The sequence below is a fragment of the Celerinatantimonas marina genome, from assembly GCF_046054165.1.
In the GTDB taxonomy this organism is placed as follows: Bacteria; Pseudomonadota; Gammaproteobacteria; order Enterobacterales; family Celerinatantimonadaceae; genus Celerinatantimonas.
Genome location: NZ_JBFNXK010000009.1, coordinates 57,672 through 157,067 on the forward strand (window position 1 = coordinate 57,672; position 99,396 = coordinate 157,067).

The following is a 99,396-nucleotide window of genomic DNA, read 5'->3' on the forward strand; positions in this document are numbered from 1 at the left end:
TCTGAGTCACTCGATTCGAGCCCTAGAGGAACGGATCGGAGTCCGTCTACTAAATCGAACCACTCGTCGGGTTTCTCTCACGTTGGCCGGGGAGCAGCTATTAAAAACTTTAGATCCCCATCTGGCTGAAATTGAAAATACGATCCAACAAATCGGTGCGAATCAGAACAGCCCTCGAGGATTAATTCGGCTCAGTACCACCGATCATGCCGCCAATACCGTACTATTGCCCAGACTGGCTCCGTTTATGCGCAAATATCCGGATATTCACATTGAAATCAATGTGCAGAACCGTTTTATCGATATTGTTTCAGAACGTTTTGATGCCGGGATCCGCTTTGGTGATGATATTGCTCAAGATATGGTTGCGGTCAAACTCACCGGTGACATGCGCATGGCACTGGTCGGATCACCTGAATATTTTAAACATCAACCGGAACCTAAAACCCCTTATGATCTCTCGGAACATTCCTGTATCAACCTGCGATTGATGTCGACTGGCAGTTTGTATAATTGGGAATTTAAAAAAGATAACCATGAATTCAGTGTTCCGGTCAACGGCGCTTTTACAGCCAACACCTCACAGCTGATTATTAATGCGGCCCTCAATGGTGTGGGGCTCGCTTATGTTCCGGAAGATTTAATCATGGACGATATTCAAACTGGGAAATTAGTCCACGTTCTCGAAGATTGGAGCCCCTATTTCCCAGGCTATTATCTCTATTATCCCAGCCGTCGCCAGCACAATACGGCCTTTTTGCTACTGCTGGAAGCCTTGCGTCATCATGAATAGTTTCCTTCCCCTTTCATCTTGCTGAGCAGAAAGGGGAACGATAAATTCAGGCATTCATTTGCGGGACACCCACCGAATCTCGCACAATCAATTCACCTTCAATCGCCTGCGTAGTTGCAGCCGGTGGCTCCCCTAGCAGATGTAATATAGCCTGTTCGACCATCGCCCGAATCGGCACATTCACTGTCGTCAATGACGGATAGCTATATCGGCTCATGGTACTGTTATCAAAACCAGCAATGGAGACATCTTCCGGGATCCGCAGCTTGGCTTCACGCAGTGCCCTCATCGCTCCGGTCGCCATATCATCATTACCCGCTAAAATGACTGTAAAAGGTACGTTTCGGGAGAGTAGCGTCTTGCCAGCCAAATAACCACTTTCGGTTGACCAGTCTCCGGGCACAATCAACTGTTCATCCGGTTCAATACCATATTCCTTTAATTTATCCAGATAAGCACTAAATCGAGCTTGGCCACTGGGCGAATGCGCTCGCCCCTGGATAAAGGCAATGCGCCGATGCCCTTGACTCAAGATATAGTCCATCATCGCCTGAGCACTTTGATAATGATCCATCACCACATAGTCGGAGTCGTTCCCGGGAAGTTGCCGATTAATCACCACAATCGGGGTTTGATTCTTGGCAATGATTTCTGCGAGCTCATCACCAGAGAGATATTCGGGATAAATTAAAATCCCGGCACAACGCATATCCAGCAAAAAATCGATGGCTCGACGCTCATCATCAGCACTATGCTTGCCATCGGCTAACATTAACTGATGCTGATACGTTTCACTGAAAGACGCCGCCGCATACACAAATGATGAAAAATAAGGGCCATTATATAAACCGTTGGTCATAATGAGTCCCAGCAGATTCGTTTTCTGAGTGGCCATCTGCCGAGCCAATAAATTAGGTCGATAACCGGTTTCTTCAATCGCTCGATAAACCAGCTCTTTCACTGCATCACTGACGATATTTTTACCGTTGAGCACTCGTGATACCGTTGCCTTTGAAACGCCCGCTTTTTTTGCCACATCAAGCATTGTGATCATGGTTGTCATCTGACCTTATCATTCCTATCAATCACAGAGCCGGATTAAAATCCGGCTCTGATATTATTTATTCAAGCTGTTCGCCATTTGAGGCGATTACATTTTTATACCAGTAAAAGGATTTCTTCCGGGAACGACGCAGAGTCCCGCTGCCATCATCATGTTTATCAACATAGATGAATCCATAGCGCTTACGCATCTCTCCGGTTGTAAATGACACCAAATCGATACATCCCCACGGGGTATACCCGATTAAATCGACGCCATCAACCGTCACCGCCTGTTTCATCTGCTCAATATGAGCCTTCAGATAGTCAATCCGGTAATCATCTTCACAATACCCGTTTTCATCGACTTTATCCAAAGCACCCAAGCCATTTTCAACAATAAACAGAGGAACTTCGTAACGTTCCCATAATGTTGCCAGAGAATAACGCAATCCTACCGGATCAATTTGCCATCCCCAATCCGATGCCGGCACATGTGGATTTTTCACTGAAAATTCACTGCTACCATCCATCAGATTTGCATTCGAGTGATGAGCGTCAGCCTTCACGGTATTTGACATATAATAACTCAAGCCCATGTAATCAGCTTTCCCGGCGGCCAAGATCAGCTCGTCATCGGCCTCCATTTTTATATGATACCCCTTAAGCGCCCACTCTTTTTTGGCATAACTCGGATAATGCCCTTTGACCATCACATCTGAAAAGTAGTAACGATCACGCATGGCCATCTGTGCCAACATAATATCATCTGGATTGGACGAATAAGGATATACCGGCACCATTGCGCACATACAACCTATTTTAAGTTCCGGATCCAGTGCATGCGCCTGTTGCACCACCTGCGCACTCGCCACAAACTGATGATGAACCGCCTGATACATGGCTTCTTCCGGATGCGGCTGTTGAGAAAATTTCACACCAGAACACAACCAACCAAAAATATCGGTGGCAACATTTTTCTGATTATTAATTTCGTTAAAGGTCATCCAGTATTTAACTTTATGTCGATAGCGGGCTATCACTGTCATTGAAAATTTCACAAAAAAATCAATGAGTTTTCGATCCATCCAGCCATTGTAGGCTGTAGCCAGATGCAGTGGCATTTCAAAATGGCTCAGTGTAATCACCGGCTCAATGCCATACTTTAGAAGTTCATCGAACAGATCGTCATAGTATTTCAAGCCCGCTTCGTTGGGCTGATCTTCATCGCCATTCGGGAAAATACGAGTCCAGGCAATACTGGTGCGAAAACATTTAAATCCCATTTCCGCCATCAGTCGAATATCTTCTTTATAGCGGCTATAAAAATCAATGGCCTCATGGTTCGGGTAAAAAGCATCCGGTTGGATCCCGTCCGTGATGGTTCGTTGCTGACCATGAGCCCCTGCCGTTACCACATCGACGACACTGATACCTTTTCCCTCTTTATCCCAGCCACCTTCCAGCTGGTGGGCGGCAACAGCGCCCCCCCATAGAAAATTCTCAGGAAATGAACTGCTCATTTAATTTCCTCTTTGTTAATGTGAAAGTTGTAAAACAGGTTGACCCAATGTGATGTTCTGCGCATCCGTCATCGGATTGAGCGTAAATTCATCACTATTGACCACTAAAAATGGGGTCGTTAAGTCATATCCTGACTGCTGAATTTTATCTTTTTCAAAATAAATCAATGGATCACCTGTTTTCACGCGATCGCCTTCGTGAACAACAGTGTTAAAATATTGACCTTTCAAATTTACCGTATCTAATCCGACATGGATCAAAAGTTCGGCCCCATTATCACTGGTTAATCCAACGGCATGCTGTGAATCAATAACCGAAGAAACAACCGCATCGCAAGGGGATTTCACGACCCCATCGTTTGGTGTAAAAGCAACACCATCCCCCAGCATTTTCTGAGAAAACATCTCATCATGGACCTGATCTAACGCCATTAATGAACCATTGACCGGACTGACTAAAGTTAATACCGCCGTTGCATGAGAACCTTGTGACTCAGGTGTCGCCGCAGATTCAACGCTATCTTCTTCGGGTTGCGGATCATCAAATCCCACCCAATACACCAGAATGATGGTCACCACAATCGCCACGATCGAGCCTGCTATTTCACCGATAAATGAACTGGGATTTTCAGCACTAATCGCATTCACCGTTGTTAAAATACTCGGAAGCCCGGCATACACATAATAATAGCTGCCAAATAAACTCACGACGACCGCACCGACCGCCCCACCGATACAACCGCAGACAAATGGTTTTTTCAGTCGTAAGGTCACCCCATAGATGGCCGGTTCAGTAATTCCGAAGACCCCGGTTAGCCCGGCAGAAAAACAAGTGGTTTTAAAGAGCTTGTTCCGACTGCGAAATCCACAGGCAAAGGCCGCCGCCATTTGTCCGATAACCGCAACAGTCTGAAAAGCCTGAAACGAATCATGACCGTAAACCTGGAAATTGGCAAACACCACTGGCGTGATCCCCCAGTGAACGCCAAAAATCACGATAATTTGCCAAACGCCGCCAATAACCGCAGCCGCCAATGGCGGAAATAAGGCATACAGCCAGTTGTATCCTTGCGCAATCCAGGTAGCAATTTCTGTAGTTACCGGACCAATCACGACCAGTGTCAACGGCACCATAATGGCCACACAGATCAACGGGGTAAATAAAGCTTTAACGACATCCGGTAAAATTCGTTCAACCCAGCGTTCAACCCAAGATAACCCCCAAACTAAAAATATCGGTGGTAATACCGATGAGGTATAAACCACTTTAGATAACGGTAATCCAGCAAAGGTGATCGATTGTCCCTGTGCAATCTCAGCCGCCATCTTGGCCCACTCTGGATTAATCAGTGCACAACAGCAAAAAACCGAAATAAATGGATTACATTTAAAATGTTTGGCTGCGGTAATCCCGATAAATACCGGGAGGAAACTAAAGGGGGTCCATGAAATAAAATTAAGAACATTAAAGGCCCCGGTATGTATAAATTCCGGGAAAGCCAGTTTCGACAGAATTAAAATCCCCTGTAGGATCCCAGCGGCCGCCAAAATATAAATGACCGGCGCAAAAATGCCTGCCATCGCCGCAATCAATGAATCCAGAATCCCTTTTTTTGCGACATTGGCACTGGCCATCAAACTCACATTGACCAATCCAGATATGGCCTCATAAACATCACCGACATGAGTTCCAATAACAACCTGAAATTGTCCACCTGCCAAAATAACTGTAATCACGCCCGGCAATTTTTTAATCCGTTCAACAGCCGTGTCCGGGCACGTTTTAAGCTCTAACCGAAGCCGGGTCGCACAACGGTTAATACTGACTAAATTAGCTTCTCCTCCTACCTCCTGGAGAATATCCTGTGCTAACTTCGAATAATCTCTTATTTTCGCCATGATGCCCTCTTTATTCGAATAAGTTTATGAAACCGATTTCAAACATGAATTTGAACCCATCGCTTTGCAACCGGTTTCAAATAGAGGTGTGCGACTGATCGCTATTTGATGAAGTTATTTGTAAGAAATGAGCGGCAAGATCACAGAATGTGATAAGCCTTAAAAACCATCCTGATAGGATCAAGCAAAGGTCATATCCGATGCCATTTATCCGGAGCACCCAGCGTCTTTGGGATGCGAAAAGCCATAGCTCTCGATACAAAATTACCGGCTGCGGGCCACCCCTGAAAATCGTGATCACGCAGCATCGATGCAGCGTCGTCATCTTTCTGGAGCTACCATTGGGACTCATGAGTTCTCGCTATAATTCATAACTTTTTATTACAACTCATTCCGTTGCATTACTTTAAATAAAACATTTATTCTACAAATAATAACCTGTTGCAAACATCGTCATACAAAATACAACCGTTACAGTTAATATAGGTGGGTTTAAGCTATCGCAAGCTACCTCATCGCCTTAATGATCCATATAACGCTAACGCGCGAAGATGACGGAAGCGAGAGCCAGCTCAAGTATTTAACAAGTTATTTATAAGATAATCACATATATTTAAAGACTTCTTGTATGTGCTCTATGTTCAGTGGTTGAGCATCTGATTCTGAACTATGTTTTCATCCCAATTACGGCCTGAAAGCATGATCTCAACTGTCTGAATAGGCCTTAGGAGTAAAGCTGAAAGTTAGCGGTGGTGAATCCGATAGAATTGCAGTGTTTGGCCACATTTATCTGCACATGGCCGACATGTTATAGCTGCTTCTCCCCTTTCACTTTCTGTCTGACTGCTGTTTATAACGATGGATGAAAGATTATCTCAGGTAATCACCGCATCCTAACAATAACGAGATAGATAAAGGAGAATGCCATGGCTTACGCCACTACCAATCCTTATACAGGGGAACTCATTAAAACGTTTCCGGATGCAACTGATGAAGAAGTCAGTCAGGCATTGGAAACCGGGCATGCCGCTTTTCTCGAATGGAAAACGACTAGTTTTGAAACCCGTCGGACAATTCTTCAAAAAGCCGCCGACTTGCTTCGTCAGGATTCCACCAAATACGCAAAATTACTCACTCTCGAAATGGGTAAACTCTTAGCTGAAGCCGAAGGTGAAGTTGAACTCTCCGCTAAAATTCTCGAATACTACGTCCAGAATGCCGAAAAACTTTTAGCACCGGAACCCCTTCCTGTTGAAGATCCAGCCGAAGGCCAAGCCGAACTCGTCCATGAACCGTTAGGGATCATTCTGGCCATTGAACCTTGGAACTTCCCATTTTATCAAATCGCCCGTATTCTGGCGCCCCAACTATCGGCCGGAAACGTATTGCTCCTTAAACACGCTTCGAACGTTCCCCAATGTGCCCATGCATTTGAACAACTAATGCTAGATGCCGGGTTACCGAAAGGTTGCTTTAAAAATCTGTACGCGACTCGTTCTCAAATCGAAATGATCCTGAATGACCGCCGGGTACACGGTGTGGCCCTGACCGGTTCAGAAGGCGCTGGGGCGATTGTCGCATCGCAAGCCGCCAAAGCGCTGAAAAAATCCACTATGGAACTGGGTGGCGCCGATGCATTTGTGATCCTAAAAGATGCCGATCTTCCCAAAACGACCCAGTGGGCTGTTTTTGGTCGTCACTGGAACGGCGGACAGGTCTGCGTTTCCTCAAAACGAATGATTGTCGTAGACGATGTTTATGATGAATTTTTAAAAGGTTATCAAGAAGGTGTAGCGGCTTTGAAAATCGGCGATCCGATGGATCCAGCCACTACTCTGGCGCCACTTTCATCCAAAGGGGCTGCTGATGAAGTGCGTCATCAGATTCAAGAAGCGGTCGCCCATGGTGCAACCGCAACTGAAGTTGGCCCGAAAGTTCCTGAAGATACCGCGTTCGTTCAGCCAACTATTCTGACTGGCTTAACACCAGATAATCCAGCCTACTACTGGGAATTCTTCGGTCCAGTATCCTTAATCTTTAAAGCCAAAGATGAAGCAGAAGCCATTGCCATAGCGAATGATTCTCCATTTGGTCTGGGGGGGTCCGTTTTCACTCAGGATCTGAAACATGGTAAAGAAGTCGCACAGCAAATTTCAACCGGGATGGTTTTCGTCAACCACCCAACCATGGTGAAAGCCGATTTGCCATTTGGTGGTATTCGCCGCTCCGGTTATGGCCGGGAGTTACTGGGCTTAGGCCTGAAAGAGTTTGTAAACCACAAACTGATCGACGTCGTTGATATCGATGCTCCATTCTAATGCTCCTAAATGATTCACCGATCAAAAGAGCCGCTGTTGCGGCTCTTTTCTTTGATAGATACCCGCATTGCAAGCAGGATAGATGCGGCCTTTAGCTCAGGCCATTGTGGTCCCCTCTTTTTCAGCATGGGCGACATAAACAGAATCTTCCAATGCGGCAATCGTATGCACCTTATCCTGAGGAATTTTTAATTTTTGTCCGGCCTGTAGTTGCTTGCGATTAATCGCTAATGTTCCCTGTAAGACTTCTATTTTTTCCCATCCCGGATGCGAGTGTGCCGGTAAAGCACACGCTTTAGCCATTTTGACAACATAGACCGCTTGAGCAATATCCTGCCGATGGATCACACTGAAAAAAATGCCTTCAAACTGGCTGGGTTGCCAGTGATCAATTTTAGAAAGATCAATCTGCATCAAACCTCCCTCCCCTCATAACGCCTCTCAAGACTGCGGATCAAGATCACCCAGTCTTTTATCATTCTCTTGTAAAGACAATACGCTATCGAGGAAGGCGGCGTCCATTCCAATCAATAGCTCCATCGCAACATTTTGCCGCGATGGAGCCTCATGAATAGATGAATACTGAACATTATCAAGACGAAGAACAGCTATTTAGTTCTTCCGACACCGAGAGAAGATGTCCTGCGCTGGTCGATATACCGATGTTTGCACATCCATAATCCCCAGTAACGAATCAAAGATGTTGTCTTGGCTCTGTCCACCTTCATCTGCAACTGATTTAAGACAACTACGATTTAATTGCTTCGCTTGGATCAAGCCATCAGAAAACCACATCATTAAAGGAACATGAGTTTGATACTTCGGCGCAAACCGGTAAGGTGCGCCATGCAGGAATAACCCATCTTCGCCTAATGACTCGCCATGATCGGATATATAAATCACGCCAACATTATAGTGATCTTGCAGCGATTTAAGCTTTTCAATCACCTGATTAAACACATAATCGGTATAGCGCAGCGTATTATCATAAGTATTCACGATCTCTTGAACCGAACAGTTTTCAATATCGGCTCGCTGACAATCCGGCTGGAAATGCGCCATTGACTTCGGATAACGCTGGAAATAAGTGGGACCATGACTGCCGATTAAATGTAGAAAAATAGCCCGGTTTCCCTTCATGGCATTAATTTCCTGATCCAAATCCGTCAACAGTGCCATATCATAACAGGTACGTCCATTACACAGAGGGTTACTCTTATCCACCGTTAATTCAACTTTCTGGATCCCTTGGGCCACATGTTTATCCCCCCCGTCATTTTCTTTCCAGAGGAGATCGATGCCAGCACGCTTCATAATATCGATCGCATTATCCTGATGATCGGCCAAATCTCGATCAAACTTCGTACGATTCATATGTGAGAACATACACGGAACCGAAATAGCCGTCGCCGTTCCGCAACTCGCTACATTTTTAAAGTTATAGGTCGACTGGCCCTGCGAATAAGGCGTGGTATTCCGTGCATAACCATTAAACGAAAAATTCTGAGCCCGCGCAGTTTCCCCCACCATAAAAATCAATACGGTTGGTTTTTGCTGTGCCAGTTGCAATGCTGCGGTAGATTGATGCGCGTCTTCTCCCAAAAATTGATAAGGAATCGGCGCCGAAAAATATTCTTTTCTCAGATAACGATAGCTATTGTGAATAAACGCTGTGGGTACAATCCGATCCGCAATAAAGCGATTATTACGCACAACCGAGGCGTAATCCTGATAAAAGAAGAAAGCAATCACCAGAATACCTACGACAGAAGCCGCAACATAAATGATTTTTTTCAGACAGAAAATAATGATCGATTCCCGCTTGATCGGCCACACCGCCAATAGATAAGCCGGAAGGATCCCCAGCAGCAAGAACCAGATAAACGAATAGGCGCTAAAATAAGACGAAGCTTCGCTGCTGTTAGTTTCAAACAGGTTACGGATCATCGACTTATCAAAGATGATGCCATAGTTAAACTCAGCGTAACTCAGCAAACTAGAAACAATCAGGATCAGAATAAAAAACGGTTTAATTAAATAAGGCCAGCTCAACACATTAAATAATATATTGAGTGCCAATATAAAGAATATCGGAACGGAAATAGCAAACCCAATACTAAAATTATCCAGGCTGGATAATATTTTATGGAGATCACTATAGACCGGGACATTCAAAATTAAAGAGAAAAATGTGGCTAACACCAATGTCATATTGGCATTAGATAACCGAAATCGTGCTAATAATTTCATCGTACGACCAGAATCAAAACCCAGGTAAGAATAGCCAGACAGATCGCAACCAACACCGCTGCTGACCCTAAATCTTTCGCTAAACCGCTTAACTCATGCCAATCCGGACCGATGCGATCCACCACAGCCTCAATCGCTGAATTTAGGAGCTCACAAATGATGACGCCCACCAAACTAGATATCATTAAAATCTGTTCCACCACAGTAACGGGCAGAAAAAAAGAAATAATAATCAATGGGATAGCGACCATCACCTCCTGACGAAAAGCAGCCTCATTTTTCCAGGCAAAACGAAATCCCTGAATTGAATAACGGGTTGCATAAATAATTCGGCTCACGCCAGTTCGCGTATGTGCTTGGTGCATAGCTACCTCCTTAACTTAAGCTATGGATCCTTGGCTCAATAAAACGATGGCAAGTTGTTGATTATTCTCTTCATCATAACAACCGCCATAGTTAGCCCCATATCGTAATAAACAACTCTTAAGATAAACTTAAGAAACAGCCCTAAATAAAAGATAGTTTAAAAAAATATGACAGGACATAAATTTGATAAAAAATTTTTAAGAATATGCTTTTTAAACAACATGTTATTTATACATGTTTAAATGGAATATGAGAGATTCCGTAGTCGATTGATGCCAAAATGAAAGTAAATTATTAGATTTATTTTTAATTTGGAACTTAAGTCGATTTTTTACTCAGAGTCACTAGGAACATGTTTTGCTGAACGATATCAAATGGCAACAGTTCAACCTGTCCGTGATGTAATTTAGCAATATCCCGGGTAATGGACATCCCCAACCCGGCCCCGTCTCCCCGGCTGGGTTGTGCTCGATAAAAATTGTTAAAGATCTGCAGTCGTACCGACTCCGGGATGGCTGGGCCAGTATCACTCACCCGAACCTCATAAGCAGCACCGATATCCCGGATATCAACCCGGATTTCACTGCCCATTCCCGAATAACGAATGGCATTATCAATGAGATTTGAAAACAAAACCTCCAGTAACGTCAAATCCCCTTCCATCCGTGACGATTCACTTTGTAAAACCAGTTCCTGCTGATTTTTTAATGCCACCGGAACCAAATACGCCATCACCTGTTGGACAACCTGCTGTAAATCCAGCGACCGATAATCCACCGAGCGAATGCCTTCAACCTTAGCCAACATCAATAATTGTTGAATTAACCGATCTGAACGCTCGATTCCTTGCAAAATATTTTGTAAATCATGTTGCAGTTCTTCCGGGGTACGACTGGACAAAGCATTTTCGGCATTGACCCGAAGAATCGTCAATGGCGTTTTCAGTTCATGTGCCGCCATCCGAGTGAAACGGCGCTCTCGCTGCCAAGCTTCGTTTAAACGATTCAGCAGTTGATTTAAAGTATCGACTAACGGTGCCAGTTCAAGTGTCGATTCACGGACCGTGACCTCATTGAGCTGATTGATATTCAATCCCCCAATCCGCTGCTGCAATTCACTGATCGGACGAAAATAACGATTAATTAAAACGATAAAAAATAGCGCTAATAGCGGGATCAACAAAAACATCGGTAATGTTGTGGAAATCGCCAGCTTATGCATCATGTCCTGACGGATCTCCTGCTTTTCAGCCACAATAATGGTGTCATTCTGGGCCAATGTCACCAAGGGAGCATGATAAAGGAAATAACGCCACCGCTCTCCATTTAGCTTAAAGTAGCCAAATCCAGACTGATGAATATGATCCAAAACCGGTTTAATCTGATAGTGAGAGTTCCACATCAGTTGCCCGTTCCGGTAAAACTGAACCAGCAAGTTGAGTTCATAGGGGTGACCCAGCCCAGTCAGACGATCATCACTCACTCGGGACTGCTGTGTCAGCTCATCCATCCAGTGATTCAAACGGCCCTGTAATTTTTGGCGCTGTTCTTCGGTCATATCCGGTAATGTCAGCAATAATTGCTTCGCCGAACGCCCCAAACGCGCATCATAAACTTCCATAATTTCATGGCGCGCTTCGAAGTAGCTAAAGACCAATGAAATCATCAGCAATGAAGTTGTCACCGCAACGACTGAAATAATCAGCCGCCGTTTGATAGAATAGATTTTACTGGGGTGATTTTTCAATAAGATAGCCGACTCCCCGAATATTCTTAATCGGAAAACCATTCAGTTTTTTACGTAGATTATGGATATGCACTTCGATGGCGTTTTCTCCGGCTCCTTCATCCCAACCGTACAACACCTGTTGTAACTGCTCTTTACTTTGAACCCGCCCAGCCTGCATCACCAGACTAGAGAGTAATTTAAATTCATGATGAGTCAGCCGAACAACTTCCCCCTGATAAGTGACCGATTGTTCGGTCATCGAAAGCGTCAAATCACCAATTGAAACCAGCGGATCACTATATCCCGACTGGCGTCGGATCAATACCCGCAACCGCGCCATCAACTCTTCCAGAGCAAAGGGCTTCACCAGATAATCATCCGCACCAGCATCCAGCCCTTTCACTCGATCATCGATGTCATCCCGAGCAGTTAAGATCAGGACCGGAAGCTGAAACTTCGCTTTTCGTAATTGAGCCAACACCTCCAGCCCATCGATATCCGGTAACGTTAAATCCAAAATAATACAACTAAATGATTCCATCTTAAGCGCCGAGAGAACCCCGGCGCCATTTTGGAGCCAATCTACGGTATAGCCACAGCGGCTTAATGAAGTTTCCATCGACTGGCCTAAAAGCTGGTCATCCTCAACCAAAAGTAGTCGCATAACTTATGACAATCCCTGTAATTTTTTCTGGATTTCGGCCCGGCGTCCTTGATCAGCAAGTGGTCGATTGGCACGAGGAGCAGCCTGTAAGGCTTTTAAGAAATAGCGCTTAGCCTGTTTTTTATCCCCTTGATCCAGTAAAAAATCAGCATAGAAAAAATTACTATCCAATCCATCCGGATTCATTTTTAAGGCTTGTTTGAGTAATTGTTTGGCTTTTTTATCGCTGCCAAAGCCAATCGGCCAACCCGGAACCTGATAATACAACGCACCTAAGCTGGTATAAGCCGAACCGGATAAAGTTGAAGGGGCTGTATCGATCACCTGCTCTAGCAGTTTTTTAGCTTCTTTGACCAGTGATAAAGCCCCAATACCGCCTTTACTCCCCGCCAGCGAACTCAAATTAATCGCCAGCCAGACTTGAATTTCCGGATGTTCCGGCATGTTCTGGAGATCTTGCCGATTCCGGGCCACCAAATCCGTTAAACAACTCTGCTGAGCTTTATCTTTATGCACCTGATACTGACAAACCGCCCACTGGTGCTGCAAATATGTAAGTTCCGCCTCAGGTGAAAGCGACTGTGCCTGCACCCCATAACTCAGAGTGAATAAACCTAAGAAAATCACCCAATATTTTTTCATCGGAATAACTCCTTGTGATGAGCGGATTTATTAAGATGTAACGGCTCTTTATGGCCCACTTCATCCATATACAACGACAACGTAGGAAACTGGCGGCGGATCTGTCTGGAAACCACATCCGGCAACAACTGGTTAATTTTGGCGAACAGTTTCTCCGGCCAACCGATCCAACGACTTGAAGTTTCCGACACAAACATCTGCGCGATAATTTCAGCCACCGTTTCCGGTGCATCCTCACGATTTCCGAGAGAGGCATTCATCTGCACAATCAACGGCTGATTCAGTGGGGTCCGGGTCGCCCGGGGAGCCACATACAACACCCGAACGCCTAAACCGGATAATTCCCGATCCAGCGCCTCACTAAATCGATGTAACCCCGACTTCGCGGCACAATAACAGCTATATCCGGGATAACCGATAGACCCAAAAGTAGAACCGACATTTAAAATAATTCCAGGGCGATTCATGTTAGGGAGCACCATATGGCACACTTCAATCGGCGTAATTAAATTCAGTTGTAACTCCTGTTCGATGTCGGAGAGTCCACGACGTTCAAACCAGTTAAATTCATAATGACCAGCATTATTGATGAGGCCATCGATACTCACGCCCTGCGTTTTAAGTTCAGTCAACTGGGTATCAAATTGACGCCGCCCCTCAGTCGTTGCCAAATCAGCTTCGATTAAATAATGAGGTCCACCGGGAAGATCGCGCTGCAATGCATATAATTTTGCCAGTGAGCGCCCGACTAAAACCAGATTGACCTCTTGTAAGGCAAATTGATGTGCAATGGCAGAACCGATCCCACCACTGGCACCGGTCAAAATAATCGTCTTATGCGCTAACTGCATGGGAAATTCCTACTGGTTCGTTCAAAGATGATGACGCTACCGGTAACTGACGAAGCATTTCACCATACAGGTGAAAAACCCGGTTGGCTGAATCAATGATGACCTGTTGGTCCAAAGGCGATTCAACACGATTCATCAATCGTTCAAAAAGCTGAATATGTTCCTGATCAAGCGTACTGTGCGAGGTCAGATAGCTCATTGCGGCTTCTGGTAAATCAAGCCGATGGCGGATCAACTCAGCCATATTGCCTCCGATGCTGACGCTGGTTCCTTCCAGAACCCAGACCATTCCAAATAACGCCAGAGGATTATGTCGGTCAATTTGGTGATAGAGATAAGCCACCATCAATTCAATCGGCCAACCCACCCGGCCTTCTCCCTGGTTATCCCGGACCATCTGCGCATTAGCGCCCAGAGCCGCGATATCATCTAAAATCCATTCATGATGGCCGCTTTCTTCTTCAATATATTCACCGATAGCCTGTCGCAACCATTCATATTCTTCAGACAATCGTCCACCACAGGCCATTAACAGTGGCACCGTATGTTTAACATGGTGATAAGCCTGAGTCAGAAACTGACGATAACTTTCCTTATTAATGAGACCTTGCTGACAGGCCGCCAAAATCGGAGCCTGTAGCATTTGCTCGCGTGCTTTTTGGGTTTCCTGTTTAAGGATAGTAAAAAATAAGCTCATCGCAGTGTTTCCTCATAAAAAGGCGTTGTAGATCCAATCATTAAATGATCGGCTAATAATTGATGTAGGTGTTGGCAAGGTTGCTGACCCACTGCAGGGATCCGATGACGAACCGGACGTCCATTTGCCGTAAACCAGCCTTCCTGAACAGGCCACTGGTTCAGTACTCCAATTTCTTTAATCTGTGCGTAATCGGGTAAATTCGTGTTGAGCTCGGCAATCGCATCCTGAACCCGACCCGGATCCGCATGACAAACCCAAGCGCTTAAATGCGGCTGACCTTCCCCAACGACAATCATTCGGCTCAGCTCAGGATAAATTTGAGCTTCAGATTCAATCCATTCCGGTGAAATATTGCGGCCAAAGCTGGTAATCAAAATATTTTTACGCCGTCCCAGAATGGTGATGAATCCCTGCGCATCAATCTGTGCCAGATCACCGGTGGCTAACCATGGTTCAGTAAACGGTTGCCCTAAATATCCCAGTGCTTTAGGTCCACAAACTTCCAGCTCTCGCTGTTCATTCACCCGGACTTGTAAATGAGATAACACCTGACCACTGGTTCCGGCTTTGTGATGTAACGGCGTATTCAATGTCACGACCGAACCGCATTCCGACAGTCCATAACCTTCATAAACCGGAATGCCTAAATAACGCGCCTGATCGATTAACTTAGCCGAAACCCGGGCACCACCGACCGCCACAAAGTCCAGTGAATAAGCCAACTGCGGCTGCTTTGCGACCAGATGTAACAACAACTGTAAAATCGCAGGCGTCAAGACCAGAGAATGCGGTTGATGTTGTTGCAATGCCTGCGCAAACCGCGCTGGATCCAACTGGCTGGAACCAATCAGTCCCACCGATTCACCGCTGAGTACCACCGTGGTTTTTCCAAGCCACAACGGCACATAAATCCCGGTAATATTTTCGAGCAACGTCGATAACGGCAACATCACCAGATGCTTGGTCACGGTAGTCTGATGCTCAATGACCGATGCCAATTGCATGCACACTTCATCTAAATGGGTTGCACTTAAGCAAACCCCTTTAGGCATCCCACTGGAACCGGAGGTAAAGGTCAATTTAGCCGTTCCCGGCAGCCATTGTTCCTGACTCTCTGCAGAAGGATGATAATCTTCGGTCACCTCACTATCCCAATCACCGATAAGCAGATCACAACCACTTTGAGCCAAAATATGCCGAATCTGATTGTTTGAGAAAAACATAGGAATAGGCACAATCGGGATCCCAGCGACCATGGCAGCCAGATCCGTCACCACCCAATCCAGATTGTTTTCACTGCGCAGTGCAATACAATGGGGAGCCTGTTCCTGCAGATAAGCCACCTGATCTAAAACGCGCTGATACAACTGCGAGTAAGAAACTGAAATCAACTGTCCCTGTTGCTCACAAATCACCGCCGGATAATCGCCACGATTCATCGCATGTGCAGCTAGTCGAGTGATTAAAAGGCACATTATTGAACCTCCCGTAACGAAGCGATGGGAGACTCGGGATACAGATATTGAACGCCTTGAGCCAGCAATCCTCCCATCACCTGAGGTCGATGCTGGTAGTAATCGCCCCACTGCTGAGGATTCGCAACGGCATCCGCATGAGCAGCAGCTAAAATCTGTGGTTTTAATCGCATCCGTTGCATCAGGGCTAATAGCGGTCCGGTCGCGGTAAAAATGCAACTCCGGTATCCCATCGTCAGTAATTGACGTGCCATCAGATAAAAATGAGCCCGGGAAAAACCGGATGAAAAAGAGGCAAGCTGACCGAATTCAATCAACTGTTCACGAGCAACTGTTTCGCCTAAAGCCGAGGCAATCAAGGTCTCCGCCGGAGCATCCAGATACTGTTCAAGAAACAAAGGTTCATCGGCCGCACAGCGGATCCCACACACCGAAACCAACTGCTGCTGTTGAAAAAGGGCTAGATAGACCGGCATAAAAGTTTCAAGTTGTGCGTCAAAAGCACATTGATAACGCTGGGTAACATAAGCTTCGATCATCGATCGATAGGGATGCTCTTGAGAAATTGTGAGCAACTGAAGTGGTGCCTGAAACTGACTCGTCATAAGCGCTCTCCTACAAACGTTGGAGATAGCTTAAAAAGTCAAACTTAAGAAAGACTTAAGATAACTATTTTTTTAGTATGTTTTTTATAATTTATTGTTTTTTATATATTTTTAAAAATAAAAAATACTGAATTTATGGCCGTTTCTCAGCGTTGAGAGCACCATTGAGGGCCAATTCTGAAAGATAAATTTTTAAATGATTAACCTCACTTAACTCATTGTATTGCACACTAAAAAGCGTAGAATACCTCCCCATTGCGGAGAGGTGCCAGAGTGGCCGAATGGGACGGTCTCGAAAACCGTTGTGGAAGCAATTTCACCGAGGGTTCGAATCCCTCCCTCTCCGCCAATTTAATCTTCACTTTCACTGACCTGCATGTTTTATCCCAATCTCATTAAGATAAACAGGCTGTGGACGCCAGCCATCACCGACGCCCTCATTTATTTCAATTACAACTTAGCGTGATAAATCACCCGATTCACTACATTTTCTAAATATTCCTGCTGACCCGATACCGGCTCCGGTGCGATTGCATGTGACAACGAATAATCAGCTAATGCAGCCAATGAAAAGTCCCCCTGCATAATTCGCTGACCCAGCGGCCGCTCCCACCCGGCATAACGCGCTTGCACATGCTGTGCTAGTTTTCCGGATTCAATTAATTCTGCCGCTTTCAAAAGTGCCAGCGCCATGGTGTCCATACCACCGATATGCCCATAGAATAGATCATCCGGATCAATAGAAGGCCGTCTGACTTTTGCATCAAAATTCAATCCTCCGGTGGTAAACCCACCGTGTCGGAGCAATTCGTACATCATCAACGTATTTTCTTCGACGCTATTTGGGAACTGGTCGGTATCCCATCCGGATTGAGGATCGCCTCGGTTCGCATCAATCGACCCCATGATCCCGAGGGCATTGGCCATCGCCACTTCATGCTGGAAAGTATGCCCGGCCAAAGTGGCATGGTTCGCTTCAATATTGACTTTCACTTCATCTTCCAAATGGAATTGTTTTAAAAATCCATACACCGTGGCCACGTCAAAATCATACTGATGTTTGGTGGGCTCCTGCGGTTTAGGTTCGATCAAAATGGTACCTTTAAAGCCAATTTTATGTTTATGTTCGACCACCATCTGCATCAATCGACCTAACTGTTCCCGTTCATGACGCAAATCAGTATTCAACAATGTTTCATAGCCTTCACGCCCGCCCCATAACACATAATTTTGTCCGCCCAATTTCATGGTGGCATTCATCGCATTGGCGATCTGAGTCGCTGCAAACGCGAAGACTTCTGGATCGGGATTAGTCGCTGCACCATTGGTATAACGCGGGTTCGTAAAGGCATTGGCGGTTCCCCACAACAGTTTTACTCCAGTCTGCTGCTGTTTTTCGCCCAGCACATCCACCATACGCGCCATATTTTCGGTAAACTCTTTAATCCCGGCACCTTCCGGTGCCACATCCACATCATGAAAACAATAGTAAGGCGTGTTCAGTTTTTTAAAGAATTCAAAGGCAACATCCGCTTTCATAAGCGCCATAGCCATTGGATCGCCCGGTTGCTGCCAGGGGCGTTTAAAAGATCCGCTCCCAAACATATCCGCACCAACCCAGGCAAAGGTATGCCAGTAACACACCGAGAATCGCAACTGTTCCTGCATTGATTTTCCCAGCACCTGACGCTGAGGATCATAGTAGCGAAATGCGAATGGATTCTGACTTTCCGGGCCTTCATATTTAATTTGATCGACGTTTTTAAAAAATTCACTCATTTTATTTACCTCGTCATGATTGATTCTTAACGCCCCGCCAATACTGTGGCGGGAACAGAGTTAAAGAGCATGGGAATGATGGGATGCATGGGACGATTCCGACTCCCGTGTTGATTTTTTGTGCCAGAGACTTTCGAGCTGTTCCAGTGAGCGGCCTTTGGTTTCAGGCACCCATTTGTAGATGAAAAACACGGTAAATAGGCCCATGACACCGTATAGCCAGAATGGAAATCCGCCATTAAACGCCTGATAGATCCAACTACTTTTGGCGTTCATCATCGGGAAGGTTTGTGAGACAGCAAAATTCGCCAGCCACTGGGCAAATACAGCGATAGACAGCGCTTTGGAGCGGACATTATTCGGGAAGATCTCGGCCAGTAGCACCCAAGTCACCGGCCCCAGCGATAGTGCAAACGCGGCAATATAAGACAGCACGAAAATCAGCAGATAACCCCCGATAGCATTCAGGTAAGCCGCGGTGCCAATCACAATGATACTGACCGCCATCACCGCAGCCCCGACCATCATCAGAGGGCGGCGGCCGAATTTATCCACGGTTAAAATAGCGATCACAGTGAATGAGAGATTAACGGCCCCCACCAGCACCGTCTGTAGTAGTGCCACATCAATCGATGAGTGACTGAATCCTTTTAAAATCACCGGAGCATAATATAAAAAGACGTTAATCCCGGTGATCTGCTGAAACACGCTGAGCAGAATACCGATCACCAGTAATCCGATCAGTCCCTGTGCCACAATGCTGCCTTGAGACTGTTGCATGGAATTTTGGATCTCTGTCCACTGTTGTTTAGCCTGTTCCGGTGAATTCAGACGATTCAGCAGGGCCTGTGCCTGTTGGTCTCGATGCTGAAGCGCCAACCAACGAGGAGTTTCGGGCACGATAAACAGCAACCCTAAGAACAACCCGGCCGGGATAATTTCAGAGCCGAACATATAGCGCCAGCCCACCTGATTCAGCCAGCTGTCAGGGCCCAACAAAGCAATGCCATAGTTGACAAAATAGACCACCAGCATGCCGAAGATAATCGCAAACTGGTTACAGGCCACCAGTCCACCTCGTTTTCCCGGTGGCGCAATTTCAGCGATATACATCGGTGAAACCATCGAGGCGATGCCGACACCTAAACCACCGATGATCCGGTAGATCACAAAGCTCCAGTCACTGCCAGCTACTGCCGAACCGATGGCCGAAACCAAAAATAAAATCGCCGCGATGATCAGTGCGCCTCGCCGACCGTAACGACTACTGAGCATTCCGGCCAGCAACGCCCCGAAAACACAGCCAATCAATGCCGACGAGGCTGCAAATCCCAGCTGTGCCGGCGTCAGCTGAAAGTAAAACTGTAATGCTTCTGTTGCACCCGAGATCACGGCCGTATCATAGCCAAACAACAAACCACCAAGTGCAACCACTAATGTCAGACCAAGTACATGTGTAGGGGTTTTCATGTTTATTCTCCATGAATTAATGGTTACCTGTTCATCTTAAAAGTCCGCCTGAAGGGGCGAAATTATGTTTATCGACAACCGCTTTACGGGATTTGGTTAATGTGAGCTATTACAAATTTTTCACGTTTCAATAACCATCGATAAAGATTATGGAATTAACAATGTTAAATATCTTATTGTTTAGTAAGGAAATATTTTAAGAAAGCAAGATAACCAAGGAGGATTTTTACGTCATTGCTACAAAAAAGAGACAGGACAGCTCAGCAGTGAATGGTTCGGATACTCTGGCAAGTTCAACTTGCCAGAGTAATAGGCCAGATGACTAGCACTTATGAGTAAAGTGATTGGATCGCCGGATAGAGTGCCTTAAATTTCTCACGCCGAGCTTGCAAGCGCTGATGATGCTCCAGATGCACAACATGACGCGCCAACAGTGGGGGTTGAGGGCAGCCATCGGCAATCTGTAGATCAGGGTTCACGCCCAACATGGCCAGTCGCGCCGCGCCCAGCCCCGGGCCGACTTCACCACCAGCCCGATAGGTCATTTCCATACCTAACACATCGGCCAGTAATGCGCGCCAATAAGCACTTTGGGCTCCGCCCCCGATAAGAGTCACTTCATTGGGCACAAACCCGGTTTGATGAACAGCATCCACCCCATCGGCAAACGCAAAAGCGACCCCTTCTAACACAGCTTGCACTAATTCTTCGGGGCCGGTTTGATGCGTCAACCCAAAAAACACACCTTGAGCATTCGGGTTGTTATGAGGCGTCCGCTCACCGGATAAATAAGGCAAAAAGATCACTGAATTCTGCTGTAATCGCTCAGACTTAGCCTCCACAAGTTGTAGTAATGTCGCTACGCTCTCTGTGCCGGTTAACCGACACGCCCAATCCAGACATGAAGCCGCACTTAAAATCACAGACATCATGTGCCAGGTTTTGGGGATCGCATGACAAAAGCAATGTAAGGCCGCTCCCGGATTGCTACGTACACCGTCACTCACGGCAAAATAAACACCAGACGTTCCCAGTGATAGCATGGCTTGCCCCGGTGAATGGATCCCAACTCCCAACGCACCGGCTGCATTATCTCCCCCTCCCGCAACCACGGGCACCCGGTTCATCCCCCACTGCTGAGCAATATCATCGCGCAGGTAGCCGGTAATTTCCGGCCCTTCATATAAAGTGGGCATTTGCTCCCGCGTCAGCCCCGTTGCACCGAGTAAGGTGTCATCCCAATCCCGGCGGGCTAAATTAAGCCATAAGGTTCCGGCAGAATCGGACATATCACTGGCATAATCACCGGTCATTCGATATCGCAAGTAATCTTTAGGTAGCAACACCTGATCAATCTGCCTGAAAACATCCGCTTCATGCTGTTGCAGCCATTTCAGTTTCGGGGCCGTAAATCCCGGCATCATCATATTACCGGTCCGTTCCCGACTATCCGGAACGCTCTGCTCTAGTAACCGACACTGCTCGGCGCTGCGGCCATCATTCCATAAAATCGCCGGACGAAGCACCTGTCCCTGCCGATCCAGCAGCGTTGCACCATGCATCTGCCCGGATAAACCAATCGCCTGAACGCGTTTTAGATCGACCTGCTCCGATAATGCTGCAATCGCCTGCCCGGTCGCCTGCCACCACTGCTGTGGTGACTGTTCACTCCAGAGTGGATGGGGCCGATCAACTTGCAACGGCGCACTGGCGCTAGCGATAAGAACACCGGCCTCATCAATTGTGATCACCTTGACCGCCGATGTGCCTAAGTCAATTCCCATATACATCTTGAAACTCCCGCATCAATCGAATTGTATTTATCGTGAGGGGAAAACATCGATAACTCAATTACGTTTTTTCATAATGAATTTTCGTGATTTCGTCAACGGGCGATAGCTCACAAACTGAACGAATATCTTTCTTTAAGCTGAGTCACAGCCATAAAATAGGGGGAATTCGCTTGAATCATAGCCGCCATATCCGACTATTATTTAATGCTAACAAAGTCTATGACCGACAAGTCATTGAAGGCATAGGACAATACCTGAATGCGGCCCAATGTGACTGGGATATTTTTTTAGAGGAAGATTTTCGAGTTCACTGGCCACAATTGACCCACTGGCAGGGGGATGGGGTGATTGCAGATTTCGACAACCCTAAAATTGAAGAGCTGCTGCAATCCTTATCACTGCCGATTGTCGGGGTGGGTGGCTCTTATCATAACCCTGTGGATTATCCTCAATATCCATATATTGCCACCGACAATGCTCAGCTCATTCAGTGTGCATTCCATCATCTGAAAAGCAAAGGGTTGGAAAATTTTGCTTTTTATGGACTCCCGCCCAACCCTTTTGCTCGCTGGGCTGCTGAACGAGAAACAGCCTTTCGACAGTTAATCCAGCAGCAGGGATTTCAGGCACACGTTTTTCAGGGCAACCACACCGATTCCAAAACCTGGCAATCTGATATGCGCAACTTATCGGCCTGGCTACATCACCTGCCCAAACCAGTCGGCATTATCGCCGTGACCGATTCCCGGGCCCGACATCTACTTCAAGGCTGCGAGCTGATGGAACTGATGGTCCCAGAGCAAATCGCTATCGTGGGGATCGATAACGAAGAGGTGGCTCGTTACTTAACCCGAACCTCGCTCAGTTCCGTCGAACAAGGATGCTTGCAAATGGGCTACTACGCCGCCAAATTACTGCATCAACTGATGGACTATCCAGATCAAGCCGCACCACCACCGCGGCTGATCGCGCCCGTCGGCATCCATGCTAGGCAAAGCAGTGACTTTAAAGCGCTGCGCGATCCGCTCGTGATCCAAGCCATGCACTATATTCGGCAAAATGCCTGTCGCGGCATAAAAGTCGAACAGGTACTCGATTATGTTGGGATCTCTCGATCCAATCTGGAAAACCGCTTTAAAAACGAGAATCAATGTTCGATTCATCAGGCCATTCATGCCTTTAAGCTACGTCAGGCCTGCCAATTACTCACCACCACCGATCTGGCTATTTCACAAATCGCCGATGACTGCGGCTATCCTTCGCTCCAATATCTCTACGCGGTATTCCAAAAACAGTTGCATATCACGCCAAAAGACTATCGTCTGCAGGCGACTCGTTATCATGGACCTACAGATCCATCTTCTGAGCCATTTGATCCACTGCTGTCAGCCAGGCTTTAGTCAATGCCTGACTCATCGCCAAATAACCATTCTGCACCATCGCCTGCTTCAGGGTAAACAACTGCTGTCGGATCAATTTTCCATTCGGATCCCGAAGCTGCCAGATCCCCGAAATATGAACCCATCCCTCAGTATCCGCTGCAAACTGAGATAACTGCACCAACAGTTTATATTGGCTTACATTGTTATCGATATACCAGTTTACCGTTGGCAATCGTTGCTGCAACCGAGCTTTTAATAGCCGCTGCAATTGTATGGCTAAGGGCTCAGCCCAAAGATTATTCTGAGATGAAAAAACTTCACCTTGTGGTGAAATCAACACCATTGAATCAGAGGTTAGATAACCGGGCAGCTGGATCGGCAGCACCGTAATCTGTACCGGTCGTTCAACCGCTGATGTCGATGACTCTGGTAATGCCGACACCGCCTCTACATCCGTCAATAGGTATTGCCGAGGAAGAGGGGAAGGATTCTGGCTACATCCACTCAGCCACAGCAATGAGATCACACTTATCCATAACCACGGTTTCATCATTTAAGGTTCTCTCCGGTTTGATATAGCGGCTTTCGGCTGCCGATCGGCAGGTAACTTCCGATCAAAAATCAAGGAACTGGGCTGCTGACGTAACTGCCGAACCAATGGCTGTAGATCGTTCAGAGTCCGTTGCAATGTATCCAGATTCGACTGGACTTGCTGACCGACAACACCATTTTTCTGATACAACTGCAAGGTCTGATTAAACTCAGTAATCGCCTGTTGAGCCTGTTTAGGAAGTTGCTGCGTATCAGAACGCTGTAAAAATTGTCCAATACTATCACTGGTTTTTTTCATACTGGCCATGGCGTTATCGGCTTGTGCCAACGTCTGCTGCAATTGCAGAGCCGTTTGTTTAAATGGGATCTTAGCCACTTGATCCAGAATTTTATTAACCTTCTGCTCCAACTGATCGACGCCAGAGCCCACGGTCGGAAATGTCGGATACCCCACCATCGTCGTCATTGGGAAAGATTTCACCGGCTTGGCTAGAAAATCCATATTAATTACTTTGGCTCCCGTCAGAAAACTACTGGTACTCAGGGTCGCCCGAAGTCCATTGCGGATACTTTTATCGATGGTGTCTTCCCACATTTTCATAGACACATGTTCCGAATTAAATTCGGTATTTAACCGCTGTGGCTCAATTCGAGCCAATACCGGAATCGCCGGATTTTTCTGCTCGCCCCAGCGTTTAAATGAAACCCCGCGTAACGGCACCTGTTCCACAGTCCCGATTCGGATCCCTCGATATTGAACCGGCGCACCGACCTCCAAACCGCTAATATTGCTATTAAATAAAAATACGTAATGGATAAACTGGTCATAACGGTTATTTTCCGCTTCCTCTTTTGAAGCAAACAGTCGGAAATGCGTAAAATCAGACACAGGATGTCCCGCCTCATCATTTTTCGTCTGGCCGAAGCTGATTCCGCCGCTCATCAGTGTTTCCAGTGAATCCATTCGAAATTCAAATCCCCGGGCAGAACTTTTCACAGATAATCCCGGCGTCAGCCAAAATTGTACCGCACTGGTAACCAATGAATCATAAGGCGCATGGATAAAGAGCCGATAGGTGATATCACCATTTTTCAGATCAAAGCCGACCTTCTCGATATAACCCACGTCATATCCCCGAAAATGCACCGGTGTTCCCACCGACATTTTGGCAATATTACGACTGGATAACCGAATTCGAATCCCTTCATCCTGAGATGTCGATAACGGCGGCTGAGGAAGCATATCAAAATGATCGGTCAATGGGCCTTTGGTTCCGGGTTCCATATCAATATAAGCCCCGGATAACAAGGTTCCCAAACCACTGACCCCTTCACGGCCAACCCGAGGTTTAATCACCCAGAACTTGGCATCTTCGTGCAGCATTTCCCGACTACCGCTATGCAGTAACACCGTAATAATCGCCTGATTATAATCGGAACTTAAGCGGATATTGGTCACCTCTCCCACATCCACATTGCGAGCCTTCACTTTGGTGCGACCCACTTCTAACCCTTCGGCATTGGCGGCCACAATCTCAATCGTTGGCCCCTGACTGGACCAGTTCTGATAAAGCATCCAGGCTGCAACCACGAGCGCCACCAACGGGATCAACCAGATAGAGTTAAAACGGCCACGACGAAGCCATTCCACTTTCGCTACTTTTTTAATCAAAAGGATAACTCCTCATGTGACTGGGATGATGATTCAGGCTCAGACTCCTGCCACAACAACCGGGGATCAAAACATCGGGCCGCCAACATGGTTAAAACAACGACCCCAGCAAACGATAACACCGCAGGACCGGGAACAACCCGCATTAAATTTCCCATTTGCACCAGCGCTGTTAAAATAGCGACAACAAAGATATCAATCATGGACCAGCGCCCTACAAATTCAGTGATATGGTATAGGCACTGTTTATGCCGATTCAAACATTGATGATTCGGCCGTTTCACTTGCCAACATAACCAGCCCAGAGAGAAGATCTTAGCCAGAGGCACAACCACACTGGCAATAAAAATAACCATAGCCACCGGATATGATTTCAAACTCCACAGCAACAGCACCCCACCTAAAATAGTCGAGTACGTTTTCTGACCTAAAAATTCCGTCATCATAATCGGCAACACATTCGCTGGGATATACATAATGACTGCCGCCGCCAACAACGCCAGCGTGATCCGGACACTATATCGCCGGGTCCGAGTAACCCGATGATGGCAACGAGAACAATGCAGGTGCTTGCCAGCTACGGCAGCCCCGCAAAAAGAACAATTTTTAGCAGAAGGATCCAGTGTTTTGGCCGTCATCAATTGAAAATCAGGCACGTTCAGCTGCCAGAGGACTCGTTTGTCAATCAAACTCACCACTCGGACATACAACAACACAAACAGCGAATAGGCCCAAAAAGACAGTCCCAGTTGGATATGCGCCAAACTATGCAGTTTTACTAACGACACCAGTAACCCAACCAAAAATACATCCACCATCAACCAGGGATGACACACCGTGCACCAATACGCCAGCAAATGCCGCCCCATCAACCTTCGCTGAAACTTCCAGCCAAACGCCAGATAACTCAGAGCTAAAAGATAGCTGATAGGGAATACAAACAACAACAGGACAACCAAGATCCCAAATGCAATAAAGTGTTGCCCAAGCAATACCGTCAAGGTGTCGATCAAGCTCATCTGTCGTTCAATCCCATTACTGGAAACGCCCAACAGCGGAAAACTAAACACCATCACCAACATGATCAGAGCGGCGATGGAAAAGGCCTGTAACCTTGACACTAATTGGGGATGATAACTTAGCAAAACATGCTGACAGCGTTCACAACGAACTCGCTGTCCAGGTTCCAGTGCCGGAACAATATTCACCGTATTGCAACACTCACACACGATGATCTGTTCCTGATGCACGGCGGAGCGTGTTAAATCAGAAGACGGTTCCATGAATGATCCCAGCTCTATGTAGTATTTCAACGAATAACATCTTATCAATAGCTGTTTTGGGCCGTGCTAGCCATCTTAAAAGCAACACGTTGCCTTGATAACAACTACCTTACTTCAACCATGAATCATTTTGCCGATTGATTACAGGCAAAAATAATCATATGAATCACATCCGTAAAGGGGTTCGTTGCATTGGGGGGAAACGGAACCCAGAAACTATTTTCCAGAATCTATTCGTGGGCCTATTATCAGGGTTGATTCTCTATGCCCAAATCATCGGCTAACACAGGATCACTGCACAGGTCATGCTCATCAATCCTCAAACTGCGCCGAGAATTGCATAAAGACTCGCCAGAAATATAGACTCATGCACACAATAAGAAACTTAAACGGATCCGCTTAAGTATGACAAGATGATATCAAACCCCTTCATAAAACTCAAAAAACAACCTTAACTTAACACTGGCGATGCCTTTCAACATCACTGCAAAAAAGATCCACACTGATGAAACGCAACCTGTCTTGCATCTTATACGATCTTCATAATCGACCCGATGCAATCCGGGATGCGCTTCATTCCTTTCAAGTCGCCAATCTTTGGCTAAGCCCCACTTAACTTAAGGCATGACTTAACTGATCCACGGCTAAAATGGCCTGGGCGACCTCATCAGCCGATAATTTTGGATTCAGATTTCCTAAAGTATCGCCTGGAGAACCAGCCAATTCACCGATTTTAACTAGATTTTCATAAGGTTCATTTTCAAGGTGCAAGGCTTTTAACGTTGTCGGCATTCCAATCGATTGATACAGCTGTAAATACTGTCTTAACTCTGCATCCGGACGGTTCTCCAGCACCATCTGCACCAATGTGCCATAAGCGACTTTTTCACCATGCGTCAACTTATGAATGTCCCCTTTAATCGCGGTAAATCCATTATGGATTGCGTGGGCCCCGGCCAATCCGGCATTTTCAAATCCCAATCCAGATAATAAGGTATTCGCTTCAATCACCGCTTCGACCGCCGGAGTAACAATGCGTTTAGCCACAGCATGATACGCACTTAACCCATAGGTCAACAAAGTATCGGCACAGGCCTTGGCAATCGCCATCCCGGCAATCGAAGGATTGGCCCCCACCATGGAATCACTCTGAGTGCGAGCCACTGCCAATGCTTCCACATAGGTTGCCAGACCATCGGCAATCCCGGAGGCGAACAAACGCAGTGGCGCCTGCACGCAAATCTGAGTATCGACAAACACCAGATCCGGATTTTTATTGTAAAAACGATAGCTATCAAAGACGCCTTGTTCCGTATAAATCACTGACAATGCACTACAGGGGGCATCGGTTGAGGCCACAGTTGGTACAATGGCAATCGGCTGGCGCAGATCATCGGCAACCGCTTTGGCGGTATCCAACGTTTTTCCACCGCCAATCCCCACGACAAACTGGGTTTGTTCTCGAACGGCGGCTTCAACAATCCGCTTAATTTCCAAATCGGAAGCTTCCCCATGAAAACTTTCATAGGCATAAGTCAATCCGGCTTTTTTTAACGCTTGATCACAATTTTCAGCAACAATCCCCCAGACAATTTCATCAGCGATCAATAAACCATGATCCCCCATCGGCTTCAGTAGTTCTCCAAGTTCGTGGATAATACCGAATCCTTGCACATACTTACCGGGTGAAGAAAATATAATTTTACTCATGTCAAAACTCCTCGTAACAATGGCTAAAAGGAATGACCGAGATCGCTTCCCTGTCTATGTCTCGGTGAATGTTCGCTCAACACGACAGCCGCCTAAAGCAGCTGCCATTAACCGTTAATCATGTGGTCATCACATATTTTTAATAGGCTGCCAAACTCGATTGGTCAGATCCAACGACCCCAAACAATGACCTTTAATATATCCTGCCACGGCTGCAGTATATCTTATTGATCTAACCCGGTTATGGATCACTTATCACTCTATAAACATCATGTCCCGTAGGAGCTGTGGATCTTTCATGGTTGAATGATGTTCAAGAGCCGCACTTTGAATCAGACTCGGCTTGTGTAGCTTCATGAGTTAAGTAAACAGAGCACAACACCGGTAGGGACGGTAAAGAGCCACCGGGAGGTGGCTCTTTAGGTCATATAAAAATGAGCGTAGAAGCCCAACAACTGGGCTTGTGACGAGCGTTTATTGGATCTGCTCAACCAGATCCAATTGGGCACGCATTGGATCGGGCTGAGCTTTCGACTGAGCCGCACCTTTGGCAGAGAACATCATCAATTGATCATGCTGACGATCATACTGAGGCCATCGAGGAAGCCCTTTACCATTTGGGTTCCCAGTTTTCGCAAAATTCACCCAATACTGGTGCATTAAATCAGCCATGGCCTGATCCTGAGCTGAAAGATCGGTACCATAGGTCGACGGCAGCGTATTGAAGACATATGGAATTTCAGTAGCATGAAATGCCCCTAGCCATTTGTCTTGATTGGTTTTAGCCACATAAGCAAACCGATATTCCCAAACGGGCTGCCCCGCACTCGCAAATTGCCGAGCAATAAAGCGAGCCGGCTCGACCATCATTTGCTGCATCGAAATCCGATAAGCCAGATCTTCCGGTGTCAAACTCGGAGCATAAGCTTGCTCCGCCTGTTTGGACAAATCTCCAAACTGTTTTAAAACCTGTTCCCGAGAAGAATAATTCTGCGTCACAATGCCCAAATCATATTGATTCGCCCCCACAAGGATCGGAACATGTGAAAAATCACGGTCCTGATAATTAGTTTCAGGTTCATGCGCAATAATTTTGCCATCGATAACGGTACCGGAATACGTCGATTGCTCTTGAGCCATATTGCCAAGATTCAAATCTCCTTGCAGCACTTTTGCCGGTAGCTGACGCAGCTGCGCTAATCCTTTTTCAGAGGTATCGGTAATCCCATTATTTTTAGCAAATTGGATCCCTGATTGAATCGCTTTCGACCATGGATTATGGTCAGTTAAACTCAATCGCCCACCCCCGGACTGAATAATGACCCGATTAAATAGATCCCGACTATAGTGACTGGTCAACAAGGCATGGATGGAATAGCCACCCGCCGATTCACCAAATAACGTCACATTCTTCGGATCCCCACCAAACGATGCAATATTATCCTGAACCCAGCGCAGGGCACTAATTTGGTCCATGAGTCCATAATTGCCATGAAACATATTGCTACTTAGCGCCGGATGGGCAAAAAATCCAAAACGACCTAATCGATAGTTAAAGCTGACAAAAATAATCCCCTGCTTGGCAAACGACTCACCGTTATATACCGGTGAAGCACTTCCGCCATTGACAAATCCACCACCGTGGATCCACACCATCACTGGCATCCGGGGCTGCAAGTGAGCAGGACGCAATACATTAATCGTCAGACAATCCTCACTATAATGGTCCGGGAGCGGGTCACGATCATATTTAAAAATGGCCTGCATACAGCTAGGACCAAACTGAATCGTTTTTTTCACCCCTGACCAAGATTTGGCAGATAAAGCCCTTTGCCAACGCAGGTTCCCCAGAGGAGGCCGGGCATAAGGGATCCCCAGAAAAGATTCAACACCATTTTGAACGGTGCCCTCAATACGGCCGGATTGAATCTGCACGGTCGCAGCCGCCCACGATAATTGAGAGATTAACGCGAGAGTAAGCACTAACCATCTGGCTTTCATAAAGCGTCCTATTGATAATTTAAAATTAGAATAATCCGATTAACAACTTAAAATCTGGCTCAAAGATCGATGCGCTCATCCATCAATCTCCAAGTTGTATTAAATGAATAATAACGACGTTAATTCGCACAAAACCAGTCTTTCGGCGATTAACTCGGTTGGCTTTTGTTCAAACTTTGCTTAAATGAATAGTTCGAATGACCCTTAAGTTGCATCGAGCGAATGCAAAACACCGCACTGAAAAATCTGAGACAACGCAGCACCTCTCTTCCCTCACACGACCTTCAGAATCACAACTCATTGAGCCAATGACCTTGCTCAATAGTAAGCTATTATCTACCTTTTATTTAAAAGTTTAAAACTCAATAAAAGCGTTGTTTCATCATTTTTCGGATTTGTTTTGGAGACTGTTCTCGTTCCAGAAACTCTAAGATCCCAACCATTCGCGGCACAACATGTGAAAAATGCGTTTTAAAACTACTACAGAGATAATTTTTATTCGGTTTGCCATCACTGGAAAGATCAAAGCGATGTTTCGGACACCCCCCGTTGCAAACCTGACGAACCGAACAGCCCTCACAATCATGACTAATATGGGTCAGTTTATCTTCACCAAATTGCAAATTTTGTGGCAAATTAACCAGTGTTGTTAGCTTATCCTGATGAATATTACCCAGTTTATGCTCTGGGTACACGAAGTGATCGCATGAATAGACATCCCCATTGGCTTCAACAACCAACTCGTTACCACACGTTTCACCAAAAACACAAGCACCGGGACGCCCCAGCATCTGACTCATGGTTTGTTCAAAATTCATCACAAACACGTCACCCAAATCATTTAAACACCAATAATCAAAGATTTGATTGAGAAAAACGCCATATTGAGCCGCAGGAACCGACCAATCCGTGACTGCACATTGATCTGAAAACGAAGGTTGTATCAACGTTAAACCATTTTCATCGGGTTGATTGGCTTGCCGTTCGACCAATGGAATAAACTGTATGTAACGACTACCGATACGTTTTAAAAATTTATAGGTATCTAAGGGTCGCTTCACGTTTTCGGCATTCACCACTGTCAGCGTGTTAAATTCGACATGATGCTGTTTCAAGTGCTCCAGCCCTTTCATGACTTCATCAAAGGTACTTTTACCTGATCGTGTTAAACGATAGCGATCGTTCATCAAACGATCTCCATCAATCGATAATCCGACTAAAAAGTTATTCAGTTTCAGAAACCGAGCCCAATCATCATCGATGCGAGTCCCGTTCGTCTGAAAGAAATTCTGAACCTTTTTCATTCCACAGTATTTTCGTTGTAATTCAAGCGCACGTTCGAAGAAATCGATCCCCAGCAGGGTGGGTTCACCTCCCTGCCATATGAAATCAACGACATTCCCATGCTGAGACCGGATCTGCTGCTCAACATATTGTTCCAATGTTGAATCATCCATTTTCCAGTGACTTTTCCGTTCCGGATATAATTTTTCTTTTTCCAGATAAAAACAGTAGGTGCAGTCAATATTACATACGGAGCCGCTCGGCTTTGCAATCACTTGGAAATTATCAATATTTCTCACGATATACTCCTATCCAGAGGCCTTTGATCTTGGTTGATATTCGGCCCATGCTCTAAGCTCAATAAACCCCAGAGCATCATGTCAAAACTTTCGCCGCGATGTCTGTCACCGTATCCACAGGCTCAGACCCTAGTATTCATTTAAACGGGTTTTGCATAAAATTCAACAACGAACCTTCCAAGCCTGTTGCTGACTCTTTTTCAAGACATAAAAAAACCTGTATCGTCAATAGTTCGATCATCCGAGCTATTGACGATACAGGTTTCGCCTACCGTTCAGTAGTTACAATCCTATGCAGTTTTATCGTAAAGAGGATAAGACCCACACACAACCTAAGAACATCAAAAATGTGAACTCCGACATACCATGACGATAGTTATCTCCTAACTCAACAGACTAACGCATGTTAGGCAGCCGACGCTTGACCGGTGTCGATTTCACAATCGCGGTATGCGTATCCGCCAATTCTGAGAATCGATTTAAAATAGGGGCTAACTCACTCATATCTTTTAAATACCACCGAGTGACCTAACACTCATCTCTGGAATCGACTGGATTAAGGCCCCCTAATTGTTTCAATTTACCGGGGCCATTAGCGGTAGCCGGGCGCTAAGAGGTGCACTCAGGCGCCTCTTCCCGTTCCCAGATTCCGTTTTTTCATATAATTCGCCAATTCCACCGCACCACTATGAGCGCTCGTACTTAAGGCCTCATAAACGCCCTGCTGATCCGCGGGTCTGCGCTGTTGATCCAGTTTTTCCTGAGCTTGAATCGTATCGATTTCAATTCGAAAACCAACCACGGCTTTGGCTAATTTTTGTTTATATTCGGCAGGCATCAGTTCACTATTTTGATGCAGTGCCGGTTCATATTGCGTGACCAGCTCATCCATGGATACAGCCATCTGCTCTGCGTTCAGTAACTCAAGTGTTCCATAGCAATGAACCGCCGTATAGTTCCAGGTCGGTACAGCCGGTTGACCCGCATACCACGTTGGGGAAATGTAGGCATGAGGGCCCGAAAACACGGCTAAAACTCGCTCACCCACAGAGTCTTTCCACTGCGGATTAATTTTCGCTAAATGGCCATACAAATAGCGCATCCCATTTTGTGGATCTTCTTGATATTGCATCGGCACATGGGTCGCATCCAATAGCGGAGAGACCATCAATCCAAATCCGAATTCATTGATAAAATCGATAATCGCTTGATCATCGGTCATTTCCATATTTCTCGGTATAAACATATCTCTCACTCAACCTCAATGATATATCGGGATGACTCGGCTCTTTTGATGTTTATTTCAATCGCGGTTGCCAACCATCCCCCCTTTAAAAAACCATATTTCTCATTCCAAGCTACTTCACATCACGGGATTAGTTAGCAACATCCTCAAACGGAAGCTAACCTCTCTAAAGCAAGCTGTTTAGCTGCCTTAAAGTCAACTTTTCCGCTCCCTAACACAGGTAATTCCTCAACGACAATAATCTCGCTTGGCATCATCAAAGCGGGCATCTTCGCTTCAAGCAGAGACTGACGAATGGTTTCAGGTTCCGTTTCACCAGCGACTAACACAATCACTTTTTCGCCTTTTTTCTCATCGGGAACATTCACCGCCACCAGCGATAAATCAGCAGATGGCATTATCGAAAGGATTTGCCGCTCAACGGCCCCCAGGCTCACCATCTCGCCCCCGAGTTTGGCAAAGCGAGAGTAGCGATCAACGACAGTCAGGTAACCATCTTCATCCAAATGACCTTTATCGCCTGTTTTGTACCACCGCAAACCATCGATCTCGACAATCACCTCTGCTGTTTTTTCCGGATCATTCAAATAGCCTTTCATGATCTGGGCGCCTCCGATCAAAATCAGCCCATCTTCTCTGATCGGTAAGGTTTGCAATGTGTCCGGATCGACAATCCGGAAGGTCGTGCCCGGCAAAGCCATCCCCACGGTTCCCGGACGTGCCGCTTCCTGAACTTGCGCCGTATCCCGATCGATATATCCAGGAAGATTCACACTGGCCACCGGGGTTGTTTCGGTCGTGCCATACCCTTCTAACACCATTTTGCCAAATCGATTAGCAAAGGCATCCCGCACCTGTGGATCCAGTTTTTCAGCACCACTGACGACCGCTCGTAAACTACTGAACATCAGCGGATGCACGCGCCGATTCCGAGTATAAAGGCGTAGAAATGTCGATGTAGCACACATCAGCGTGGCCTCATATTTCGCCACGGCACGCGCAATATTCAGTCCATCGGTTGGATCGGGATGGCAAATAGCGGGGATCCCTTCCAGCAGAGGGAGCAATCCGGTCACCGTCAACCCAAAGGCATGAAACAACGGTAAGGTGGCCATGATGCGATCATCCTCACGGACATTTAACACATCAGAAACCTGACGAATATTCGCCATGATATTACGGTGGCTCAACATAACGCCTTTAGGCGTGCCCTCACTTCCGGATGAGAATAGAATCGCTGCCGTATCGTCTAAATCTCGCGGTTGACACCACAACCATTGCAAGCATCGTGTCGGTAACACTTTGGCCATCACTGCGGTCGCCACTGCCTCAATTTTCCCCAACTGCTCTCGGAAATCTTCCAGATAAAATACGTCTTTATCGCTGAGTAACACCTGACAATCTACGCCACGTTTTTCCAGTTGATTGATAAAACGCCGCGAGGTGACAAAGCTTTGGATGTCAGCCTGTTGCACGCCATGCAGTTGGGCCTCGATACTTGCGGTGTAGTTGATGTTGACAATCGTTTTCCCCGCCATCAGTGCTGCCATATTGGCTGCGATCCCAGGCGATGACGTAGGCACTAACAATCCCAAATTCTGGCCGGGCAGACGCTTGATCCGTCGTCTGAGTAGTGCCGTCATGGTAAGAAGTTTGTGATGGCTCAGCGGCGCTCCTTTACTATCGACCAACGCCCACGGTGTCGGTTTACTCTTGGCTGTCTTCAGCCATGCATAGGATAACGGCTCCAGCGTATCGGTATAGTCGTTCCAGCTCGTCACCGACATTTCAAAGACACGCTGCTTCACAATATCAGCCGAGGTTTGTAGATCTAAAGGCTGGCCGAATGCAATGGTGACATCCCGTTTAAGGCCACCGCGTCTGAGTTGCGACAGTTTTTGAGATGAGCGTGAAAAGAAACTTCCCCACATTCCCCGTAGATAAAATGGGACGATCACGCCTTGCGCATCGGCACAGGCTTTTTCATAGCCCCGCTTAAACTCACCTAACTGTCCCAGATGGCTAATCGCGCCTTCCGGAAATAAACAAACCACTTCGCCCTGATTCAGTAATTCACTCACTTGGCCAAGCGCCTGACGACTCTGCCCACCAGAAATCGGGATCACGCGATAGCGATCAAAGAACCATTTAAGATACCAACGCTGGTAAATAGTGCGATCCATGACAAAATGTACATGCCGCGGACAAGCCATCTGGATCATCGCCCAGTCTAACCAACTGATGTGGTTGCCTAATAACAAGACCCCTTTTTCTGCTTGTTGCAGATGTTCAAGGCCTAACACATTGAGCCGATACTTCCGTTTTAAAATGGTTGCCACGACGCCACGAAGCAGGGCCTCTGGAAGAATTCGAATCGCGGTTAAGGTCCCGGCCAGCGCAATTAATCCTAAGGCCCAGAGGAGATAGATCACATCCAGCCGGGTCGTTGAAAACACCACGGTGAGCGCCAGAAAAGCCAGCATCCCAATGTTCTGGATAAAGTTATTGCCTGCCAGTGTGCGACCCAGTTCATCCTCATTGGCATGGAACTGAATTAAGGCGTTAAGCGGAATGCAAAATAACGCGCCACTTGTTCCAATTAAGAAGAACAATGCGCCTAATAGCATAAATGAGTGGGTTTGTGGCAACAGCAATAATCCAACGGCAACCCCGGCGATCCCAACCGGGATCAAAGCGAGATTGATTTGACGCCGTGACAAGCGATTGGCCCAGATGGAGCCGAACATAATCCCAATCCCGGACATCGCCATCGTCGCTTGGATCCAGAAGGTATTCGTTGCGCCCAAATAATCTTTGCTATACGCCGGGAAGACCGCCAACATCACTTGGCTTAAGGACCAGAACAACGTTAACCCGAGAATCGACTGCCAGATGCCTCGATGCTTCGCGAGCAGCGTCAGGTTTTGTTTGAGAGTCCGCCCTGTGACATAATTGCCCCATTGAAACGACTGTGCCATAGCCGGTGCATGGCCTTTTGGTAATCGCAGGGTCAGGACAAATTCCAGAATAGCACTCGCCACCAGCAACCAGCCCAACGGTGCAATGATTTGCAGCACCTCATGGGGCGTATAACTCGCCTGATCCGGTAATAGCGTCTCAAACAAAGCTGAAAACACAACAATACCACTCAAAATCGCGATCATAGAGGCGGCTTGTACCCAACCATTGCCTTCAGCGAGTCGATTGACGCCCATAATGTCGCGGATGTAACCATATTTAGCCGGGGAATAAATGGCACTTTGCAGCGCTAAGATAAAGGTTAAAACAAACGCGGCTATGAAAAATCCTTGGTAGTAGCACCAGGTAATCAGTAGCGTGACCCCCACCGCCAATGCCGCAGCCACGCGCATCACTCGATTTTTTGCATAGCGATCAGATAGAAAACCGGCAGGTGTAAACATGAGAATAAACGGCAAGAGGATCAACCCATTTACAATCGCAGTGAGCAACACTTGCTGGCTGCCGTCGTAACTTTTAAACAGGGTATTTTGAATGATGATTTTATGGCCTAAATCGACAAAGGCATTGATAAATGCCACCGCCAAAAAAGCTGCGAAACCGCGAACCTGAAATAGTCCTTTCATGATCATGCTCCTGTGGACCAATGGGTTAAATAACGCATCAGTAGGTCGTCAATGAGCACATCACTTTGCGCTCCGGTTAAGAATAACTTCCCGCGAGAATTGAGCGCAGCAATGCCATGAACCCCACACCAGAGCGAGCGTACCGCCAGTTGTACCGCTGCATCATCCGCATCCGGCGCGAGCTGGCGCAGCGGCTGTTGAACAAAAGCAAAAAGTCGATTCACGGCATCGGTGAGCCAATCCGGGCAACTCATCGTATCGGGCGTGTGATGTTCAAACATCAATGCCCACCGATTCGGCCATTGGGCAGAAAACTCCAGATAGGCCATAGCGATGGTTCGTAATTCTTCAGTAGGCGAATGCGGTATGGCTAACCGGGCCACATGCGAAGACAACTGTTGATTCAGCTTCGCCATTGTCCGGCCATTAATATGCCAGCACAGATCATCCAGATTGGTAAACACCAAATACAGCGTCCCGGCGGAATAACCGATGTGCTGGGCAATTTTCCGTGCCGATAAAGCATGAATGCCTTGTTCATCAATGATGCGTTCCCCAGCGTTTAACGCCAGTTCTTTCAACTCTTCCCGACTGTGATCATTCCGGCGAGCCATAACTTTTCAACCTCTTTAATTAAACACTGTTCAATAAAATATAATGAACAGCGTTCAGAATGTAAAGAGCTTTTTATACGCAACGTTTCAAGCTCCACCGGATGGAGCGACCGCCGTGACAACAGGGCGGTACTAAATCATGAAATAATAGCGATATGAGGAACGGTGTTAAGGGAAGTAAGTAAATGCTGATTTAGCCTAGATCTATGAAAAAATTGCTCGAATATCAGCCAACCTAGATCACCTATAAAAAAGGCCAGATAGATAACTATCTGGCCTTAACACTGAACTAAATTCTATGCCAAATTAATCATTAAATGCATCTGACATATGATTAAATTTATACAGGAATGGATCTGGTTTGATAAATGCGGGGTTGCTATGTTTTTTAGCTTCTTTCCACCACAATTTTTTCAGCTCTTCCACTTTAGCTGGATATTTATCAGCCAAGTCAGTTGATTCTGAAAAATCTTTTTCAGTATCAAAGAGTTGCCAAACATCTTTCGACGGTTCATCCCCTAATCGATGCATTGCTACAGCACGCCATTTACCATCGGTAATCGCCCGTTGACCACGCAAAGAGAAGAACTGTACGGTGCGAGTTTTCGCATCCTGATGTTCAAAAGTCTTCATAAATGAACGACCTGCAACCGGAAGCTGTTTAACACCATCGACTTCTTTAGCGAACTTCGTTCCTGCCGCAGCCAACATCGTTGGTGCTAAGTCAACAACGTTGACATACTGATCACGAACGGAGCCAGGGTGTTTAATATGTTTCGGCCAGGAAACAATTAACGGTGTACGAACCCCACCCAAGAATGGCCATAATTTATAACGGCGGAACGGGGTATCATCGGCATAGGCCCATGGACGCTGATACAGCATATACGTTTGTGGACCACCCGCTTCATCCAGATGTTCATCCATCTGAGCTACGGTTGTTCTATCTCCATACGCATGGAAGAAACCACCTGTTGGTCCACCTTCAGAAGCCGCACCATTATCTGTAATCAACATGATCAACGTGTTGTCATACTGTTTGGTCTGTTTCAGGTATTTGATCAAACGACCGATTTCATCATCAGTTTGAGTCATGAAGCCCGCATAAGTTTCCATGAAACGAGCATATACACGTTTATGCTGCTCATCCAAAGAACTCCAGGCTGCATCCCCATTTTGACGTGGCGTTAAGACTGTATTCGCCGGAATGATCCCCAACTGTTTTTGACGGGTAAAACGTTCTTCTCGCAATTGATCCCAACCGATGTCATATTTACCTTTATATTCATCGATATAAGTTTTAGAAACCTGTAACGGCGCATGCGTGGCCCCTAAAGCCAAATACAGGAATTTCGGCTTATCACCGCCCGGTTTCATGACATTGATCGCATGATCAATCAAGTCTTCCGATAAATTGTACTTCGGATCCTGCGGTGTCGGCAGTTCCTTATTGTTTTCAATCAGCTCAGGATGATATTGATCAGTATGGCCACTGATAAAGCCATAGTAATAATCAAAACCTCGTTGCAATGGCCAGAATGCGTGGTTGCGTTTCTCGTTATCCACATATTCCGGCGCCATATGCCATTTACCTAAAGCATAAGTTGAATAACCGGCAGTCTGTAGTGCCTGAGCCACGTTCTGAGCATTCGGTGGAATTTCACCACTAGTGGCTGGACCTGCACCTAATGGAACACTCGCGGCAGGCGCTTTTGTTCTAACAATTTTACCTTCTTTAGTGATGGTAATTTTAGGTGGCAAATCAGCCATATTCACAGTCTGAGGATTCCGCCCGGTCACCAATGCTGCACGTGTCGGCGCACTGATAGCGGCAGAATCAAACCGATTATAACGAAGTCCGTTATAAGCCAGTTGGTCAATATTAGGCGTTTCGATTTCAGAACCATAAGCCCCTAAAGACGCGAAACCGGCATCATCGATCACAATCATGACAATGTTAGGCTGTTTTGAGGTATCACTCTGTTTATTAGAATCTTTTGCAACCGCTGGTAATGCAAGTGATGAGGCTAAAACAGAGACCCCGACCATTTTCAAAAATCGTCGCTGTGATATGACATTGCAACGAAGTTCCTGTGGGTTATTGACTTCCCCACCCCCGCTAAATTTGCGATTAAAAAAACGTGACATCAACTTCATGTGTATTCCCTCGTTGATATTTTTATAAAAGCCTTGATATGAATGCATACAAAGGCTCAAGACAGACGTTCTACTTCGTCATGTTAAACTCTGTTACAGCGCTTGGTTTCCAACCATACCGAACCGCTTTAACAAAGACCTGTTTATGAGATTTAGGATTAAAACTACCGTTATAAAGGGTCCAATTTTGCTGATCGTAGCTATAGGCAATAGAGGCCCCATCACTCCGGTTTGCTATAAATATTTCGCCAGTCAAAGAATCTTGCTCGACAACCGGTGGCAACGTCACTTTCTGTTGACCATTGGCATCAAGTAGATCTTTTTTCATAACGCCTTCGGCCACTAAACTCATATCATTACCGCGATTACGCCAGTGATAGAGCTGATCTCTAAGCTCATGTTTAACTCTCGCGTAATGAGGATCGGTTGCAATATTATGAAGTTGATATGGGTCTTTACTCAGATCGTAAAGTTCTTCAGCCGGCCGGGGTTGTAACCACTTCAACTGTGCTTTATTCAGCGTGCCGGCCTTTTCTCCTTCATATAAAGAACTCGTGGTATGCAACTGATCACGGAATGCGATATGGGTTCCCCCTGGGGTTGAGTCCATATTGCGAACATATTGGTATTGATCACTGCGGATAAAATAGGAGCGCATCGCGGCCGTATCCATTCGCGCGCGATCACCATAAACGTACTTGCGACTTGCAGGAGCATCTTTCGATAGATCAACACCCTGCATATAGGCTGGTTTGGGTAATCCCGCAAAACCTAAAATAGTCGGAGCCAAATCTTCAAAAGAAACCAGACGATCCAACTTCGAGCCATCTTTTGGCCACCACTTGGGTTTGTACTGATCGGGAATGTGAATAATCAACGGCACATGAGTGCCACTATCATAACCTTCACGTTTATGACGAGGCAGTCCATCACCATTGTCGGCAGAAAAAATAAAGATGGTGTTATCCCAACGACCATCCGCTTTTAACTTGCGAATGACATCCCCGACTTCTTTATCCATGATATGGATATTGTCATAGAAAAGTGCCAATTCTTGGCGTACTTTGGCATTATCAACCCAGAATGGATCAACTTTTACGCTGGCTGGATCAGTCGGTGTGTATTGGGTTTGTGAGCGTACTTTGTCCCAAACGTTCATCAACATTTCAAAACCTTTCGGACAGGTTTCTTTGGTGAATAACCCCGATTCATGCGTAATCATCGGATTCAACTCGATAAACATGGGTTGACTTTTATTCACTTTATAGGTGCGCCACGGGACATGCCGACCAACCACGAAATCATCAAAGTTTTTCGGTGTCCCATGCTTCGTCCATATCGTAAAAGGACCCACATCCAACGCACCTTTCGTAAATTGATAATCAGTTTTTAGATCATTGTAAGTAAAGTAACCATTGCGACGTAACAGCTCTGGATAAGCTTTAATATACGCCGGAGGAACTCCGACATAGCCACCTTCGGGGAAGGTGGCCGTCCGCATATTTTGCAACCCTAAAAACTGAGGGAAAACCCCAGTAATTAAGCCGGTCCGAGAAGGCGCACTGACACCAGCCATCGTAAACGCGTTGGTGAAAGTGACCGATGATTGGGCTAATTTATCTAAATTAGGTGTCCGAGCAACAGTATCGCCATAAACACCTAAACGGGTATTCATGTCCTCTGTTAATACAAAAACAATATTAGGCTTTTTAAGCTCAGGCGATATAGTCGCCTGACTCATCCCCGAATAGGTTATTGCTAATGCTGTTGCGGTCGCACATGCTAATAATGATAAACTCTTCATATTTGTGCCCAATCAATCGTTAACAATCGTTTAGAAATCCCACTGCGTTTCTAATCGAACTGAGTCATCTGCTCTTTCTTCCCAGGTATACGAAACCCATGCGCGCAGATTAGGTGCCCCAAACCAGTATTCCAATTGCGGAGTCACGCTAAATTTGCCGATTTCATCGTAGGTGTTGTACAGAATATAAGCGAAGCCATTATGATTTTGTGGGTACTTCTCAATAGCTACTGTTCCAGAGAAACCTAACCCTCCTTTCGCAAAACCTTGTGAGCGAATATCTTTTAAGCTTTCACTTTTATCGCGTTTGGAATAAGCGAACACACTGGAGAAGCGATATTTCATACCATAGTTATAAAAACCTGCGAGTGAGTAGGTATATAAACTGGTATCATCACGAGCGAAATTAGTATCACTATTGTCGGTATCACCGGCACGGGTTTTATTAATATCGACATTCCCGAAGATATATTGACTTCCGACGAGGACCATCGGCTGGCCGTTATGCACAGCAGCATAGATCCCTTTAGTATCAGGCTGGAAGTGATAAATATCAGCTTCCTGATAACCAATATCCGCCCCCCAAATATCCGAGTTGGTATCGTAACTAGCCGCTAAGAAAATGCCGTTATCTAAGAAGTTTTTATATAAAATTTTGCCCGGGTTTTTCCCACCAGCTTCCCCTTGGGTATCAAACAGTGCCTGAGAGCCCATATCCACAGCAAAGAACGACCAAGTTGCGGTATGAGTACCAAACATCAGAGCGCCGAAGGTATCATCTTCAAACCCTATACGAAGCTGTTCCCATTTAGTATTTTCACTAAAATCATCAAATTTATTAACAACTTGACCATCGCGTTTGTTGTAGTTTTCAGCTGCGCGGAACCACAAATCACCAATAAACCCAATGCGATCCGTTAAATAAGTTTTACCGCGAAGACGCGCATTAAATTGAACATAACCCCCATCGAAATCTTTATAAGTACGATAGCCGGCCTTAAACCGATAAGTGGAATACCATCGATCTTTTTTCGAAACATCCGTAATTTGATTTACGGTGCTTCCGACTTTGTCATTTAAATAATTTCCCACGACAGGTGATTGCCAGCGATGAGGATTCACTTGCGCTGAAGCACCGACTGAAAAAAATCCTAATAACAGTAATGATGCTTTAATTGACTTGTTCATATAAATTGTCCTTTCTTATATTGTAGGGTCGTTACCAATACTTATTGAGCAAAACGCACTTACGGTTACGTACTTACAGCTACCTCCTTATAACTAAGCCAATTTTTATTTCTGTTTTACATGGTTGTCGTTACCACCAAAGAACATGGTTAAGAACATGCTCACCAATACCGCAATGGCAGAAGCGATAATGGCTGCCCATACGCTGCTATCCACCCCTGTTGCTGGAATTAACTGAGGGAAAGTCAGAACACTAGGTAAACCAAACGAGAAGATGTGGGTATGATAAAAGCCAATGATTGCTCCCCCGATAGCGCCACCGACACAGCCAAAGATAAAGGGACGACGACGAGGCAGATTCAAACCATAAATGGCGGGTTCGGTGACCCCAAAGATCCCAGAGGTAAAGCATGATCCAGCCAAAGTTTTCACTTTTGCATCTCGGGCTCTCAAGAAAATACCTAATGCAGCACCGGCCTGGGCTAATACCGCCGGGATCAATAACGGTGCCATCGTATCAGAACCCAATACGGACAAATTATTGATCATGATTGGCGCTAATCCCCAATGCAGCCCAAAGATAACGAAGACCTGCCAGCCGGCCCCCATCAACAATCCTGCAATCACTGGGCTTATGGAGTAAATCCATTCGTAACCATAGGCCAGCCACTGACTGAGCAGAGTCGCAATTGGACCAATCACTAAAAAGGTCAGAGGAGCCACAATAATGATGGCGAAAAGTGGACTAAAGAAATTCTTAACCGCGCTGGGAAGCCATTGGTTAAATAAGCGTTCCAACTTAGAACTCACCCAACTGGCACAAATCACGGGAATCACCGATGCGGTATAGTTCATCATCACCACGGGGATCCCTAAAAAGCGAATTGCGTCACTGCCGGCAACCTGCGAAGCATGAAATGCACTGACCATATCGGGATAAACTAACGAGGCGCCAATGACCATTGACACAAAAGGATTGCCACCGAATTTAACACCGGAGGTATACCCTAAGATAATAGGGAAAAAGTAAAATAAACTATCACTGGCCGCGAATAAGATCCGATAGGTCCCACTCTGAGTGGTCAATAGTCCACAAGCGATGCTCAAGGCTAATAGCCCTTTTAGGATCCCCGATGCAGCCAGGACGCCTAATAACGGGGTAAAAATCCCGGAAATAGCATCAATACAACGAGCAAACAATGAGTCTTTAGAACGACTCTTATCGCTGCTTGCTGACGATGTCGCTGCTGACGGCGCGGCCTGATTGGATTGGATCGCGTCAAAAACCGGCCCAACATGATTGCCGATCACGACCTGAAACTGTCCACCGCTTTCGACCACGGCTATGATTTCTGAATTTGCTTTTAAAGCCTCCCGATCCGCCTTAGCTGGATCATTCAGCTTAAAGCGTAAACGTGTCGCACAATGCACGAGGCTATTGACGTTATCCGGACCGCCCACTCCTTGGATAATATCTTGGGCTAACTGTTCATATGCCATATCCAACATCCACCTATTTTTCACATAGTCTGTCAAACATGCCTACACCAAATTGTAGGCATAAAAAAACCCAGACCCACCGCTCACGCGATTGAAGATCTAGGTTTTGCCCGATACTCGGTCACAATCCTGATTAATACATTCTTTTATCAAAAAAAAACCTGACCGACAGAGACTTTCGCACACTATCTGATCAGGTTTTGCCTGCCCTAAAGCAGTTACAATCCAAATTTTCTGTAGTGAAATATGGCTGAAAAACATCGTAGGAACAATCATTGTTCTACAAAAATGTGATACTCATCCCATGCAGTACTCTCATTTCACGCTTTTTTTGAATTAAATCACAGAATACATCACGGAGGATTTCCGAAATGAAGGCCCATCTTCTCTAAAATTGCTCACTAGAAGCATCTTTACCATTAGCGCCCTATATATCTTGTGTTCAATCATTTTAGGCAATAATGGCATTGTGATTAACATTCTCTATTTAAAGTCATCCTATCTGATGAAAGCTTGAGAATATCCACACCGTTCCTACTAAAAATAATACTTAAAGCGGGCTCTCACTCCATAACGTCCCTCATGATGCGAAGGGGCGGAAGGCATCGCATCCCATTGCTGCTCTAACAGCGAATAGTAAGCAGCGGTGTAAAGATCAAAGTTCTCGAAACCCAGAATATTTTTCCATCGATAGGAGGTATGAAGCGTGTGAATATGATATTCCCCGGAGCTATCCGTACCCGAAGTATTAAAGTGATCGATTTTATTATGGGCATAAACATAACCCAGTTCGATATTATGCCAGCCGACATTAACGGCTACACTCTGATCGGTTTCATCCGTTGCATTCATCCCGGCTAAATTTAAATTAATGATGACGGCTTCTTCGCTCTCATTCCCTTGCCCGAGACTATTCCAGCCCAAAGATCCCCCGAACCCGGTACGTCGAGATTGGTCCAGCCATTGATGGCGCGCACCATAATAACCATAGGCATCGTGGATCACATTCGTTTCCAGCCCCAATGACAGGCTGAAATGCCCCGAAGTCCAATTGACCACAGGGCGCAAGTAGATCACATTCTTTTTATTGGTAAGTTTGTTGCCATGATATTGGCCATCAGCATATAAACAGGTTCCATCTTCAATCAACGTATTCAATTCCAAAGTCATATGCCCCACATAGCGAGAAAGCTGAAAACCACCTCCATGATGGGTCCGGCCTCGCCCTTCTTTCATCATATACACATAGCCACTGCCGTCTTTGTACAAATCATTAGCGCTGTTTCCTGCATATTCAACGAAGGTATCTTGATGGATCGGGAACATATCCCATGCCTCATAGCGCCCTAGCTGTATTTTCCACTGTGATGTTTTACCAAAGAAAAATTTAGCATCATCTAAAGTCATACCATCTTGCAGTGAAGCCAAAGGCTGAGCTGAAAATCCGACAAAAGCACGATTATCCCGGTGTTGTATCCCATCCAGCCCTAGCAGGATCCGGCCATTAATATCTTGTCGACGGGTTTGATCCGTGTTAAGCCCCAACGATGATAGTTCGCCCGGAGAATTCATCGCATCGACGTTAAATTCAACATCACCATAGCCAGTTAGCTGTCCGTGAGAAGTATTCCAGACTGTTGCAGACACGTTCGTCGAAAGTAGCAGTGTCAGACACAGGCCGTTAAAAATTGCTTTCATGTTAAGTTCCTCTTTAGTCGATCGCCAGACACAGCAGGGCCTTAACCAAGACCACTTGGCGTTGATGTGGATATTTATTGATTAAATGAAGTGTTGCTCACTCAACCGGTTAATCCCCTAACCGATAAACTGAGCCAATGGCTCTCAATCAGCATCGATGAGGCGTGAATCGCTCCCCATAAATGACTGCTTAACTTGTCTCGTCGTTCTTGTTGGATGACGTGCGTAGAATTTTCCTCGGCCTTTCGATCTCGATGCAGTGACTCCCGATAAAATGTCATCGAAGAAATAAATCGCCGATCAATCGTCGGTGATGGAATACTGGGCAATTGCATGTTGAATCTCAAATATTAAGTTTTTTATAAAAATATCCGAAACGTTTTGGATTAAAACCGAAACGTTTCGGATCTGTGATATGAAACAATAAATGAGTCAATTGATATTAAAAATGTGTTTTTGATCACATATCACTATGAAAGGAATCACAAAAAGGCTAGTTCTGATCAAGCGCTTAAAGACAGGAATTACTCGTAATAACCAAAAGCACCTCACCAAGGTGAGGTATAAAAAAGGCCTAAATCATATGCAGCTACGGCAAAACGATTAACTTAAATATCGCCTTGCATCAGCTTGATGCATCTCCATGCTGCTCCACACTGTCGTCCCTGACGTGGAGGAAAACTGATAAACCGAATACTGTTTTTTAGATAAAAAACTGTAAAAAATAGTGATATTACTCATCAATATGGATCGTTATAAACTATCCATAAATTCATTAAAATCCGTTATTAATATAATTATTATTTTGCAATTCTATTTTAACTAAACTTCCCTTGTATCCCATTATCATATGCAATGGGATTATATTTTAGTATGCTTTTTACTCATATTTTCCATACGACTTAGCAATAATCAAAAAGCAGTACCTGTAACAATATCACCACCCGGATAAATTATATCTATTATGTAGATCGTTTTATAAAAAATCGACCTCATAAATTTTATGAGAAAGGAAACTGCTCTTCATCATGATGCTAAAATAACAGATCATTCAGATAAGCAGATTCACAATCCTAATTTTCAAATTACGAACGCGTATATATAGGTTTTGTTAATGCTTCACCTTTAGACGCAATTACTTTTTGATACCAGAAAAAGCTTTTTTTCCGTTTCCGTTCCAAGGACCCATGACCTTCATCGTCCCGATCAACATAAATAAAACCATAGCGTTTTGACATCTGGGCGGTTGATGCACTCACCAGATCAATGGGCCCCCAAGAGGTATATCCCATCACCTCAACGCCATCTTGAATGGCTTCGCCCACTTCATACAGATGCGAGTTGAGATAATCAATCCGATAATCGTCTTCAATCTCACCTTGGGCATTCATCTGATCTTTCGCACCCAAACCATTTTCAACGACAAATATCGGTTTCTGATAGCGATCCCATAATAAATTCAATAAGTAACGTAAACCGATGGGATCGATCTGCCATCCCCATTCTGATTTATCCAAATATGGATTGGCAATCATCTCCAGCATATTGCCTTTGGCTTTCTGCTGCTCTTTCGGATCAGCACTGGCACAACCGGTCATGTAATAACTAAACGAAATAAAATCAACGGTTTCTTTCAGTGCTTGTTCATCTTCGGCCGTGATATCAATCGTAACGCCCAACTGGGCAAGTTTACGTTTCATATAGCTGGGGTAATAACCACGAGCCTGCACATCCCCAAAAAATAGCCAATCATGATTCTGCCGCTGCGCTTTCAATACATCAGCTGGATGACTGGTAAGTGGATACAAAACAGCACCTAACATCATATTACCAATTTGGGCATCCGGGATAATCTCATGGCAGGCTTTTACAGCCTTAGCACTCGCCACCAGCTGATGATGAATCGCTTGATAACGTGTTTGTTCACTACAGTCCCGCGGTAAACCGGAGCCTGTAAACGGTTCATCTAATGTCACGTTAATTTCATTAAATGTCAGCCAATGTTTCACTCTAGAGCCAAAACGTTCAAAGACAACACGCGCATATTTTTCAAAGAAACCAATCACATCCCGGCTGGCCCACCCCTGATAGTGTTCGGCTAAATGCAAAGGCATTTCGTAATGGGACAAAGTGACTAATGGCGTAATTCCATATTGTTTTAATTCATCGAAAACTTTGTCGTAATAAGCTAAACCGGCCTCATTAGGCTGCGCATCATTCCCATTTGGAAAAATCCGACTCCAGGCAATCGATAAGCGTAAACAGCTAAATCCCATTTCATTGAATAACGCGATATCTTCCGGATAACGATGATAAAAATCGATCGCTATATCTTTAATATTAAAATCACCGGGGACTCGTTTGACGAGTTCACCAAAGGCCCCTTTAGGCTGAACATCCGATGTTGATAATCCTTTACCATCAGCGACATGGCTTCCTTCAACCTGGTTGGCTGCAATAGCTCCACCCCACAAAAACGAGTCAGGAAAACGAAAACTCATACTCTTTTCTCCTTCGATACTTCAATCAATAACATTCAATGGGTGGTATCCAGAATCAAGGTCTGAATCCAAAACTTATTCATTTATTTAACAGACTGTTGTAGCTCTTTAGCTGAATGATCCGCTTTTTTAGACCGAGCCACTTTGCCTTCATCTTTGCAACCAAATAGATAAGTCAAAGCGGCACCCAAAACAATCGCAACCACCGAGCCAACAATAGCAGCCCAAAAACTGGCATTGATACCGCTATTCGGAATCAGTTGAGGGATCGATAAGATACTCGGCAATCCAAATGAGTAGATATGGGCGTGATATAACCCCAAAATACCAGAGCCGATCGCCCCACTAAAGCAACCAAAAATGAACGGTCTGCGACGTGGCAGGTTTAAGCCATAGATCGCAGGTTCGGTAATACCAAAGATTCCCGAAGTAAAACAGGATCCGGCTAATGTCCGAACTTTGGCATCTTTAGTTCTGAGGAAAATCCCTAACGCAGCACCTGCCTGAGCCAACACAGCCGGTAAAACCAGCGGCATCATGCTATCTGAACCAAATACAGTCAGGTTATTGATAATGATCGGAACAAATCCCCAGTGCAGCCCAAAGATAACGAAGATCTGCCAACAGGCTCCCATAATCATACCGGCGATCACTGGGCTCACCAGATAAAGCCATTCATAACCATGTGCAATAATCTGGCTTAACCATGTTGCGATTGGACCAATCACCAAGAAAGTCAGAGGGACCACAATAATGATGGCAAACAAGGGAGCAAAGAAATTTTTAACCGCACTCGGTAACCACTTGTTAAAGAAGTACTCCAGCTTAGAACTGACCCAACTGGCACAAATAACGGGAATCACCGATGAGGTATAATTCATTAAAATGACTGGGATCCCCAAAAAATGTAATGGTACGGCATTCGCCACTTGCGATGCCTGATAAGCGCTGACCATATCGGGATAAACCAAAGCCGCACCAATCACCATAGACACAAATGGATTGCCACCAAATTTAACGCCGGCGGTATATCCTAAAATAATTGGGAAGAAGTAAAACAGGCTATCACTGGCCGCATATAAAATTCGATAACAACCATCATCCGGAGCCAGAACATGGCAGGCAATAGCTAAGGCCAGCAACCCCTTCATGATCCCTGAAGCTGCCATAACCCCTAACAAGGGAGTAAAAATCCCCGAAATAATATCAATAAACTTAGCGAACAGATTCTCTTTTTTATCATCGCTTTGGCTATTCTCAGCCGATTTAGATACTGTGGCCGCCACGGAACCGTCTAATCCATTAATGGCCTCAAAGACCTGATTAACGTGGTTACCGATCACAACCTGAAACTGGCCTCCACTTTCAACCACAGCGATAATATCAGGGTTGCTCTTTAATGATTCCCGATCGGTTTTATCATGATCATGCAGTTTAAAACGAAGACGCGTTGCGCAGTGGATTAAACTCGCAACATTTTCCCGTCCCCCAACACCTTTGATAATTTCTGAAGCTAACTGCTCATATGCCATAATTCAACGTCCTAATGAATAAATACAACATGAAACAGGAGTTTCCCTTAGGGGCTGTCAACCCTAGATTTCGGACATAAAAAAACCTGGATTTTGCACCGGTCATAACAATGACCCATACAATCATCCAGGTTTTGCCCGATAGACGGTTACAATCCTGCCATTTTGCACTGCTATTAAAAACTGTATCTATTTGTTTTAAAAGAGATTTAAACCATAAATCTCACACAAATTTTTACATGCACGCATAAAAAAACCTGATCAAATACCCAATGCCTTGCATAGGGACTTAACCAGGTTTTGCCTGCAATCAAGCAGTTACAATCCAACTAACTGAGATTAAGAATAACGATATAATCCATTGCAGAGCAACTAACAGGCCACAAAAGTGTGACTCAACTCGCATTAAAAATGCCATTTCATTTATAACCCAAATATAAATCACAAATATTAAGGATTGATTTTATCCATAAATCAACATCTTATAGTTATAAATATCAATAAATTAATGTGCGATGATGCAGCGTCTCCAACACAGATGACTCCTTCATTAGAGTCCTATTACACCCTTGAAATTACATGATAAGGACATGAAAATTTATTATTTTTAATATCCCTCTATCTTATATGACTATATTCACATCCAATAGATTTTTAAGCTCAATTAGTGTCTCAAGATATGTATTATTAATCTTATTGACAATAAAATTACACTTAATTATAATTTAATCAATTAAATAGAATCAAAACAACATTTTAAATATGTCGATATTTAATATATAACTGACGATGTGAATAAATTTCAATCAAATCCATCATTCATTCAAATAATATTCGACGTTATTATCCAACATTGATCCCTATTTATTATTAATTAAATGCTAGTTATCACAGAATATGAAATCAAACCAACACTCTTAATTCATTTTAACTATATTATAGCTATAGCAAATCACAGGCCTCAATTTTAGTCCCTTAGGAGTAATCTATGCCGTATATCGTTCAGTTTACACGCGCGATACGATGGATGCTTGGAGCAACCTTCCTTATGTTGCTATCAATCTCTCCAGTCAGTGCTAAATTCATCGCAGTCAGCGCAAATTTAAACGACACTTTTCAAAATATGCTGTTATTAAGTATGGAACGAACAGCTGATGCGAATAATGACGACATCTATATCGATTATGCCAACAATGATACGGATCGACAGTTAGCGCAAATCCGTCAATATGTACAAACTGGTGCGGACGCGATCATTGTGTCATCCATAAAATGGGATGACGCCGAATATACCCCAAAAATTATGGATATCACGGGAAAAACACCGCTGGTATTTGTCAGTGCTGAACCACTTCATGATCTGAGTAAACTCCCCAAAAATGTCATCTATGTGGGGTCAAATGAACAAGAATCCGGCACCATGGAAATGGAAGAACTGGCGCGATTAGCTCACTATAAAGGAAAAGTCGCAATGCTTATGGGTGAAAAGATTCATAGAGCAGCCCAGAGCCGAAGCCAAGATGTCAAAGAAGTCATTGCTAAATATCCAGACATGTCACTCGTCGCCTCCGAAACAGCAGACTGGTCCCGCAGTAAAGCATATGCCATCACCAAAAAATGGCTTCAGGATAAATTAGATTTCAATATTCTAGTTGCCAATAATGACGAAATGATTCTAGGAGCCATCCTCGCCTTTCAGGATTCAGGGATTGACCCCAAACCTTATTTGTTAGGGGGTATTGATGCCACTCCGGACGCGCTTCAGGAAATGCAAAAAGGGCTACTCGATGTCACCGTGCTTCAAGATGCCAATCGACAGGGATCGGCTTCTGTAGAAATGGCTTACCAATTGATCAATAAAGAACGTCCCGCACCGGTTTATTGGGTTCCATTTAAATTAATCACCCCGGATAACTATCAACAGTTGCAAGACAAATAATTCGAGATAAAAGGATACTGGATATGTCTTTCACATTAGTACAACGAATTATAGGTGGTTTTCTGTTGTTATTGATCGCACTACTGGTATCAGTAGGAGTCAATTACACCTCGGTAAGCCACATTAGCAACAACTTTAAACAGATCTCGAGTGAAACATTGCCATTATCCCAAACGGCAAACTCGACCAAACTCACCTTGTTGCAACAAAATCAGAATGTACTCTCTGTCTTTAATACGACAACGGTCAATGAGATCAACCAATATGAACAGAATTACACCGATCTTGACCAAAAGATCAATCAACTCTTGTCCAACACGCCACAGCAGGTCATTGCAAATAATGCCATTCTTTCTGGGAAAATCACTTCGATTCAGAATACTCGTAGCCAATACTCCAATACAGTCAAAAAACTGATAGAGCTGCATCGAAACCGACTCATCAATGAAAAAAATATTAATGTTCAACTCAATAATATGGTTCGTCTGGAACGCCGATTAAATTATTATTTGGCCAAATATTACGGCCCTCGCTACTCGGATCCAGAATTTAAAAGTTTAATGAAAGGGTTGGATCTAGAAGCAAAACAGATCTTTGATGCATTCAACAATTACTTGGTTGATCATAATTTTAAAACACTACAACAAAATATCGTTGGGATGGATTCTATCCTGCCCAAACGGTTTGAAGAAATAAAACAATATGATACCAACAAGGGGAAACTTTTCAGTATTATGCTGACGCCCCTTATCGCCCAAATCACCGCTCCAAATGGCTTATACCAGCTATATCAAACCCATAACCAAATTATCTCTGAAGAAAATCAACTGCTGAAGCAATCTAGTGATCAGGTAACTCAGTTATTGAGCGATGCGGATGCTTTCGTCAATGAAGCCAAGCAAATGGTCACAAATGCCCAACAGAATGCCAATACGAGTATCCAGCTCATCTTGCGCTCAATTGCGATCGTCAGTGCGATTTCCTTGGTTATTGCGATCCTTATTCCCCTTTGGATTGCTGGCCGGATCCGACGTTCCATTAAAATTTTCCGCGAAGCTTTGGTGCAGATGTCTCAAGGAGATATGCGAGTCCATTTTGAACAATCTGGGAAGGATGAATTTAGTGAGTTAGGCAGTTACCTCAATGAACTGGTACAGAATTTACGCGAAACATTTATTGCTTTAAGCCAGAACACCCAGCATCTGAGTGATGCCGCTGAGAAAAATGCTAATGTGAGCGAACGCACTACTCAGTCCATGGATCGACAACAGTCATTATTAGAAACAACCGCATCAGCGATGACTGAAATGGAAAGTTCTGTAGCCGAAGTGGCACAACGTGCTCAGGATACGATGATGGCAGCAGAACAAGCCAATAATCAGATGGATGATGTGAGCAACCTGATTAAGCAAGCGATTGAAAATATTAAAGAACAGGCTAGCCATATCAATAAAGCATCAACCACTGCCTTGGAGCTAAATGAGTACGGACAAAAAATTGATAGCATCATCGAAACGATTCAGAATATTGCCGAACAAACCAATTTACTGGCATTAAACGCAGCGATTGAAGCAGCTCGAGCCGGTGAACAAGGTCGGGGATTTGCCGTGGTTGCCGATGAAGTTCGTTCGTTAGCCAGCCGAACTAAAAATTCAACTGAAGAAATCCAAAACATGATTGAAATCATGCAACGACTTATTCAGGCTGTTGTCGAGGTGATTAAAGTCAATGTGACCAAAAATGACACAAATATCAGTGTGGCAGAACAAGCAGGGGAACGTTTAAGCATGATGAGCGATTCCATCAGCCAAATTGTCGAAATGAACATCCAAATCGCCAGTGCAACCGAGCAACAAAGCACTACCACTCAGGAGATCAGTGCCAGCGTTGTGAATATTAGCGACTCAGCCGAAGATACGGCCAAAGGCGCTCAGGATAACGCGGAAACAAGTCAGGCTTTGCAGGAACAAGCACGTAAACAACAGGACCTCGTTGCCAAATTTGAACTCTAAGTCGTGATCTTGTACGGATTACTTTTACAATATTCTAATTACTGAAATGCCCTATCGCTGCATAACGCATCGCATAGGGCAGCTTCTGTGATAAATTAGCGCCTAGGCGCTAGATTCATTCTCAGAAAACCAAATACAGCCACCTGTTTTTTGATCCTTTTAACAGCAACTTTATTATTGTTTTTTCATCATTTTTTGCTTATTGTAGATATATCTTAAGTGAGTTTTATACCCGTGAAAAAGAGCATGATGGTACCCATTTTTTCTCAATCACGGTTCTTAATATTAGCCCCTGAGTACAGGCCGCCAATAGAGACTCAGACTCTCTTTTTAACTCATATGAGAGATTGATTGCTCAATTCATTATTGCTTCAATAAAAAAGGAATTCCCAACCAACACGATGAATAATCTAGCCCAATTGATTAAAAAAGCCGGATTAAAAGTGACGGCCCCCCGATTACAAATTCTAAAATATTTTGAATCGTCACCGATCCACCATGTCAATGCCGAAGAGTTGTATAGATATTTACAAGATAAAGGTGAAGCACTGGGATTGGCCACTGTTTACCGAGTTCTAAATCAGTTTGATGAAGCCGGATTGATTACCCGACATAATTTTGAAGGCGGAAGTGCCGTTTTTGAACGCAATCAACACAGTCACGACCATATAATTTGTCAACGTTGCGGAAAAATTATTGAGTTCGATGATCCCATCATCAATGCTCGAGTAGAAGAAATTGCCTCCAGCTACCAATTGCGACTCACAGATAAAGAACTTTGTTTATATGGTCTTTGCCAAGAGCATGCGGATCCAAACCAGACCTGATACGGCTTCGTATCTTTTTTGTCATTTAATCAACGAATTATTCCAACATTAGCTAATGTCTCAACTAATTGCCCAGGCAACTAGTTGCATTCGGCAACCAAAATCCGTATATTAGCCCTCAATATAGTTGCTTAGGCAAATATTGACATGGCATATTTTAATATCGAAACATTTAATAAACACGGACTCTGTCTAAATCTGGGGCATTTAATTCATCTAACCAATCAATACAAAGATAAAGCCCTTACCAAACACCTGATGCCATTGGATATCACTGCACAACAATTCAAGGTCATGTTGTTGCTGTATCGAGAGGAAGCCTATTCCTGCAAAGATCTCAGCCAGAGACTCAATATCGATGCCGGTGCCACCACGCGAATGATTGATCGTCTCGAAAAAAAACAACTACTCCTACGGATCAGAGATCAACATGACCGCCGTTGTATTCAACTGCAGTTGACCCAAGAAGGGACTCAATTATGTCAGCAATTTCCTCAGGTTATCGTAGATGGTTTAAATGAAATCACTCAAGGATTGAGCACGGAAGAAATTCAACTTTTAGAATCATTGCTCAAACGGTTACTCACAACCGGAGGTGTCATAGAAACACCCCCAACGGACACTAAGACGGAATAAGGTATTCAAGGGCATAATTAACTATGGAAAACCAATCTCAAGAACCCCTATCGCATAGCCAGGCTATTCGTTCCCGAAAACGCAAAAAGATCATGCTATGCCTGATGATAACGCTCTTGCTCTTTTTAGGTTGTGGCTATGGCTATTATGAAATTTATGGTCAATATTATGAATCCACAGATGATGCCTATGTTCAGGGAAATATATTAAATATTGCCCCAAAAATCAGTGGCACCGTCACTAAAATTTATGCTGAAGACGGAGATTATGTACAGCAAGGACAACCCTTAGTTGCCCTCGATCGTAATGATACTCAGATTGCTCTGGAACAGGCCAAAGCCAATTTAGCCAATGTGATTCGTCAAACCCGGAGTTTGTATACCGATGTAGAAAATTATCAATCTCAGGTCAATATCCAACAGGTGGCCTATCAACAGGCTCAAGCCGATTATCAACGGCGGCAACAATTGGTTAAAAAAAATGCGATTTCTGTCGAGGAATTAAATCATTATAAAGATGCACTCACCTCTGCAAAAAATGCATTGATGGCAGCCAAACAAGCACTTCAGAGTCGAGCCGCATTAACGGATGGCGTTGCGATTGCCGATCATCCAGCGATCAAACAAGCCATTGCACAACTGCAACAAGCCTTTTTGAATAATGAATATACGATCGTGCCCGCTCCAGTGAGTGGTTATGTCTCCCAGCGTTCCGTTCAGTTGGGTGAACAAGTCACTCCCAGTCATAATTTAATGGCTTTAGTTCCGTTAAATCAGGTCTGGGTTGACGCTAACTTTAAAGAAAGCCAGATGAAAGATATGCGTATAGGACAACCGGTAGATATCACGGCCGATCTCTATGGCAGTAATATTCATTATCAAGGACACATTGCCAGTTTAGGAATTGGTACCGGAAGCGCATTTTCACTACTGCCGGCACAAAATGCAACCGGAAACTGGATCAAAATTGTACAACGGTTACCCGTCAGAATTGAATTGGATGCTCAAAATCTAGATCGTTATCCTTTGCGCATTGGACTATCGATGAATGTGACGGTCCATCTAGCCCATCAACAAGGGCCTCTACTGGATGAAACCATCAACCAAAAACCTCGGTTAGAGACCCGAACCTATGACCATCAACTCGCCCAAACTCGACAGATAATTGCATCAATCTTCAAATTGAACGGTATTAAAGCCTCAAAAATGATGCTAACAGAGCGCTAATATGGAACAGAATTACCAATTCCGCCCTCAAAATCTGGCGTTAGCGGCCATAGGATTATGCCTAGCTACTTTCATGCAGGTTTTAGATACGACTATTGCTAACGTTGCTCTGCCTACCATCGCCGGAAATCTGGGGGTTTCCTCCGATCAAGGGAACTGGGTGATTACATCATTTGCGGTGTGTAATGCTATTGCCTTGCCGCTAACCGGCTGGGTTGCCCGTACCATCGGTGAAACTAAATTATTTTTAGGATCAGTCCTTTTATTTGTCATAAGCTCATTTCTATGTGGTATGGCTCAGTCCATGAGTGAGCTTATTTTTTTCCGAGCCTTACAGGGATTTTGCTCCGGGCCGCTATTTCCAATGGCTCAAACCTTAATGATGGCCATTTTCCCACGCCACAAACGCACGGCGGCTCTTGCTATTATTTCGATGGTGACCGTTGTAGCTCCTATCGTTGGGCCGATCACCGGAGGTTGGATCACCGACAATTACTCTTGGCGCTGGATTTTTTATATTAATATCCCCATCGGGTTATTTGCTGCTTCAGTGACATGGGTACAGTTACGGCATCGTCTGGAAGATAAAATCCGCACTCCTATCGACTTCATTGGGCTGGCCTTTTTAGTCATTGGCGTTGGAGCCCTACAGGTTATGTTGGATAAGGGAAATAATCTAGACTGGTTTGCTTCTAATTTCATTATGACTCTAGCCGGTATTGCCACGGTGAGTTTGATCGCCTTTGTCATATGGGAACTTACAGCAGTTCATCCTATTGTTAATTTGAAATTATTTACGGATCGTAACTTCACCGTAGGAACAATTGCCTTAATCTTTGGCTACTCTGCATTTTTTGCCATTAACCTCATCCTGCCACAATGGCTAGAAACCAATATGGGATATACTGCAATCTGGGCCGGATTAGCGGCAGCCCCTATGGGGATTATTCCACTATTGACCTCTTCCTTGGTTGGGAAATATGCCCCTAAATTTGACATGCGGTTACTCGTTACCCTTTCCTTCTTAGTGATCAGCAGTTCCTGCTTTATCCGAGCCCATTTTAATTCAGAAACCAACTTTGCCATCATTGCCTTTGTGCAGGGATATATGGGCATTGGCGTTGTACTCTTTTTTATGCCACTGACGACCATTTTGCTTTCTAATTTGGACAATCATCAGTTAGCCGAAGGCGCCGGATTAGCTACCTTTTTACGAGTTCTAGGCAGTAGCTTCGCCTCCTCACTTTCAATATGGATCTGGGATCGTCGGGAAATATTCCACTATGCACAGCTCAATGAACATATTAGTCAACATAACCCGATAGCAACTCAATATTTAAGCCAGCTAGGTGGATTCACACAATCAGCCTTAGCACAGATTCAGCAGACCATGAGTAATCAGGCTCTAATGATGTCAACGATTGATTATTTCACCATGCTAGGCTGGCTCTTCGTGGCCTTGCTCGCCATTATCTGGTTTTCTAAACCACCTTTTATTCGAAGCCATTAATGACGAAAGCCACACGATGAGATTGCTTAAAATGGCAATCTCTGCCCACTTCCCTATGCATGAGTCATTTTTAAAATAGATATACCCAAATAAAAAGGGACTGAGCGCTTTCACGGTCAGTCCCTTTTCTCTTCAACCAATACTTGTTCAGATATAAATATGGATTACTACCTTCCCGATATTGGCCCAATATTGGTTTAAGTAGCCTTTATTAAAAGTACATCATAAAGCTACTGCTTACGCGCCTGGATTTCATTATATCCACGCTGTTCAACGACATTATACAATTCATACTTACGAATCAGTTTCTGTCCACCATCACGTGTCAACGGTGTCCATCCCAGCGTTCCTCGACCAACAGTCGAAGTAGTCGTAATCTGATCGAACGGGAATGAAATGAAGATCCCTTTAGTAAAGCTACCTTCACCGTACTCTTCACTACTCACATTCGTCAATGTTGCATAGGCACCAATTCTGAAACCATTACTGAATTCACGGATCATGGTCAAGGTTGCACCTTTATCTTTTGCCAGATAACGACCAATGTTTAGTTCAGCTGTGATATGTTCCCATGGAAGTTGATAATAAAGATTCAAATGCCCAGTGGTTGTTTTATAATCCCGGAAACCAAATCGTTCATCGAAATCACGCTGACGAACCGCATTCATATCCACGCCCACAGCCAATGGACTCCCCAATGGACGATAAAGTACTTCACCACCAACACCACCATACATATACTCCAGATATCCACCATAGACTTGGGTATACCAATTATCGGCCGGGTGACCAAAATAGGTTGCCTGCAAGTCATTAACCCCAATATCCGATGTGGTCAAATATTCACGAATATAGGTTCTGACCCGAGGTAAATTACTGGGAGCATCATATTTGAATTTATCGTAGTTGTTGAGCATATTGACCGATAACGATCCACTCAAGGCGAAGTTATCCGTAAGTTGTAGATTGGCACCACCTTTTAAGATCACCTGATACAGCCAGAAACCATCCGGTCCCCCCATACTTTGGTTCAACCCCGGAGTCAGTGAAAAACTCAACGGGTCATACGGTTTATGCCATACTTTTTTACCTTCCGGAGGCAGTGCATTCGTTGTCGCAGTAAAAGTTGATACCTGATTGAAATCGTAATCGCCATCATGTGTTTTCTTGAATGCATCTCGTCCGATATGGGTTTCTGTTACTTCCATCCCATCTTCTTTCTCGATCATCCTAAACTGGCGAGTTTCAGAACCCGTCGAATTATAAGCAACCGCAGCACTCCGACGATCCGCATCTTTACGATCTCGATATTTCGTTTGAGTCCCGACCACAGTTAATGCGTGTGGACTCTGATAAATAGCTTCTGGTTTAAGCCCAGCATTATCAGCGAACTCTTTCGCGATTTTATCCCAATCCTGATTATCTGAAGATGTAGCAACGGCTTTTAACGGTTTAGGAGCCGGATCATGCTTATACTTCACGACATCATTAACAATATTGGCATGTAATGTCACACCAAAGGCAAAGGTATTTCCACGTTCATAAGCGAGCTGCACATTCATAAAACGAGCGGGTTTTAAATTTAATGCAACATTCCAACGTGACGATTGGTCTTGATTATTATCTCTAGGCTCATTCTGATAATCATTGCCATCAAACTCCAGTTTGACACTCAGCGGTTCCCAAGGGGTTTGATATTCAATCCCGCCAAAGACCGATGTTCGCTGTCCCCGGAAAAAGTCATCAAAATTGACTTTACCTGCACGAGTAACGTCACTACTCCCATTTGATCCCCTAGTACACATCTTACTAGAGGCCCGGCAAAATGGGTTGGATAAATCCCCTGCCGACCCCATATACCCCCAGCCGAATCCCATCGTAATATCAAAAGGCCCGACTCGCTTAGTCGCATTGATGAATTCCGAAGAAAATAGTCCTGTTCCCCCTAAATCCCGAAAACCCACGGCAATATCCGGCATATAATAACTTTCTTGCCAAATTCTAAATTTAGCATCGACCCCTTTATCTTTATAATGTTGATCACCGGAAAGGGACTCCGGACCATAAGCCCGGTTGGTAACATTTACATACCGAATGGTTGCATTCATCCAAGGAACGGGCTGCAAATTCACCGCCCCAAAAATATATGGATCAATACGGGTATAGTTGAAACTAACATCACCATCCGTAGCCATTCGCGCTGTTGGCATCTGGATTAATCCAATCCCCCCAAAATCATAGCGAGACGGTTCTACCTTATCTGACCAGGCTGCCCATCCTGACACTGGCAGCAAGCACACGCAGACACATAAATATTTTGAAAATTGCATAAACGGTCCGTCGATAATATTAATGAGGAAGTTCCTGAGCCGCATATAATCTCAACATCGATTGATTAAAGGCCTGATAATGATGAAATAAAGTATCTTTTAAAGGAACATAAATCACACTACCGGGAGCCAGATAGGCTTGTTCACGATTCCAGTAGCTTACACCAACCCGATAAAATGTCGTATCAGGGCTAACAACCCAAACATAACTGGGATCAAAACCCGGTAAACGATTAATTTTATTCATATACTGTGCAACAGTCTGTCCGGGGACAAAAGGCAATGAATCCGATTCGGCGGCGCCTCCCACCGAAACAGTATTCGGCCTAAGCGGCGCAACAAATGTATCATCCTGCTGCAAAGGACGATTTTGATTCGGGATCAGATCCACTAAATCCCAATCAAATCGCTCTAATACACGCCCTGTTGCAACAAATTTTAAGATCTGGTGATGCAACGATGTTCGAGTTTCCGTGTTAAATCCGCCATCATCCAGTTGATAAAGTAATGCCCACCGCAAACGGTTTTGCCAACGCTGTTCATCACGACGCAGCAATGCAATGCCCAATCGATAAGCCTGAGGGCTTAACTGCCACTGATTAATCACAGTAGCTAAGCGGCTTTTCGATGGAACTTGATACGTTTGAGGGTGAACAAATTGGCCTTGAGTCATCACTTGCAAGGCCATATCGCCGGCAACCGCCCGACCAGCGATTAAGCCAATTAATAAAGCTATCCATCGGAGCTGATTTATCATTGTAAGTCTCGTTGGAATGGTTTTAACAGAGTCAAAGTAAAAGGAGGTAAGGTAGGGATCGGGCGTTGTACCGATTTCCAAACCAGCCCATGCTGATCGAGCCAATAGTGATTCACCGTATGATAATTCAATGCCGGAATCACGTAATCTTCATCCACCTGAATCAATTGTTTAGCATGATTAGCAATATTTTGCTGAACGGTGCCTTTAACAGTATAGTGAGTCTGGAAGGGTAGTCCGTACTGATATCCTGGCATCATGTCCACATAACCACTTGCCTTATAATTGGCTTTGGCTAATCCATCTAATCCATCCGCCAATGGGTCGTGACGATCAAATGTAATATTACTAATATTGGCATCTTGTAAATGCTCTGTGCGAATAATACGCCCATAACGGGTCACTAAACTTTCTTTATTACTAGAAATCCAAACTCGTTCAGGACCACTCACCTTGGCCAACACAACCATTGCCCGAGGTTCATCTCCCAACCGAATATAAGTGAGTGAATAGGGTATTTGCGCCAGTTGAGCATCACTCATCGTCGCATCAGGGGCCTTAATTAACGCATCTTGAAACATTTGGTAAGCCATATGGCTGTCACTGGTACATCCTTCCAATAACAAAAATATACTGGCCAATAATCCATAGTGAAGAATCGGTTTCATCATAAAATTGCAACATAAGAAAGGCCAGCAAAGCTGGCCTTTTGCTTAAACAAACACAACCTTAGTTGGTTCCGGTTGTACCAGTCGTACCCGATGTACCTGATGTTCCTGTAGTACCCGAGCTAGAGTTGTTATTGTTAGAAACAATAGCAACCGTTGTTCCTACAGCAGCCGCTATACCAATTGCCGACAGTGTAGAGATCGTACCAGACCCTAAACCGACCGCAGTCGTACTTCCCGCAACAACTCCTCCGGCACCACCAGCACCACCAGCGCCTGCTCCGGCACCACCAGCACCTGAACCTGAATTGATGACTGATGCAGCCGCTTTCGAATCACCACCAGCAGTTGCAGCCAATACAGGCCCAGCCACCAGGCATGCCGAAGCGATCAATACAGCAATCGCACTTTTCTTCATAGATACTCCTTATACACGTGTATCAGAATGTGCACACTCAATAGTAAAGCAAAATAAATTGCCCTACTAGTGAGTATACAATAATCAATGGGTAACTCTAGATAATCTTAAATCTGATTGAATAGTGATTACTTCTATTTTAATCACAATAAATCATGTCATTTATACATGATGGAAGACTCACAGGAAGGTAAAGGTAATTTAAGTTTATATCTGATTTATCAAAGAAATTTCGATATGAAGGATTCACTCATAAATACCCCATACAAACTTAATTACAAATACGCTAATACAATCTATCTATTCAACTAACTTTAGCTAAATTAAGGTATTTCACCTACTTAGGTAGCAACAACCATCGGGCTACAAACAGTGATTGTAACCCAACAGTGAATATCATCATTCTTCTATCTATCGATCACCACCGAACAAATCTCGGGTATAAACCTTATCAGAAACATCCTCTAATTCATCAGTCATTCGGTTTGTCACAATCACATCACTTATAGCTTTAAACTCAGATAAATCTCGAATTACTTTAGAATTAAAAAATTCATCATCATTCAGCACCGGCTCATAGACCACAACATCGATCCCTTTCGCTTTAATCCGTTTCATCACCCCTTGCATCGCAGAAGCTCGGAAGTTATCAGATCCAGATTTCATAATTAACCGATAGATACCGACCACACTGGGCTTTTTAGCCAATACAGAATCAGCAATAAAATCTTTACGGGTCGTATTAGCATCGACAATGGCTCGAATCAGATTATTTGGAACATCTTCATAGTTTGCCAACAACTGTTTAGTATCTTTGGGCAAACAATACCCCCCATATCCAAAAGAAGGGTTATTGTAATGGGTGCCAATCCGAGGATCTAACCCCACGCCTTCAATAATTTGTTTAGGATCCAATCCTTTAGTAACCGCATAGGTATCCAATTCATTGAAATAAGCGACCCGCATCGCCAGATAGGTATTAGCAAATAATTTAATCGCCTCTGCTTCCGTCGAATGTGTAAATAAGATCGGAATATCTTTCTTCACAGCCCCCTCGACCAGCAAATTAGCGAACTCTTTAGCACGTTCACTCTGTTCCCCAACAATAATCCGCGAAGGATACAAATTGTCATACAGAGCCTTCCCTTCGCGTAAAAATTCCGGCGAAAAAATAATATGATCCGTGCCAAAACGCTGCTGCACATCTTGAGTATAACCCACGGGAATCGTCGATTTAATCACCATTATTGCCTGAGTATTCACCCGTAAAACTTGCTCAATAACAGATTCGATCGAATGAGTATTAAAATAATTCGTTTTTGGATCATAATCAGTTGGGGTAGCAATAATCACAAAATCAGCAGTTGCATAAGCCGCATCACCGTCCGTAGTCGCTTTAAAATTCAGCATCTTATTGGCTAAAAAATCAGAAATTTCCGCATCTACAATGGGGGATTGTCCCCGATTTAACAGATTCACCTTTTCTTCAATAATATCAACTGCAGTGACCTCATGATGCTGCGCGAGCAACATTGCATTCGATAACCCGACATACCCCGTCCCAGCAATGGCTATTTTCATAATCATTATTCTCTCAAAATCAATAAGCACCGTCGCGCTTTAATACGACGCGAGCCGTTTTAAACAAAATGGTGATATCATACCAACATGATCAGTTCTTTGCGCATTAACTGCCAAAGTAAATCTAATTTATATAATCAGTACTATAATAGACACTAACTCAGTAAACTCCATTATATTTATGATTTTCAAATAAAATCATTACTAAAATATTTTAGTAATTATTCAAATGTCTAAAAATTGAATATATTCAATATACATTTCTACCCATAAATCCTTTAAATATTGTTAGAATAATAATTTTTATATCCAAAAAAATTGACCAATTACGAATATATTCAAGATCATATTCTACTCTTTTTTCCATCTTCTCAAGTGTATCGGTTTCTCCGCGCCAACCATTAACTTGTGCCCACCCGGTAATCCCTGGTTTAACCATATGCCGTAACATATAACCATTAATTACCTTACGGTACATCTCATTATGGGCTACAGCATGAGGACGAGGCCCTACAATAGACATACTTCCTTGAACTACATTAAAAAACTGGGGTAATTCATCTAAAGACGTTTTACGCAAAAAGCCACCAACAGACGTTAACCGACTATCTCCTACTTTCGCTTGGGTTACAACGTTTCCATCTTCCATAACGGTCATACTACGAAATTTCCAAACTTTAATGGGCTTGCCTTGAATGCCATAGCGAGTTTGTTTAAAAAATATGGGGCCTTTAGAGTTCATTTTTATTGTAATTGCAATAAAAATCATAGGAATAGCAATAAGCATCAATATAAATAATGACACGAACAAATCAAAAACTCTTTTTAAAAAACTATTCATTCCATTTAATGGTGTTGAATAAATATTGATAACAGGTAAACCATCTACATTATCAACTCTTGAATTAAGTAATTCAAAAGTAAAAATATCTGGAACATAAAGAACAGTACATGCTGAATCAGATAACTCTCTCATAAGATCGCTAATACAGCTTTGATTAGTTATGGGCAATGCAATATAGATACGTTCGAATTTTTTTTGACGAGATTTTATAATCAATTGATTTAAATCATAAACATGACAAAGTGAGGACACTTCATTGGACTTTATATTTTTTTCTTCATCATAGAAACCTTCAACTTTGAGCCCCATCCATGAATTACGGCGAATCCTTGATGCTAACTCTCCAGCCAGTTCTCCAGTACCAACGATTGCAACATGCCGAATATTATGCCCTCTATTTCGAAAAGAACGTAATAGTTTACGGGTCAAATATCGATACCCTAGCAAAACTATCCAAGTAACAACAAACCAAGTTAACTGATGACGACGTCCATAAAATATATTCTGATCTAAAATTGTTACAATGCTAACACCAATAAAAGCACTAAAAAACCAAATTAAGGTAACCTGCCATGCCTCAGAAAAGAAAGGAGTAGTTCTCCATGAAACATAAAAATGTTGAAACTCAGATATAAAATAAAATATTAATATAGTACCAATAGCTAATAAATACATACTTGTGGGAATATAATGATATCCATAAGCTATTAACAAAGTTGATATGAAAATAACAACAAAATCCATAAATCGAGTAATAGCCCCAATATTGGCACGCCAGTTATAGATTAAATTATTCATTTTACTCCACGTTATATTACATTCCCTAAAATACAACTAACAACAACATTAATAATTAACACTAAATCAATATAAATAATAGTTATACTCTTATACACACTATTGTCTCAGTAACTCTAGTATTTCTTCTGTTTTACGTTGCATTAATTGGATATTAGCACGCGATTCCACATTTAACCGAACCACGGGTTCCGTATTTGAACTGCGTAAATTAAAACGCCAGTCTTTAAATTCCAGACTAATTCCATCGGTTTCATCCACATGAAGTGCATCACATTCATACGCCGCCCGAACACGCGCAATCGCTTGCTCAGGGTCCACTAGTTTTGAGTTAATTTCACCTGATGATGGATATGCCGCAATACGCATTTGCACCGCCTGCGACAAGCTTAAATTTTTCACACACAATAGTTCGGCAACTAATAGCCAAGGGATCATGCCACTGTCACAATATCCAAATGTTTTAAAATAATGATGCGCACTCATCTCCCCCCCATAAATCGCATCTTCACTACGCATTCGCTCTTTAATAAAAGCATGACCCGTTTTAGACATCACCGGAACACCGCCCGCATGCGTTACGACATCGATAGTATTCCAGCTCAAACGGGGATCATGAATAATTCGGCTTCCGGGTTGTTTTTGCAGGAAAGCTTCAGCCAATAGCCCGACAATATAGTAACCTTCAATAAAGTTTCCGTTCTCATCAAATAAGAAACAACGGTCAAAATCGCCATCCCAGGCGATCCCGAAATCAGCACCATATTTAATAACGGCATTCGCTGTATCAGCTCTATTTTCAGGCAGTAAAGGATTAGGGATCCCATTAGGGAAAGAGCCATCTGGTTGATGATGTATTTTTATAAACTCAATCGGAACATTTAATTGGCTAAACCGTTTTTCTAAAGCATCAATCACATGCCCTGCAGCACCATTGCCTGAATTAACAACTAGTTTTAAAGGATTAAAATGCTTAGGAGTAATATATGAAATTAAGTGATCAACATAGGCATCTAAATGATCTAGCTCAGTCAATGTTCCTCGCAGGAGTTCATCAACCGGCACAAAATCATTAGCTTCTACCAAAGACTGAATATCCCGAAGCCCGGTATCACCACTAATGGGTCGAGCACCTTCCCTGACCAACTTCATACCATTATAGTTCATGGGATTATGACTTGCCGTCACCTCAATACCGCCATCGACAGGGAGAACCTGAGCCGCATAATAAATCTCCTCAGTACCAGTCATCCCAATATCGATGACATTTACTCCCCCATCCATTAACCCATTAGCAAGGGCCTGCTTTAATGATTCAGAGGAAAGACGAACATCCCCCCCTACAATAATGTTCTTTGGTTGAAGATGCTGGGCATAGGCTCGGCCAATACGATACGCAATATCTTCATTTAATTCAGAACCTAATTCACCTCGAATATCATAGGCTTTAAAACAATTTAATCGACTCATTAATACCCTACTCCATCAGAATCCAAGCGCACAATATCGTCTTCTTTCAGATAAATACCACTACGAACTTCTATAATCACCAAAGGAACCTTCCCTGGATTTTCAAACGAATGAGATGCCCCGATAGGAATATAAGTCGATTCATTTTCACTTACTAAATAGCTCTTATCGCCATTACGTACGCGTGCCGTCCCACTCACAACAATCCAGTGCTCTGCTCGGTGAAAGTGCTGCTGCAAAGCAGTATGCTGTCCGGGTTTAACCACTACTTTTTTAACGTGATAACGTTCTCCTTCTGCAATAACATCATGACTTCCCCAGGGACGAAACACCTCCCGATGACGCAAATGCTCACAGCGATTCTCAGCTTTTAAACGATCCACAATATTTTTTACCTGTTGAACTTTATCTTTATGAGCAACTAAAACGGCATCTTTGGTCTCGACGATCACAAAATTATCAACTCCTACCGTGGCAACTAATCGGTGTTGAGAATAGATATAACTATGTTGGGTATCCTCAAGCATCACATCACCACGAATTGCATTGCCGTGTTCATCCTTATCGTTCACTTCCCATAATGAACTCCAACTACCGACATCACTCCATCCCGCATCCATTGGGATCACAACGGCATCTTGAGTATGCTCCATAACAGCATAGTCAATCGATTCATCAGGACACTCAGCAAAAATATCTGCATCCAAACGAATAAAATCTAAATCATTCTTAGTATGTAATAATGCATTCTCACAAACAGATAATATATCAGGACGATAGCGACGTAATTCTTCAATATAACGAGAGGCTTTAAATAAAAACATGCCACTGTTCCAAAAATAATCACCACTTTCTAAATAATTTTGAGCAGTCATTAAATCAGGTTTTTCAACAAACTCTGCCACCTGATATCCCTTACCGATTATTTGCCCCTGACGAATATAGCCATAGCCTGTATGCGCTTCAGTTGGAACAATACCAAAAGTGACCAATTGCCCCTGCTCAGCCAATATCTCTGCTTGGTTGACGGCTTGAATAAACCGAGGCACATGTTGAATCACATGATCCGCCGCAAGTACCAATAACAAAGGATCGTCACCCTTTTGAACTGCTTTCAATGCTGATAAAGCTACGGCTGGAGCAGTATTTCGACCAACAGGCTCCAATAAAATGCCGCTATAATCTGATGATAATTGTCTTAGCTGCTCAGCTACAATAAAGCGATGTTCTTCATTACAGATAAACAGAGGTGCCTGCATATCCAAACTATTTAAACGAACAATAGTGTCCTGCAACATCGTCCGTTCGGAAACTAATGATAAAAATTGTTTAGGGAATGTAGTCCGCGAAAGTGGCCATAGACGGCTACCAGAGCCACCACACATAATGACAGGAAGAATCATTATTTATTACCTTATTCTTTATAACATGATGATGTTAATTAGTTTTATACCAGTATCTATTCTCTTATATATATCTATCTTGGGACGAATTTATTTATATATGAAATAAATTTCAACAAAAAGAGATATTTATTTTTACCTAAATACATTTATTTAATTAAAAACTAATTGTCTATAATTAAATCATTATAACAATGATATAATATACGTGATGATTTTTCCCAACTAAAATATTTTAATATTGATGTTTTTTCATCTTGTGTGAAATATTTAGGATACTTAATAGCATTAGCTATTTTCAAAGCTAATTCATTAATGCTTTTAGGATCAACTTGCCATGCGAAACGTGCTGAGATTTCACCTAAGGAAGTAGTTGATGAACAAACAATATTATCGTTAAGGCAAAAGCCTTCTAAAGCTGGCAACCCAAATCCTTCATAAAGAGAAGGAAATATAACGCACAAAGAATTCTTAATTAAAGAATATAATTCTTCATCAGTAACAAAGCCATTATATATTATATTGTCATTATTTTTAATTAATCTAGTGAATTCTGAAAAAGCATTTCCTTCCTTACCACATACAATTAATTTGACATCTTTATCTTTAATTAAGTTAAATGCCCTAATTGACTCTATAATTCCCTTTGAATGCTCTATCACTCCCCAATATAGAATATATTTTGAAGGTAATCCACTCGGACGATTGATACTTAAGTCGATTTTTTCCAAACAATGCTCCGCCCCCAAATAGGTAACAACTATTTTTTCAGGTTTGATATGAAAGACTTCCTGGATGGTTTTTTTAGAATAAGCACTAACAGTTATAATCTTATCCGCTCGTCTAGCTGACATGAAGCCAATTACTTTTCTATATGCGATCTGGATCGGAGAATATTTTTCTGGAACAAACCATTCTGCTAAATCATGAATAGTAACAGCATACTTCTTTCCTAATTTAAACAAGATAGGCAACGTATTATTAATATGCACCAAATCATATTTAATAACATAAAAAGGAAATACAAACGCGCAAAAAAGATGCCGAAATATCTTTCTATTTGGAATCTTAACAATCCTTATATTAACTCTATCACTATCCAACAATTTTCTATAATATTTATATTGCCAAGAACCACAGAATAGAGTCACAAATAAATCATCATATAATTTTAGCAGTGAGGATAATTGTTCAACAGTATACCTCTCAACGCCTCTCATATTCTCATTAGCAGTGATCCCAAAAAAAGCCACTTTCATTATATTGACCTTAAATATTTCAAGAGAAAAAATGGATAAATAATCAGATATCGATAGGCAAGTCTCTGTGGTTCTTTAAAAAGTCGATAAAGCCACCTTAGATTTAACTTATTAACTATATCAGGATAATATTTTTCCCCTTTCATAACTGTTTGATCGATAAATCCTCCACATGTAAAACCATATCCTTTCCATCCATAATTACTTAAGTCTATGAGAAATTTCTCTTGATATGGACTCCCCATACCAACAACGACAACATCAACTTTTCGATCCGCAATATTTCTTATTAATTGAGAGCGTTCTAAGTCAGATTTGAAAAAACCACTAGAAAATAATGATATATTAATATTGGTATATTTATTTTTCAAAAAATCGACAAAGACGCCAATATTTTCATCCGTAGTACCCACAATCGAGACTCGCTTTTCTTGTTCTACACAAAAACTAAAGACTTCATCAGCTATGGATGTATAGTCAAAACTATATCTACTGATAGTATTTTTATTAAAGAGATTCTCTAAAATAACTAGAGATACGCCATCAGCACAAACAGTAAACTGATTATTATAACTGGAACTATCTAATAATTTTTTAATAAGAAAATAACTACCAGGGTTTGCAAATGTATACAGTCCTGTATTTAACTTAAAATTTGATATCCGCATATATTTTATTTTGTCGATTAACTTTTGAAATAAATAGAATAAATAAACCATACTTATTTTTTAACAGAAGATGCAGTGATATTTATCATAAATAAACATAACAAAAATCAAAATACTCTTTTACAAAAAATTATATTAATAAATAACATATCACCGCAAAATAATAAATATTTTAAATAACTCCTATCAGGATTAGCAAAACCAAATAATGTATTATTACAGGTAAGTATTACATATATTATTATTACATATATTATTATTAAATATAATATATAAAAAAATATCAAAAAGCTAAGTATCTAGAACAATTTTATCTTTAAAAATACTACCTTATAATTTCATACAAGGACGTGAATATTTACAAAGCTTATACGACATAGTTTTTTCATGAATAAATTCACCGAATATAAAAAATGACATGTTTAAAAAACAATTTGGTAAAAATGTTTCATTAAATCCGTATACTGTATACATAAGCAAGATCCCTACTTCAACCATTCTGTTTTTATCATACATATATTTAATAACTATTATATTAAATATAATCCATAGGATAGAAGATATGACCCCTACTTGAATAAGCATATCAATATAAGCACTATCTAAAACCCAATAATTACTACTACTCATATTTTCATAAATATGCTGCCCTAACAGTTTAATATCATATCGATTTAAATAAGCATTATTCTGAGCAATACGTCCTTGAAATAATGCATCAACAAAAAATAGTAACCGATATTTTTCATAGTACAAGCCAGTAAATAAAGAAACTAACATTAGTATTAGAGGAGACAGAATACAACTGTACTTTATTATTAATATATTTTTAATAGCTTTGATTTTAAATAGTAAGATAAAAATCAGAAAAAATAATAAAGAGACAAATCCAGTCCTAGAGCCAATATACTTATACGCAAGATAACTTAGAATTATCAATGCGAAAATATTACGAATCTTAAGACCATCTCTTTTAAAGAGTATATATAAACAGATAATAGCAGTATAAGCTACGTACAAAATATTATTACGTTTAAGTATGGATTGCCATTCTCCATCTATATATCTAGTTGTTTCTTGACCAGATCCAGATCTAAGTAACGCAATAATAAGGAATAATGATCCTATATAAAAACAAATTTTATAAACATTCTTAATTTCTATGAGATCCTTCATTGCAACAAGAGTCATAATAGAGAAAAAAACGGCATATTTACCATTAGTAATAACTAAAACTAAAGAATAAAATAATAATACAGAAAAGATATAAAAATAATTTCGGCTATATTTTTTATTACTAATATTGTCACAAAATACGATTACAGAAATAACACCCATTACCATTAGTATTTTACTATCCGCTGTAATGTTCATTATTTTCAATATAAAGAGTGGAAGAAAATAGATTAAAAATTTAAGATCTTCTCTGTATAACTTCATTTAAAGTACAATCCTTTCATTGATAGTTATAATTTTTACTTAATCAAATTACTAAATATTTGAAATCTTATATGGGAATTATCTAAAAATTATTATCTTCAAACAAGATGAAATTGATACTGTCAAAATATTAAACAAATAACAAATAACAAATAACAAATAAATGAAAATTTCTGATTGATGAAAGTATATATAATAATTTCCTATGTGAAATATTATATCTATACATATTTATATTTTAACTTTCTATATAAATGCATTATCCTTTTTTTATCTAAAAAGACAATCAATCGACTTTTTATAATAAAAAATGGATAATTTATCATCATTAAACAAAAACCATATTTCGGACCATTTTTTTTAAATGAAGATATTCTATCTTGATAAGATCTAATCGAATTTATACAACTAATACCACCCAGTTGACATATAGCAATAGTTTGATTTAACTTTTTAAATAAAACTCCATTAACATAACAAGCATATGTGAAATCAAAATCAGCACTTATAACTAAGTTTGTATTATAGTTAGTTTTTGCATTGAAACACTTTCTTGGATAGAGTATTGCCTGATGATTAAATGGATTATGTTTTAAAAAACAGCTGACTGAATCAATTTTATATATCTTCTCAAATCGATTTCTATCATCATAAAAAATCGCATCACCATAATAGATAATATTACTATCCAATTGATTAGATAATATTAAAGATAAAGAATTTGTATAGAATGCATCCCCTGCATTCATAAAAATAACATGATCACCACTACAGTATTCGATAGCTTGATTCATCGCATCATATATACCAGTATCATTAGATGAAATAAATCTGATAGTATTAGATATAGTTGGATAACATTTATAAAACCAATCTATAAATTCTTTAGTATCATCAGTTGATCCCCCATCTTTGATAATAACTTCTACATTAGAACAATTATGGTGATGCAGAAAATATATAATGGACTTTAATGTTAATCTTAGACCTTCTTTATTATTAAATGTTACAACAATAACACTTATCATAGTATAGATTCTATATAATTAAGAAATACACATGCTACTAGTTCTATGAAAAATAACTACAACTCTAGACACTTCCCCGAAGTTCACTTTCATGATTGCAAAACCATTGATATGCATCACTAATTCCTTCTTCAAGGCCAATTTTCGCCTGCCATCCTAATTTTCGAAGTCGTTCAACATTCATTAACTTCTTAGGCGTACCATCTGGCTTACTCGGATCAGTTTTAATCAATCCATCATAAGAAATAGTCCTAGCAATAGTTTTTGCAAGATCTAATATAGTACAGTCACGACCTGATCCTACATTAATATGACTCAACATTGGCTGAGTATTAGACTCGTAAATTGTACTATCTAAATTCATCACAAAAACACAGGCTTCAGCCATGTCATCAACATGTAAAAATTCACGCCGGGGGGTACCTGTACCCCAAATAACCACCTCTGGATCATTCTTTTGCTTAGCTTCATGAATTCGACGGATTAAAGCCGGTACCACATGGCTGTTTTCGAGATGGAAATTATCCCCTGGACCATAAAGATTCGTAGGCATAACGCTTCGATAATCAACACCATACTGCCGATTATAAGATTCACATAGCTTAATCCCTGTAATTTTTGATATTGCATAGGGCTCGTTTGTTGGTTCAAGATAACCACTTAGCAATGCATCTTCAGCCATTGGCTGCTTTGCTAACTTCGGATAGATACAAGACGACCCCAAGAACAATAATTTTTTTACACCATGCCTGTAAGCCTGGTGAATCACATTGCTTTCAATCATCAGATTGTCATAAATAAACTCCGCGGGGTAAGTATTATTCGCATAAATACCCCCTACCTTAGCGGCTGCCAAATAGACCTCATCTATTTTATTCTGACTGAAAAAATCTTCGACTGCCAATTGATTTCGTAAATCTAACTCCTTAGAATTTTTGGTAATAATATTTTTATAACCCAATTTACGAAGCTGACGCACAATTGCACTACCAACCATACCGTTATGACCAGCAACAAAAACACGACTATTTATACCCATTTCTAATTCTCCATAGCCACTGGGATATCAAAACCATTAGCCTTCATAAATGCATGCTGTTTAGCTATTTTGAGATCTTCTTTCATCATTTGAGAGCACATCTGCTCGACTGTCGTTGCAGGTTCCCATCCTAACTTTCGCTTAGCCTTAGCTGGATCACCAAGAAGCGTTTCGACTTCAGCGGGGCGGAAATAGCGTGGATCGACTCGAACAATAATATCTCCAACATTTATATTTGGAGCATCTTCACCAGAAACAGATTTCACGACACCAATTTCATCTACACCTGTTCCCTGAAACTCAAGTTCTATACCAAGCTCAGAGGCACTCCATATAATAAATTGGCGCACGGAATACTGGCGACCGGTTGCTATGACAAAGTCATCTGGTTTTTCTTGCTGTAACATTAACCATTGCATCTGAACATAATCTTTCGCATGGCCCCAGTCTCTTAAAGAATCCATATTCCCCATATACAAACAAGAATCTAAACCTTGTGCGATATTTGCTAAACCTCGAGTAATCTTGCGAGTTACAAAAGTTTCTCCTCGGCGAGGAGATTCATGATTAAATAAAATTCCATTGCACGCATACATCCCATAACTTTCACGATAATTGACTGTGATCCAATAGGCATATAGTTTAGCAACAGCATATGGAGAACGAGGATAAAATGGAGTCGATTCTTTTTGAGGTGTTTCCTGTACTAATCCATAAAGTTCAGATGTTGAGGCTTGATAAAAACGAGTTTTCTTTTCCAATCCAAGGAATCGGATAGACTCCAATAATCTCAATGTCCCGAGAGCATCAACATCGGCTGTATATTCGGGTGACTCAAATGATACAGCAACATGAGATTGAGCAGCCAAATTATAAACTTCATCAGGTTGGACTTCTTGTAATATTCTCGTTAGATTGGAACTATCAGATAAATCACCATAGTGTAATTTAAGTTTTGGATTATTCTCATGGGGATCTTGATATAGATGATCTATACGCTTTGTATTTAGCGAAGAGGCTCGACGCTTAATTCCATGGACTTCATAGCCTTTTTCCAACAAAAATTCTGCCAAATATGAACCGTCTTGACCGGTGACACCAGTAATTAAAGCTTTTTTCATAATAAATATATACTCATTCTTTATTAAATTTATAAACTGTTACATAAAATTTTTCTGTATAGCTGAATATATTTTTCAGCAATCAACTTACTATCAAAATTTTCAGTTATTTTATTTCTAGCATTATTACATAATTGTTCATATTCTGACGAATAAAGAACCCAATTTATTCCTTCAAACAAGTCAACAACATTACAAGGTTCCGCAAGATAGCCATTTTTTTTATGATCAATAATATCTAATAATCCTGTTATACCGAAAGCTACAACAGGTGTCCCACAAGCCATTGCTTCAGAAGCCGTTTGCCCAAAAGCCTCCTGTCTACTAGGAACAACCATTACATCCACCGCACTATATAATACACGCAAACTAACATCGTCTTTCAATTGACCTAAATAATGGACATGATGTTTAAACGATATAGATTCCTTTGGCTTACTGCTGCCAAAGACAACTAGTTCAATATTTTCCTTATCCAAGTAAGATAATGCCTTAGATAATTCTTTAAACCCCTTATTCAGATCACTCGTAGCATCCATTGCGCCAAAAGCAATCAATTTTTTATCTATAGGTAGATTAAATAGTTCACGTGAATTTAATTTATCAAAAGGAGAATATGTATTTGTATTAATAGGATTAGGTAAACAAACTACTTTATGATGTTTAAATAAACTTGATTCTTTAGCACAATTAGCGATCCACTCAGATACCCCGACAATAACCATTCCCTTTTTTTTGTCAAAAACTTTTTTCTTTCGAAAGAAAATCGAATAACTTAAATCTCTTTCTTTAAGACTTCCTAACACAGGACAACAACCACAAGTAGTCTTGTACTTCTGACAATCCCACATAATGTGACATCCCCCGGTGAATGCCCAATTATCATGTAGGCTCCAAACGATAGGAGCTTTTATTTTAGCTATATCTTCAATACGAAGCATACCACCAGCAATCCAATGCAGATGTACAATATCAGGATTAAATTGATTAATTTTATCTACTATTTCTGAAAAAGGTAGCCAACTAGGACTAAACAAGGTTTGATTGCGATTTTTATATCGATAAATAGGAAATCTATCAATTACAGGGCGAATTTTACTCGATAGTTTTTGTCTAAATGAATCAGGGCCAATTACAGAATAATCATCCGACGATTTATCTTGAACTAACATGTGACTATTTACACCTGATACTAACAGCGATCTATGTAATCGGTACGCAGCTCGTGCTGCTCCTCCAAGAATATCAGAAGTATTTACAATTAAAACTTTCACTGTATGGCCTTAACGAAATAATATTCGTGTGATTTTTTTTATCATCCGAAGTAAAAAGTTCTTTTTTTGTTTTCTAAAAAATTTTTTTATTTCTTCGACTGCTACGGAATTTTCAACAGTGTTTATAGGTAATCTTGGGGAATTAATTTCACATAATAAATCATTCCCATTACTATATTCTTTCCCACAATTAGTACCTGTTCCATCTAAACCTATATTATATACATAAGACTGCGTCGGATTCAAACATAAGCCATTATTTACAAATATAGAGGCATACCAGAAAATAGCCCAAGTATTTATTTCTTGGTTATAGTTAGCTACGACTTGGTTCCAAAATATACCTGACCCATCTAAATCAAATTCTTTTTTCTTATCATCAGACCATTCATTTATAAGAAATTCAGGATTTTTAGTGAAGTATTTCCAACGATCTGCCCACGTGGCCCATCCCCAACAATTCATTACTTTCCAAAAAAAAGCATCATCCTCAACAGGTAAATTAATCGGGTAATTCCAACCACTAATGTGCCACACCTTATCTTCAAATTCGTAAAATACTAATGCGTTATTCATAAAATTAAGAAAATAAGGAGATGTAATCATATCATCTTCAAGAACAATAACTTTACCATATTTTTCAATAATATTACTGACTCCTTCAATAATAGATTGAGCCAAGCCTTTATTTTTTAGGGAATGAATTATAGATACGGATGCAAAGCCATCAATAGTACTTATATAATTTCTTAAATCTAGAATTTTTTTTTCGTCTTTGTTATTTTTTGGACCATCAGAATATATATATAAATCTGTATATAATGCTAATTTATTATTCAATAATGAATTAATAGTCTTTTTCGTATGCTCTAATCTATTATAAACAAATAATACAACAGGAGCCAAATTCAACTCACTCATAAAACCACCTTAGCGAGGTCAAATTTTATTATTAATCTGTGAATATAAATCAAGCGCTTTTTTAATACATATGTCCATATTATAATATTCCCATTCTCCGAATCTACCCAGAGTATAAAAATTAATTTTTTCATCAATATAATTCATAACAGTTTTTCTAGATAGATGATAATTATGGTCAAATACAACATAAGCATGATCAGATACATAATAATCTAAAGGTTCTATTAAATACTCAAATTTTTCCCCTTCATTTTTCATTTTCTGAAAAGAATGTTCACCAACGGCTTCAGTAATTGAATAATTATTTTTTGGATCAAAAAAATTTCCAATATGGATATGTCTATGGAATAACGTATCTTTGTCTGGATGATAGGTCCAAGTGTCTGTATTTCCAGATGTCTTCCATAACATGGTTGAAACTTTGTTATATTTTAACTTAGTTGCCGCAAGTCTAACGTCATCAGGTACATTAGAGAATAAATAAGGCAATATATTGAGCGGCATAGTACTTATAACCACATCAAATTCGATTTCATTATTTAAAATCCATTTATTACCTGTATATACAGCCGAATGAACTGGAGTATCAAAAACAATATTTAGTCCTTTACTCAACGAATCTATAAATGTATTTTGATTATTTGAATTTGGATAATAAAAGGAGCTATGAGGCATTGTATCTCTATTCGATTTAAGAAGTGCCTTAGTAAAGGCATTCTTGTCAGGTAAAGGCAATTTATCTTCAACCCAGTCGGGCATCATTGAATCAGCCTTTTGATTCCAAATTTTTTCATTATAAGGGATGAAATATTCTTCAGCCAACTTTACACCAAACTTACTTTTGAACCAACTTGCCAGATTTTTCCTATCTTCATATCCAGTATTAAAATAATCATTAACCATACTTGTTGCCATTTCAAGATCAAACTTGGCAATCTCTTTCATAGCGAATTCAATGGGATAGCTAACGAGATGCCCTTTAAAATTGATTCTCGACTTTCGCTCAACTTTGTGCCATTGCTCTCTATTAAGAACTTTTTTAAAAACAAAATCTAACACATCTTGATGTTTGGAATTGAAACAATGACCTCCAGTTACATGATAAGATATACCATCGACTGTTTTTGTTCTAGCTATACCTCCTGCCACAGATTTTTTCTCATAAATAGTAACATCATCTCCCCTATTTGTTAAAATTCTTCCTATCGCTAATCCTGAAATTCCTGAACCAATAACAGCTATTTTCATTTAATGAGCACCTTTTTTATCTTACATTTTAATTTGTATGGAATTTTCGAACTAATAAAAGACTTGATAGATAATTTAGTATAACTCGCATAATTAGCTGTAAACCGTATTCGATATACAATTAAATTAATAATACTAGGTATACTGTATTGCAGATTACAATATACCAAGTATTTGAATTTTTTAGATAAGGAATATTTTTTAATATAGTCATTTAAAACAGGCCAATTTTTATTCAATGACATTTGAAAATATTTATCATTTTCATTGTTGACAAGTCTATCGTTACATATTTTCTTTGCCTTAGTTTCAGAAAATAAATTAATCCTTTTTAAATTATTTTTTACAGCTACAGCTACAAGAAAGTGTTCAAAAACCCCCCAATCTGAAAAAAAATTAAGTTTTATATCTCTTTTAAAGTCTTCACTTAATGCAGCCCCAGAGAAACCCAAAAAATCTATGCCATCATTTGGACCATGTATTACATACCTGTTGTCCTTGAGAGCTTGAATATCACTAAAAATAAGGTGGGGATGTGATACTATTGATATTCCTTTGGTACACATTTGCGCATGATTTTTTATTGATAGAAAGAAATTATGATCAAATATCACATCACAGGTAGTCCATATAACAAAATCATTTGGATTTATATATGAATTATTAATTGCATTTAGCAGCACATTTGTTAAAGAAAATCGATAGTTATTTTTTTCTTCTTCAAAAATTTCGTAGTTGAGCATGTATTCATCTAAAGTTTTTTTTACATTCCGCTCTCCAAAAGTTGTTACTATAAGTTTTATATCAACTTCTGACTCGCTGGATAATCTTTCTAAAAAAAGGCGTTGGATTTGATCATTAGCGGACCCATCGAACTCTCTAAATGTTGTAGCAATATAAAAAATCATAATTTATTTACCTTACCTAAATTCAAAAACAGACAACTCTTAAGTTGCACAAAGAACAATTTTTTATCAACCATATATATGGAAAGTGATGTGCAAGCTCGAGCAATAATAGTTGAAAATATTGCGCCTTTAACACCATATTTTGGAATTAAGAATAAATCCAATACTATATTTATAATCAAAGAAACTACAGTTATAAATAATTGAAACTTCAACAATCCATATTTAACAAAATAGCTAGAAAATGGTACTGATAAGTAAAAGAAGAGCAACGAAATAGTTAACCAGTTGAAGTACTCGGACGATTTCACATATGAAATACCGAAAATTTTTAAATAGAAAAAATGAGAACAACACACTGAAATCGCTGCAAGTACAACGCCGATAATAAAAATTATCTGTGATAAAACAGCATAGGCAAAATATTCATTATTAATATTCTTTCTTAAAAAATATGGCGATAATGATTTAATTGTTATTGATGCTGGTATGTATAATATTTCAATCAATCGTATAGCACCTGAATACAAGCCAAGTTGATAAGAATTAAGTATTTTATTAATAATAATTTGATCAATTCGCATATACATCATAACAACCATAGCCGATAAAATTAATGGCCAAGAATCATTAATTAAACTCCTCGCGATGGAAAAATCAAAGCGTTTATAAAAATTTATTTTCTCACTCCAAATATAAGCACACGCATAGCAAATAGCCAGACTAAATGAATCAAAAACAACCACAGAAACAAATAAAATTAAACTTGAATGAGATTTAATTAGATATATTTTAATTACCGATGAAAGTAATAGTTGAATAATTTTACAAATTGATACCAGTTTAATACGTACTTGAGATTGGAAATAAAAGTCAACTACTTCAAAACACTGAAGTAAATAACTAGTGCTAACTATTAATATTAGTACATTTGTATATGTGTTATTTTCTAAGAACGGTAATATAGCAACTATTAAACATATTACACCTATTGCACCTGTCAACTTTAACCAGAACGCAGTACCAAGATAAGCCTCCTTCATATGAGGTTTATTTACAATCTCACGAACAATTATGCTATCCAATCCTAGTTTTGCTATTCCTCCAAATATTGCACTAAAGGCTATGGCATAACTTAAAAGGCCAAACTCTTCTGGTCCTAAGTATCGAGCAACCCAGACACCTATAAATAATCCAGAGATAATTCTTAGAATTTGTTCTACCATCATCCAGGAGGTATTAGTTAAATATTGAAAAAAAATTTTTTGTATTAAATTATCTTTAACCACTATCCCTCCTTGGGATAAATACTATTCAATATATATGACACTAATAAATATAATTATTATAAGTTAACAAAATTCATGCTCATCAATTGATACGCCATTTTTTATCATTGGTCACGGAAACCGCATGAACATTCCCGTCATTCAAGGCTTCCGAGCACCTTACTTAAGTAGTTTTCATCCATCGCGCACCGCATCCTCTTTCGCTGAATGCCACCTTTCGCACTGGTTTCCTGCTTCAATAAGTTAAAACACGCCTGTTGGATCCTTGATAATTCCTCTGCTCGATCGTCTACTCTGATACGGCATTTATCTTCTCTAAATCCCACATCTAATTGCCAGTGCATTGACTCTACTAACCAATGACTTTTGCTCGCATTATGCAGCTCTTCCGCACTCAATTTTTCGAGCTGATGTAGTAGCGTACCGATACCTCTTTCTCTGACGCATGCTCGTTTTCTTGTCTTACGTTGACCATGATGCCCATGCACTTTAATTCTGGCCATTCGTACTCAAGGGCACCTAGCACACTCAAGTCTTCATTCACCAGTGCACATCGCGTCTCTAATCGACCATGACTTTTGTCCTGACTTGAGTAACTATCACCATCAAACTTCATCAACATCGAAGGCTTGTAGTAATCGTTAAATGCCTGCTCTAAACTGCCTTGATTTCCCTTTACTGCCAACAAGTAATCTGCGCTTTTATCCACGATTTTCTGAGCTATTTTTCGTTGGCAACCCATTGCATCAATCGTGATTAAACAACCGGCAATATCTAATATTTCCAGTAGCTTAGGTATCTCCGTGATCTCATTGGTTTTCTCGTTCACTTTTGATTGCGCCAAACAAACACCATTGGCTGTCGCAAACACGTTAACCATATGGATCGTTTGATTACCTTTGGCTTTATTGTAAGAGCCTCTCACCGTCTTTCCATCCACCGCGACAACCTCGCCTTTCGTGAGCTCATGGCAGTCTTTCATCCAGTCAATAAAAGCCGATTGGAACTCTTTCGGATTGAGTAAACCCACCACTCTTGCCACTGTATCAGCAGACGGAATGCCCGCTGAAAAATTGCCGTAATGATTGAGAAAATCTCGTCTCATTTCACCAAAATCAACAATGCCTTCCCATGTATCTTGTCCCGATAAAACACCACAAACCGTCAGCAAAATAATATCTGATAATTTGTGAGTGACTTTGCCCGTTTGTCGGTAATCGGTTAACGCTGAAAAATGCATAAATGGGTTCGTTAAACTGGTCATAAAAAGGCTCCGTTTTTTAATACGAAACCATTAGAAAACAATGAAAATGATCTACAAATCGATCCTTTGTAAATGTGAAAATATGTGAGAGTGGTCAATTAAAATCGAGATAATATAAAAAACTCTATTCTTAGCTCAGCCCTTTAAAATCAGGGATGTTCATGCGCTTTCCCTGCTCTTCTACGCTTTTCCATGAGTGTCGCACTTATTATCTGAAATAAGGATTATATTGAATTAATTATTTTTAATAAATTTTAGATATACTACAAAAATAATTCCTAATAAACCACCTAGAGCAAATGCAACAATAACAAATAGACTTCGTTTAGGCTTAACATGACGCTCAGCAACCAATGCAGGATCCACAGTTCTAAATGAATATTCCTTTCTTACTTTAGCTAACATCAAGGTTTTCGTTTGTTGTTCAATCAGCTGATATAGCATCGTTCGGTTATCAGCCAAACTGGTCTGGTGTAACTGCTGCTCTAAATATTTCATGTTATTTTGAGCTTCAGTCATATCCTGCTCTCGGCGGTCTTCATTTAAATCATCAACTAACCAGGTTGCCCACTGCTGAGCAACTGTTGGCGAATAAAATTGTATAGAAATTGTCGCCATACGAATTTTTTCATTTATTTCGATATCTAATATTTTTTTTATAAAATAATTAACACTTTTAAAATATGATGGCTCAAGGCTTTTACCGTCATCATCAATAAGCCACTGTTTAGTCTGTGGATTATATAATTTCGTATTATATTCAAATTTTTCAGTCTTTTTATCCCAACCTTTAGTTGCCATCAAGAGTGGTTTAAGATGATGCCGATTAATAAAATCACCAATAAATTTACGTGATTGCAATACCTGAAGATCATAAACACCTTTGCCAGCGACTGAATTACCTAGATTAATACCAGCCAGAGAGGCAAGGCCGCTATATTGACTAGCTAAATTAGCCATTATACTCGTTGTATTATTATTCTCAGCCGGAGCAATTAAAACACTAGATTCATAAATATTCGGTTGTTCAACCGCATATATACCACCGATGATACCGAAAATAATAGCACTTAAAATAATCCACCATTTCCCTTGCCAGATAACAGAAAATAATTCCCTTAAATCAATTTCATCATCACTATTTTGTGGTACCGGATAATAAGTAGGTTGTGCTGATTGTGGGTTAGGTATTTCTGACATAAAAGAGTCCATCAAAGCGTTTGCAAATAGGCATCAAAGTTTATAGCGCCGATTCACTATTAATGATTGAAGGGTTTTAGAACCCTAGCTAACCTCCCCTTGCAAAGGGGAGGAAATAAAAGAAGGCGTCTAGTTAATCGCCTTCCAGGCGACACCAATCTGATACATTATTTGTGTTGCTGTTGCTAGTGTACTTAAACCATCAAGGTAATCCGTATCAATTGGTACAATAATTGTGTCACCGGGTTGTAATTTTCGATGACTTCGACTAAACCAGAACGAACGGTTCGGCAACATGACAGCTCCATTGGCTTGAATCACATAAATGCGATCTACATCGGCTTGCTTTTTAGCGCCACCGGCAGCGTCAATATATTGCTCAACGGATTTAGATGGATCATAAGTAAAGTTACTCGCTAACTGAACTTGCCCTATCACAGAAATAGTATTCCGTTGTGGCGGTATATATAAACGGTCCCCATTTTCCAACATCACATCACTATGCTCATCGCCACGTAAAATATTGGGCAACTTAATGACTAAACGCCCAATGGCGGGGATATTTGCCAACTGATCAGCCACCTGCATCGCTTCCTGTGGTGTTGAATTATAGGTAGCCGTATTAGTCTGACGTCTCAGCGCCAAAGAAGCGATCTCCTGGCGTAAATTATTGGCCATCATCTGTTTACGTTGTTGCTCTTGCAAACGGAGTGATTCTCGGCTAAAAATAGCCGCCTGGGGATAGGCATATTGAGTTAATCCTCCGGCCCGGGCGACTAAATCAGCAATCGTTTCACCTTTACCAATGGTGTAAGTCCCGGGATGACGAACCTCTCCTTGAATTTCAACCGTATTATCAACCGTCCAATTAGTTTTACGTTGAATCACGATTCGATCTTTCGACTGCAATGCAAAATTGGCCTGCTGCTGATTTTGTAATATCTTAGCTAAATCGAATTTCTGATGAGCCAGCGAAACTTGCCCGGGCATGACTAATGCTCGAGTTAATTCGGCTTCATCTTTTGCGGCAGACTCCAATAATCCCCCAGCGGCCGCGATTGCAGCTTTGATAGAAGCTCCCTCAACTAAAGGATACGTCCCCGGATATTTAACCGCTCCAGCAATTTCATATATTTGTACCGCCTGCCCATTCACGGCTTGCTGACGTAACCGATGTAAAATAGGCTGCAATAAATTTTCCCGTGAATCAGGTGAAGAAGCCTGCTGATTGGTATTATCTGAATTATTAAATAAATTAGAACGACTCTTTGGTGTCGTTACAATCTGGACTCCAGTATCATGGTCTATCTGAACCTGATTCGATCGGCTATTCTGCAAATCAGCATTAGCGGCTTGCTCACTTCCTGCAGCCGCCAGTGCAGCAGAATTAGCGGAAGAACCATTTACAACATTTTGAGTACTCTGAATGGTGCTTGTTGCTAAATGTGTCTCTGGTTCTTGCCACGATTGAACCTGGAGGTCATTAGCAAAAACGACGACCTGATCACTGTCTTTTAAGATCAGGTTATCAGCACTCTCTGGCTGACGGATGGCATGACCTAAATTAAATTGCAAAACTTTAATATGATGTAACGCATCAATTTCCCGAACCACTAAAGCATAATTTTGATCAGTGTTAGGTAATAAATCATCTTCTTTATTAGAAAATAAATCCGCAATTTTCATCCCGTTACGGAATGCAAAAGCCCCCTGACGCGTTACCGCGCCACGAACAATGACTGAATGCAGTAACTGTTCACTAACAGGAGCTAAATGAACTTTATCTCCATCCTGAAGATGAAATGATTTACCTTCAGATGTTGTCAGATCTTTGGTCAACACCTGTTCACCACTAGCTGAATAACGCTTAATCTGAACCTGCTGTAGATAAGCATTGGCTTGGCTTCCTCCTGCATCAGCAAGTAACTGACCTAATGAATCACCTGATTTAATTTCATAAACAGCAGGCCGTCTAACCTGCCCGTCGATACTCACTGATTGCCCTTTAGCCGCGACAAAAACCGTATCCCCGGATTGTAATCGGATATCATGATCCGTTTTACCTTTGAGCAACAATTCATAAAGGTCGAGATGATCAATCACTTTATTATTGCGACGAATGGTTATATCCCGTAACGATCCACTCTGACGAAAACCACCTGCAGCAATTAGCGCCTGAGTCACTGTCGCTAAACTGGGAATATTATAGGCGCCTGGCTGATAAACATCCCCGGTCACATACACCTGCATCATCCGCAGTGAACCCAACGAAATAGAAACATCAACCCCTAAAATCTGTTTTTTAATGCGATTGGTTAAATTTGCTTTTAATTCTTTAAAGGTTTGACCAGCAACATGAATCGGCCCAAGTTCAGGAAATTGAATACTACCATCACGAGAAACATCTAATGCATAGCTGGTGTTCTGGCTACCAAATAACTGCACATCAATTTCATCATTAGGGGCAATTAAATAGTTGTTAGGAACAGGCAAATCATCAATTGGGGTATAGCTGGAAGGTTGACCTGAAAATAGGTCATAACCAAAATTAATTAATTGCTGATTATTCGCCTGTGAATCAAGATGCTGATCTGTTTCTCTATTTTGTGGCCTTGGAGAAATCGTCTGCACCGGGGGACGCGATGTTGTGGTTGATGTGGAACCCGCCGCTGTTAGGTCATTAATATTAACCCCATATTGCCGGGCCAGAGCCTGTTGCTGCGCCCGAGGCAATTGCTGGAACTGGGCGATTTGCGCGGCGGAAAAATTAGGGGCAGCAATAGCCGTAAAATTTATCAGACCGAAGGCAAAAACGGCCGTTTGTAATAACTTATTATTCATTCACTTCATCCAAGGTCCAAACAATACCAAATTACAGAATACGTTAAAAACGAAAATCCAAACTTCCCCAATAATTCCATTTGTCATGGCTACTAACTGCGTCTGGATCATAATCAGAACCGAAAGTGACTCGGCTGAAAGCTAATGGGAAACTAATAGAAGCAACCCCACGATTATGGCTATCATTTGTTAGGTCATCATAGCGCTGCCCTTGAATCATCCATTCCCAATCTCCGGGAGTTACCCATAACAATTTAATCGCCTGGGATTCGCCCATATCGCTATTATTCATAGCACTCCAATAATTTAACCCGGGCATTTGTGAACGATTAGCCATAAAATGTTGCCATTGTCCTTTGGCATCATTTGAAAGCTGTTTGACTTCAACGATAGTCCGTAAATACTGTTGTCCGACATTAACCTGACCTTGCCAGCCTACAACATAGGCACCTAAACTATGATCATCAATCAATGTTGCTGCTTGTCCATAGACACTCTGAGTCAGAGTATGTTGTCCTATATTTATTTGGGGAAGGCTCAAACGAATATCGCCATGATACTGTTCCTGCTTTGAATCATTAGCACTATAAATACCCGTCAAATAGCCCCCAATGCTCGCTTTATCAAACCATTTATGATACCCAAGGCCAATATTTAACCAACTCGCCGGGCTAAACTCTAATCGACTGGACCACACCTTACGATTATGGTTTGGCGTTTTAGTATTACCGATGAAACTTTCGACATGGAGACTGCCGATCAAAGGCCATTGGTAACCATCATAAGCCACATCGATCCCCGGAATGGCTCTTGAGGTATGCCCCCAAGCCAAATTATAAATCCAAGAGGGTCCCCACCAACGCTGTAAAGCGCCGAAACTAACACTCAAATTGCCTAAATTACCCGCAATATAACTATCATCCAAGCTATAATCGTTATTACTATTACCCCATTTATCCAATGAACGTTGATATCCTGCGGCAGCTCGAAATGCATAAGAACTAGAGGTTAATTCGTAACTAGTCTGTCCCTGCCACTTATCAGTAACAGGAGCCGCAAAACTACCGTCATTACGGGGAGATCGCGCATAAGCTGCTTTAAACCGCCGGTTGCCACGGTCCATTAACGCACTTTCTAAAGCATAGGAAACATGATCGTAAGATTGCCGAAGTGTTTGAGTCAATTGACTAGAATCTACTTTTTGCAGTTCACCATCAATGCGGGACCAGCGGATAGGATAAGTATTTATGGGAGTTGTAATTAAACCGGCATCAGCCAGTACTTGTAAATCGGATCGAAGATAAGCATCATCTGCTTCCATCCAGGGGGAAGCATGAGCTGCCGTAACAATTAAAAAAGTACTACATAACAAGCTTGTGAGCTGTTTTAGACGATAACTTTGCTGACAATAAAGGGATCGCCAATGCTTTCTTTTCATTCCTTTCATTCCTAATTAGTCTGTATTTTCACCGGATATGATTTCGTCTTCTACAATTCACATTTTATGTATAGAAAACATTATTAATGTTGTTATTACTGCAACTGGCTTTATAGATTGAAAATTAGGCAAATTTTAATTACGCTACCGCCCCTGGGTTATAGCTCCCAGAGAGCTCATTAAATGAGATGATTACCATGTATTCATGGTATAGTACAACCGCATACAAATATCTACTAATTACTTAAAAAACACTTAGTTAGCATGCTTTCAATGATTAGCAAATTGGTATTAAATGCATGGTATTTCGTATATATACAAAAATAGAAAGAATCATAACATTCAAAACAATAACATTCAAAACGTATGTTATTGTTTTGAATGAAAACCGAAAAAAGCACTTTATGTCTGATAACAAAGACCAATGAACTACCGCTCTCAACACATATCCCATCTTCAATCCAACATATATCGCGTAAATAGAGCACACAAAACCTTCACATCTATTTCAATATTATGTATGTCCAGACCAAACAGGTCATCGATATGCAGACAAATAACTCACGGATGATCATGGTAGCATCGTGCCCTTCGAAACTGGGTCAAAAATAGCAATTCACCCCGTCAGGCTCCGCCAGCTCAAATTATATGAAGGAATAGCTAAGTATATATGAACAGGTGTATTCATAAGTGACTTATGTTCAAGATCGATTAAAATATTTTGTTAATCTTATAATTTCTTTTCCATTCTTGATAAGAATAGATGCTGGATTATTAATAAGTTGAAATGATTTCAGTTTTTTTTTATTAAATGCGATGCTATTAAACTTAGATATAAATTTTTCTTTAGCAACCTTATAAACTTCTATATCTATTGCATTCAACTCTGCAATACGTTCTAAATGACGCCTCTCAAATTTAATTAATTTGCTAGTGCTTTTTTTATTTTCAGCAGTATACAAAGGTATCCTCCATTTCATAGCTGAACTAAAAATCATTAGACTTTCATCAAAGTATTCTTGAAGACCAAAATACGATACTTTATTAAATAAACTATATAATGCAATATCTATCACTTCCGAATCAGGCATATTCTTAATCGAGATCGAAGATCCAGATTCGCCCCAATGATTGACTAGCATCTGAGTTTGTAAGTTGGATAACTCGCCATATCCGCTTTCTAAAAAGGTATCTAAATTAAAAGTCTTTGGGGGAAAATTATCAATTAGACATGGACTTTTACCTTCAGAAACATGTTGGCAAAAAGATTTAACACGACTTATCGGATCTCTAAGGAATGTGATAATAGTCGCGTTGTCTGCTTGATTTACACCGGTTACAATGGGTGCATGCCCTGTAAACAATTCAATTTGTTCTTTATCACTTTCCGGTAGCGACTCAAATCTCTTGAGATCCAATGCCATATTACCAGTAAATTCAAACTTCTTTTTTCTAACATACTGACGTTTAAGAATATTAGTAAATGTAGTACCTGCAGTTTTCGGTATATGTAAAAATCTTAACGGTGTCATGCTATAACTCTTTTTATTAGGATAACAGCTAATAAATTGCATCATTAAATTTAGAAGTAGTTAGACCATTTTATGTCCAATTATAATAATTCTCTATACAATTTAATATATTGTTCAGCGATAAGAGGACTATCGAAATTATTTTTAGCTTTCTGAATCGCATTATTGACTAATTCATTATAATTTTCAGAATCTACAATCCACTCGATTCCATTAGCTAAATCTTTAGGTATAAAAGCTTCGGCCCTATATCCATTAACTTTATGATCAACAATATCTTTTGGGCCTGTCGCGTCAAAACAGACGACTGGAGTCCCACAGCTCATCGACTCAGCTAATGTCTTTCCAAATGCTTCCATAATGCTTGGAGCAATAAATACGTCTGCACTACTATATAAAGATTTCAACGACACTGGATCGGTTAAATAACCAAAACTGATATATTCAAACCCAAGATTTCTAATAATTTCAGAATCAAAATTACCAAAAAAACATAAGAAATATTTTTCCTGATCCAGAAACTCTAACGCACTGATATAATGATCCAATCCTTTATAAAATTCATCTAGTTTAGATGCGCCACATAATATTACCTTTTTTCTTGTGTTAATTTTCAGTGCACTTCTCGCAATACTTTTTTCTATTGGAGAAAAAATATCACAATTAACATTATTAAAAATAGTCCGCACATCAAAATTTTTAAATAATTGACTTTCTAAAGCTTTAGATGTTATCCAATGACTGATACCTACTAATTTAATATTTTTAGGTAAATTTTTTTCTTTTCTTTTGAGAATAAAACTTGCTAAGTTATTTTTACTTTTAGCTTGAAGCTGTGGACAATAATGACAACTCTGCTGATATCCTTTACATTGCATAGCATAATGGCACCCCCCAGTAAATGGCCACATATCACGAATAGTCCATACAATTGGCTTATTCACGCCATAAAAATCTTTGATATTTATCATACCATCATTAATCCAATGTAAATGAATAATATCAGCTTCTTTATATTCTGATAATTTCTTAAATTTAATGCCTATCATACCAGTGCTAAAAATATAATTTTTACGATTTTTATAAAATTTTATGAAAATTTTATCGAATTTTCTTCTAAAATAATTTTTTAGTTTATCAAATATAGTTTTTCCTGATAAAACAACACCATCATCTCCATATGATGAACTTGAATTGCTGAGAATGACACTATGAATACCTTTGTCTCTTAAAGAAAGATGAAGCCCATATGCACCTCTTGCCGCCCCATCCAATAAATCACCAGCGACAATATGTAGTATTTTCAATATAACACCTTCACTAATAAATATTTCTTATTATTTTTAATATATTTATGAATAGTTTTGTATAATTAGCAAATAAATTACAGAGTTCAATATTATTGTAAATATATACTATAAATACAATATGTTAATTTATAAGGATGCATACCAGTTATATATTTTTTCAACTCCTTCACTCCAAGTAATTTTTGGATTCCAGTCTATTATTCTTCTTATTTTTTCAAAATCAGCAATAAAGACTTTTTGATCACTTATTCGAGGTGCTAATTGTGTATAATTCATCTTGATATTTAATTTATTCTCTAAGAAATAGAATAACTCAAGTATCGATAACGAATTATCTATTCCGCCACCGATATTAAAGGCATTCCCTTTAAGCTGTTCAATTTTTTGACTAGCATTCAAATATAAATTAACACAGTCATTTGCATATAATAAATCTCTGACTTGCTTCCCATTACCAGATATTGTGAACGGCTCCTTGGCGGTACCATTCTTAATCTCAATTGCCTTTTGAACAAACCAGCCAACCCATCCCTGATCATAGGTAGCAAACTGTCGGCCACCAAACATAGAGGAGTGGCGGAAAACAACGGTATTCAATCCATAGATACGATGGAAATCGAGCATATACTGATCTGCACAGCCCTTTGATGTCCCATATGGTGAATGAAAATCCAGATTAACAGATTCATCAAATCCATTAGGCATCTCGACACATTCGTATCTTGTTGCTGTTTCTTTATAATGAAATTGTTCTAAATCACCATAAACCTTATTTGTCGACGAATAGATGATAGAACAATAAGGGGAAAACTGACGCACAGCATTGAGTAAATTAAAGCTCCCCATCGCATTTACTTCGAAGTCCATACGAGGATCAGCTATGGACGTGGTCATAGCAACTTGTCCAGCGAGGTGATAGATAACATCCGGTTGAGTTTCTTTAATGACTCTTTCAACATCATTCGTATTTCGAATATCAGCATGAATAAAATGAAAATCACCAATAGTTTTAAGCCATTCTAAGTTTTGATAACTTCCATAGCGATACAGACTATCAAAAATAGTTACCTCTTCGCCATTAGCAAGTAATTGTTCAGCAATATTTGATCCAAGAAAACCACAACCACCAGTAATTAAATATTTCATTTTAGCGACTCTAACATTCTAATGATCCCTTCTTTATGACTTACTTTAGGTTGCCATCCTAAGCTTTTCATCTGACCTGGATCGATACCAGGGCTCATCGCATCATTCTTGCGATAGGGGATAGCACCAAATTGCAAAATACTTTTAGGGAGAGAAAACATGGATGAATATTGCGTAACAATTTCTTGTAGAAATTGCTTAACAGGAATAGCCACTCCTGTTGCCACATCAAGCTCAACAAAAGCTCCGAGTTCATTCCGTTTGTTGAAAGCAGTGGCAAATGCAGCAACAACATCCTCAATATAAATAAAATCTCTCTGTTGTTCCCCCGTCGTCAGAGGAATAACCTCACTTTGTTGATGAAGTTGATTTACAAACCATTTAACGAATTTATAGTCATCATCACCCACGCCATACATATGTTCAATACGTAGATTGATAAATTGAATGTTATCTTTTAAGCAAATGCCCCATTGCTTAAACTGAAACTTACTCAGTGCATAATCACTTACATCATGAGCTAACGCTGAATCAGCATTGATAAAACACTCTACTTCAGCATCTATTGCCGCTTCCAATATTTGTAAAGAAAAAATTAAGTTCGTCTCTAGAATACTACTAGGTTTTTCATTTTTCCGGCCATAACTACAAGCTGTATGGAATATGGCAGCAGGCTTTATAGCAGCTAATTGCTCTGGCAGGCTATCTTTGTCGATATTAATAAAGTTAATCGATGATGAAATATCTTTTAGCTTATCAAGAGAGGAGTGTTCTCTCTTTATTCCATAAACATCATATTTCTCAGTAATAAAATATCGCGCTAAGTGACTACCAAGAAACCCAGTGACACCTGTGATCACAATCGATGTCATATCAGAAACTCAGTCTAAAAAATTCTTCAAATTTTTTAATAACATAATCAAGGTGTGCATGACTAAGCCCGGGGTAGATACCAACCCAGAAGGTTTGATTCATAATTCGATCCGTATTGGTCAATTCACCCACCACCCGATAATTGACATTGGCAAAATAGGGTTGTCGAGTCAAGTTACCCGCGAATAACAAACGCGTACCGATCTTAGCTTCATCCAGAAACTGAATGAGTTGAACGCGTGTGACATCTGCATTCTCTTTTAGCGTGATAGGGAAACCAAACCATGAAGGATCAGAATTTTTAGTCGCTTCCGGCAATTCAATGAATTCACTGCAGCTTTGTAAACCTTCTTTAAGGTAGGCGTAATTAGCTTTACGAGCCTTAATAAAATCAGACAATTTATCGAGTTGAGCAACACCACATGCCGCCTGCATATCGGTAATTTTTAAGTTATACCCTAGATGCGAGTATGTATATTTGTGGTCATAACCAAATGGTAAAGACCCTAATTGCTGGCAAAACCGTTGACTACAGGTATTGTCACACCCAGGCTCACAATAACAATCACGCCCCCAATCACGGAAAGACTCAATAATCGTTTTAAGCTTGGCTGATTTAGTAAATATAGCACCACCTTCGCCCATAGTGATATGGTGAGCCGGATAAAAACTAACTGTAGCAATATCACCAAAGGTTCCGACTAACTTGCCATCATAGCGCGTTCCCAATGCATCACAGCAATCCTCGACTAACCATAATTTATATTTATCAGCTATTCGTTTAACTTCTGCTAAATTAAACGAATTACCTAAAGTATGGGCAATCATAATGGCTTTAGTTTTATCAGAAACAGCCGTCTCTATAAGACTTGCATCAATGTTATAAGTAGGAATATCGACATCAACAAATACAGGAACCAATCCATTTTGAATGATTGGATTCACTGTTGTAGGGAAGCCTGCAGCCACAGTAATGACTTCATCACCAGCTTTAAGCGCTCGCTCTTTGAGCTTAGGTGATGTCAATGCTGTCAAGGCAAGCAAATTGGCTGACGAGCCCGAAGTCGTCGTCAATACATGAGAGATCCCTAAAAATTTTCCAAGCTTTTTTTCAAACTCATGGTTAAAACGCCCGGTGGTTAACCAACCATCCAGAGAGGCCTCAACCATTTGTTGCAATTCTTCTTTTCCGATCACCTTACCTGATGGTGGGACAACATCGGTACCAGGCGAGAACTCCTTACTCTGATATCTTTGCTCTGCAAATTGACCGACTAACTGTGCGATCTCTAATCTCAACTCTTGCTCTGTCATTCGTCGTCCATGGCCATTGTATAAACAGCGACTTCATTCAGGCTGTAGCACTGCATGTCTGTATTGCTCAACCAACTCTGATGCCAGTTGACAATCATCTCTAATGTCCTGTTTAAATTCCAACGCGGATGCCAATTCAACAGTTGTGCCGCCTTGGAGCAATCCAGTTTCAAATAATGAGCCTCATGAGGGTGTTGCCCCTCTTCGATACACCACGATGCATTGTTGCCCCACAGCTTTGCAAGTTTTTCAACGATGTATTGTACCGGTTTAGCATCACTGCTGTGAGGGCCGAAATTCCATCCCCCATTAAACGTTGGACCTTGCGTATAAAGCGCTTCCGCTAAAACCAAATATCCAGACAGAGGTTCTAATACATGTTGCCATGGGCGAATCGCATACGGATGACGTATATTGGCGGTTTGTTGTTGTTCAAAAGCTTTGAGAATATCTGGGATCAAACGATCCAAAGCCCAATCACCGCCACCAATCACATTCCCAGCCCGCACAGACGCAACAGCAACGCCATGCTGGGAATAGTCATCAGCATTAAAAAATGAATTGCGATAAGCACTGACCACCAGCTCAGAACAACCTTTACTGTTTGAGTAGGGATCATACCCTCCCATAGGTTCGGTCTCGCGATATCCCCAAACCCATTCGCGATTGTCATAACATTTATCACTGGTCACGCAGACAACGGCACGTACAGAATCTAATCGACGCACAGCATCCAGTAGATGAACCGTGCCCATCACATTGGTTTCATAGGTCTCAATCGGATGATCATAGGAATATCGCACCAATGGCTGCGCCGCCATATGGATGACAATATCTGGCTGATAAGCTTTTATGGACTGATATAACGCCGACACATCCCGAATATCACCAATCTGGTGTGATTTACACATCCCCGCGATATCGGCCACCTGAAATAAGCTGGGCTCGGTTGGCGCCTCAAGCGCATACCCTTTCACTTTGGCCCCCATGGAGGCTAACCAAAGTGTCAGCCAACTGCCTTTAAAGCCAGTATGGCCCGTTACGAAAACTTTTTTATCTCTCCAGAAAGTGGTAGAAGGCATTATTACTCCCATAGTTTCCAAGGGGCACAATGGTTATTCCAAAGTTCTTCTAATTTTATCTTATCTCGTAGTGTATCCATCGGTTGCCAGAAACCTTCATGCTGATAGGCCATCAACTCACCATCCAAAGACAAAGTATTTAAAGGTTCTTGTTCCCAAACGGTCTGATCACTTGTAATCAAGTCGATCACTTTAGGAGATAAGACAAAAAATCCCCCATTGATCATGCCACCGTCACCTTTAGGTTTTTCCCGAAAAGAACGGACTTGGTTTTGTGTGATAGCCAAGGCTCCAAAACGTCCAAGAGGATAAGTCGCGGTAAGCGTCGCTAGTTTTCCATGAGAACGATGAAAATCCAGAGTCTTACCAATATCAATATCCGCGACTCCATCACCATATGTGAAAAAGAATTCAGACTCACCCTGCAAGTATTCTTTCACACGGCGTAAACGGCCACCTGTCATTGATGTTTCACCGGTATCCACTAAGGTAACTTTCCAAGGTTCTACGCGTTTATGATGGACATGCATTTCATTATTCGCCATGTCAAAGGTAATATCCGACATATGCATAAAATAGTTAGCAAAGTATTCTTTAATCACATAACCTTTGTAACCACAGCAAATGATGAACTCATTTACACCATAATAAGAATAAATTTTCATGATGTGCCAAAGAATAGGCATTCCACCAATTTCAACCATCGGTTTAGGCTTTAGAATAGTTTCTTCACTAAGTCGATTTCCTAATCCGCCAGCTAAAATAACTGCTTTCATATTTTATCCATTATTTCAAAATATTTAAATTTTTATAAAATTATACTTTCGCTGTTTTATACATCTTCATAATAGATATAATTTACAATCAATACTTAATATCTAATCATTATAGAATCATGTCATAAATTTTATTTTTAAATTAGCATGATTTCATAATTAACATTCAATATCTACATCACATTATTAATTTCAATTAGTATTTTATATATTTTTAAATAAAAATAATCAATAAAATATTAATTATATTATGGATATGTATCCATGAGTTGATACGTTTATACGACTAAAAATTTTAGATGAAAATATTCACCAAGGGCTTATGTAGGTATGTTTTTACCGAATATAGAGCACATGGAAATAACTATAGTTATCAAAAATAATCATATAGAATATATGATTCATTCATACTAATTTTCAATCGTTTTATACTATATCATAAATGACGATTTCATCATTGTATGGCCTATATCATATTTATAAAAATAATTTTTATACTTTCCCTCATATGGAGTTACCATTTACAACTTCCGTTATTGATGTTTTTATTTATATTAATAATTATACAGTATAATAAATGGCCAAAATTTTACACGCTACCGCCCCTAGGTTACAGCTCCTAGAGTGCTCATTGAATTTAACATGTCTACTTTATGTATATAGTTCATATAAATGAAAACAGCCACTAATTAATGAAAAAATCAGTATGTTTTCGATGTTCATTTCTTTTATCTCAGGCTAAAGTATATCATGTAGAAATAAAGTGAATACATTATTTCTACAACCAAATGTAATGTATCTAATCCTTCATAAGTCAATAAAGTGACCATCATTTAAAAGCTAACTTCACCATCAATAATTTTGATGTTTTATACAACAAACACTAATTAACTTGAACCTTTTTTAGGAACCTCAAGCATCATGGTTAATCCACTACTTAATATCTACTATTCTAACTCCCTACTCTGCTTGACAAAGCTCCCTAATGATAAACTCCGTTTTATTATGAATCACAGTTTCTACTTTACCCCTAAGCTTTAAGCGCTCAAAAGATGCTTTTCTTATCACACATTTCTTACAGATTTTTTATGATAAAAGCATCATTTATAGAAGACAAAACGCGCAGCTCATTCCGCAATTTCATTATTTTTTTAAAATTTTGAACCAATTCAAAGAAAATGTTGTGTTTTTGTGATTTTTGTTTCAGAAATATTTTATTTTTTTGCTAGCTCTAATTGAATTCCCCCCCCCTTCAGCGCTAATATAGCCCCGTACACCGGCACAGTACACTGGCGTCACCTGACTCCCGTGGAAGGGCCATAGACTACACATGCATGTAGCCAGACCTTGAATCTTGCGTTATCAGCCAGGTTCAAAAGACTCCGATAGTATCGACACTATCGTCAGCGTTCTGCGAAAAACGGGGTTCTCCCGACTGGTGTTTTGCTCTTTCCCGAAGATGTGTTGAGGTTCGTTTAGTCGCCCACGTAAGCGCCTGGATCATTTATTTTCTACCTATGATCAAGCCTTAAACCTAGGGACTGTTGATCTTTGCTGATTATTTTGCAGTGACTTAAGCGTAATAAGACAAGCCAATGGCAGTGCTTTGTGGAAATTCTCCACTGACAGTGTCTGATGCCTGATTTTGCTTAAATACTGCTTAAAAGGTTCGTTTAAACGCATTCTGGGCTTGTTATGCCGTTTGCTTAATTCATAAAACGAACATACACCTCATGTTCATGTGTTTACTTGAACAGAATAAAATCATCAAAGATCAACAGCCCTTCAGTGGCATGGATCAGATTGGTTTCAATAAACCTCAACAATAAAGACCAATAATCTATAAAAAGAGGATTTCCATGAAACAAAGTATTGCTGACTATATCGCCGAGGTATTGACTCACGCCGGTATTAAACGAATTTGGGGGGTCACAGGCGACTCTCTCAACGGTCTTAGTGATAGTTTACAACGCCGCCAAGAAATAGAATGGATGCCAACCCGGCATGAAGAAGTAGCGGCATTTGCCACTGGTGCCGAAGGTCAGCTTAGTGATGAACTCGTTGTCTGTGCTGGCTCTTGTGGTCCGGGTAACATGCATTTAATTAATGGGTTATTCGATTGTCATCGCAGCCACGTTGCCACTTTAGCCATTGCCAGCCATATTCCGTCACACGAAATTGGAGCCAACTATTTTCAGGAAACCCATCCTCAGGAATTATTTAAAGAATGTAGTGTTTACTGTGAATTGATCAGTAATCCAGATCAAATGCCTTATGTTTTAGAAATTGCCATGCGTAAAGCGATTTTAGAACAAGATGTTGCCGTTATTGTGCTGCCAGGTGACATTGCTCTTAAACCTGTACCAGAAACAGCTAAAGTCAAATGGCATACTCCAAAACAGCCCGTTCTGGTTCCCCCTCAATCTGAACTAGAAAATGTGGCTAATATTCTAAACGACGCTAAACAAGTCACTCTGCTTTGCGGTGCTGGATGTAAAGGGGCGCATGACGAAGTCGTCCAATTAGCTGAAACCTTAAAAGCCCCGGTTGTTCATGCGATGCGCGGCAAAGAATTTATCGAATATGATAACCCATATGATGTTGGTATGACTGGGTTAATCGGTTTTTCATCAGGCTATCACGCGATGGAAAATGCATCGACTCTCGTCATTTTAGGCAGCTCATTCCCTTATCGTGAATTTTATCCAGACAATGCCACTGTCATCCAAATCGATATCAAATCCGGAGCATTAGGCGCTCATACTCAGATCGACCACGGTTTAGTCGGTAATGTCAAAGACACTTTGCATGCTTTACAGCCCCTGTTAAAAGAAAAAGATGACCGTCGTTTTCTTGATAAAGCGCTGGCTCACTATCATGAAGCCCGTAAAGGTTTGGATAAACTCGCTACCGGGAAAAGTAGTCACGGCTTCATTCATCCCCAATATTTAGCCCGGTTATTAAGTGAAAAAGCCACCGAAGATGCAGTATTCACCTGTGATGTTGGTACACCAACTGTCTGGGCGGCCCGTTATCTCGAAATGAATGGGAAACGCCGCATTTTAGGTTCATTCAACCACGGTTCAATGGCGAATGCATTAGCCCAATCAATCGGCGCTCAAGGAATGGATCGCAATCGGCAAGTCATTGCCATGTGTGGCGATGGTGGGCTCACCATGTTAATGGGGGATATTGTGACCATTAAACAACTTAACTTGCCGGTTAAAATTGTAGTATTTGATAATAATTCTCTTGGCTTTGTTGCTATGGAAATGAAAGCTAGTGGTTTTTATTCTCACCATACCGATTTGGAAAATCCAGACTTCGCAGACATTGCCAAAGCGGTAAATATCGAATCAGAATCCGTTACGGATCCAGAAGCATTACCAGCCGCGGTTGATCGCATGATGGCCTGTAAAGGTCCATTCTTACTAGCGGTCAAAACAGCTAAACAAGAATTGGCCATGCCTCCTAAAGTCAAAATGCAGCATGCCAAAGGCTTCAGTGTCTATATGATGAAAGCTGTTCTTAATGGGGATGGCAGCGAACTCATCGAGTTGGGTAAAACCAACTGGTTACGGTAATTTATTGTCCTCAGCCCGCAAGGGTTGAGGATTTTCCTCTCTATTCAACTCTCTTTTTCCTTTCAATCTTACTTCTGTTTGTATGAATCATTCTTCAAACCACTACCAATCCATCCCCGGATTCCATTGCATTGTATCCGAGCTACATATCACTACCGATTAATGCTTTTATGATTCGGATGCCTTGCATCATCCGAAAATAAGTTAACTCCGTTCCTTCTGGAAGGTCCCCCTTCTAACTCCCCCTCAGAAAAGGGGAAAATAAATCAGTGCGAGTTTTCCCTGAGAAAAAAGAGTGCTAATTCAAAATATCCCGGATTTCACTACGTTGTATCCGAGCTACATATCACTACCGATTAACGCTTTTATGATTCGGATGCTTGCATCATCCGAAAATAAGTTAACTCCGTTCCTTCAGGAAGGTCCCCCTTCTAACTCCCCCTCAGAAAAGGGGAAAATAAATCAGTGCGAGTTTTCCCTGAGAAAAAAGAGTG

The 99,396-nt window shown here is 41.5% G+C and carries 71 protein-coding genes, 1 tRNA gene and 3 pseudogenes (1 of these 75 cut by a window edge); 11 read left to right on the forward strand and 64 right to left on the reverse strand.

Going from position 1 to position 99,396, the window contains the following annotated elements:
* On the forward strand, nt 1-793 hold the 3' portion of the coding sequence (locus ABUE20_RS11430) for a LysR family transcriptional regulator (protein WP_408620130.1). 101 nt of this gene lie to the left of the window's left edge; 793 of the gene's 894 nt are visible here — the last part of the coding sequence; its start codon lies off the left edge, out of view; the stop codon is at nt 791-793.
* Nucleotides 794-839: 46 nt separating this feature from the next.
* Here the strand turns inward: ABUE20_RS11430 and ABUE20_RS11435 are convergent, their stop codons facing one another.
* The 3 genes from ABUE20_RS11435 to ABUE20_RS11445 form a co-directional block, all read right to left on the reverse strand.
* A complete protein-coding gene (locus ABUE20_RS11435; protein WP_408620131.1) occupies nt 840-1,847 on the reverse strand; it encodes a LacI family DNA-binding transcriptional regulator in 1,008 nt (335 codons plus the stop codon).
* A gap of 67 nt (nt 1,848-1,914) precedes the next feature.
* Nucleotides 1,915-3,357 carry a 6-phospho-beta-glucosidase gene (locus ABUE20_RS11440; RefSeq protein ID WP_408620061.1) on the reverse strand — a complete coding sequence of 481 codons (1,443 nt, stop codon included), beginning with the start codon at nt 3,355-3,357 and terminating at the stop codon, nt 1,915-1,917.
* Between the two features lie 15 nt (nt 3,358-3,372).
* A complete protein-coding gene (locus ABUE20_RS11445; protein ID WP_408620062.1) occupies nt 3,373-5,256 on the reverse strand; it encodes a glucose PTS transporter subunit IIA in 1,884 nt (627 codons plus the stop codon).
* Between the two features lie 926 nt (nt 5,257-6,182).
* On the opposite strand from ABUE20_RS11445, the gene ABUE20_RS11450 reads away from it, so the two are divergent.
* Complete coding sequence (locus tag ABUE20_RS11450; protein WP_408620063.1) at nt 6,183-7,574, forward strand: NAD-dependent succinate-semialdehyde dehydrogenase; 1,392 nt, start codon at nt 6,183-6,185, stop codon at nt 7,572-7,574.
* Nucleotides 7,575-7,670: 96 nt separating this feature from the next.
* Here ABUE20_RS11450 and ABUE20_RS11455 read toward each other — a convergent pair whose 3' ends face one another.
* From ABUE20_RS11455 to ABUE20_RS11500, 10 genes are all read right to left on the reverse strand, one after another.
* On the reverse strand, nt 7,671-7,988 hold the full coding sequence (locus tag ABUE20_RS11455) for a cupin domain-containing protein (RefSeq protein WP_408620064.1): 318 nt from the start codon (nt 7,986-7,988) through the stop codon (nt 7,671-7,673).
* A gap of 198 nt (nt 7,989-8,186) precedes the next feature.
* Nucleotides 8,187-9,824 carry a phosphoethanolamine transferase gene (locus tag ABUE20_RS11460; RefSeq protein WP_408620065.1) on the reverse strand — a complete coding sequence of 546 codons (1,638 nt, stop codon included), beginning with the start codon at nt 9,822-9,824 and terminating at the stop codon, nt 8,187-8,189.
* Nucleotides 9,821-10,189, reverse strand: coding sequence for a diacylglycerol kinase (locus ABUE20_RS11465; protein WP_408620066.1), 369 nt, complete (start codon nt 10,187-10,189; stop codon nt 9,821-9,823). Before ABUE20_RS11465 ends, ABUE20_RS11460 begins: the two co-directional genes overlap by 4 nt.
* Before the next feature lie 319 nt (nt 10,190-10,508).
* Nucleotides 10,509-11,936, reverse strand: a complete 1,428-nt coding sequence (locus ABUE20_RS11470; protein ID WP_408620067.1) for an ATP-binding protein — start codon at nt 11,934-11,936, stop codon at nt 10,509-10,511.
* The gene (locus ABUE20_RS11475; protein ID WP_408620068.1) at nt 11,917-12,582 is read right to left on the reverse strand and encodes a response regulator; all 666 of its coding nucleotides are present in this window, start codon (nt 12,580-12,582) and stop codon (nt 11,917-11,919) included. The genes ABUE20_RS11470 and ABUE20_RS11475 overlap by 20 nt, the downstream gene beginning before the upstream one ends.
* Nucleotides 12,583-12,585: 3 nt before the next feature.
* Nucleotides 12,586-13,224 (reverse strand): tetratricopeptide repeat protein, encoded by a 639-nt coding sequence (locus ABUE20_RS11480; RefSeq protein WP_408620069.1) that lies wholly within the window; start codon nt 13,222-13,224, stop codon nt 12,586-12,588.
* Nucleotides 13,221-14,075: an SDR family oxidoreductase gene (locus ABUE20_RS11485; protein ID WP_408620070.1), complete on the reverse strand. Its 855-nt coding sequence runs from the start codon at nt 14,073-14,075 to the stop codon at nt 13,221-13,223. The genes ABUE20_RS11480 and ABUE20_RS11485 overlap by 4 nt, the downstream gene beginning before the upstream one ends.
* The gene (locus tag ABUE20_RS11490) at nt 14,059-14,772 is read right to left on the reverse strand and encodes an iron-containing redox enzyme family protein (protein WP_408620071.1); all 714 of its coding nucleotides are present in this window, start codon (nt 14,770-14,772) and stop codon (nt 14,059-14,061) included. The genes ABUE20_RS11485 and ABUE20_RS11490 overlap by 17 nt, the downstream gene beginning before the upstream one ends.
* A complete protein-coding gene (locus tag ABUE20_RS11495) occupies nt 14,769-16,250 on the reverse strand; it encodes an AMP-binding protein (RefSeq protein WP_408620072.1) in 1,482 nt (493 codons plus the stop codon). The genes ABUE20_RS11490 and ABUE20_RS11495 overlap by 4 nt, the downstream gene beginning before the upstream one ends.
* Complete coding sequence (locus ABUE20_RS11500; RefSeq protein ID WP_408620073.1) at nt 16,250-16,855, reverse strand: thermostable hemolysin; 606 nt, start codon at nt 16,853-16,855, stop codon at nt 16,250-16,252. The genes ABUE20_RS11495 and ABUE20_RS11500 overlap by 1 nt, the downstream gene beginning before the upstream one ends.
* A 259-nt stretch (nt 16,856-17,114) precedes the next feature.
* On the opposite strand from ABUE20_RS11500, the gene ABUE20_RS11505 reads away from it, so the two are divergent.
* A tRNA-Ser gene (locus ABUE20_RS11505) sits at nt 17,115-17,204 on the forward strand.
* Nucleotides 17,205-17,305: 101 nt separating this feature from the next.
* Here the strand turns inward: ABUE20_RS11505 and xylA are convergent.
* The 3 genes from xylA to xylB all read right to left on the reverse strand — a co-directional run bounded on the left by xylA (nt 17,306) and on the right by xylB (nt 21,894).
* The gene (gene xylA, locus ABUE20_RS11510; RefSeq protein ID WP_408620074.1) at nt 17,306-18,634 is read right to left on the reverse strand and encodes a xylose isomerase; all 1,329 of its coding nucleotides are present in this window, start codon (nt 18,632-18,634) and stop codon (nt 17,306-17,308) included.
* Between the two features lie 60 nt (nt 18,635-18,694).
* Nucleotides 18,695-20,104, reverse strand: a complete 1,410-nt coding sequence (locus ABUE20_RS11515; RefSeq protein ID WP_408620075.1) for a sugar porter family MFS transporter — start codon at nt 20,102-20,104, stop codon at nt 18,695-18,697.
* Between the two features lie 329 nt (nt 20,105-20,433).
* On the reverse strand, nt 20,434-21,894 hold the full coding sequence (gene xylB / locus ABUE20_RS11520) for a xylulokinase (protein ID WP_408620076.1): 1,461 nt from the start codon (nt 21,892-21,894) through the stop codon (nt 20,434-20,436).
* A gap of 173 nt (nt 21,895-22,067) precedes the next feature.
* Between xylB and ABUE20_RS11525 the strand changes: the two genes are divergently transcribed.
* Nucleotides 22,068-23,297, forward strand: a complete 1,230-nt coding sequence (locus ABUE20_RS11525) for a XylR family transcriptional regulator (protein ID WP_408620132.1) — start codon at nt 22,068-22,070, stop codon at nt 23,295-23,297.
* Here ABUE20_RS11525 and ABUE20_RS11530 read toward each other — a convergent pair.
* From ABUE20_RS11530 to ABUE20_RS11615, 18 genes and pseudogenes are all read right to left on the reverse strand, one after another.
* Nucleotides 23,245-23,832 carry a PqiC family protein gene (locus tag ABUE20_RS11530; RefSeq protein WP_408620077.1) on the reverse strand — a complete coding sequence of 196 codons (588 nt, stop codon included), beginning with the start codon at nt 23,830-23,832 and terminating at the stop codon, nt 23,245-23,247. The two genes, ABUE20_RS11525 and ABUE20_RS11530, sit on opposite strands and share 53 nt — an antisense overlap.
* A complete protein-coding gene (gene pqiB / locus ABUE20_RS11535; RefSeq protein ID WP_408620078.1) occupies nt 23,833-25,503 on the reverse strand; it encodes an intermembrane transport protein PqiB in 1,671 nt (556 codons plus the stop codon). It abuts the gene before it with no gap.
* The gene (locus tag ABUE20_RS11540; protein WP_408620079.1) at nt 25,500-26,786 is read right to left on the reverse strand and encodes a PqiA/YebS family transporter subunit; all 1,287 of its coding nucleotides are present in this window, start codon (nt 26,784-26,786) and stop codon (nt 25,500-25,502) included. The genes pqiB and ABUE20_RS11540 overlap by 4 nt, the downstream gene beginning before the upstream one ends.
* Nucleotides 26,787-27,398: 612 nt before the next feature.
* Nucleotides 27,399-28,496: a glycerol dehydrogenase gene (locus tag ABUE20_RS11545; RefSeq protein WP_408620080.1), complete on the reverse strand. Its 1,098-nt coding sequence runs from the start codon at nt 28,494-28,496 to the stop codon at nt 27,399-27,401.
* Between the two features lie 474 nt (nt 28,497-28,970).
* On the reverse strand, nt 28,971-30,497 hold the full coding sequence (locus ABUE20_RS11550; protein WP_408620081.1) for a carboxylesterase/lipase family protein: 1,527 nt from the start codon (nt 30,495-30,497) through the stop codon (nt 28,971-28,973).
* A 362-nt stretch (nt 30,498-30,859) separates the two neighbouring features.
* Complete coding sequence (locus ABUE20_RS11555; RefSeq protein WP_408620133.1) at nt 30,860-32,083, reverse strand: anaerobic sulfatase maturase; 1,224 nt, start codon at nt 32,081-32,083, stop codon at nt 30,860-30,862.
* Between the two features lie 393 nt (nt 32,084-32,476).
* A pseudogene (locus tag ABUE20_RS11560) lies at nt 32,477-32,587 on the reverse strand (Lrp/AsnC family transcriptional regulator); the annotation flags it as partial.
* 115 nt (nt 32,588-32,702) lie between these two features.
* Complete coding sequence (locus tag ABUE20_RS11565; RefSeq protein ID WP_408620082.1) at nt 32,703-33,326, reverse strand: FMN-binding negative transcriptional regulator; 624 nt, start codon at nt 33,324-33,326, stop codon at nt 32,703-32,705.
* Between the two features lie 146 nt (nt 33,327-33,472).
* Complete coding sequence (locus ABUE20_RS11570) at nt 33,473-36,931, reverse strand: acyl-[ACP]--phospholipid O-acyltransferase (RefSeq protein ID WP_408620083.1); 3,459 nt, start codon at nt 36,929-36,931, stop codon at nt 33,473-33,475.
* Nucleotides 36,932-36,933: 2 nt separating this feature from the next.
* Nucleotides 36,934-37,545, reverse strand: coding sequence for a TetR/AcrR family transcriptional regulator (locus ABUE20_RS11575; protein ID WP_408620084.1), 612 nt, complete (start codon nt 37,543-37,545; stop codon nt 36,934-36,936).
* A 306-nt stretch (nt 37,546-37,851) separates the two neighbouring features.
* Nucleotides 37,852-39,702, reverse strand: coding sequence for an arylsulfatase (locus tag ABUE20_RS11580; RefSeq protein ID WP_408620086.1), 1,851 nt, complete (start codon nt 39,700-39,702; stop codon nt 37,852-37,854).
* Nucleotides 39,703-39,772: 70 nt separating this feature from the next.
* Nucleotides 39,773-41,506, reverse strand: a complete 1,734-nt coding sequence (locus ABUE20_RS11585) for a sulfatase family protein (protein WP_408620087.1) — start codon at nt 41,504-41,506, stop codon at nt 39,773-39,775.
* Nucleotides 41,507-41,536: 30 nt separating this feature from the next.
* Complete coding sequence (locus tag ABUE20_RS11590; protein ID WP_408620088.1) at nt 41,537-42,694, reverse strand: hypothetical protein; 1,158 nt, start codon at nt 42,692-42,694, stop codon at nt 41,537-41,539.
* A gap of 135 nt (nt 42,695-42,829) precedes the next feature.
* Nucleotides 42,830-44,194: pseudogene (locus ABUE20_RS11595) on the reverse strand (PTS transporter subunit EIIC); the annotation flags it as partial.
* A 537-nt stretch (nt 44,195-44,731) separates the two neighbouring features.
* A complete protein-coding gene (locus ABUE20_RS11600) occupies nt 44,732-45,892 on the reverse strand; it encodes a carbohydrate porin (protein WP_408620089.1) in 1,161 nt (386 codons plus the stop codon).
* Nucleotides 45,893-45,993: 101 nt separating this feature from the next.
* The gene (locus ABUE20_RS11605; RefSeq protein WP_408620090.1) at nt 45,994-46,227 is read right to left on the reverse strand and encodes a hypothetical protein; all 234 of its coding nucleotides are present in this window, start codon (nt 46,225-46,227) and stop codon (nt 45,994-45,996) included.
* 750 nt (nt 46,228-46,977) lie between these two features.
* The gene (locus tag ABUE20_RS11610; protein ID WP_408620091.1) at nt 46,978-48,393 is read right to left on the reverse strand and encodes a glycoside hydrolase family 1 protein; all 1,416 of its coding nucleotides are present in this window, start codon (nt 48,391-48,393) and stop codon (nt 46,978-46,980) included.
* A gap of 83 nt (nt 48,394-48,476) precedes the next feature.
* Complete coding sequence (locus tag ABUE20_RS11615) at nt 48,477-49,925, reverse strand: PTS transporter subunit EIIC (protein ID WP_408620092.1); 1,449 nt, start codon at nt 49,923-49,925, stop codon at nt 48,477-48,479.
* Between the two features lie 988 nt (nt 49,926-50,913).
* On the opposite strand from ABUE20_RS11615, the gene ABUE20_RS11620 reads away from it, so the two are divergent.
* The 6 genes from ABUE20_RS11620 (at nt 50,914) to ABUE20_RS11645 (ending at nt 58,075) form a co-directional block, all read left to right on the forward strand.
* Entirely contained in the window at nt 50,914-51,864 is a 951-nt protein-coding gene (locus ABUE20_RS11620) for a substrate-binding domain-containing protein (protein ID WP_408620093.1), read from the forward strand.
* A 23-nt stretch (nt 51,865-51,887) separates the two neighbouring features.
* Complete coding sequence (locus ABUE20_RS11625; RefSeq protein ID WP_408620094.1) at nt 51,888-53,876, forward strand: methyl-accepting chemotaxis protein; 1,989 nt, start codon at nt 51,888-51,890, stop codon at nt 53,874-53,876.
* Nucleotides 53,877-54,277: 401 nt separating this feature from the next.
* A complete protein-coding gene (gene fur / locus ABUE20_RS11630; RefSeq protein WP_408620095.1) occupies nt 54,278-54,703 on the forward strand; it encodes a ferric iron uptake transcriptional regulator in 426 nt (141 codons plus the stop codon).
* Nucleotides 54,704-54,850: 147 nt separating this feature from the next.
* Nucleotides 54,851-55,339 carry a MarR family winged helix-turn-helix transcriptional regulator gene (locus ABUE20_RS11635; protein WP_408620096.1) on the forward strand — a complete coding sequence of 163 codons (489 nt, stop codon included), beginning with the start codon at nt 54,851-54,853 and terminating at the stop codon, nt 55,337-55,339.
* 23 nt (nt 55,340-55,362) lie between these two features.
* Nucleotides 55,363-56,565, forward strand: a complete 1,203-nt coding sequence (locus ABUE20_RS11640) for an HlyD family secretion protein (RefSeq protein ID WP_408620097.1) — start codon at nt 55,363-55,365, stop codon at nt 56,563-56,565.
* 1 nt (nt 56,566) lies between these two features.
* Nucleotides 56,567-58,075, forward strand: a complete 1,509-nt coding sequence (locus tag ABUE20_RS11645; protein WP_408620098.1) for a DHA2 family efflux MFS transporter permease subunit — start codon at nt 56,567-56,569, stop codon at nt 58,073-58,075.
* A 230-nt stretch (nt 58,076-58,305) separates the two neighbouring features.
* On the opposite strand, the gene ABUE20_RS11650 is transcribed toward ABUE20_RS11645, so the two are convergent.
* The 30 genes and pseudogenes from ABUE20_RS11650 to rfbF all read right to left on the reverse strand — a co-directional run bounded on the left by ABUE20_RS11650 (nt 58,306) and on the right by rfbF (nt 95,318).
* Complete coding sequence (locus ABUE20_RS11650; RefSeq protein WP_408620099.1) at nt 58,306-60,405, reverse strand: YjbH domain-containing protein; 2,100 nt, start codon at nt 60,403-60,405, stop codon at nt 58,306-58,308.
* Between the two features lie 19 nt (nt 60,406-60,424).
* Nucleotides 60,425-61,162, reverse strand: coding sequence for a capsule biosynthesis GfcC family protein (locus ABUE20_RS11655; RefSeq protein WP_408620100.1), 738 nt, complete (start codon nt 61,160-61,162; stop codon nt 60,425-60,427).
* Nucleotides 61,159-61,833, reverse strand: coding sequence for a YjbF family lipoprotein (locus ABUE20_RS11660; protein WP_408620101.1), 675 nt, complete (start codon nt 61,831-61,833; stop codon nt 61,159-61,161). The genes ABUE20_RS11655 and ABUE20_RS11660 overlap by 4 nt, the downstream gene beginning before the upstream one ends.
* Nucleotides 61,834-61,891: 58 nt before the next feature.
* Nucleotides 61,892-62,248 carry a hypothetical protein gene (locus ABUE20_RS11665; protein ID WP_408620102.1) on the reverse strand — a complete coding sequence of 119 codons (357 nt, stop codon included), beginning with the start codon at nt 62,246-62,248 and terminating at the stop codon, nt 61,892-61,894.
* A gap of 411 nt (nt 62,249-62,659) precedes the next feature.
* Nucleotides 62,660-63,829 (reverse strand): nucleotide sugar dehydrogenase, encoded by a 1,170-nt coding sequence (locus ABUE20_RS11670; RefSeq protein ID WP_408620103.1) that lies wholly within the window; start codon nt 63,827-63,829, stop codon nt 62,660-62,662.
* Nucleotides 63,830-64,079: 250 nt separating this feature from the next.
* The gene (locus ABUE20_RS11675) at nt 64,080-65,471 is read right to left on the reverse strand and encodes an undecaprenyl-phosphate glucose phosphotransferase (RefSeq protein ID WP_408620104.1); all 1,392 of its coding nucleotides are present in this window, start codon (nt 65,469-65,471) and stop codon (nt 64,080-64,082) included.
* Between the two features lie 99 nt (nt 65,472-65,570).
* Nucleotides 65,571-66,941 carry a phosphomannomutase CpsG gene (gene cpsG, locus ABUE20_RS11680; RefSeq protein ID WP_408620105.1) on the reverse strand — a complete coding sequence of 457 codons (1,371 nt, stop codon included), beginning with the start codon at nt 66,939-66,941 and terminating at the stop codon, nt 65,571-65,573.
* Nucleotides 66,941-68,344 (reverse strand): mannose-1-phosphate guanylyltransferase/mannose-6-phosphate isomerase, encoded by a 1,404-nt coding sequence (locus tag ABUE20_RS11685; RefSeq protein WP_408620106.1) that lies wholly within the window; start codon nt 68,342-68,344, stop codon nt 66,941-66,943. The genes cpsG and ABUE20_RS11685 overlap by 1 nt, the downstream gene beginning before the upstream one ends.
* Nucleotides 68,345-68,508: 164 nt before the next feature.
* Nucleotides 68,509-69,603, reverse strand: a complete 1,095-nt coding sequence (locus ABUE20_RS11690) for a glycosyltransferase family 4 protein (protein WP_408620107.1) — start codon at nt 69,601-69,603, stop codon at nt 68,509-68,511.
* Nucleotides 69,603-70,322 carry a WecB/TagA/CpsF family glycosyltransferase gene (locus ABUE20_RS11695; RefSeq protein ID WP_408620108.1) on the reverse strand — a complete coding sequence of 240 codons (720 nt, stop codon included), beginning with the start codon at nt 70,320-70,322 and terminating at the stop codon, nt 69,603-69,605. The genes ABUE20_RS11690 and ABUE20_RS11695 overlap by 1 nt, the downstream gene beginning before the upstream one ends.
* 279 nt (nt 70,323-70,601) lie before the next feature.
* Complete coding sequence (locus tag ABUE20_RS11700; protein WP_408620109.1) at nt 70,602-71,711, reverse strand: hypothetical protein; 1,110 nt, start codon at nt 71,709-71,711, stop codon at nt 70,602-70,604.
* 221 nt (nt 71,712-71,932) lie between these two features.
* Complete coding sequence (locus tag ABUE20_RS11705) at nt 71,933-72,739, reverse strand: glycosyltransferase (protein ID WP_408620110.1); 807 nt, start codon at nt 72,737-72,739, stop codon at nt 71,933-71,935.
* A 64-nt stretch (nt 72,740-72,803) separates the two neighbouring features.
* Nucleotides 72,804-73,778, reverse strand: a complete 975-nt coding sequence (gene fcl, locus ABUE20_RS11710) for a GDP-L-fucose synthase (RefSeq protein WP_408620111.1) — start codon at nt 73,776-73,778, stop codon at nt 72,804-72,806.
* 2 nt (nt 73,779-73,780) lie between these two features.
* Nucleotides 73,781-74,899: a GDP-mannose 4,6-dehydratase gene (gene gmd / locus ABUE20_RS11715; protein ID WP_408620112.1), complete on the reverse strand. Its 1,119-nt coding sequence runs from the start codon at nt 74,897-74,899 to the stop codon at nt 73,781-73,783.
* 29 nt (nt 74,900-74,928) lie between these two features.
* The gene (locus ABUE20_RS11720; protein WP_408620113.1) at nt 74,929-76,173 is read right to left on the reverse strand and encodes a glycosyltransferase family 4 protein; all 1,245 of its coding nucleotides are present in this window, start codon (nt 76,171-76,173) and stop codon (nt 74,929-74,931) included.
* 9 nt (nt 76,174-76,182) lie between these two features.
* Nucleotides 76,183-77,094 carry a sugar transferase gene (locus ABUE20_RS11725; RefSeq protein ID WP_408620114.1) on the reverse strand — a complete coding sequence of 304 codons (912 nt, stop codon included), beginning with the start codon at nt 77,092-77,094 and terminating at the stop codon, nt 76,183-76,185.
* Between the two features lie 18 nt (nt 77,095-77,112).
* Nucleotides 77,113-78,345, reverse strand: coding sequence for a protoporphyrinogen/coproporphyrinogen oxidase (locus ABUE20_RS11730; protein WP_408620115.1), 1,233 nt, complete (start codon nt 78,343-78,345; stop codon nt 77,113-77,115).
* On the reverse strand, nt 78,342-79,253 hold the full coding sequence (locus ABUE20_RS11735) for a hypothetical protein (protein WP_408620116.1): 912 nt from the start codon (nt 79,251-79,253) through the stop codon (nt 78,342-78,344). Before ABUE20_RS11735 ends, ABUE20_RS11730 begins: the two co-directional genes overlap by 4 nt.
* On the reverse strand, nt 79,250-80,542 hold the full coding sequence (locus ABUE20_RS11740; protein ID WP_408620117.1) for a flippase: 1,293 nt from the start codon (nt 80,540-80,542) through the stop codon (nt 79,250-79,252). Before ABUE20_RS11740 ends, ABUE20_RS11735 begins: the two co-directional genes overlap by 4 nt.
* 137 nt (nt 80,543-80,679) lie before the next feature.
* Nucleotides 80,680-81,806 (reverse strand): annotated as a pseudogene (locus tag ABUE20_RS11745) (ISAs1 family transposase).
* Nucleotides 81,807-82,040: 234 nt separating this feature from the next.
* Nucleotides 82,041-83,006: a Wzz/FepE/Etk N-terminal domain-containing protein gene (locus ABUE20_RS11750; RefSeq protein ID WP_408620118.1), complete on the reverse strand. Its 966-nt coding sequence runs from the start codon at nt 83,004-83,006 to the stop codon at nt 82,041-82,043.
* A 129-nt stretch (nt 83,007-83,135) separates the two neighbouring features.
* Entirely contained in the window at nt 83,136-85,847 is a 2,712-nt protein-coding gene (locus ABUE20_RS11755; protein WP_408620119.1) for an SLBB domain-containing protein, read from the reverse strand.
* Nucleotides 85,848-85,890: 43 nt separating this feature from the next.
* Complete coding sequence (locus ABUE20_RS11760) at nt 85,891-87,285, reverse strand: capsule assembly Wzi family protein (RefSeq protein ID WP_408620120.1); 1,395 nt, start codon at nt 87,283-87,285, stop codon at nt 85,891-85,893.
* A gap of 701 nt (nt 87,286-87,986) precedes the next feature.
* Nucleotides 87,987-88,817: a sulfotransferase family 2 domain-containing protein gene (locus ABUE20_RS11765; protein ID WP_408620121.1), complete on the reverse strand. Its 831-nt coding sequence runs from the start codon at nt 88,815-88,817 to the stop codon at nt 87,987-87,989.
* Between the two features lie 80 nt (nt 88,818-88,897).
* Nucleotides 88,898-90,124 carry a glycosyltransferase family 4 protein gene (locus tag ABUE20_RS11770; protein WP_408620122.1) on the reverse strand — a complete coding sequence of 409 codons (1,227 nt, stop codon included), beginning with the start codon at nt 90,122-90,124 and terminating at the stop codon, nt 88,898-88,900.
* 129 nt (nt 90,125-90,253) lie between these two features.
* Entirely contained in the window at nt 90,254-91,273 is a 1,020-nt protein-coding gene (locus ABUE20_RS11775) for a GDP-mannose 4,6-dehydratase (RefSeq protein WP_408620123.1), read from the reverse strand.
* A complete protein-coding gene (locus ABUE20_RS11780) occupies nt 91,270-92,145 on the reverse strand; it encodes an NAD-dependent epimerase/dehydratase family protein (RefSeq protein WP_408620124.1) in 876 nt (291 codons plus the stop codon). The genes ABUE20_RS11775 and ABUE20_RS11780 overlap by 4 nt, the downstream gene beginning before the upstream one ends.
* 1 nt (nt 92,146) lies before the next feature.
* Nucleotides 92,147-93,460: a lipopolysaccharide biosynthesis protein RfbH gene (rfbH, locus tag ABUE20_RS11785; protein WP_408620125.1), complete on the reverse strand. Its 1,314-nt coding sequence runs from the start codon at nt 93,458-93,460 to the stop codon at nt 92,147-92,149.
* Nucleotides 93,457-94,542, reverse strand: coding sequence for a CDP-glucose 4,6-dehydratase (rfbG, locus tag ABUE20_RS11790; RefSeq protein WP_408620126.1), 1,086 nt, complete (start codon nt 94,540-94,542; stop codon nt 93,457-93,459). Before rfbG ends, rfbH begins: the two co-directional genes overlap by 4 nt.
* Before the next feature lie 2 nt (nt 94,543-94,544).
* Nucleotides 94,545-95,318, reverse strand: coding sequence for a glucose-1-phosphate cytidylyltransferase (gene rfbF, locus ABUE20_RS11795; RefSeq protein WP_408620127.1), 774 nt, complete (start codon nt 95,316-95,318; stop codon nt 94,545-94,547).
* A 1,859-nt stretch (nt 95,319-97,177) separates the two neighbouring features.
* Between rfbF and poxB the strand changes: the two genes are divergently transcribed.
* On the forward strand, nt 97,178-98,902 hold the full coding sequence (poxB, locus tag ABUE20_RS11800; RefSeq protein WP_408620128.1) for a ubiquinone-dependent pyruvate dehydrogenase: 1,725 nt from the start codon (nt 97,178-97,180) through the stop codon (nt 98,900-98,902).
* The last annotated feature ends 494 nt before the right edge of the window (nt 98,903-99,396 follow it).

Excerpts from the sequence above, each read along its gene's own strand:
- ABUE20_RS11435 (WP_408620131.1), bottom strand. The coding sequence starts at position 1,847 with ATGATCACAATGCTTGATGTGGCAAAAAAAGCGGGCGTTTCAAAGGCA.
- ABUE20_RS11440 (WP_408620061.1), bottom strand. The coding sequence starts at position 3,357 with ATGAGCAGTTCATTTCCTGAGAATTTTCTATGGGGGGGCGCTGTTGCC.
- ABUE20_RS11445 (WP_408620062.1), bottom strand. The coding sequence starts at position 5,256 with ATGGCGAAAATAAGAGATTATTCGAAGTTAGCACAGGATATTCTCCAG.
- ABUE20_RS11450 (WP_408620063.1), top strand. The coding sequence starts at position 6,183 with ATGGCTTACGCCACTACCAATCCTTATACAGGGGAACTCATTAAAACG.
- ABUE20_RS11455 (WP_408620064.1), bottom strand. The coding sequence starts at position 7,988 with ATGCAGATTGATCTTTCTAAAATTGATCACTGGCAACCCAGCCAGTTT.
- ABUE20_RS11460 (WP_408620065.1), bottom strand. The coding sequence starts at position 9,824 with ATGAAATTATTAGCACGATTTCGGTTATCTAATGCCAATATGACATTG.
- ABUE20_RS11465 (WP_408620066.1), bottom strand. The coding sequence starts at position 10,189 with ATGCACCAAGCACATACGCGAACTGGCGTGAGCCGAATTATTTATGCA.
- ABUE20_RS11475 (WP_408620068.1), bottom strand. The coding sequence starts at position 12,582 with ATGCGACTACTTTTGGTTGAGGATGACCAGCTTTTAGGCCAGTCGATG.
- ABUE20_RS11480 (WP_408620069.1), bottom strand. The coding sequence starts at position 13,224 with ATGAAAAAATATTGGGTGATTTTCTTAGGTTTATTCACTCTGAGTTAT.
- ABUE20_RS11485 (WP_408620070.1), bottom strand. The coding sequence starts at position 14,075 with ATGCAGTTAGCGCATAAGACGATTATTTTGACCGGTGCCAGTGGTGGG.
- ABUE20_RS11490 (WP_408620071.1), bottom strand. The coding sequence starts at position 14,772 with ATGAGCTTATTTTTTACTATCCTTAAACAGGAAACCCAAAAAGCACGC.
- ABUE20_RS11495 (WP_408620072.1), bottom strand. The coding sequence starts at position 16,250 with ATGTGCCTTTTAATCACTCGACTAGCTGCACATGCGATGAATCGTGGC.
- ABUE20_RS11500 (WP_408620073.1), bottom strand. The coding sequence starts at position 16,855 with ATGACGAGTCAGTTTCAGGCACCACTTCAGTTGCTCACAATTTCTCAA.
- xylA (WP_408620074.1), bottom strand. The coding sequence starts at position 18,634 with ATGAGTGAATTTTTTAAAAACGTCGATCAAATTAAATATGAAGGCCCG.
- ABUE20_RS11515 (WP_408620075.1), bottom strand. The coding sequence starts at position 20,104 with ATGAAAACCCCTACACATGTACTTGGTCTGACATTAGTGGTTGCACTT.
- xylB (WP_408620076.1), bottom strand. The coding sequence starts at position 21,894 with ATGTATATGGGAATTGACTTAGGCACATCGGCGGTCAAGGTGATCACA.
- ABUE20_RS11530 (WP_408620077.1), bottom strand. The coding sequence starts at position 23,832 with ATGATGAAACCGTGGTTATGGATAAGTGTGATCTCATTGCTGTGGCTG.
- ABUE20_RS11540 (WP_408620079.1), bottom strand. The coding sequence starts at position 26,786 with ATGGAACCGTCTTCTGATTTAACACGCTCCGCCGTGCATCAGGAACAG.
- ABUE20_RS11545 (WP_408620080.1), bottom strand. The coding sequence starts at position 28,496 with ATGAGTAAAATTATATTTTCTTCACCCGGTAAGTATGTGCAAGGATTC.
- ABUE20_RS11550 (WP_408620081.1), bottom strand. The coding sequence starts at position 30,497 with ATGAAAGCCAGATGGTTAGTGCTTACTCTCGCGTTAATCTCTCAATTA.
- ABUE20_RS11565 (WP_408620082.1), bottom strand. The coding sequence starts at position 33,326 with ATGTTTATACCGAGAAATATGGAAATGACCGATGATCAAGCGATTATC.
- ABUE20_RS11570 (WP_408620083.1), bottom strand. The coding sequence starts at position 36,931 with ATGAAAGGACTATTTCAGGTTCGCGGTTTCGCAGCTTTTTTGGCGGTG.
- ABUE20_RS11575 (WP_408620084.1), bottom strand. The coding sequence starts at position 37,545 with ATGGCTCGCCGGAATGATCACAGTCGGGAAGAGTTGAAAGAACTGGCG.
- ABUE20_RS11580 (WP_408620086.1), bottom strand. The coding sequence starts at position 39,702 with ATGAAGTTGATGTCACGTTTTTTTAATCGCAAATTTAGCGGGGGTGGG.
- ABUE20_RS11585 (WP_408620087.1), bottom strand. The coding sequence starts at position 41,506 with ATGAAGAGTTTATCATTATTAGCATGTGCGACCGCAACAGCATTAGCA.
- ABUE20_RS11590 (WP_408620088.1), bottom strand. The coding sequence starts at position 42,694 with ATGAACAAGTCAATTAAAGCATCATTACTGTTATTAGGATTTTTTTCA.
- ABUE20_RS11600 (WP_408620089.1), bottom strand. The coding sequence starts at position 45,892 with ATGAAAGCAATTTTTAACGGCCTGTGTCTGACACTGCTACTTTCGACG.
- ABUE20_RS11605 (WP_408620090.1), bottom strand. The coding sequence starts at position 46,227 with ATGCAATTGCCCAGTATTCCATCACCGACGATTGATCGGCGATTTATT.
- ABUE20_RS11610 (WP_408620091.1), bottom strand. The coding sequence starts at position 48,393 with ATGAGTTTTCGTTTTCCTGACTCGTTTTTGTGGGGTGGAGCTATTGCA.
- ABUE20_RS11615 (WP_408620092.1), bottom strand. The coding sequence starts at position 49,925 with ATGGCATATGAGCAGTTAGCTTCAGAAATTATCAAAGGTGTTGGGGGA.
- ABUE20_RS11620 (WP_408620093.1), top strand. The coding sequence starts at position 50,914 with ATGCCGTATATCGTTCAGTTTACACGCGCGATACGATGGATGCTTGGA.
- ABUE20_RS11625 (WP_408620094.1), top strand. The coding sequence starts at position 51,888 with ATGTCTTTCACATTAGTACAACGAATTATAGGTGGTTTTCTGTTGTTA.
- fur (WP_408620095.1), top strand. The coding sequence starts at position 54,278 with ATGAATAATCTAGCCCAATTGATTAAAAAAGCCGGATTAAAAGTGACG.
- ABUE20_RS11635 (WP_408620096.1), top strand. The coding sequence starts at position 54,851 with ATGGCATATTTTAATATCGAAACATTTAATAAACACGGACTCTGTCTA.
- ABUE20_RS11640 (WP_408620097.1), top strand. The coding sequence starts at position 55,363 with ATGGAAAACCAATCTCAAGAACCCCTATCGCATAGCCAGGCTATTCGT.
- ABUE20_RS11645 (WP_408620098.1), top strand. The coding sequence starts at position 56,567 with ATGGAACAGAATTACCAATTCCGCCCTCAAAATCTGGCGTTAGCGGCC.
- ABUE20_RS11650 (WP_408620099.1), bottom strand. The coding sequence starts at position 60,405 with ATGCAATTTTCAAAATATTTATGTGTCTGCGTGTGCTTGCTGCCAGTG.
- ABUE20_RS11655 (WP_408620100.1), bottom strand. The coding sequence starts at position 61,162 with ATGATAAATCAGCTCCGATGGATAGCTTTATTAATTGGCTTAATCGCT.
- ABUE20_RS11660 (WP_408620101.1), bottom strand. The coding sequence starts at position 61,833 with ATGATGAAACCGATTCTTCACTATGGATTATTGGCCAGTATATTTTTG.
- ABUE20_RS11665 (WP_408620102.1), bottom strand. The coding sequence starts at position 62,248 with ATGAAGAAAAGTGCGATTGCTGTATTGATCGCTTCGGCATGCCTGGTG.
- ABUE20_RS11670 (WP_408620103.1), bottom strand. The coding sequence starts at position 63,829 with ATGAAAATAGCCATTGCTGGGACGGGGTATGTCGGGTTATCGAATGCA.
- ABUE20_RS11675 (WP_408620104.1), bottom strand. The coding sequence starts at position 65,471 with ATGAATAATTTAATCTATAACTGGCGTGCCAATATTGGGGCTATTACT.
- cpsG (WP_408620105.1), bottom strand. The coding sequence starts at position 66,941 with ATGAGTCGATTAAATTGTTTTAAAGCCTATGATATTCGAGGTGAATTA.
- ABUE20_RS11685 (WP_408620106.1), bottom strand. The coding sequence starts at position 68,344 with ATGATTCTTCCTGTCATTATGTGTGGTGGCTCTGGTAGCCGTCTATGG.
- ABUE20_RS11690 (WP_408620107.1), bottom strand. The coding sequence starts at position 69,603 with ATGAAAGTGGCTTTTTTTGGGATCACTGCTAATGAGAATATGAGAGGC.
- ABUE20_RS11695 (WP_408620108.1), bottom strand. The coding sequence starts at position 70,322 with ATGGTTTATTTATTCTATTTATTTCAAAAGTTAATCGACAAAATAAAA.
- ABUE20_RS11700 (WP_408620109.1), bottom strand. The coding sequence starts at position 71,711 with ATGAAGTTATACAGAGAAGATCTTAAATTTTTAATCTATTTTCTTCCA.
- ABUE20_RS11705 (WP_408620110.1), bottom strand. The coding sequence starts at position 72,739 with ATGATAAGTGTTATTGTTGTAACATTTAATAATAAAGAAGGTCTAAGA.
- fcl (WP_408620111.1), bottom strand. The coding sequence starts at position 73,778 with ATGGGTATAAATAGTCGTGTTTTTGTTGCTGGTCATAACGGTATGGTT.
- gmd (WP_408620112.1), bottom strand. The coding sequence starts at position 74,899 with ATGAAAAAAGCTTTAATTACTGGTGTCACCGGTCAAGACGGTTCATAT.
- ABUE20_RS11725 (WP_408620114.1), bottom strand. The coding sequence starts at position 77,094 with ATGAGTGAGTTGAATTTGGCTCCTGTTGTATTATTTGTTTATAATAGA.
- ABUE20_RS11730 (WP_408620115.1), bottom strand. The coding sequence starts at position 78,345 with ATGAAAATAGCTGTTATTGGTTCAGGAATTTCAGGATTAGCGATAGGA.
- ABUE20_RS11735 (WP_408620116.1), bottom strand. The coding sequence starts at position 79,253 with ATGATTTTTTATATTGCTACAACATTTAGAGAGTTCGATGGGTCCGCT.
- ABUE20_RS11750 (WP_408620118.1), bottom strand. The coding sequence starts at position 83,006 with ATGTCAGAAATACCTAACCCACAATCAGCACAACCTACTTATTATCCG.
- ABUE20_RS11755 (WP_408620119.1), bottom strand. The coding sequence starts at position 85,847 with ATGAATAATAAGTTATTACAAACGGCCGTTTTTGCCTTCGGTCTGATA.
- ABUE20_RS11760 (WP_408620120.1), bottom strand. The coding sequence starts at position 87,285 with ATGAAAAGAAAGCATTGGCGATCCCTTTATTGTCAGCAAAGTTATCGT.
- ABUE20_RS11765 (WP_408620121.1), bottom strand. The coding sequence starts at position 88,817 with ATGACACCGTTAAGATTTTTACATATACCGAAAACTGCAGGTACTACA.
- ABUE20_RS11775 (WP_408620123.1), bottom strand. The coding sequence starts at position 91,273 with ATGAAATATTTAATTACTGGTGGTTGTGGTTTTCTTGGATCAAATATT.
- ABUE20_RS11780 (WP_408620124.1), bottom strand. The coding sequence starts at position 92,145 with ATGACATCGATTGTGATCACAGGTGTCACTGGGTTTCTTGGTAGTCAC.
- rfbH (WP_408620125.1), bottom strand. The coding sequence starts at position 93,460 with ATGACAGAGCAAGAGTTGAGATTAGAGATCGCACAGTTAGTCGGTCAA.
- rfbG (WP_408620126.1), bottom strand. The coding sequence starts at position 94,542 with ATGCCTTCTACCACTTTCTGGAGAGATAAAAAAGTTTTCGTAACGGGC.
- rfbF (WP_408620127.1), bottom strand. The coding sequence starts at position 95,318 with ATGAAAGCAGTTATTTTAGCTGGCGGATTAGGAAATCGACTTAGTGAA.
- poxB (WP_408620128.1), top strand. The coding sequence starts at position 97,178 with ATGAAACAAAGTATTGCTGACTATATCGCCGAGGTATTGACTCACGCC.